This is a genomic window from Trabulsiella guamensis ATCC 49490, assembly GCF_000734965.1.
Classification (GTDB): Bacteria; Pseudomonadota; Gammaproteobacteria; order Enterobacterales; family Enterobacteriaceae; genus Trabulsiella; species Trabulsiella guamensis.
Genome location: NZ_JMTB01000074.1, coordinates 1 through 90,315, shown reverse-complemented (window position 1 = coordinate 90,315; position 90,315 = coordinate 1). Strand labels below are relative to the sequence as shown.

Here is a 90,315-nt window from a genome sequence, read left to right as displayed (position 1 = left end):
GTGTGACCCCGCACCAGTCGTGATCAAATGACACAGGCAGAGCATTGTACAACCGCCGCGCAAAGGTGAATGCCAGCGGGAAAAAGCGCGCCAGAGCAGGATCATGAGCGCTAAGGAGCGGGTAGAGCGCCCCCTGTCGATTACCGGAGGCACCTTCAGCCGGGGCGCTGTCGGCGCAGTACAGCGTTACCTGCCAGCCACGACGCAGCAGGGCGAGTGACAACAACGCACTGGCGATGCCACCACCGATGATGGCAACGTCCTGCGAAGACGAACCCGGGCGGGCAAACCATGGCGTACGCGGGGTGACATTCAGCATGTTGGTCATTTCACCGGTCAACATTTCACGCTTGCGACCAAAGCCTTTGCGCTTTTGCATGGTAAATCCGGCTTCCTGCAAGCCGCGTCGCACAAACCCGGCGGAGGTAAACGTCGCCAGCGTCCCGCCAGGGCGTGACAGCCGCGCCATTGCTGAAAAGAGCTCGGGCGACCACATATCCGGATTTTTCGCCGGCGCGAAACCATCAAGAAACCAGGCGTCAACCTTTTGATTCAGCGTGTCGTCGAGGGTTTCGGTCAGCATGTTGATATCCCCGAACCACAAATCCAGCGTGACGCGACCACCATCAAGCAACAGGCGATGACACCCGGCAACGGGGAGCGGCCACTGCGCCTGTAACTGTTCCGCCCTGGGCGCGAGTTCCGGCCAGCGCTGATGCGCCAGCCGCAAATCGTCCTCCTGCAATGGAAATTTCTCAAAACTGATGAAATGTAATCTTTGTAGGGTAGCGTCCGGGGAACTGGCATGAAAATCGTCAAACGCCTGCCAGAGTGTCAGGAAGTTGAGCCCGGTACCGAAGCCGCTTTCCGCCACGACGAATAACGAACGGGGATGTTCCGAAAAACGCGCGGTGATCCGGTTTCCGCCGAGAAAAACATACCGTGTCTCTTCAAGGCCGTTATCATTAGAGAAGTAGACATCATCAAAATCTCGGGAAACAGGTGTACCCTCATTATTGAATTCAAGGTTGGCAGTTTGTATGGCGTTTTGTTTCACGTAAGTTACTCGTATCACGGGAAGTCTGACGATCTTAACGATGTGTGGGTGCAGGAGCAAATTTCAGAGAAATTGGCTGATCGGACTTGTTCGGCGTACAAGTGTACGCTATCTTGCGACTCGAAACTTCAAAATAGTGCGACAAACAGAGGTATTGAATGAAACGTGCAGTGATTACTGGCCTGGGCATCGTTTCCAGCATCGGTAATAACCAGCAGGAAGTCCTGGCATCTCTGCGTGAAGGACGCTCCGGGATCACTTTCTCGCAAGAGTTTAAAGATTCTGGCATGCGCAGCCACGTATGGGGAAACGTCAAACTGGACACCACCGGTTTGATCGACCGTAAAGTGGTTCGTTTCATGAACGATGCCTCTATCTACTCCTATCTCTCCATGCAGCAGGCGATTGAAGACGCTGGCCTGAAAGATGAGGTTTATCAGAACAACCCGCGCGTGGGCCTGATTGCAGGGTCTGGCGGTTCTTCTAAATCTCAGGTATTCGGTGCCGACGCGATGCGTAGCCCGCGCGGTCTGAAAGCGGTGGGGCCATATGTCGTGACCAAAGCGATGGCGTCTGCGGTCTCCGCGTGCCTTGCCACACCGTTCAAAATCCACGGCGTAAACTACTCTATCAGCTCCGCCTGCGCCACCTCTGCGCACTGTATCGGTAATGCGGTTGAGCAAATACAACTGGGCAAACAGGACATCGTATTTGCCGGCGGCGGCGAAGAGCTGTGCTGGGAAATGGCCTGTGAGTTTGACGCGATGGGCGCGCTGTCCACCAAATTCAACGAAACGCCAGACAAAGCTTCCCGTACTTATGATGCGCACCGTGATGGTTTCGTTATCGCAGGCGGCGGCGGTATGGTTGTTGTGGAAGAGCTGGAACATGCGCTGGCACGCGGTGCGCACATCTATGCTGAAATCGTCGGCTACGGCGCGACTTCTGATGGCGCTGACATGGTTGCACCATCTGGCGAAGGCGCGGTGCGTTGCATGAAGATGGCGATGCATGATGTTGACACCCCAATCGACTACCTGAACTCGCACGGTACGTCTACACCGGTGGGTGACGTAAAAGAGCTGGGTGCTATTCGTGAGGTGTTTGGCGACAACAGCCCGGCAATCTCCGCCACCAAAGCGATGACCGGCCACTCTCTGGGTGCGGCAGGCGTACAGGAAGCGATTTACTCTCTGTTAATGCTGGAGCACGGTTTTATCGCGCCGAGCATCAACATTGAAGAGATGGACGAGCAGGCGGAAGGTCTGAACATCGTCACGCAGCCGACCGAGCGTAAACTGACTACCGTGATGTCCAACAGCTTCGGCTTCGGTGGGACTAACGCCACCCTGGTGATGCGCAAGCTGAACGCGTAATTTCTGCGCAAGATAGTGAAAGGGAGCCTGATGGCTCCCTTTTTTATGCATTAACAACCCACTGCCGGGCTATTGCAACGCCATGGTCGGCCTCGTAATTACGCCCGCCTGTTTCCGTAAGGGTTAGATCACGATCCACACCAGCGCCATCGCAACCAGCAGTGCAATCAGCAACAGCCCCGGGCGTGCTGACATCGTTTTTACTGCCTCAATGAACGGTGTGAACGGGCTGTAGATGGGCTGAATATCGCGAATTTCGAGGGTATCCTGCGAACGTTCGACGCGTCTGAGGAATATCTGATTTAACAGATCCTGCACCTGGGCGATAGTCAGGGCGGACTGCGGCGTGACGTTCCAGGTTTGCTGGGCGTAATCCTGCAACGTCTGCATTTCTCGGGGTTCCAGCGGTTGTTTAAGCGCTGCCTGTATTGAGTGCAGCGTGGGGGTCTGCTGGCTGCTCAGCGTTTGTCGCGCCTGCAGCCAGGTCACCAACTGGGCAAAGTGCTTGGCCGGGATCAGCTCGCCGGTTTTCACGCCTGAAAGTTCCAGCATCGATTGCCAGATAAGCTTGCTGGACTCGCCGGTCGCCGCTGCCAGGCGGGTGACCAGTTGGTTCAGCGTATTATGCTCGGCAGGCGCCAGCGGGCGATCCGTGGCCGGACGTTGCTGCGGTTGTGGAATAGAGAGCTGACCGTTTTGCAACAGGTGCAGCACGCTCTTAAGCTGCTCGGGCGTCAACTGGCTCAATGCGGTCTGCCCGAACTGCTGGCGTACATAGTCGCTCACCGCCTGGCGGTTATTGCCCTGGCTTAGCAACTCGGTTAATTGCGATAACGTCTGACGGGTGCTGAGGTTCTGTTGTGCCGTGGTCAGCCGCTGGTTTAAATTCTGTTCGGCGGCAGGGAAATGCCGCGAGAGCAGTGGCGCATCGCCTTTCAGGCCCAGATCGTGCTTAATACCTGCCCACACTTCCGCGCTCTGCTGTGACGTCAGCGCCACCAGACGGGTGATCAAGCGCTCCAGCACGGTACGTTGCTGAGTTGAAAGCGGTTGTTCGCCGGTCGTGGACGTGGCGGGAACGCCTTCACCTGGCGGGCGAGATGGCATGCCTGAAATGGGTTGCGTCATGAGAAATCCTTACCGTCGTGGCTGTGTCCACCAGGTTGCAGGTATGCCTGGCGGCGAGATTATGGCACACTTCTGCGGTTAACTCTCGTTCTCAGACAGGTACAAACTGTGAAAATCCTCGTTGATGAAAATATGCCTTATGCCCGCGAATTATTCAGTCGCCTGGGCGAAGTCAGGGCCGTGACTGGTCGTCCGCTTCCTGAGGAAGCGCTGGATGACGCGGACGCACTCATGGTGCGCTCAGTCACGAAGGTTAATGCCGCATTACTGGCAGGCAAACCGGTGAAATTTGTCGGCACGGCCACGGCGGGAACGGATCATGTGGATGAGGAGTGGCTTGCGCAGGCGGGGATCGGTTTTTCTGCAGCGCCAGGCTGTAACGCGATTGCTGTAGTGGAATATGTTTTTTCCGCGCTACTGATGCTGGCGGAACGCGATGGTTTCGCGCTGACCGACCGCACTGTCGGTATTGTCGGCGTGGGGAATGTCGGTGGGCGTCTGCAAAAACGGCTGGAGGCGCTGGGGATCAAAACGTTGCTGTGCGATCCGCCACGAGCCGATAAGGGCGACGACGGCGACTTTCTGCCGCTGGAAACGCTGGTGGAGCAGGCGGACGTTCTGACCTTCCATACGCCATTATTTAAAGACGGCCCGTACAAAACGCTGCATTTGGCGGATGAAGCACTGATCAGCCGTCTGAAACCTGGCGCCATTCTGATTAACGCCTGCCGCGGCGCGGTAGTCGACAACAGCGCGCTGCTGGCGCGTCTTAACGCCGGACAACGCTTAAGTACGGTGCTTGATGTCTGGGAGCCAGAGCCGGATCTCAACACGGAACTGCTGACGCAGGTGGACATCGGTACCGCGCATATCGCGGGCTATACCCTGGAAGGTAAGGCGCGTGGTACCACTCAGGTGTTTGAAGCCTATAGCGAATTTATCGGTCAACGCCACCAGATATCGCTGGATACCCTGTTACCAGCACCGGAGTTTGGCCGCATTACCTTGCACGGTCCGCTCGATCAGGCAACGCTGAAAAGGCTGGTGCATTTGGTGTATGATGTGCGCCGCGATGATGCGCCGCTGCGACAGGTGGCGGGTAAAGCGGGTGAATTTGACAAGCTGCGCAAAAATTATCAGGAACGCCGTGAATGGTCCTCGCTGTATGTGCAGTGTGATGATGCCCGGGCGGCTGAAACACTGACAAAACTGGGTTTCAACGCCGTTCATCACGCAACGCGTTAATGTCTTCTTAATACGCTTCGCCGACGATAGCGGCGGGGCGGCTATTTTTCTGGAGTAACCACCATGTCTGAAGGCTGGAATATTGCCGTACTGGGCGCCACGGGCGCCGTGGGTGAAGCCCTGCTCGAAACCCTTGCCGAGCGTCAGTTCCCGGTGGGTGAATTGCATGCGCTGGCGCGTAGTGATAGCGCGGGTGAATCGCTGCGCTACGAGGGCAAAACTGTGCAAGTGCAGGACGCCGCCGATTTTGACTGGACGCAGGCGCAACTGGCGTTTTTCGTCGCCGGTGCTGAAGCCAGCGCGAAGTACATTGAGGAGGCGACTAACGCCGGTTGTCTGGTCATTGATGCCAGCGGATTGTTTGCGCTGGAGCCGGATGTACCGCTGGTGGTGCCGGAAGTGAACCCGTATGTGCTGGCGGATTACCGCAACCGTAACATTATCGCCGTGCCGGACAGCCTGACCAGCCAGTTACTGGCGGCGCTGAAGCCACTGATCGATGAAGGCGGCCTGTCGCGCATTGCGGTAACCAGCCTGATGTCAGCCTCCGCTCACGGTAAAAAAGCGGTCGATGCGCTGGCAGGGCAGAGCGCTAAGCTGTTGAACGGTATTCCGATCGATGAAGACGATTTCTTTGGCCGTCAGCTGGCGTTCAACCTCCTGCCGTTGCTGCCGGATCGCGAAGGTAGCGTGCGCGAGGAGCGTCGCATTGTCGACCAGGTGCGTAAAATCCTGCAGGACGATGGTCTGATGATCTCCGCCAGTTGCGTGCAGTCGCCAGTCTTCTACGGTCATGCGCAGATGGTCAGTTTTGAAGCGCTGCGTCCGCTGGCAGCGGAAGAGGCGCGTGACGCCTTTATCCGCGGTGAAGACATTGTGCTGTCGGAAGCGAATGAATTCCCGACGCAGGTGGGCGACGCCTCCGGCAGCGCGCAGTTGTCAGTGGGTTGCGTGCGCAACGATTACGGCATGCCGGAGCAAATCCAGTTCTGGTCAGTCGCGGATAATGTTCGTTTCGGCGGCGCACTGATGGCGGTCAAAATCGCTGAGAAGCTGGTGCAGGAGTATATGTACTAATGTCGGAAGTGGCAGAGCAGCCAGTCTATCGTATTGCCCTTGGCATCGAGTACGACGGCAGCAACTATTACGGCTGGCAGCGGCAAAACGAAGTGCGCAGCGTGCAGGAAAAACTCGAAAAAGCACTGTCGCAGGTAGCGAACGAGCCGGTTCACGTATTCTGCGCCGGGCGCACCGACGCAGGCGTGCATGGCACCGGACAGGTAGTGCATTTCGATACACACGCGCTGCGTAAAGACGCGGCGTGGACGCTGGGCGTAAATGCGAATTTGCCTGGTGACATCGCGGTGCGTTGGGTGAAACATGTTGCCGATGATTTTCATGCACGTTTCAGTGCCACAGCGCGCCGTTATCGCTATGTCATCTACAATCATCGCTTGCGCCCTGCGGTGTTAAGCCAGGGGGTGACCCATTGTCACCAGCCGCTGGACGCTGAGCGGATGCATCGTGCGGCGCAGTGTCTGATTGGCGAGAATGATTTTACCTCGTTTCGTGCTGTTCAGTGCCAGTCGCGCACCCCGTGGCGGAACGTGATGCACATTGACGTTCAACGTCATGGCCCTTATGTGGTGGTCGATATCAAAGCGAATGCTTTTGTTCATCATATGGTCAGGAATATCGTGGGCAGCCTGATGGAAGTGGGCGCCGGAAACCAGTCAGAGAGCTGGATTGCAGAGCTACTGGCAGCGAAGGACAGAACGCTGGCGGCAGCAACGGCGAAGGCGGAAGGATTGTATCTGGTGGCGGTGGACTACCCCGACTATTTCGACCTGCCGAAGACGCCGATGGGCCCGCTGTTTCTGGCGGACTAAGTGCGATAATGCAGTAACTAAAGGCTAAGCAACTATGGATCTGATTCGCTTTCTGATTGATTTCATCCTGCATATTGACGTACATCTGGCTGAACTGGTCGCGCAGTACGGCGTCTGGGTATATGCCATTCTGTTCCTGATTCTGTTTTGCGAAACGGGTCTGGTGGTGACGCCATTCCTGCCTGGCGATTCGCTGCTGTTTGTTGCCGGCGCGCTGTCGGCGCTGCCGACCAATGATCTCAACGTGCATCTGATGGTATTGCTGATGGTCATCGCGGCTGTTGTTGGTGATGCGGTGAACTATACGATTGGCCGCCTGTTTGGCGAGAAGCTGTTCAGTAACCCGGACTCAAAAATCTTCCGCCGCAGCTATCTTGATAAGACCCATGCGTTCTATGAGAAGCATGGCGGTAAGACCATCATTCTGGCGCGATTTGTGCCCATCGTCAGAACATTCGCCCCCTTTGTGGCGGGAATGGGACATATGTCTTATCGTCATTTTGCGGCGTATAACGTGGTTGGCGCGCTGCTGTGGGTGCTGCTGTTTACCTACGCGGGCTATCTGTTCGGCGATCTGCCGATCGTGCAGGAGAATCTGAAGCTGCTGATCGTAGCGATCATTGTGCTCTCGGTTCTGCCGGGCGTGGTGGAAATCATCCGCCACAAGCGGGCTGCGGCGAAACAGACGAAACCGGAGAAGTAAGGGGTTCGACCACTTTTTTATCCCATGTTTCGAGCGCTTATGTTTTAATGTGCAACATTTCATGGTCTGTAAGCGGCAAAAATGGCATTATTCGCCCCTTACGGCAAAACTGGCATCGACCAGGTTCAGGCAGAAAGGTTATCAATGAGCTGGATTGAACGAATTAAAAGCAATATAACCCCCACCCGCAAGGCCAGTATTCCTGAAGGGATCTGGACCAAGTGTGACAGCTGCGGTCAGGTACTTTACCGTGCCGAACTGGAGCGTAACCTGGAGGTTTGCCCTAAGTGCGATCATCACATGCGTATGACGGCGAGAAACCGCCTGCATAGCCTGCTGGATGAAGGATCTCTGGTTGAACTGGGGAGCGAACTTGAGCCGAAAGATGTGCTGAAGTTCCGTGATTCCAAAAAATACAAAGACCGTCTGGCAACGGCTCAGAAAGAAACCGGCGAGAAAGACGCGCTGGTGGTGATGAAAGGCACGCTGCACGGCATGCCGGTCGTTGCGGCGGCGTTTGAATTCTCCTTTATGGGCGGTTCCATGGGCTCGGTTGTCGGCGCGCGTTTCGTCCGTGCCGTTGAACAGGCACTGGAAGACAACTGTCCGTTGATCTGCTTCTCCGCCTCCGGTGGCGCCCGTATGCAGGAAGCGTTGATGTCGCTGATGCAGATGGCGAAAACCTCCGCCGCGCTGGCGAAAATGCAGGAACGCGGTCTGCCGTACATCTCTGTACTGACCGACCCGACCATGGGTGGTGTTTCCGCAAGCTTCGCGATGCTCGGTGATCTCAACGTCGCTGAACCGAAAGCGTTGATTGGTTTCGCGGGTCCCCGCGTTATCGAACAGACGGTGCGTGAAAAACTGCCGCCGGGATTCCAGCGCAGTGAATTCCTGATTGAAAAAGGGGCGATCGACATGATTGTCCGTCGTCCGGAAATGCGCCTGAAGCTTGCCAGCATTCTGGCTAAGCTGATGAATCTCCCGTCGCCGGATCCCGATGAACCGCGCGAAAGCGTGGTGGTACCTCCGGTACCGGATCAGGAACCTGGGGCCTGATAATGCAAAGGGCAGGGCCAGACGGCGCTGCCCTTTTTGTTTCGTTAACTATCGCGGGCATCATGGAAAAACAACGTACTCCTCAGGCTACGTCGCCGCTGGCTGCGTGGCTTTCTTATCTGGAAAATCTGCATTCCAAAACCATCGACCTTGGCCTTGAACGTGTCAGCGAGGTTGCGGCACGAATGAAGGTGCAGAAACCGGCGCCGTTTGTTTTTACTGTGGCCGGAACCAACGGTAAAGGCACCACCTGCCGCACGCTGGAAGCGGTGCTGATGGCGGCGGGTTATAAGGTGGGCGTCTACAGTTCGCCGCATCTCGTGCGTTATACCGAACGCGTTCGCGTACAGGGCGAAGAGCTGCCGGAAACGGCGCATACCGCGTCGTTTGCTGAAATTGAATCGGCTCGCGGCGATATTTCACTTTCCTATTTTGAATTTGGCACCCTGTCGGCGCTGTGGCTGTTTCAGCAGGCGCAACTGGATGTGGTGATCCTGGAAGTCGGCCTGGGTGGTCGTCTTGATGCCACCAATCTGGTGGATGCGGATGTCGCGGTGGTTACCAGTATCGCCCTTGATCACACTGACTGGCTGGGACCGGATCGCGAAAGCATCGGTCGTGAGAAAGCCGGTATTTTCCGCCACGGTACACCGGCGATTGTCGGTGAACCGGATATGCCGTCGAGCATTGCCGACGTGGCGAAGGAAAAGGGCGCGCTACTGCTGCGCCGTGATGTTAACTGGCGCTATCAGGTCAGCGACAATAGCTGGACCTTTAGCGATGCGCAGGGAGAATTGCGCGATCTGCCGTTACCGCAGGTGCCGCAACCGAATGCGGCGACGGCGCTTGCCGCGCTGCGCGCCAGCGGGCTAAAAGTCAGCGAGCAGGCGATCCGTACCGGCATTGCGCAGGCCATTTTGCCAGGGCGTTTCCAGATTGTCAGCGAGTCGCCACGTCTGATCCTCGACGTGGCGCATAATCCCCATGCGGCGGCGTATCTTGCCGGACGTCTGAAAATGTTATCCAGAACCGGACGTCTGCTGGCGGTCATTGGTATGCTTCATGACAAGGATATTGCCGGTACGCTGGAGAAACTGACAGGTTTGGTCGATAACTGGTATTGTGCCCCGCTTGAAGGACCGCGCGGAGCGACTGCGGAACAGCTGCTGGAACATTTGCCTCGCGGCGTAGTCTATGCCAGTGTGGCAGATGCCTGGCATGCGGCAATGGCTGAGGCGAAACCAGAGGATACGGTGCTGGTGTGTGGTTCGTTCCACACGGTAGCGCATGTAATGGAAGAGATGGACGCGGGGAGAACCGGTGGCGAGTAAGTTTCAGAACCGTCTGGTCGGGACAATTGTGCTGGTGGCGCTGGGGGTGATCGTGCTGCCAGGGCTGCTCGATGGGCAGAAAAAACATTATCAGGATGAATTCGCGGCGATCCCGCTGGTGCCAAAACCGGGCGATCGGGATGAGCCGGATATGCTGCCTGCCGCCACGCAGGCGTTGCCTGCTCAGCCACCGGAAGGGGCGGCTGAAGAGGTGAGGGCGGGCGATGCAGCCGCGCCGTCGCTGGATCCGTCACGAATGACGGGCAATGGCGATATCGACGAGGTGCCCGCACCGGTGACGCCGCCGAAGCCGAAACCGGTCGAAAAAACGCAACCTAAACCGACACCCGCAAAACCAGCGGTAACGCCTGTTGAAACGTCTGCGCCTACCGAAAAACCGGTGCCGGAGGAGAAACCTGCGCCGACCGGTAAAGCGTATGTGGTGCAGTTAGGCGCGCTGAAGAACGCCGATAAAGTCAACGAGATCGTAGGTAAACTGCGCGGCGCGGGTTATCGTGTTTACACGTCGCCTTCCACACCGGTACAGGGTAAAATCACCCGAATTCTGGTTGGCCCGGACGCCTCGAGAGAGAAGCTGAAAGGTTCGCTTGGCGAGCTGAAACAGCTGTCGGGGCTGAGCGGGGTGGTGATGGGTTATTCGCCGAATTAACCCCGATCCCCGGTGACGAACCGAATGGCGTTGAACATTTTTTCAGCGCCATTTTTATTTAAGCGCGGGAAGGAAATCCCTACGCAAACGTTTTCTTTTTCTGTTAGAATGCGCCCCGAACTGGATGACAGGGCGTGAAATCGTGGGACACATATGGTCTGGATTGATTACGCCATTATCGCGGTGATTGGTTTTTCCTGTCTGGTGAGCCTGATCCGCGGCTTTGTTCGTGAAGCGTTATCGCTGGTAACCTGGGGTTGTGCTTTCTTTGTTGCCAGCCATTACTACACTTACCTGTCAGTCTGGTTTACGGGCTTTGAAGACGAACTGGTTCGAAATGGGATTGCGATCGCGGTGCTGTTTGTCGCGACGCTGATTGTCGGCGCTATCGTGAACTATGTCATCGGAGCGCTGGTGGAAAAAACTGGCCTGTCCGGGACCGACAGGGTGCTGGGGATCTGTTTCGGTGCGTTACGTGGCGTGCTGATTGTCGCCGCCATTCTGTTCTTCCTCGATACCTTTACCGGTCTGTCTAAAAGCGAAGACTGGCAGAAGTCGCAGTTGATCCCACAATTCAGTTTCATCATCAGATGGTTCTTTGACTATCTGCAAAGCTCGTCGAGTTTCTTGCCCAGGGTATAAGCTTTGGGCAGTTCTTAACGAGGAAAATGACGTATGTGCGGTATTGTCGGTATCGCCGGTGTTATGCCGGTCAACCAGTCGATTTATGACGCGTTAACGGTGCTTCAGCACCGCGGGCAGGATGCCGCAGGCATCATCACCATTGATGCGAACAACTGTTTCCGGTTGCGTAAGGCCAACGGTCTGGTGAGTGATGTGTTCGAAGCTCGCCATATGCAGCGTATGCAGGGCAATATGGGGATTGGCCATGTGCGTTACCCCACGGCCGGTAGCTCCAGCGCCTCCGAGGCACAACCTTTTTACGTCAACTCTCCTTTCGGCATCACCCTGGCGCACAACGGTAATCTGACCAACGCGCACGAGCTGCGTAAAAAGCTGTTCGAAGAGAAGCGCCGTCACATTAACACCACTTCAGATTCTGAAATCCTGCTCAACATTTTTGCCAGCGAGCTGGATAACTTCCGCCACTATCCTCTGGAAGCGGACAACATTTTTGCGGCGATAGCCGCCACTAACCGGCAGATCCGCGGCGCCTACGCCTGCGTGGCGATGATTATCGGTCATGGGATGATCGCCTTTCGCGATCCGAACGGTATTCGCCCGCTGGTACTCGGCAAACGCGATATTGGCGATGGTCGTACCGAATACATGGTGGCCTCCGAGAGTGTGGCGCTGGATACGCTGGGCTTTGAGTTCCTGCGTGATGTCGCGCCAGGCGAAGCCATCTACATTACCGAGAAAGGGCAGTTGTTTACCCGCCAGTGTGCGGATAACCCGGTCAGCAACCCGTGCCTGTTTGAGTATGTCTATTTCGCGCGTCCGGATTCGTTCATCGATAAAATTTCCGTCTACAGCGCCCGCGTGAATATGGGAACCAAACTTGGCGAGAAAATTGCCCGCGAGTGGGAAGATCTCGACATCGACGTGGTCATCCCCATTCCGGAAACCTCATGCGATATTGCGCTGGAAATCGCCCGTATTCTCGAAAAACCGTACCGTCAGGGCTTCGTGAAGAACCGCTATGTCGGTCGTACCTTTATCATGCCCGGGCAGCAACTGCGTCGTAAATCGGTGCGCCGTAAGCTGAACGCCAACCGCGCCGAGTTCCGTGACAAGAACGTGCTGCTGGTGGACGACTCCATTGTCCGCGGTACCACGTCTGAGCAGATCATCGAAATGGCACGCGAAGCGGGGGCGAAGAAAGTTTATCTGGCGTCTGCCGCACCGGAAATTCGTTTCCCGAACGTGTACGGTATCGATATGCCGACTGCTAACGAACTGATTGCCCATGGTCGCGAAGTGGATGAAATCCGCCAGATCATCGGCGCAGATGGCCTGATTTTCCAGGATCTTAACGATCTCATCGAGGCGGTACGCGCCGAGAACCCGGACATTCAGCAGTTTGAGTGCTCGGTATTTAATGGCGTGTACGTGACCAAAGATGTTAACCAGCAGTATCTCGACTATCTCGATTCCTTACGTAATGACGATGCGAAAGCTCTGCTGCGTCAGAACGAAATGGAAAATTTAGAGATGCATAACGAAGGTTAACTCTCCTCTGGCGCGTTCTGTTACCCGGCAGGACGCGCTTGTCTTGCAACTCCCGTCTGTTTGCGGCATTGTCAGCCTGAAAATGTCGGGAGGACTCAATTATGAAACGACTCATTGTAGGTATCTCAGGCGCCAGTGGCGCAATTTATGGCGTGCGCCTGTTGCAGGTACTGCGTGATGTCGCCGGAGTGGAAACGCATCTGATCATGAGTCAGGCAGCGCGTCAGACGCTGTCGCTCGAAACCGACATTACATTGCGTGAGGTGCAGGCGCTGGCCGATGTGGTGCACGATGCCCGTGATATCGCCGCCTGTATCTCCTCCGGTTCGTTTAAGACGACCGGGATGGTGATATTGCCCTGTTCGATCAAGACGCTTTCCGGGATTGTTCACAGCTATACCGATGGGCTACTGACCCGCGCGGCGGATGTGATCCTCAAGGAGCGGCGTCCGCTGGTGTTGTGTGTGCGTGAAACGCCGCTGCATCTCGGCCATCTGCGATTAATGACCCAGGCGGCGGAAATTGGGGCGGTGATCATGCCGCCAGTACCGGCATTTTATCATCGCCCTGAAACCCTGGATGATGTCATCAACCAGACGGTCAACCGGGTGCTTGACCAGTTTGATATTGATTTACCTGAGGATTTATTCACCCGCTGGCAGGGGGCGTAACGCTGCACCAGCGTAGTGCATAATCTGTCGCTTCGCCCTGTTCTGGGGCGATTTTGCAACCACGATCAAATCCTCAACATTTAATTTGTTTTTTTGCGCTGCGCCGCTGCGGTTTATCTGTCATTGCTGTTATCTTTCCTTCTGACGACAACATCGCAACTTTTTGTTAACATATTTAACGTCGATTTCGTTGAGGTCGGCGAATATGGCATAAAAGATGCAAGAATTGTCTGCAACAACAACACACAACACGCAAACGACATAACAAGACACTTACTACATCACGACATTTTAAGGGTAATGTATGAAGAAGACGGTTCTGGCTCTCACGTTGTTATCAGGTATCTGCAGCGCATCCAGTGTATTTGCCGCGCTGCCGCAGACAGTTCGCATTGGCACAGACGCGACTTATGCGCCTTTCTCATCGAAAGATGCGAAGGGGGATTTTGTTGGGTTTGATATCGATTTGGGCAACGAGATGTGCAAACGCATGCAGGTGAAATGTACCTGGGTGGGCAGCGATTTTGACTCTCTGATCCCTTCGCTGAAAGCGAAAAAGATCGACGCCATCATCTCTTCGCTCTCTATCACTGAGAAACGTCAGCAGGAGATTGCCTTTTCTGACAAACTCTACGCCGCGGATTCCCGCTTAATTGCCGCGAAAGGGTCGTCGGTGAAACCGGAGCTTGATGTGCTGAAAGGCAAACACGTTGGTGTGCTTCAGGGGTCGACTCAGGAAGCCTATGCCAATGAAAAATGGCGCACACAGGGCGTTGATGTTGTTGCCTATCAGAACCAGGATTTGATCTACTCTGACCTTGCCGCCGGTCGTCTGGATGCTGCATTCCAGGATGAAGTGGCCGCCAGTGAAGGTTTCCTCAAACAGCCTGCCGGTAAAGATTTCGACTTTGCTGGTCCTTCCGTGAAAGACAAAAAATACTTCGGCGACGGCACGGGTGTGGGTCTGCGTAAAGACGACGCTGAGCTGAAAGCCGCCTTCGACAAAGCGCTGGGCGATCTGCGCAAAGATGGCACTTACGACAAGATGGCGAAGAAGTACTTTAACTTTAATGTCTACGGCGAGTAAGTCGTCTACCGCAGACCATCCAGACTAACGGAGTGTAATGCATCAAAATGATGACTCGTTTTGGTGCATTACCCTAATGAATGCATTAGATACGCATTGAATATGCTGATTTTTAGCTTGGTAGTGCATATTTAAGCATTTCTGTTGCAAAAAAACGTGTCGACTTACCGCAAAAAATGGCACGATAACCTGTACCGTACTTTTGCTTGACCCCCGTTAGAATGAAAGTCTGTTGAGGATAGATATGAAAAAACTGGCGTTGTCTCTCTCATTAATGCTGGCGCTTTCCAGCATATCCACCGTTTACGCAGCAATCCCGCAAAAACTTCGTATTGGCACTGATCCCACCTATGCCCCGTTCGAATCAAAAAATGCGCAGGGTGAACTGGTGGGTTTTGACATCGATCTGGCGAAAGAACTCTGCCAGCGCTTAAAAACGCAATGTACCTTCATCGAAAGCCCGCTGGATGCACTGATCCCTTCTCTGAAAGCGAAGAAAATCGATGCGATCATGTCGTCGCTGTCGATCACCGAAAAACGTCAGCAGGAGATTGCCTTCACCGACAAACTCTATGCAGCGGATTCCCGTCTGGTTGTGAAAAAAGGCAGTAATATCACGCCTGATCTCGCAACGCTGAAAGGTAAACGCGTTGGCGTATTGCAGGGCACCACGCAGGAAACCTACGGCAACGAACACTGGGCGGCGAAAGGGATTGAAATTGTCTCCTATCAGGGGCAGGACAACATCTACGCTGACCTGACGGCAGGGCGTATCGACGCCGCGTTCCAGGACGAAGTCGCTGCCAGCGAAGGTTTCCTCAAACAACCGGTAGGCAGCGATTATGAGTTTGGCGGTCCGTCAATCAAGGACATCAAACTGTTCGGCGTTGGCACGGGTATGGGCCTGCGTAAAGAAGACAACGAACTGCGTGAAGCGCTGAATAAAGCATTTGCTGAAATGCGTGCCGATGGTACCTACGAAAAATTAGCGAAAAAGTACTTCGATTTTAATGTGTATGGTGACTAACCAGCACGTATGAGCCTTCGTGTCTTTGGGCGCGAAGGTGTTACACAGACGGGACAGGCGGAATGCTGTACGGGTTTTCACAAGTTATTTTTCATGGCGCTCTCGTGACGCTGGAACTGGCTATCAGTTCCGTGTTGTTAGCTGTGGTGATTGGGCTTGCCGGGGCTGGCGCGAAGTTATCGAACAATCGCCCGCTGGCGTTGCTGTTTGAAGCCTACACCACGCTTATTCGCGGTGTACCGGATTTGGTATTGATGCTGCTGATTTTCTATGGCTTACAAATAGTGCTCAATACCATTACCGACGCCTTAGGTCTGGCACAGTTTGATATTGACCCCATGGTCGCGGGGATCATCACGCTGGGTTATATCTACGGCGCCTATTTTACTGAAACTTTTCGTGGTGCCTATCTGGCAGTCCCGAAGGGACATCTGGAAGCGGCAACGGCGTTTGGTTTTACCCGTCGCCAGACTTTCCGCCGCATTATGTTTCCGGCGATGATGCGCTTCGCGCTGCCGGGCATCGGCAACAACTGGCAAGTCATACTGAAAGCCACCGCACTGGTATCGCTGCTTGGGCTGGAAGATGTGGTAAAAGCCACGCAACTCGCCGGGAAAAGCACCTGGGAGCCGTTCTACTTTGCCGTTGTTTGCGGGGTGATTTATCTGGTTTTTACTACGGTATCCAACGGCGTGCTGCTGTTACTTGAGCGTCGTTATACTGTGGGTGTGAAGAGGGCTGACCTGTGATCGACATTATTCAGGAATACTGGAAAGCCCTGCTGTGGACCGATGGCTATCGTTTCACCGGGGTGGCCATTACGCTCTGGTTACTGATTTTATCTGTGGTGATGGGCGGTTTGCTGGCGGTGCTGCTGGCGATTGGGCGTGTCTCAAGCAATAAATTCATCAGCATGCCCATCTGGGTTTTTACCTATGTTTTTCGCGGAACGCCGCTGTACGTGCAACTGCTGGTGTTTTACTCGGGGATGTATACGCTGGAAGTGGTGAAGGGGACGGAACTGCTGAATGCCTTTTTCCGCAGCGGCCTGAACTGTACAGTGCTGGCGCTGACCCTGAATACCTGTGCGTATACCACGGAAATTTTTGCCGGGGCCATTCGTTCAGTGCCACACGGTGAAATTGAAGCGGCGCGCGCGTACGGCTTCTCCAGCGGCAAAATGTACCGCTGTATCATTTTGCCGTCGGCGTTACGCATTGCTTTACCGGCCTACAGTAACGAAGTGATTCTGATGCTGCATTCCACCGCGCTGGCTTTTACCGCGACGGTGCCGGATCTGCTGAAAATCGCCCGTGATATCAACTCGGCGACCTATCAGCCCTTTACTGCATTCGGGATTGCCGCCGTACTGTATCTGATCATTTCGTATGTGTTGATCAGCCTGTTCCGCAGAGCGGAAAAGCGCTGGATGCAGCATTTATCACCTTCTTCAACGCATTGAGAACATCATGGCTGAGAACAAACTAAACGTCATCGATTTGCATAAACGCTACGGCGAGCATGAAGTATTGAAAGGCGTCACGCTGAAGGCGAATGCCGGCGATGTTATCTCGATCATCGGTTCATCGGGCTCCGGGAAGAGTACCTTCCTGCGCTGCATTAACTTCCTCGAAAAGCCGAGCGAAGGTTCGATTGTGGTGAACGGCCAGAATATCGGCCTGGTGCGTGACAAAGACGGTCAGCTTAAGGTCGCGGATAAAAACCAGCTTCGCCTGCTGCGCACACGTCTGACGATGGTATTTCAGCACTTCAACCTGTGGAATCACATGACAGTGCTGGAAAATGTGATGGAAGCACCGGTTCAGGTGCTCGGACTGAGCAAACAAGAAGCCCGCGAGAGGGCGGAAAAATATCTGGCAAAAGTCGGTATCGACGAGCGTCAGCAGACCAAATACCCGGTGCATCTCTCCGGCGGTCAGCAACAACGTGTTTCCATTGCCCGCGCGTTGGCAATGGAGCCGGAAGTGCTGCTGTTTGACGAACCCACTTCGGCGCTTGATCCTGAGCTGGTGGGTGAAGTGCTGCGCATCATGCAGAAGCTGGCCGAAGAGGGGAAAACGATGGTCGTCGTGACGCACGAAATGGGATTTGCCCGCCACGTTTCCTCGCACGTGATTTTCCTGCATCAGGGGAAAATCGAAGAAGAAGGGCACCCGGATGATCTGTTCGGCAACCCGCAGAGCCCACGCTTGCAGCAGTTCCTGAAAGGCTCACTGAAATAACACACGATAGCCCGCGGGTCGGGCTATTCTTTCTGGCTGCGGGAGCGATTTTGCGTTTTTGCGAGCCGTTTTCCACGCGTTATCTCAGGAATACGGCGACAGTCATGAAGGGATTAAAATGCAGGACTTTCCAGACGATACACCCAGTCGTCATAGTCCACGCCGTCAATCTCGTACGCCTTTTCCAGCATCTGCGTACGCACAAAACCGCACTTTTCCAGTACGCGCACTGAGCCGATGTTATCGGCCAGCACCCAGGCATTGAGCGCCTTGATGCCCACCTGAGTAAAGGCGTATTCGCAGAGCGCGCGCACCGCTTCGCTGGCAATGCCTTTCCCCTGCGCCTGTGGGATAAACATATAACCAATATCCGCCTCTTCACGGTACTGCGGGCTGATTTTCAGGCCGATATCGCCCAGCGCGGTTGGGTCGTCATGGGTGCGAACCACAAAGGTATGCGGCGCGTTCAGGCGGGTGGCGAACAGCAGGCGGTTATCTTTTTCCGGGGCGATGCTGGCGATATAGCGCATCACCGACGGGTCTTCGCGCAGCGCGCGAAAAAACCGCCAGTCGGTGGTCTGGAAGGGAGAAAGGATAAGCCGGGTGGTGGTGATTATCGCCATAACGTCGCCATTCTGATGCGTTGGCCTTTCACTGTATCATGAGCCCGTTGCCCGCAATCAACCTACCACATCTGACAGGGCTTCTTCTAAGTCATACCAGCGGAAGGCGAAACCAGCCTCTTCCAGACGTTTGGGGAGCGCCCGCTGACCGCCGAGCACCAGCACGGAGGATTCACCCATCATCAGCCGTATTGCGGTGGCTGGCGCGCGCAACACAGCAGAACGGTGCAGCACATGACCCAGCGTATGGGCGAACTGCTCGTTACGTACAGGGTAGGGCGATACCATGTTGAACGGTCCGCGCAGGTCGTTGTCCAGCAACCAGAGAATTCCGTTTACCATATCGTCGATGTGGATCCACGCCAGATATTGTCTGCCGTTACCCATCGGGCCACCGAGGCCGAGCCGGAAAAGCGGTAGCATTTTAGCAAGGATCCCGCCTTTGGGAGCCAGCACGACGCCGGTCCGCAGCAGGCAAACGCGGGTGCGGTCGCTTTGCGCGCCACTGGCGATTTGCTCCCAGCGGGCACAAAGTTTGTGAGTAAATTCGTTGTGCGGCGGTTCCTCTTCCGTGACGACCACTTCGCCGAGGTCACCATAATACCCCGCAGCCGAACCGCTAATCAGCACTGCTGGTGGCGTTTCGCTGGCATGAAACAGATCAACCAGCTTCTGGGTGATGTTCCAGCGGCTGTTGCAGAGCCGCTGCTTTTGTTCGTCCGTCCAGCGCTTATCGGCAATGGGCTCACCGGCGAGGTTAATAACCGCATCGATACCGTCCAGATTCTGACGATCCTCGAGCCCTTTCCACAGCGCAACACGATCTCCGAGCACGTTATGTGCCTTCTCCGGGTTGCGTGTGACGACCACAACCTCATGCCCCAGCGCGAAAAGCCGGGGGATCAAATGACGTCCAATGAGTCCTGTACCGCCGGTTATCAGAATTTTCATGCAACCTCCCGGTTGCGCTTAACGTCGCCAGCTCATCGTCATCGATACCGAGTCGGCGTACCGCAGCGCGTGAAGTTTGTCGATCTCCACTTCAGCATAAGTGACCCAGTGATGTTCGCGTGCGATGTCGAGCACATCCTGAGTTAATTTTTCCAGCAACGAGAACCGGTTATCTTCAATATGGCGGATAATGCTTTTGGTAATCGTGCGGTAGTTCAGCGCATCGTTAATGTCTTCACTGCACCGCGCTTTATCAGCCGGGTAGTGGATGACGACGTTCACGATGACATCCTGACGATTGGCGATCTCCTCTTCCTTGATGCCGATAAAAGTACGCAGGCGCAGGTTTTTAATTCGAATCATGGCGTCTGGCTGAGACATTGCAGGCTTCCTCTGTAGCATGGTTGCCGCCATGATACATCATCTTATCCTGCTTGCGCTTTTTGCAGCGCCTTGACGGTGGCCGGTCGGGTTCGGATCCGCTCAAACCAGTTTTTTACCGCCGGAAAGTTTTCCAGATCAATACGCTGGCGCACATGTGAGTTCACCCACGGCCAGCAGGCGATATCGGCAATGCTGTATTCTTCACCTCCCATCCACGGTGATGTTTCGAGCCGCTTGTTGAGCACATTGTAGAGGCGCTGCGTCTCCACCTGAAAACGCTCGATGGCATAAGGTACTGGCTGCGGCGCGAAGTGGTTGAAGTGGTGATTCTGTCCCAGCATCGGCCCCAACCCGCCGACCTGCCAGAAAAGCCACTGCAACGTGGTATGGCGCGCACGGGGCTCCAGGCTCAACAGTTTGCCCGTTTTTTCAGCCAGATAAAGCAGAATGGCGCCAGACTCGAACAGACTCAACGGCGCGCCGCCGTCAGCCGGAACGTGATCGACAATCGCCGGGATCTTGTTATTGGGCGATACTTCCAGAAACTCCGGGCGAAACTGCTCGCCTTTGCTGATATCCACCCGAATCAGGCGATAAGCCAGTTCTGCTTCTTCGAGGAACAGGGCAATTTTGTGCCCATTGGGGGTAGGCGCGTAATACAAGTCAATCATCATCACTCCCGTGAATAAGCCGACGTGTTGAAACAAGGAGTATAGAAGCTCAATGGCGAGTGTGAGTTTTGATCAAGTGACAGCGTGCGAAAGAGACGATATGGTGACAGAAAACCCTATAGCCCGTTGAGGATACTATGAGCAAACCCGTCATAACGCTGTGGTCCGATGCCAGTTTTTTCTCGCCGTATGTCATGTCCGTCTACGTTGCATTGCAGGAGAAGGGCTTACCGTTCACCCTGAAAACGGTCGATCTGTCTCGCGGTGAACATTTACAGACGCAATGGAAAGGCTTTTCCGTCACCCGCCGCGTACCGTTGCTGGAAGTGGATGCCTTTGAACTGAGCGAATCCTCGGCCATCGCCGAATATCTTGATGAGCGCTTTGCGCCGCCGCAGTGGGAACGTCTCTATCCGCATGACCTTGAAAAGCGCGCCCGCGCACGCCAGATCCAGGCGTGGCTGCGCAGCGATCTGATGCCGATTCGCGAAGAGCGATCCACTGACGTTATCTTTGGTGGCGTGAAGAAACCGGCGCTGAGCGCAGCAGGGCAAGGGAGTGCCGAAAAATTATTCAGTACCGCCAGTGACTTGTTGGCACACGGTAATCCCAATCTGTTCGGCGAATGGTGTATTGCCGATGCTGATCTGGCGCTGATGATCAACCGTCTGGTACTTAACGGCGACGCGGTACCAGAACGCCTGGCGGATTACGCCACCTTCCAGTGGCAGCGCGCCTCGGTGCAGCGTTGGGTCGCGCTTTCCGCCAAACGTGCGGGCTGATCGGCTCCGAAAAATCCGTTAAAATAACGCGGTTTTGGTGGAGGGAAAGCATATGAAATTAATGTTTGCATCGGACATCCACGGTTCGTTGCCCGCAACGGAGCGCGTGCTTGAATACTTCGCGCAAAGTGGCGCGCAGTGGCTGATATTGCTCGGCGATCTGCTGTACCACGGGCCGCGCAATGCCCTGCCGGAAGGCTATGCGCCCTCCGAAGTCGCTGAAAAACTGAACGCGCAGGCATCACGCATTATTGCGGTTCGCGGCAACTGTGACAGTGAAGTGGATCAGATGCTGCTCAACTTCCCCATTACCGCGCCCTGGCAACAGGTCCTGACCGGGCGTCAACGCCTGTTTTTGACCCATGGGCATCTCTTTGGTCCGGACAACCTGCCAGCGCTTGCCGCTGGCGATGTGCTGGTTTCCGGTCATACTCATATTCCGGTCGCGGAAAAACGCGACGGGATCATCCATTTTAATCCCGGTTCAGTCAGCCTTCCCAAAGGAGGCTTTGTCGCCAGTTACGGGGTGCTGGAGCACGATTATTTGCAGGTTTTAGCACTCAATGACCAACAGGTTATTGCACAGGTAGCGATTAACCCGTAACTTACCCGCAACCGTAAAACGCGCCGTAAGAGCGCTATGACAGAAGGTTTCCCGATGGTGGATCAGAGTTCTTTGGCAAGCACAGAATGGGTGGATATCGTAAGTGAAGATAACGAGGTGATCGCGCAGGCCAGCCGCGCTCAGATGCGCGCGCAGTGCTTACGGCATCGCGCTACCTATATTGTGGTTCATGACGGCATGGGGAAAATTCTGGTGCAGCGCCGCACCGAGATTAAGGATTTCATGCCAGGCATGCTGGATGCCACCGCAGGAGGTGTGGTGCAGGCCGACGAACAACTACTGGAGTCCGCACGTCGTGAAGCGGAAGAAGAACTTGGTATCGCCGGGGTGCCATTTGCTGACCACGGTCAGTTCTATTTTGAAGACAAAAACTGCCGCGTATGGGGCAGCCTTTTTAGCTGTGTATCTCACGGGCCTTTTGCCCTTCAGGAAGAGGAAGTCAGCGAGGTCTGCTGGATGACGCCGGAAGAGATCACCGCCCGCTGTGATGAGTTTACCCCTGATTCACTGAAAGCGCTGGCGCTCTGGATGAGCCGCAATGCCAACAATGAAACCGCGAAGGCCGAGGAAGCAGAGTAAACCGTCAGCAACTGTCGCGCAGACACAATTTTGACGCGATAGGAGTATGTTCCGTCCAGTTTCCGTCATTCAGGCGCGCCAGTAAGGCGCGTCCGGCCTCAATGCCAATTTTCCGGTGCGGCACCGCCATCGTGGTTAGTGGTGGCTGGCACACCCGGCTGACGTCGCTGTCGCCAAATCCCACAATCGCTAAGTCGTCAGGCACTTTGATGCGCCGACGCTGACATTCGTACAGCGCACCACACGCCAGTTCGTCTGACACACAGACCAGCGCATCCAGTTCCGGCCAGGCCAGAATAAACTCCGGTAATTGCGACGCGCCCGTGGAGAACGTCGGCGGCGCGGCAGCGTTGATCACTCGATTCGGCGACATATGATGGCGCATCATGGCTTTGTACCAGCCCTGAAGGTGCTGCTGGAAAATCCACTGTTCCTGATTGGCGCACAGCAGACCAATATTCTGGTAGCCGCGCTGAATAACGGTTTGCGTCAGTTCAAACATGGCGGCGACGTTGTCGATACCAATGTTCATGTCGATGGGATCCGCGCGGGTCGCGCCAATTTCCATGACCGGAATCGAGGCGTTTTTCAGCCACTGCCTGACGGTGTCGCTGTGCTCAACGCTCAGCAGCACGGCGGCGGCAATATTAGAAGCCAGTAGCGTTTCCAGCAGTTTTTCTTCCTGTTCGAGACGATGGCGCGACTCCGCCAGCATAATCTGGTAGCCCGCCGGTTGTAGCACTTCCTGCAGACCGGCGAACATCTCGGCACATCCTGACTCTCCCAGATTGGGAACTACCATTGCAATAGTCCAGGAGGACGCGGAGGCAAGGGCGCTGGCTGCCAGATTGGGCATATAACCCAGTGTCTCGACCGCCGCTTCAATTTTTTCTCGTAGCTTGTCGGAAACCTGTTCAGGCGTACGCAGCGCCCGGGATACCGTCATCGTTCCCACACCGGCAAGTTGCGCGACATCCGCAAGAGTGACTTTGCCAGTACTACGACGTTTTCGGGTAAGTGACATGCTTCATCCTGACTGAAATCACAACATTAAGTGCAAGCAGTATACGCCGGAAATTGCTCTTTTTGCTGCGTAATTGCGCAATGATTGTAATTTGATAGCGCTATCACAAATTTGTTCTGTGCTTTTTTGGTAGCGCTATCTTTGTGATTGCCATCACGGTTAGTCGTCTCGCCCTTGCATAAAGTTTGTTCACCTTGTTAGCGAAAGGAGAACGGAATGCTAAGACAGTGGATCCATGACGGGACGATTTTACTTGAGGAGTCGGTCGCTGACTGGAAGCAGGCGGTTGAACTCTGTGCCAGACCGCTGCTGGATAACGGAACGATCACGCCGGATTACGTGACCGCAATCATCGCGCTGCATCAGAATCTCGGGCCGTATTACGTGCTGGCGCCGGGTCTGGCTATGCCGCATGCGCGTCCAGAGGAAGGCGCCAGAGGTATGGGGTTGTCCCTGCTGAAGCTAAAACAGGGGGTGTCGTTCGGGGCAGGGGAATTCGATCCTGTCGACGTGATTGTGATGCTGGCGGCACCCGACAGCCACAGCCATATCGAAATGATCTCAGCGCTTGCCGAATTATTTTCCAGTGATGAAGATTTACAACAATTACATCAGGCAAATAGCCGGGAGGAAATAAAAACAATTATATTACGCTTCTGATTAGAACCCGTGCCAGACAATAATTTCATGACGTGTTATCGCGTCGTGTGCTCGTACTCTACCCAAAAACAGGTGACAATAATGAAAATTATGGCGATATGCGGCTCCGGTCTGGGCAGCAGTTTCATGGTCGAAATGAATATTAAAAAAGTACTCAAGAAAATAAATATTGAGGCTGAGGTAGAGCACTCCGACCTCTCCTCAGCCACCCCCGGTGCGGCCGATTTGTTTGTGATGGCAAAGGATATCGCCGCCAGCGCCAGCGTCCCGGACCATCAACTGGTGGTGCTCAACAATATTATTGATATCAACGAGCTCGAAGCAAAACTGAGCGATTATTTTAACAAACAATAACGTTAATAAGCGAGGCGGATATGTTTATCCTTGAAACGCTGAATTTTGTTGTTGATATTTTAAAGGTGCCCTCGGTACTGGTAGGGTTAATTGCGTTAATTGGTCTTGTTGCGCAAAAGAAGTCATTTTCTGATGTGATTAAAGGCACAATTAAGACCATCCTTGGGTTTATTGTTCTGGGCGGCGGCGCATCCGTATTAGTGGGTTCGTTAAACCCGTTAGGCGGCATGTTTGAACACGCGTTTAATATTCAGGGCATTATCCCGAATAACGAAGCGATCGTGTCTATTGCGCTGGAAAAATACGGGGCGTCGACGGCGCTTATTATGGCTTTCGGGATGGTGGCAAACATCATCGTCGCCCGTTTTACCCGGTTGAAATACATCTTCCTCACCGGGCACCACACCTTTTACATGGCGTGCATGATTGGTGTGATCCTGACAGTGGCAGGCTTTGAGGGCGTGGGGCTGGTCTTTACCGGTTCATTGATCCTCGGTCTGGTCATGGCGTTCTTCCCGGCGCTGGCGCAACGGTATATGAAGCGCATCACCGGTAACGATGACATTGCATTTGGTCACTTCGGCACCCTCGGTTATGTGCTTTCCGGCTGGATTGGCAGTCTGTGTGGCAAAGGTTCACGCTCCACCGAAGAGATGAATTTGCCGAAAAACCTCAGTTTCCTGCGCGACAGTTCCATCTCCATTTCCCTCACCATGATGATTATCTACCTGATCATGGCGGTGAGTGCCGGACGCGAGTATGTCGAAGGTCAGCTTAGTGCCGGTCAGAACTACCTCGTTTACGCCATCATTATGGCGATTACCTTTGCGGCTGGCGTGTTCATTATCCTGCAGGGTGTGCGGTTGATCCTCGCGGAAATCGTCCCGGCGTTTACCGGTTTTTCCGAAAAACTGGTGCCGAACGCCCGTCCGGCGCTGGATTGCCCGGTGGTTTATCCCTATGCGCCTAACGCGGTGTTGATAGGCTTTCTGTTCAGTTTCCTTGGCGGGCTGGTGGGGCTTTTCCTGCTGGGGCAGATGAAACTGGTGCTGATCCTGCCAGGCGTGGTGCCGCACTTCTTCACCGGCGCGACAGCGGGCGTATTTGGTAACGCCACTGGCGGTCGTCGTGGCGCAATGCTGGGTGCGTTTGCCAACGGTCTGCTAATCACCTTCCTGCCGGTTCTGCTGCTGCCGGTGCTGGGTGCGCTGGGCTTTGCCAATACCACCTTCTCAGATGCGGATTTCGGTGCCGTCGGGATCCTGCTTGGTAATCTGGCGCGTTATCTCTCGCCGCTGGCAATTACCGGTGTTGTCGTCGCGCTGTTCGTCATTCTGGTGATTTACAACGTGGTGAGAGGTAAATCAACGGGCAACGGCGCCCGACAAGACACAGGAGCGAAATCATAATGTCTGCTGAACTTATTCAACTGGCCCGGGACATTCGTGTGGCGACGCTGAAATCGCTGACACAGCTCGGTTTTGGCCACTACGGCGGCAGCATGTCGGTTATCGAAACGCTGGCAGTACTTTACGGCGACGTGATGCGTATCGACCCGGCCGACCCGGACTGGCCTGAGCGGGATTATTTTGTCCTGTCAAAAGGACATGCCGGCCCGGCGCTCTACAGTACGCTGGCGATTAAAGGCTATTTCCCGATGGAAGAGCTGAGCACGCTCAACCAGAACGGTACGCGGCTGCCGAGCCATCCGGACAGACTGAAAACCCGCGGCGTTGATGCCACGACAGGATCGCTCGGTCAGGGAATTTCTATCGCTGCCGGGATGGCGCTGTCGCACAAGCTCGCCGGGCGGTCAAACCGCGTCTTCTGCATCGTGGGTGATGGAGAGCTGAATGAAGGGCAATGCTGGGAAGCGTTTCAGTTTATCGCCCATCATAAGCTCAATAACCTGCTGGTGTTCGTTGACTGGAATAAACAGCAACTGGATGGCGAACTGGATACGATCATCAACCCGTTCGATCTGGAAGGGAAATTTCACGCTTTCGGTTTTGATGTCCACACTGTGAAAGGCGATGACATCCCGGCCCTGCAGGCGATTGCTAAACCGGTACTGGCTGCCGATGCACGGCCGCGGCTGGTGATCCTCGACAGCATCAAAGGGCAGGGCGTGCCATATCTGGAGCAGTTAAGCAACTCTCACCATCTGCGTCTCACCGAGGAATCGAGAAAGGCGCTTAACGAGACCATTGAGCAACTGGAGGCCACGCATGATTAAGGTCGCCCCGGTCGGGGGTAAAGACGTAACCGAAATGCGCAAAGTATACGCCGGGTTTGTCACGGAGCAGATCAAAGCGGAGAGCGGGATAATCGCGCTGGAAGCGGATCTGATGAGCTCAATGGCGATGGACGGCGTGCAGCGTCAGTTCCCGGATCATGTCATTAACTGCGGGATCATGGAAGCGAATGTGATAGGCACTGCGGCAGGGCTGTCGTTGACCGGACGAAAACCGTTTGTACATACCTTTACTGCTTTCGCCAGTCGCCGCTGTTTTGATCAGTTATTTATGGCACTGGATTATCAGCGCAATAATGTCAAAGTCATCGCCTCGGATGCGGGTGTGACCGCTTGCCATAACGGTGGGACGCATATGTCGTTCGAGGATATGGGCATTGTACGCGGTCTGGCGCATTCAGTGGTGATCGAGGTGACGGATGCGGTAATGTTTAAAGACATCCTGAATCAGCTGATCGATCTTGAGGGCTTCTACTGGGTACGTACCATCCGCAAACAGGCGCCAACCGTTTATGCGGAAGGCTCCAGCTTCACTATTGGCAAAGGCAACGTATTGCGTGAAGGCGACGATATCACCCTTATTGCTAACGGCATTATGGTGGCGGAGGCGCAGGAGGCGGCACGGCGACTGGAGCGTGACGGTATCAGCGCGGCGGTTATTGATATGTTCACGCTCAAGCCTATTGACCGCATGCTGGTGAAGAATTACGCCGAGAAAACCGGACGCATTGTCACCTGCGAGAACCACAGCATTCACAATGGGCTGGGGTCAGCGGTAGCGGAAGTACTGGTGGAAACCTGTCCGGTGCCGATGCGTCGCGTCGGGGTGAAAGAACGCTATGGACAGGTCGGTACGCAGGAGTTTCTCCAGCATGAATATGGATTGACAGCGGATGATATTGTGAAGGCGGCGAGAGAGCTGTTGTAAATAAAAAGGCGACCATGAGGTCGCCTTTTTATCAGACAAATATTACTGCTGAGACGACTGAATCGCGGTCAGTGCAATGGTATAGACGATATCGTCAACCAGCGCGCCACGGGACAGGTCGTTAACTGGCTTGCGCATACCCTGCAGCATCGGCCCGATGGAGATCAGGTCGGCAGAACGCTGTACCGCTTTGTAGGTGGTGTTACCGGTGTTCAGATCCGGGAAGATGAACACAGTAGCGCGACCGGCAACCGGTGAGTTCGGGGCTTTGGATTTCGCCACGTCAGCCATGACCGCAGCATCATACTGCAGCGGACCATCGATCATCAGGTCAGGGCGTTTTTCCTGTGCCAGACGCGTTGCTTCGCGCACTTTCTCTACGTCACTGCCTGCACCTGAGGTGCCGGTGGAGTAGGAGAGCATCGCGACGCGTGGTTCAATACCGAAGGCAATCGCCGAGTCAGCAGACTGAATGGCGATTTCGGCCAGCTGTTCTGCGGTCGGATCGGGGTTGATGGCGCAGTCGCCGTAGACGTAAACCTGTTCCGGCAGCAGCATGAAGAACACAGAAGAAACCAGTGAACTGCCCGGTGCGGTTTTGATCAGCTGCAGCGGCGGACGAATGGTGTTTGCGGTGGTATGAACGGCACCGGAAACCAGACCGTCAACTTCATCCTGCTCCAGCATCAGTGTGCCGAGCACCACGTTGTCTTCCAGTTGCTCACGCGCAACCGCTTCGGTCATACCTTTGTTCTTACGCAGCTCAACCAGACGCGCAACGTAGCTTTCGCGTACTACGTCTGGATCGACGATTTCGATGCCTGTACCCAGTTCAACGCCCTGGTCAGCTGCCACGCGGTTGATGGCTTCCGGGTTACCCAGCAGCACACAGGTTGCGATGCCACGTTCGGCACAGATAGCGGCAGCTTTCACGGTACGCGGTTCGTCGCCTTCCGGCAGCACAACGCGTTTGCCTGCTTTACGCGCCAGTTCAGTCAGCTGGTAGCGGAACGCTGGCGGAGAGAGGCGGCGGCTACGCTCGGAGGTAGCAGACAGGGAATCAATCCACTCGGCGTCGATGTAATCAGCAACGTATTCCTGCACTTTCTCGATACGTGCGGTGTCGTCTACTGGCACTTCGAGGTTAAAGCTCTGCAGGCTCAGTGACGTCTGCCAGGTATTTGTGTTCACCATGAATACCGGCAGGCCAGTAGCGAAGGCGCGTTCGCACAGTTTGGCGATCGGCGCATCCATGTCATAGCCACCGGTCAGCAGCAGCGCACCAATTTCAACGCCGTTCATGGCGGCGAGGCAGGCGGCAACCAGTACATCAGGACGGTCAGCGGAAGTCACCAGCAGTGAACCCGGGCGGAAGTGTTCCAGCATGTGCGGAATACTGCGTGCGCAGAAGGTGACGGATTTCACGCGGCGAGTAGCGATGTCACCTTCGTTAATGATGGTGGCATTCAGGTGGCGAGCCATGTCGATCGCGCGGGTGGCGGTCAGATCAAAGCTCCACGGCACCACGCCGAGGATCGGCAGCGGACTGGAATCTTTTAATTGCGCCGGATCGATTTTCACGACCTGCGCTTTGGACGAGTCGTCAAAAATCTCGGACAGGTCAGGGCGGGTACGGCCCAGTTCATCAACCGGCGCGTTCAGTTTGTTGATAATCACGCCAGTGATGTTGGTATTCTTCGAACCGCCGAAGCTGCTGCGGGTCAGTTCGATACGCTCTTTCAGCTGTTCCGGGGTGTCGGTGCCCTGAGACATCACAAAGATGATTTCCGCATTCAGCGTTTTTGCGATTTCGTAGTTCAGGGACTGCGCAAACTGATGTTTGCGGGTCGGAACCAAACCTTCAACCAGCACCACTTCCGCGTCTTTGGTGTTCGCGTGGTAGTTTGCGATGATCTCTTCCATCAGCACGTCTTTCTGATTGCTGGAGAGCAGAGATTCAACATGGCTCATTTTCAGCGGTTCAGCCGCAGGCAGGTTAGATTTTGCCCGCACGATGGTGGTGGTCTGGTCAGGCGCATCGCCACCAGCACGAGGCTGGGCGATTGGTTTAAACACGCTCAGGCGTACGCCTTTACGTTCCATTGCCCGGATAACCCCGAGGCTGACGCTGGTCAGACCGACGCTGGTTCCGGTTGGGATGAGCATAATAATACGGGACACGATTTATCCTCTTTCGTTACCGCCGACATGTTTCGGCGGGATACAAAACAGCACCGCCAGCGTTGGCTGGCGGTGTGGAATCAGGCGGTAAGACGGCTGGCATCTTGCGCGATAACCAGTTCTTCGTTGGTCGGAATGACCACAGCCGGACGGGTGCCTTCTTTGTTGATGAAACCAGACTTGCCGAAACGGGCAGCCAGGTTACGTTCGTGATCAACCTCGAAGCCAAGTACGCCCAGTTTGCCCAGGGAAAGCTCGCGAACCATCGCCGCGTTTTCACCGATACCACCGGTGAAGACGACTGCATCCAGACGGCCATCCATCAGCGCTGTGTAAGAACCAATGTATTTCGCCAGACGGTGGCAGTAAACGTCCATTGCGCGTTTAGCGTCTTCTTTGCTCGTGTAGTTGTCTTCAACATAACGGCAGTCGCTGGTGACTTCGGTCAGGCCCAGCAGGCCGGATTCTTTGGTCAGCAGTTTGTTGATTTGATCAACGCTCATGCCCAGGGTGTCATGCAGGTGGAACACGATAGCCGGATCGATATCACCGGAACGGGTACCCATCACCAGACCTTCCAGCGGGGTCAGACCCATAGAGGTATCGACGCATTTACCGTTGCGGATCGCGCTAACAGAACCGCCGTTGCCCAGGTGGCAGGTGATAATGTTCAGTTCATCAACCGGCTTGTTCAGCACTTTTGCTGCTTCCTGGGTCACATAAAAGTGGCTGGTGCCGTGCGCGCCGTAGCGGCGAATGCCGTGCTCTTTATACAGGCTGTACGGCAGGGCATACAGGTAGGACTCTTCCGGCATGGTCTGATGGAACGCAGTGTCAAATACGGCAACGTTCTTTTCTCTCAACTGCGGGAAGGATTTAAAGGCTTCAGCGATACCGATCAGGTGAGCCGGGTTATGCAGCGGTGCGAAAGAAGCTGCATCTTTGATACCCTGAACCACGGAATCGTCAATCACCACGGAACGGGTGTATTTTTCGCCACCGTGAACAATACGGTGACCAATTGCCGTCAGCTGTGCGGACAGTTCTGGTTTTTGTGCCAGAATAGTGTTAACGATAAAGTTCAACGCTTCACTGTGAGCGGCGCCTGCGCCTAAAGCCGCCTCTTGTTTACTGCCGTCCATTTTCCATTTAATACGGGCTTCAGGAAGATGGAAACATTCGGCTAAACCAGAGAGGTACTCGTCACCGTTCATCGCATCGATAATAGCGAATTTCAGTGAGGAGCTACCGCAGTTCAGAACCAGTACTAACTTACTCGACATGGAAGTACCTTTTGATACGTGGCTAAAAAAACGTCAGAGAGTCACAAAGCGTAGCGCAGGATGACATCGACATTTATGATTAACATCATGCCTTCGGTGTTTTAAGGCATAAGGAAAATAATACTTATTGATTCTACGTCATTTTGCACAATTTTCAGCCAGCGGCAGAATGTGCGATAATTTGACAAACCTGATGCGTGGGTCTACGCCCATCTCAGGCTGGCACAGGATACCCGATCGTAAGGGACAATGACAAAATCTTTTGAACGTTGTCATGCGGAGTTGTGAGTTTGCACATTTTTTTTAATATTTGTTCGTGAAGTTGAGGTAACGCCATGTCGACACCAGACCATCGCCCGGTTAATTTTTTCAGTTTGTTCCGCCGGGGACAACACTATGCAAAGACGTGGCCAATGGAAAAACGCCTCGCTCCGGTTTTTGTGGAAAACCGCGCCATTCGGGCCACGACGTATGCCACTCGCCTCATGCCGCCCGTTGCGGTCTTTACCCTGTGCTGGCAAATCGCTCTTGGCGGGCAGTTAGGCCCGGCGGTCGCTACCGCGCTGTTCGCGCTGAGTCTGCCGATGCAGGGATTGTGGTGGTTAGGGAAGCGCTCTGTCACGCCGCTGCCGCCCACTATTCTGCACTGGTTTTATGAAGTTCGAGGCAAATTGCAGGAAGCCGGGCAGGCGCTCGCGCCGGTAGAAGGAAAACCCGATTACCAGGCGTTAGCTGACACGCTTAAGCGCGCCTTCAAACAACTGGACAAAACTTTCCTCGATGATTTGTAATTGAAGCGAAAAAACGCATATAAAGAAGACACAGTCTATGTGTCTTTTTTTATGCCCTACGCGCAACAGGAGTCAAAAAATGGAAATGACCAACGCTCAACGCCTTATCTTGTCGAACCAGTACAAGATGATGACGATGCTCGATCCAGACAACGCAGAAAAATATCGTCGGTTGCAGACGATCATTGAGCGCGGCTATGGGCTGCAAATGAGAGAGCTGGATCGTGAATTTGGCCAGCTGACAGAAGATACCTGTCGTACGATCATCGACATCATGGAGATGTACCACGCGCTGCACGTCTCCTGGGCCAATCTGAAAGATCCCAGCATTATCGACGAACGTCGCGTCACGTTTCTCGGTTTCGACGCGGCAACGGAAGCGCGCTACCTTAGTTACGTACGCTTTATGGTGAATACCGAAGGTCGTTATACCCATTTCGATGCCGGAACACACGGCTTCAACTCTCAGACTTCCATGTGGGAAAAATACCAGCGCATGCTGGCGGCCTGGCACGCCTGCCCGCGGCAGTATCATCTGAGCAGCAACGAAATCGACCAGATTATTAATTCCTGATGGAGGTGCGTGTGCACTGTAAAGGTTTCCTGTTTGATCTGGATGGCACGCTGGTGGATTCTCTGCCCATCGTTGAGCGGTCATGGTGTCACTGGGCGGATCGTCACGGTCTTGCGCATGATGAAGTTCTGAATTTTATCCATGGTAAACAGGCCGTCACGTCATTACGTCACTTCTTACCCGGTAAAAGCGAGGCGGAGATCCAGGCTGAATTCGCTTACTTAGAACACATTGAAGCCACTGACACCGACGGAATTGTGCCACTGCCTGGTGCGCTGGCGCTGTTGAATCAGCTTAATGAGGCCGGTATTCCGTGGGCCATCGTCACCTCCGGAACGCGCCCTGTGGCGCATGCGCGTCATAAAGCCGCCGGGTTGCCGACGCCGGAAGTGTTCATCACTGCTGAACGTGTAAAACGTGGCAAACCGGAACCGGACGCCTACCTGCTTGGTGCCGAACTGTTGGGTTTGTCACCGCAGGAATGTGTGGTGGTGGAAGATGCGGGGGCCGGCGTGTTGTCTGGCCTTGCTGCCGGGTGCCATGTTATTGCGGTGAATGTGCCTGCCACTGCGCCCCGCTTACAGGAAGCCGACTTTATCCTGACATCGCTGGAACCGCTGGTTATCACCAAAAACGCTGACGGTGCGGTAAACGTGACATTAAAAGCATAATCCTATGATATAGCCCCGGATTAGCGGGGCTTTTTTATGGCACTATTTTCTTTACTACTTTCATCCCGACATCTGACAAGGACACGTTGTGAACGGTGAACTTATTTGGGTGCTGTGCCTGCTGGCGGTTGCCGTGGTGTTATTCGCCACTGGCAAAGTGCGCATGGATGCGGTGGCATTGCTGGTGATTGTTGCGTTTGTATTGAGCGACACACTGACCCTGAGCGAAGCTTTCTCTGGCTTTAGCGATCCGAACATTATTCTTATTGCGGCGCTGTTTATCATCGGTGACGGCCTCGTGCGCACCGGTGTTGCCACCAATATGGGGGCCTGGCTGGTTAAAGTGGCCGGCAACAGCGAAACGAAAATGCTGGTCTGCCTGATGCTGACCGTGGCGGGGCTGGGCGCGTTTATGAGCTCGACCGGCGTGGTCGCCATTTTTATCCCTGTCGTGTTGAGCGTCTCAATGCGAATGGAGATCCCGCCATCCCGCCTCCTGATGCCGTTAAGTTTTGCCGGGCTTATCAGCGGCATGATGACACTGGTCGCGACGCCGCCAAATCTCGTGATTCACAGTGAGCTGATCCGCGAAGGGTTCGACGGGTTCAGGTTCTTTAGCGTCACGCCACTGGGGCTGGTGGTCCTGCTGATGGGGATCGTCTACATGCTGCTGATGCGCTTTATGCTTAAAGGCGAAAAGCAGGATACCGCCGGTGACGGCTGGAAACGACCGTCGTTTCGCGATCTCATCCGTGAATACCGCCTGACCGGCCGTGCCAGGCGACTGGCTATTCGCCCCGGCTCGCCGATGATCGGCCAGCGACTGGATGATCTGCGTCTGCGTGAACGCTACGGCGCTAACGTTATCGGTGTGGAGCGCTGGCGGCGTTTTCGGCGGGTAATTGTCAACGTGAACGGTGTCTCTGAATTCCGCGCCAGGGATGTGTTGTTGATCGATATGTCAGCCGCTGACGTCGACCTGCGCCAGTTTTGCAGCGAGCAACTGTTGGAGCCGATGGTCTTGCGCGGAGAATATTTTTCCGACCAGTCGCTGGATGTGGGGATGGCGGAAGTGTCGCTCATCCCGGAATCCGAACTGCTGGGGAAAACCGTTCGTGAAGTGGCTTTTCGAACCCGTTACGGTTTGAATATCGTGGGTCTCAAACGTGGCGGTCAGGCAATGGATGGCGCGGTAGTGGACGAACCGCTGCAACTCGGCGACATCATGCTGGTAGTGGGGAACTGGAAACAGATTAGCCTGCTGGCGCAGAACGGGCGCGATTTCGTGGTACTCAATATGCCCATTGAAGAGAGCGAAGCCTCACCGGCGCACAGTCAGGCGCCACACGCGATCTTCTGCCTGGTGCTGATGGTGGCACTGATGCTCACCGATGAAATCCCCAATCCTATCGCAGCAATTGTGGCCTGTCTCCTGATGGGGCGCTTTCGCTGTATTGACGCCGAAAGCGCCTATAAAGCTATTCACTGGCCGAGCATTATTCTCATTGTCGGCATGATGCCTTTCGCTCATGCGCTGCAAAAGACCGGAGGCGTCGATTTGATCGTCCGTGGATTGATGGATATTGGCGGTCAGCAGGGGCCTTATCTGATGCTGGTCTGTCTGTTTGTCATGTGCGCGGTGATTGGCCTGTTCATCTCTAACACCGCCACTGCGGTGCTGATGGCGCCCATTGCGCTGGCGGCAGCAAAAACGATGGGGGTGTCGCCTTATCCGTTTGCAATGGTAGTGGCAATGGCGGCCTCGGCAGCCTTTATGACGCCGGTTTCATCACCGGTGAACACGCTGGTCCTTGGCCCGGGGAATTATACATTCAGTGATTTTATGAAACTGGGCATTCCGTTCACCGTACTGGTGATGGTGGTCTGTGTGTTGCTGATCCCGGTGCTGTTTCCGTTCTGAGGTGAGTGCCGGGCAGGGCGCCCGGCAGTCGGTTAAAGCGGCGAATCCTGACTGATTTCATCCAGCGAGAGATGAAAACTCGGGACGAAAACCTGCATGAAGTAGTCCATTTCTTCGCTGCGTCGTGATTCCAGTGTTTTCTCCAGACGCGCTTTAGCCAGCAGAAACTCATTATTGCCCGCAGACAACTCTTCCAGACATTTCAGGTAGGCGCAGAGTGCGTCCGCCTGTTTCACAATGGATTTTTCTGCATCGCTGTATTGCCGGTCATCGATCAGCGGTTCGAAGATGTCGCGCAACTCGGCCGGGACCATATCGACCAGTTTTTGCTGGGCAATTTTTTCGATGGCTTTATATTCCTGCGCGATTTGCGAATTGAAATACTTCACTGGCGTTGGGAGATCACCGGTCAGCACTTCGGAGGCGTCGTGATACATCGCCAGCAGTGCAATGCGATCGGCATTTAACTGACCGCCAAATTTACGGTTTTTGATCGCCGCCAGCGCATGCGCCACCATAGCGACCTGCAGACTATGCTCGGAGACGTTCTCCGTGCGGACATTACGCATCAGCGGCCAACGATTGATTAACTTCAGGCGTGAAAGATGGGCAAAGAAGTGACTCTGGCTCATAGCGATCCTTAATCAATTACAGCATTCGGAATATTGTGCGCAGAGATGACCGCCGGATGCAAACCCCGGCGGTCAGGAAGATTACAATTGATGATACCCGGAGAGGAATCGACCGAAGCGGGTAATGGACATTTCCAGTTCGTCGAGGCGGGGCAGGGTCACTATACGCACGTGATCCGGCCACGGCCAGTTAAACGCCGTGCCCTGGACCAGGAGCACTTTTTCCTGTAACAGGAAATCAAGCACCAGTTTCTGGTCGTCGTGAATATTGAAGCGTTTGGCATCAATTTTCGGGAACATATAGAGTGCGCCTTTCGGCTTCATGCACGAGACACCAGGAATTTCGTTAATCAGTTCCCATGCGCGGTTACGCTGCTCGTACAGGCGGCCGCCTGGCATGATGAACTCACTGATGCTCTGATAACCGCCGAGGGCCGTCTGAATGGCGTGCTGTGCCGGAACGTTCGCACACAGGCGCATCGAGGCCAGCATTTCCAGTCCTTCGATATACCCTTTGGCGTGTTTTTTCGGCCCGTTGAGTACCATCCAGCCCTGACGGAACCCCGCTACGCGATAGGTTTTCGACAGGCCGTTAAAGGTGATCGTCAGCAGATCGGGTGCCATGGCGGCAATAGAATGATGCTCTGCATCATCATAGAGAATTTTGTCGTAAATCTCGTCAGCGAAAATAATCAGATTATGCTGGCGGGCGATTTCAACGATCTCCATCAGCAGTTCTTTTGAATAGACGGCCCCGGTCGGGTTATTCGGGTTGATTATCACGATCCCACGGGTACGCGGCGTGATTTTGGCACGAATGTCGTCGAGATCCGGGAACCAGTCGGACGACTCATCGCAAAGGTAATGCACCGCTTTACCGCTGGAGAGTGACACGGCGGCGGTCCACAGTGGGTAGTCCGGCGCCGGTACCAGCATCTCGTCGCCGCTGTTCAGCAGCGCTTGCATGGCCTGGACGATCAGTTCGGAAACGCCATTACCGATGTAGATATCCTCAACGGTCACATCACGCATGCCACGCGCCTGATAATGCTGCATGATGGCTTTACGGGCGGAATAGAGACCTTTTGAATCGCAATACCCCTGCGCCGTTGGCAGGTTACGAATCACATCAACCAGAATTTCATCAGGGGCGTCGAAACCGAAAGGCGCCGGGTTGCCGATATTCAGTTTTAGAACTTTATTGCCTTCTTCTTCAAGACGTTTTGCTTCCTTCAGAACCGGGCCGCGGATGTCGTAACAGACATTATCAAGTTTGCTGGATTTTTCGATGAGGGACATGAATCGTTGACCTTTTAGCTATTATTGTGACTCCCTGCCGTGGAAGTCAGCACGGAATAATGTACTCCCCGCAGGGGGTTTTTTGAAGGGTCAACAGACGAAGATTTTGCGAGAAATGGTTAACTATTCTGCTCTGTTTTGCTGTGATCGCAAGAATGCGTGGCGATATGTCGTGTAGTTTCGCCTGAGGTGTGGCGTAACATGCTGATGCTTTGCAGTTTATTTGTATTATGTGCTGAATAAAAAATATGACGTCTATCAGACTCTATGCCGGGATGGGGACCGCAAGCGTAAAATGGGAAAAGGGAATAATTACCTTTATTGCCATTTTGTCTGTTATTGCTGAAATATTGTCTGTAAAGGTAATGTTAAGTGATGTTAATAATTAAAAAATTAAACAATTAATCATCATTTATTAAATGCATTGCGTGTTGATTTGCCTGGTTATTTAGATTAAAGAACTTTGAAAACTATAAGAAAATTTGTGTTAGTATCTTCTCAATACACTTATAAATATAGTGTCTTTAGGTTAGGATACGGATGTTAATTATTCAGTCTGATGGCTTTACGCCACGTAGAAACTGAAAGTGAACATACATAACTCTTTGTTATTGATAGTATTTTGTTTGATTGTAACTGGGGATTAGTTCTTTTCTCTTTATGGCACCATGCCTGGATTTTTTGCGAAACCTGCATGTTTACTAAAAGGTAAATGCAATTATGAAGGAACTTAAAGAACTACAAAAACCACTGTGAAACAAAAAAATAGCTAAGGGGTCTGTTCACACCAGAGCAGGCAGGCATATTCAATGCAATAACGCTCTTTTCAGGCGGTCGGCGGGCCAGTTTCATCGGTCGGCGACGCGATTCAAATGGAATTGCCTGAAGTTTTGAGCACAGCATTAACTGGGCAGGTCCGCACGAGCAACCTGTATGTGAAGAATCATGATAACTGCAAATCGTCCGATACTGAATCTCGACCTCGATCTGCTGAGAACGTTTGTGGCGGTCGCTGATCTGAATACTTTCGCTGCTGCAGCGTCTGCAGTAGGTCGTACTCAGTCCGCCGTCAGCCAGCAGATGCAGCGTCTGGAGCAACTTGTGGGGAAGGAGCTTTTCGCCCGCCATGGGCGTAATAAGCTGCTGACGGAGCACGGCATTCAGCTTCTGGGATACGCGAGGAAGATCCTTCGCTTTAACGACGAAGCATGCACATCGTTAATGTTTAGCAACTTACAAGGCACGTTGACGATTGGCGCATCTGATGAGTCAGCCGATACGATCCTGCCGTTTTTACTTAATCGAATTAGTTCGGTTTACCCCAAGCTGGCGCTTGATGTTCGCGTAAAGCGTCATGCGGAAATGGCAGATATGCTGCGTAATAACGATGTGGATCTGGCGTTGACATCGCACCGCCTGGTGCCATTTGACAGCCATATTCTGCGTACGTCACCGACGCTGTGGTATTGCGCTGCTGAATATGTCATGCAAACCGGTGAACCCGTGCCGCTGGTACTGCTTGATGATCCTAGCCCGTTTCGTGATCTCATTCTTGAGGCGCTGGATGCGGCGCACATTCCCTGGCGTCTGGCCTATGTTGCCTCTACGCTGGCAGCGGTGCGCGCTGCGGTGAAAGCGGGGCTGGGCGTCACCGCGCGTCCGGTCGAAATGATGAGTCCTGAACTGCGCGTATTAGGTAAAACTGACGGGCTCCCCGTGTTACCCGATACCGAATATTTGCTGAGCCGTAATTTGCACAGCCATAATGAACTGGTGGACATCATCTTCCAGTCTTTGAGCCAACAGCATAATCCCTGGTATCGCTACGGTACGTATACCCCTGAAGGGGGAGACGATACCCGTACGCTTGAACCGGGTTTTGAGTGATCGTTTAGCTTCATTCTGGTAACAAATTGTAATTCCAGAAATGCGCCACAGTTTTGCATTTTTTGCACTGTGGCCAATTTTTTGCATGGCTCTCTGACGCCTCTTCCGCGCTCTGGTGCTTTGTTAAGGCGTTTCAGCAGGTTAACTCTCCATTCTCACTCTTTACGCTTCTTTATTTCACCATCTCTGTATGAACTGCTAATGTTAAAAAAACGGTGGGATTGTTGCTGTTTTTATTAGGCAATTAACAAAACCGTGTCACAGATCAAGAAAATACTCCTCATTAGGGGGAGGAATCACGAAGAAATCCTGTCAAAATAGGCGGGTAATTCTCGTTTACACTTGGGACGGACACGATTCAACAACAGGAAATTCTGATAGCGATTCTGGTCTTTTACACAAAATCGCATTAAATGTTAATGAAATGGGTCTCGTGTAAATTAATGTGAGGATACTTTTGTTAAAGTTGACAAAAGGTTATAGAAAGGAGTAAAAAACTCCAGCGTTTAGCGGCCTGAGAATCACTGCAGGCATCTTAGTTGGGTTTTTTGTTCCTCCCCATGAATCGATGTGGCGTTCATCTGCCAGCAAGAGCAGCGTTTTTGACGTCACCACTTTGGTTAAGCAATGCGTATGTCAACATCCACTGAAGTCATCGCTCATCACTGGGCATTCGCTATATTTCTCATCATCGCCATTGGCCTTTGTTGTTTCATGCTGATTGGTGGTTGGTATCTTGGTGGTCGCGCACGCGCGCGTAGTAAAAACACCCCCTTTGAATCGGGTATCGACTCTGTAGGTTCTGCCCGCTTACGCCTCTCTGCAAAGTTCTACCTCGTTGCCATGTTCTTCGTCATCTTCGACGTTGAAGCCCTGTATCTGTACGCATGGTCAACCTCCATCCGTGAAAGCGGCTGGGTAGGCTTTGTTGAAGCCGCCATTTTCATTTTAGTGCTGCTGGCTGGTCTGGTTTACCTCGTACGTATCGGCGCGCTGGACTGGACGCCTGCTCGTTCACGTCGCACGCTGGTAAATCCGGAAACAGAAAGCGCCACTAACCGTCATACGCAGTAAAAGCGAGGCAATAAGATGGATTATACGCTCACCCGCATAGATCCTAACGGTGAGAACGACCGTTACCCCCTGCAAAAACAGGAGATCGTAACCGACCCCCTGGAGCAAGAAGTCAACAAGAGCGTGTACATGGGGAAACTCGAACACGCCCTGCACGACATGGTTAACTGGGGCCGCAAGAACTCAATCTGGCCGTATAACTTTGGCCTGTCCTGCTGCTACGTTGAAATGGTGACGTCATTCACTGCTGTGCATGACGTTGCGCGTTTTGGCGCCGAGGTACTGCGTGCTTCTCCGCGTCAGGCTGACCTGATGGTTGTCGCCGGGACCTGCTTCACCAAAATGGCCCCGGTCATTCAACGCCTCTATGACCAGATGCTCGAGCCGAAATGGGTGATTTCCATGGGTGCCTGCGCGAACTCTGGCGGGATGTACGACATCTACTCTGTTGTGCAGGGCGTTGACAAGTTTATCCCGGTTGATGTGTACATTCCTGGCTGCCCGCCACGTCCGGAGGCCTACATGCAAGCGCTGATGCTGCTGCAGGAATCCATCGGCAAAGAGCGTCGTCCGCTCTCATGGGTGGTGGGTGATCAGGGGGTTTATCGCGCTAACATGCAGTCCGAACGCGAGCGTAAACGCGGCGAACGCATTGCTGTCACGAATCTGCGCACACCCGACGAGATTTAAACTTGCGCCTGCGGGCTGTGGATTTCCCCTTCGCAGATCACAATAAATAACGCGAAGCCACGCTCGACAGTCACCACGGACCTTTTGCAATGGTGAACAATATGACCGATTTAACCGCGCATGATGCTGCCGGCTGGCAAACTCAGGATCACCTTGACGATCCTGTCATCGGCGAACTGCGCAACCGTTTTGGGCCGGATGCCTTTACTGTTCAGCCAACCCGCACCGGGGTACCCGTTGTCTGGGTGAAACGCGAACAGCTGCTGGAAGTGGGCGATTTCCTCAGGAAACTGCCGAAACCTTACGTCATGCTGTTTGACTTACACGGCATGGACGAACGTCTGCGTACTCACCGCGAAGGTTTACCTGCCGCGGATTTCTCCGTTTTCTATCATCTGATTTCAGTAGACCGCAACCGCGACATCATGCTCAAGGTGGCGCTATCTGAAAACGATCTGCATGTGCCCACTTTCACCAAACTTTTCCCGAACGCCAACTGGTACGAGCGGGAAACCTGGGAGATGTTCGGCATCACCTTTGAAGGCCACCCGAATCTGCGCCGCATCATGATGCCGCTGACCTGGGAAGGGCATCCGCTGCGTAAAGATTACCCGGCTCGCGCCACCGAATTCGATCCGTTTGAGCTGACGAAAGCCAAGCAGGATCTAGAAATGGAAGCCCTGACCTTCAAACCGGAAGAGTGGGGGATGAAGCGTGGCACCGAAAACGAGGACTTCATGTTCCTCAACCTCGGCCCGAACCACCCGTCTGCGCATGGTGCATTCCGTATCATTCTGCAGCTTGATGGCGAAGAGATCGTCGATTGCGTTCCGGACATCGGTTATCACCACCGTGGCGCCGAGAAGATGGGCGAACGTCAGTCCTGGCACAGCTACATTCCGTACACCGACCGTATCGAATATCTCGGCGGCTGCGTCAACGAAATGCCGTACGTGCTGGCTGTAGAAAAACTGGCGGGGATCACTGTTCCGGATCGCGTTAACGTTATCCGCGTCATGCTCTCTGAGTTGTTCCGCATCAACAGCCACCTGCTGTATATCTCCACGTTCATTCAGGACGTCGGGGCGATGACGCCGGTGTTCTTCGCCTTTACTGATCGCCAGAAGATTTATGATCTGGTCGAAGCGATCACCGGCTTCCGTATGCACCCGGCGTGGTTCCGTATCGGCGGCGTTGCGCACGACCTGCCGCGCGGTTGGGACCGTCTGCTGCGTGAATTCCTTGAGTGGATGCCGAAGCGCCTGGATTCCTATGAGAAAGCCGCGCTGCGCAACACCATCCTTAAGGGGCGTTCTCAGGGCGTTGCCGCGTATAACGCGAAAGAAGCACTGGAGTGGGGCACCACAGGGGCTGGCCTGCGGGCGACCGGGATTGGTTTCGACGTACGTAAATGGCGTCCATACTCAGGTTACGAGAACTTCGATTTTGAAGTCCCGGTGGGCGGTGGTATTTCCGACTGCTATACCCGCGTGATGCTGAAAGTCGAAGAGCTGCGCCAGAGCCTGCGCATTCTTCAGCAGTGCCTCGATAACATGCCGGAAGGCCCGTTCAAAGCGGATCACCCGCTGACAACGCCGCCGCCGAAAGAGCGCACGCTGCAACATATCGAAACCCTGATTACCCACTTCCTGCAGGTCTCGTGGGGTCCGGTGATGCCGGCCAACGAATCCTTCCAGATGGTGGAGGCAACCAAGGGTATTAACAGTTACTACCTGACCAGCGACGGCAGCACCATGAGCTACCGCACCCGTATCCGTACGCCAAGTTTTGCGCACCTGCAGCAAATTCCGGCGGCGATCCGCGGCAGTCTGGTTTCTGACTTAATTGTCTATCTGGGTAGTATCGATTTTGTTATGTCAGATGTGGACCGCTAATTATGCACGAGAATCAACAACCACAAACCGAGGCTTTTGAGCTGAGTGCGGCAGAGCGTGAGGCCATTGAGCACGAGAAGCACCACTACGAAGACCCGCGTGCGGCGTCCATTGAAGCGCTGAAAATTGTTCAGAAACAGCGTGGTTGGGTGCCAGACGGCGCAATCTATGCGATTGCTGAGGTGCTGGATATCCCGGCCAGCGACGTAGAAGGCGTTGCGACGTTCTATAGCCAGATCTTCCGTCAGCCGGTGGGTCGTCACGTGATCCGCTATTGCGACAGTGTAGTGTGCCACATCACGGGTTATCAGGGCATTCAGTCAGCTATTGAACGACACCTGAAGATTACCCCGGGCCAGACCACCTTTGATGGCCGCTTTACCCTGCTGCCGACCTGCTGTCTGGGTAACTGCGACAAAGGGCCGACCATGATGATTGACGACGATACGCACAGTCATCTGACGCCGGACGCCATCCCTGACTTGCTGGAGCGGTATAAATAATGAAAAACATTATTTTGACTCCTGAAACGCATCCGCTGACATGGCGTCTGCGCGATGACAAACAGCCGGTATGGCTGGATGAGTATCAGAGCAAAAACGGCTATGCCGGCGCGCGTAAAGCGCTCGCAGGTATGGCGCCGGACGAGATCGTCAACGCGGTAAAAGACGCTGGCCTGAAAGGGCGTGGCGGCGCGGGTTTTTCCACCGGTCTTAAGTGGAGCCTGATGCCGAAAGACGAATCCATGAACATCCGTTACCTGCTGTGTAATGCCGATGAAATGGAACCGGGCACCTATAAAGACCGCCTGCTGATGGAGCAACTGCCGCACCTGCTGGTGGAAGGCATGCTGATCTCCGCCTTTGCGCTGAAAGCGTACCGTGGCTACATCTTCCTGCGCGGCGAGTACATCGAAGCGGCGGCAAACCTGCGTCGTGCGATTGCCGAAGCCACCGAAGCGGGTCTGCTTGGCAAAAACATTCTCGGCACCGGGTTCGACTTCGAACTGTTCGTGCACACCGGGGCAGGGCGTTATATCTGCGGTGAAGAGACTGCGCTGATTAACTCCCTCGAAGGTCGTCGCGCAAACCCACGCTCTAAGCCGCCGTTCCCGGCCAGCTCCGGCGTATGGGGCAAGCCGACCTGCGTCAATAACGTTGAAACGCTGTGTAACGTCCCGGCGATTCTGGAAAACGGCGTCGAATGGTATCAGAACATCTCGAAGAGCAAAGATGCTGGCACCAAGCTGATGGGCTTCTCCGGTCGCGTGAAAAATCCGGGTGTCTGGGAACTGCCGTTTGGCACCACCGCGCGTGAAATTCTCGAAGACTACGCGGGCGGCATGCGTGACGGCCTCAAATTTAAAGCCTGGCAGCCAGGTGGCGCGGGAACTGACTTCCTGACAGAGGCGCACCTCGACCTGCCAATGGAGTTTGAAAGCATTGGTAAAGCGGGCAGCCGTCTGGGTACGGCGCTGGCGATGGCCGTTGACCACGAGATCAACATGGTGTCGTTGGTGCGCAACCTGGAAGAGTTCTTCGCACGCGAGTCCTGTGGCTGGTGTACGCCGTGCCGTGATGGCCTGCCGTGGAGCGTGAAGATCCTGCGTGCTATCGAACGTGGTGAAGGCCAGCCGGGTGATATCGAAACGCTTGAGCAACTGTGCCGCTTCCTCGGCCCGGGCAAAACCTTCTGTGCGCATGCGCCAGGTGCGGTTGAGCCGTTGCAGAGTGCTATCAAATATTTCCGTGACGAATTCGAAGCAGGCATCAGGCAGCAGTTCAGCAATACCCATCTGATTGACGGGATCCAGCCGAACCTGCTGAAGACGCGCTGGTAATCAAAGCTTTATTAATTTTGGAAGCATGCTAATGGCTACGATCCATGTAGACGGCAAAGAATATGAGGTGAACGGGGCGGACAACCTGCTACAGGCTTGTCTCTCGCTTGGCCTTGATATTCCTTACTTTTGCTGGCATCCGGCGCTGGGAAGCGTTGGGGCTTGCCGCCAGTGTGCGGTGAAGCAATATCAAAACGCGGAAGACACGCGTGGCCGCCTGGTGATGTCCTGTATGACACCGGCATCTGACGGCACTTTTATCTCTATTGATGACGACGAAGCGAAACAGTTCCGCGAGAGCGTGGTCGAGTGGTTGATGACCAACCACCCGCACGATTGCCCGGTCTGTGAAGAGGGCGGCAACTGCCACCTGCAGGATATGACCGTCATGACTGGTCACAGCTTCCGTCGCTACCGTTTCACCAAACGTACCCACCGCAATCAGGATTTGGGGCCGTTCATTTCGCACGAAATGAACCGTTGCATCGCCTGCTACCGCTGTGTGCGTTACTACAAAGATTACGCGGACGGCAGCGATCTGGGCGTTTATGGCGCGCATGACAACGTCTACTTTGGTCGTCCGGAAGACGGTACGCTGGAAAGCGAATTCTCAGGCAACCTGGTGGAAATCTGCCCGACCGGCGTCTTCACCGATAAAACGCACTCCGAGCGTTACAACCGTAAATGGGACATGCAGTTTGCGCCAAGCATCTGCCAGCAGTGCTCCATCGGCTGTAACACCAGCCCGGGTGAACGTTACGGCGAACTGCGTCGCATCGAAAACCGTTACAACGGTACCGTTAACCACTACTTCCTCTGCGACCGCGGTCGTTTTGGCTACGGCTATGTGAACCTGAAAGACCGTCCGCGTCAGCCGGTGCAGCGTCGTGGCGATGATCTGATCACCCTCAACGCCGAACAGGCGATGCAGGGCGCGGCAGACATTCTGCGTCAGTCGAAGAAAGTGATCGGTATCGGCTCCCCGCGCGCCAGCATCGAAAGCAACTTCGCATTGCGTGAGCTGGTTGGGGCGGAGAACTTCTATACCGGTATCGCCAAAGGTGAACAGGCGCGTCTGCAACTGATGCTGAAAGTGCTGCGCGAATCGGGCGTTCATACACCGTCGCTGCGTGAGATTGAATCTTACGATGCAGTGCTGGTGCTTGGCGAAGACATCACCCAGACCGGCGCACGCGTTGCGCTGGCGGTGCGCCAGGCGGTGAAAGGCAAAGCGCGCGAAATGGCAGCGGCACAAAAAGTGGCTGACTGGCAGATTGCGGCCATCCTTAACATCGGTCAGCGTGCGAAACATCCGCTGTTTGTCACTAACGTTGATAACACCCGTCTGGACGACATCGCTGCGTGGACCTACCGCGCGCCGGTCGAAGATCAGGCGCGCTTAGGTTTCGCTATCGCCCACGCACTGGACAACAGCGCACCGGCGGTCGACGGTCTGAGCAATGATCTAAAAGGCAAAGTGGACGTTATCGTTCAGGCACTGGCGGGCGCGAAAAAACCACTGATTATCTCCGGGACGAACGCCGGAAGCGCGGAAATGCTTCAGGCGGCAGCGAACGTTGCCAAAGCGCTGAAAGGCCGTGGCGCCGACGTCGGTGTGACGATGGTTGCCCGTGCGGTTAACAGCGTCGGTCTCGGCATGATGGACGGTGGCTCGCTGGAAGCTGCGCTTGATGAACTGGAAAGCGGCGCTGCCGACGCGGTTATCGTGCTGGAAAATGATCTCCACCGCCACGCTTCTGCTGCGCGCGTTGACGCTGCGCTGGCGAAAGCGCCGTTGGTGATGGTGGTTGACCATCAGCGCACCGCGATCATGGAAAAAGCGCATCTGGTGCTTTCCGCCGCGAGCTTTGCCGAAAGCGACGGTACGGTCATCAACAACGAAGGCCGCGCACAGCGCTTCTTCCAGGTGTATGACCCGGCGTACTACGACAACAGCAACGTGATGCTGGAAAGCTGGCGCTGGCTGCATTCGCTGCACAGCACGGTGGAAAACCGCGAAGTCGACTGGACGCAGCTTGACCACGTGATCGACGCAGTCATTGAAAAACTGCCGCAGTTCGCCGGTATCAAAGATGCTGCGCCAGACGCCACCTTCCGTATTCGCGGTCAGAAACTTGCGCGTGAACCGCACCGTTACAGCGGTCGTACGGCGATGCGTGCGAACATCAGCGTTCACGAACCGCGTCAGCCGCAGGATAAAGACACCATGTTCGCCTTCTCAATGGAAGGGAACAACCAGCCATCTGCACCGCGTTCGCAAATTCCGTTCGCCTGGGCGCCGGGCTGGAACTCCCCGCAAGCCTGGAACAAATTCCAGGACGAGGTGGGCGGCAAATTGCGTCATGGCGATCCGGGCGTGCGTCTGATCGAAGCCTCCGACACCGGACTTGATTACTTCACCACCGTACCGGCGGGCTTCCAGGCGGAAGAGGGTAAATGGCGTATCGCGCCGTACTACCATCTGTTCGGCAGCGATGAACTGTCGCAGCGCTCACCGGTCTTCCAGAGCCGCATGCCGCAGCCGTACATCAAGCTCAACCCGGCTGATGCCGCGAAACTGGGCGTGAACTCGGGCGCGACCGTAGCTTTCAGCTATGAAGGTCAGACTATTCGTCTGCCGGTCGTCCTTTCCGAAGGGCTGACGGCAGGGCAGGTAGGATTACCGATGGGCATGCCGGGCATTGCGCCGGTACTGACCGGGGCGCGAATTGACAATCTGCAGGAGGCCAAAGCATGAGTTGGTTAACACCGGATGTTATCGACATTCTGTTAAGCGTCCTGAAAGCGGTTGTCATTCTGCTGGTGGTGGTTACCTGCGGCGCGTTCATGAGCTTCGGCGAGCGTCGTTTGCTCGGCCTGTTCCAGAACCGTTATGGACCGAACCGTGTTGGCTGGGGTGGTTCACTCCAGCTGGTGGCGGACATGATCAAGATGTTCTTCAAAGAGGACTGGACGCCGCGCTTCTCGGACCGCGTGATCTTCACGCTGGCGCCGATGATTGCCTTCACCTCACTGCTGCTGGCCTTTGCGATTGTTCCGGTCAGCCCGAGCTGGGTAGTGGCTGATCTCAACATCGGTATCCTGTTCTTCCTGATGATGGCAGGCCTGGCGGTGTACGCTGTGCTGTTTGCCGGCTGGTCGAGTAACAACAAATACTCGCTGCTGGGCGCGATGCGTGCTTCTGCGCAGACGCTGAGCTATGAAGTGTTCCTCGGTCTGTCACTGATGGGCGTGGTGGCGCAGGCGGGGTCATTCAATATGACTGATATCGTCAATAACCAGGCGCACCTGTGGAACATCATCCCGCAGTTCTTTGGCTTTGTGACTTTCGCTATCGCGGGTGTGGCAGTATGTCACCGTCACCCGTTTGATCAGCCGGAAGCCGAGCAGGAGCTGGCGGACGGTTACCACATTGAATATTCCGGCATGAAGTTCGGTCTGTTCTTCGTGGGTGAATATATCGGCATCGTCACCGTGTCCGCACTGATCGTCACGCTGTTCTTCGGCGGCTGGAATGGTCCGTTCTTACCTCCGTTCATCTGGTTTGCGCTGAAAACCGCATTCTTCATGATGATGTTCATTTTGATCCGCGCATCATTGCCGCGTCCGCGTTATGACCAGGTAATGTCCTTCGGCTGGAAAGTCTGCCTGCCGCTGACGCTGATCAACTTGTTGGTAACGGCGGCTGTCATTCTCTGGCAGGCGCAATAAGGGGTGAAAAGACCATGACCTTAAAAGAATTATTGGTAGGCTTCGGCACCCAGGTTCGCAGTATCTGGATGATCGGCCTGCATGCGTTCGCCAAACGCGAAACGCGCATGTATCCCGAGGAGCCGGTTTATCTGGCGCCACGTTATCGCGGACGCATTGTACTGACGCGCGACCCGGACGGTTCCGAGCGCTGCGTTGCCTGTAACCTGTGTGCGGTAGCGTGCCCGGTAGGCTGTATCTCTCTGCAAAAAGCAGAGACCAAAGATGGCCGCTGGTATCCGGAATTTTTCCGCATTAACTTCTCACGCTGCATTTTCTGCGGTCTGTGTGAAGAAGCGTGCCCGACCACGGCGATTCAGTTGACCCCGGACTTTGAGCTGGGCGAATACAAGCGTCAGGATCTGGTGTACGAGAAAGAGGATCTGCTGATTTCCGGTCCGGGCAAATACCCGGAATATAACTTCTACCGGATGGCGGGTATGGCAATCGACGGCAAAGATAAGGGCGAGGCGGAAAACGAAGCCAAACCTATCGACGTCAAGAGCCTGTTACCGTAAGGAGAGGGGCAATGGAATTCGCTTTTTATATCTGTGGCCTTATCGCCATCCTGGCTACCCTGAGGGTGATTACCCACACCAATCCGGTGCATGCGTTGCTGTACCTGATTATTTCGCTGCTGGCGATCTCCGGGGTGTTCTTTTCGCTGGGCGCTTACTTCGCTGGTGCGCTGGAAATCATCGTCTATGCCGGGGCCATCATGGTGCTGTTCGTTTTCGTGGTGATGATGCTCAACCTGGGCGGCTCAGAAATCGACCAGGAACGCAAATGGCTGCAGCCGCAAATCTGGATTGGCCCGGCTATTCTGTCAGCGGTACTGCTGGCAGTGATCGTGTACGCCATTCTCGGCCTTAACGATCAGGGCATCGATGGCAATGCCATCAGCGCGAAAGCCGTCGGCATTACGCTGTTCGGACCGTACGTACTGGCGGTTGAGCTGGCGTCTATGCTGCTGCTGGCGGGTCTGGTTGTCGCCTTCCACGTTGGGCGTGAAGATCGCGCCGGTGAAGTGCTGAGCAACCGCACCGATGACCGCGCGAAAAGAAAAACGGAGGAACACGCATGATCCCCTTAACACATGGACTGATCCTCGCCGCGATCCTGTTTGTTCTCGGTCTTACCGGTCTGGTTATCCGCCGCAATCTGCTGTTTATGCTGATTAGCCTGGAAATCATGATTAACGCCGCCGCGCTGGCATTTGTGGTTGCCGGCAGCTACTGGGGCCAGACCGACGGTCAGGTGATGTATATCCTCGCGATTAGCCTTGCGGCTGCGGAAGCGAGTATTGGCCTGGCGCTGCTGCTGCAGCTCCATCGTCGCCGCCAGAATCTGAACATCGATTCAGTAAGTGAGTTGCGTGGATGAACATGCTTGCCTTAACCATAATTTTGCCATTGATTGGCTTTGTGCTGCTGGCTTTCACCCGTGGCCGCTGGTCGGAAAACCTGTCCGCCACGGTCGGTGTGGGTTCGATTGGCCTGGCGGCGCTGGTCACCGCGTTTGTTGGCGTTGATTTCTTCAATAATGGCCAGCAGGCGTTCAGTGTCCCGCTGTGGACCTGGATGTCAGTCGGTGACTTCAACATCGGCTTCAACCTGGTGCTGGATGGTCTGTCGCTGACCATGCTGTCTGTTGTCACCGGTGTGGGCTTCCTGATCCACATGTTCGCCTCCTGGTATATGCGTGGTGAAGAGGGGTACTCCCGTTTCTTCGCGTACACCAACCTGTTCATCGCCAGCATGGTGGTACTGGTACTGGCCGACAACCTGCTGCTTATGTATCTCGGCTGGGAAGGGGTGGGTCTGTGCTCTTACCTGCTGATCGGTTTCTACTACACCGATCCGAAGAACGGTGCGGCGGCGATTAAAGCCTTCGTTGTGACCCGTGTGGGTGACGTTTTCCTCGCGTTCGCGCTGTTCATTCTCTACAACGAGCTGGGCACCCTGAATTTCCGCGAGATGGTCGAACTGGCACCGGCGCACTTTGCTAACGGTAACAACATGTTGATGTGGGCCACGCTGATGCTGCTCGGTGGCGCGGTCGGTAAATCCGCCCAGCTGCCGTTGCAGACCTGGCTTGCTGACGCGATGGCGGGCCCGACGCCTGTCTCCGCGCTGATCCACGCCGCGACCATGGTGACCGCGGGCGTTTACCTGATTGCCCGTACACACGGCCTGTTCCTGATGACGCCGGAAATTCTGCATCTGGTCGGCATCGTTGGTGCGGTCACGCTGGTGCTGGCAGGTTTTGCGGCGCTGGTGCAAACCGACATCAAACGCGTGTTGGCCTATTCCACCATGAGCCAGATCGGCTACATGTTCCTGGCGCTGGGCGTGCAGGCGTGGGATGCAGCCATTTTCCACCTGATGACTCACGCGTTCTTCAAAGCGCTGCTGTTCCTGTCGTCGGGCTCGGTGATCCTCGCCTGTCATCACGAACAGAACATCTTCAAAATGGGTGGCCTGCGTAAGTCGATTCCGCTGGTGTATGTCTGCTTCCTGGTGGGGGGCGCCGCGCTGGCTGCGCTGCCGCTTATCACCGCGGGCTTCTTCAGTAAGGACGAAATCCTTGCCGGTGCGTTGGCGAACGGTCATATCAATCTGATGGTGGCAGGTCTGGTCGGGGCGTTTATGACCTCACTCTATACCTTCCGTATGATCTTCATTGTCTTCCACGGCAAAGAGCAGATCCACGCGCACGCAGGGAAGGGGGTTACCCATCATCTGCCGCTGATTGTGCTGCTGATCCTCTCCACCTTCGTTGGCGCAATGATTGTGCCGCCGCTGGCGGGTGTGCTGCCACAGACGACGGAACTGGAACATGGCCGCGTCATGACTCTGGAAATCACCTCCGGCGTGGTAGCAATTGCGGGCATTCTGATCGCCGCCTGGCTGTGGCTGGGTCAACGCACGCTGGTTACTGCCGTTGCGAACAGCGGGCCGGGTCGTCTGCTGGGAACCTGGTGGTTCAATGCGTGGGGCTTCGACTGGCTGTATGACAAAGTCTTTGTGAAGCCATTCCTCGGCATTGCATGGCTGCTGAAGCGCGATCCGCTGAATGCGCTGATGAACATTCCGGCAATTCTGTCCCGCTTTGCAGGTAAAGGTCTGCTGTTCAGCGAGAACGGTTATCTGCGCTGGTATGTCGCATCCATGAGCATCGGCGCCGTGGTGGTATTGGCGCTGTTGATGGTATTGCGTTGATTTCAAGTACTGAATTTAGAATATAAGGGACATACGCAGCTATGTTATTACCTTGGTTAATTTTAATCCCGTTTATCGGCGGCTTCCTCTGCTGGCAGACCGAACGCTTCGGTGTGAAGGTGCCACGCTGGATCGCGCTGATCACGATGGGACTGACGCTGGCGCTAGGCCTGCAACTCTGGTTGCAGGGCGGCTACTCTCTGACGCAATCCGCCGGAATTCCTCAGTGGCAGTCTGAATATATCCTGCCGTGGATCCCGCGCTTCGGCATCAACATCCATCTGGCTATTGACGGTTTGTCGCTGCTGATGGTGGTGCTGACCGGTCTGCTCGGTGTGCTGGCGGTACTCTGTTCCTGGCGTGAAATCGAGAAATACCAGGGCTTTTTCCACCTCAACCTGATGTGGATCCTGGGCGGCGTTATCGGCGTGTTTCTTGCCATCGACATGTTCCTGTTCTTCTTCTTCTGGGAAATGATGCTGGTGCCGATGTACTTCCTGATTGCGCTGTGGGGTCACAAAGCGTCAGACGGTAAAACGCGTATCACGGCGGCAACCAAGTTCTTCATCTACACCCAGGCGAGCGGTCTGGTGATGCTGATTGCCATTCTGGCGCTGGTGTTTGTGCACTACAACGCTACCGGCATCTGGACGTTCAGCTACGAAGACTTACTGAAAACGCCGATGTCTCACGGCGTGGAATACCTGCTGATGCTCGGTTTCTTCATCGCCTTTGCGGTGAAAATGCCGGTGGTACCGCTGCATGGCTGGTTGCCTGACGCGCACTCTCAGGCACCGACTGCCGGTTCTGTTGACCTTGCGGGGATTTTGCTGAAAACCGCGGCTTACGGTCTGCTGCGCTTCTCGCTGCCGCTGTTCCCAAACGCTTCTGCCGAGTTCGCGCCGATTGCCATGTGGCTGGGTGTGATTGGCATTTTCTACGGCGCATGGATGGCCTTCGCTCAGACAGACATCAAGCGTCTGATTGCCTACACCTCTGTCTCGCACATGGGCTTCGTGCTGATTGCAATCTATACCGGTAGCCAGTTGGCCTACCAGGGTGCGGTGATCCAGATGATTGCGCACGGTCTGTCTGCGGCGGGTCTGTTCATCATCTGCGGTCAGTTGTATGAACGTCTGCACACGCGTGACATGCGCATGATGGGCGGTCTGTGGAGCAAAATTAAATGGCTGCCGGCGCTGTCACTGTTCTTTGCTGTGGCGACGCTGGGTATGCCGGGTACCGGGAACTTCGTCGGCGAATTCATGATCCTGTTCGGCAGCTTCCATGTAGTGCCGGTCATTACCGTGATTTCAACGTTCGGTCTGGTCTTTGCGTCCGTTTACTCACTGGCGATGCTGCATCGCGCTTACTTCGGTAAAGCGAAAAGTGAGATTGCGGCACAAGAACTGCCGGGGATGTCGCTGCGCGAGCTGTTTATCATCCTGTTGCTGGTCGTGCTGCTGGTGCTGTTGGGCTTTTACCCGCAGCCAATTCTGGATACTTCGCACTCTGCAATGGGCAATATCCAGCAGTGGTTTGTTAATTCTGTTTCTACTACAAGGCCGTAAATCGCCATGACAATAACTCCACAACAACTGATCGCGCTGCTACCGCTGCTGATCGTCGGCTTGACGGTGGTGGTTGTGATGCTCTCCATTGCGTGGCGACGCAACCATTTTCTCAATGCCACGCTGTCAGTCATTGGGCTGAACGTCGCGCTCGTGTCGCTCTGGTACGTTGGACAGGCCGGAGCCATGGACGTCACGCCGCTGATGCGCGTTGATGGCTATGCCATGCTCTACACCGGTCTGGTGCTGCTGGCGAGCCTCGCCACCTGTACCTTTGCCTATCCGTGGCTTGAAGGCTACACCGACAACAAAGAAGAGTTCTACCTGCTGGTGCTGATTGCGGCGCTGGGGGGGATCCTGCTGGCGAACGCGAACCATCTGGCAGCGCTGTTCCTTGGTATTGAACTGATCTCTTTGCCGCTGTTCGGCCTGATTGGCTACGCATTCCGCCAGAAACGATCTCTGGAAGCGAGCATCAAATACACCATCCTCTCCGCCGCAGCGTCGTCATTCCTGCTGTTCGGTATGGCGCTGGTGTATGCCAATTCCGGCAACCTGTCGTTCGTGGCGCTCGGTAAAAGTCTGGCGGACAACGCGCTGCATGAGCCGCTGCTGCTGGCGGGTCTGGGCATGATGATCGTGGGTCTCGGCTTCAAACTGTCGCTGGTGCCGTTCCACCTGTGGACGCCAGACGTGTATCAGGGGGCGCCTGCGCCAGTCTCTACCTTCCTGGCAACTGCCAGCAAGATAGCTATTTTTGGTGTGGTGATGCGTCTGTTCCTGTATATGCCGGTCGGCGACAGCGAAGCCGTTCGCGTAGTGCTGGGCATTATCGCCTTCGCCTCTATCATCTTCGGTAATCTGATGGCGCTGAGTCAGACTAACATCAAACGTCTGCTCGGTTACTCCTCCATCTCTCATCTCGGCTACCTGCTGGTGGCGCTGATTGCGCTGCACAGTGGCGAGATGTCAATGGAAACGGTTGGTGTTTATCTGGCCGGTTATTTGTTCAGTAGCCTCGGCGCGTTTGGCGTGGTGAGCCTGATGTCCAGCCCATACCGTGGCCCGGATGCAGATTCTCTGTTCTCCTACCGTGGTCTGTTCTGGCACCGTCCGATTCTGTCGGCGGTAATGACGGTGATGATGCTGTCACTGGCGGGGATCCCGATGACGCTCGGCTTTATCGGTAAATTCTATGTGCTGGCAGTGGGTGTGAATGCGCACCTGTGGTGGCTGACGGCGGCAGTGGTGATTGGTTCAGCAATCGGTCTCTACTATTACCTGCGCGTCGCGGTGAGTCTGTATCTGAGCGCGCCGCAGCAACTGAATCGCGATGCGCCGACCAACTGGCAGTACAGCGCCGGGGGGATCGTGGTGCTGATCTCCGCGCTGCTGGTGCTGATCCTGGGCGTCTGGCCGCAACCGCTCATTAGCATTGTCCAGCTGGCGATGCCGATGCTGTAAAAACAAAAAAACCCGCTTCGGCGGGTTTTTTAATGGGGGATTTGATTACGCGATTTGCCGACGACTGATCAACGGCCCGCCAGTTTTCTGGTCAGCTCGCTCAAGCACTTCCTCAATCACTGACGACAATTCGTTGATCTCAAATTTCGCAACGTAGCCATCGGCGCGCACTTTACGGATATGGTCTTCGTTGGCATTGCCTGACAGCGACGAATGGATCACTACCGGAATATGCTTCAGTCGCTCATCGGTTTTGATTTTGCGCGTTAAGGTAAAACCGTCCATTTCCGGCATTTCGAGGTCGGTCAGCACCAGCGCGATTTTATCAGAGATCGGTATGCCTGCTGTCTGTGCTTCTTCCGCCAGCTTCTCGATTTTTTCCCATGCTTCTTTACCGGTCACGTGCATCTGCGCCGGGATATCCATCGCTTTCAGCCCTTTTTCGAGCATCGCGCGCGCCACTTTGGAGTCTTCAGCAACAATTGCCGTCGCACCCGGTTTGATCTTCAGTTTTGGCGCCTCGAGGTGCGTCGCGTGAAGATCATGATCGGCAGGGACGATGTCATACAGGATCTGTTCAACGTCGATCACCATCGCCAGATTGTTGCTGTCTTTGTCGTCATCCAGACAGGCGATGCTGGTGATGTACTGGCCGTTAACCGCTTTTTCCGCCGTGTGGATCTGCGTCCAGTCGAGGCGAATAATGTTTTCAACCGATTCCACCGCAAACGCCTGTACGCTGCGCGCATATTCGGTAATCAATAAAATGTTGAGCCCGTTGACGGGCTTGCAGCCAGCCACCGACGGCAGGTCGATGACCGGAATAATTTGATCGCGGATGTTCACCATTCCCAGTACAGGATGCTTAATACCGGCGGGTTTGGTGTAGGCGGGCATAGGGACGATTTCGCGCAGCTTGAAAACGTTGATGCCAAACAGTTCTGATTTTTCACCTTGCACGGTTTCACCGAGACGAAACAGCAACAGCTCAAAGCGGTTAGACAGGGTGAGATTCGCCCTGTCATCGATATCTTTCTGGAAATTATCCATCGTGCCCTCAGAAGAAAGGAAAATGCTCTACTCCTGAGTTATCGGCATACGCGGATAAAAGTGCAGCGCCTTTTACGCATTAAAGCGAAATTGTCATAAAGTCTTCCGCCAGCAGTGTATTAGCGAAGCGTGACCGGGATTCGTCAAGTAAACGCTGGCACCCTTCGGCGTCGTAGCGCGAGCTGACGTGGGTGATGACCAGCCGTTTAACGCCAGCCGCTTCCGCCAGGGCGGCAGCCTGAAGTGTGGAGGAGTGCCCGCGGCTATTAGCTTTCTCCTCCATCGCCGCTTCGAGTGTCGCCTCATGCACCATCAAATCGACCCCGCACGCCAAATCCAGCGCCGCCGGGCAAGGGGCGGTATCGCCAAAAATCGCCAGCTTCCGGCCGGGAGTGGCGGGGCCGAGGTACCGATTGCCGTCGATAATGCGACCGTCTTCCAGCGTCACCGTCTGGCCCTGCTTAAGCAACTGGAACAGCGGACCGGGGGGCACGTCGTCTTCGATCAGTGCCGCGGCATCTAGCGTACCGGGTTTGTCGTGTTCCTCAATCCGATAGCCATAACATTCCAGCGGATGGTTAAGCGGGTATGCCGTCACTTTGTAGTGCTGATCATCAAACACAAGGCCTGAGGAGATTTCTTCAACAGTTAACGGGTAGTCGGTCCATGACCCGCTGAGCCGTAGCGCCACCTCGACAAACTCTTTTAGCCCTTTGGGGCCGTACAGCGTTAACGGTAGCGAATTCCCCTGCATTGAGCGGCTGCATAACAGACCGGGCAAGCCAAACAGATGATCGCCATGCAGGTGCGTAATAAAGATTTTATTCAGTTTGCCAGGATGCAGATCCGTTTTCAGAAACTGATGCTGCGTGCCTTCGCCGCAGTCAAAAAGCCAGGTCTCTGCCACTGTAGGCTGTTGCAAATTCAGTATTATCGACGTCATATTACGGGTACGGGTCGGCACGCCGGCGGATGTCCCCAGAAATATCAATTCCAAAACCGTTTCCCCATTACCGCATTCACGAAAGTACACAGTATAACGGAGCACAACATGATTCAGTGGCAGGATCTTCATCATTCCCAACTTTCCGTTTCACAACTTTATGCGCTGCTACAACTGCGCTGTGAAGTGTTTGTCGTGGAACAAACGTGCCCATATCAGGACATCGATGGCGAAGATCTGGTGGGTGAAAACCGACATATTCTCGGCTGGCGAGGCGATCAACTGGTGGCTTATGCGAGGATTCTGAAAAGCGATGACGAGCTGGAGCCGGTGGTTATTGGCCGCGTCATCATCAGTCCGGCCGCGCGGGGCGAAAAACTCGGTTATCAGCTGATGGAAAAAACACTGGAAAGCTGCCGTCAGTACTGGCCGCAGAAGGCGTTGTATCTCGGCGCGCAGGCACATTTACAACGTTTTTATGGTCACTTTGGCTTTGTCGCAGTAACCGATGTCTATGATGAAGATGGCATTGCGCATATCGGCATGGCGCGCGAGGTTGCGTCACTTTGACTATAGTTAGCGGACAGGCTCTAAAAATGGGAGAAAAAGTAATGTCTTATCATTCTTATGATTCACGTATTGATGACGACCTGACTCTGCTGAGTGAAACGCTGGAAGAAGTCTTACGCTCCTCTGGCGATCCGGCTGACCAGAAGTATATCGAGCTGAAAGCGCGTGCTGAACAGGCGCTGCACGACGTGAAAACCCGCGTCAGCCAGGCTTCGGACACCTACTATTACCGCGCCAAACAGGCCGTTTACCGTGCCGATGATTACGTGCATGATAAACCCTGGCAGGGAATTGGCGTCGGTGCTGCGGCCGGGCTGGTGTTAGGTCTGCTACTGGCTCGCCGCTAACTGACGGAACCTCCCTAATTCGGGGTACTGCTCTTTTTCTGTAGTACCCTGTATAGTATGTGGTTTTTAGTTTCGGGGAGGTTCGCGTGCAATCCATATCTGCTGCACTGGAGAATCTGCAGGCTGCCTTAGCCGCGGATTTTCCGGATTCGCCTGGCGTGCATATTGTCGATGTCGCCTTCCCGCTGAATGATTCTTTCGATCCGCTCTCCTGGCTCTGCAGTCAGCACTGCTGGCCGCAGTTTTACTGGCAACAGCGTAATGGCGATGACGAAATCGCGGCGCTGGGGGCGGTGAAATCCTTCACCTCGCTCGCCGGGGCCAGCCGTTTTTTGCAGGAGCCGGAACTCCCCGACGATTTACGTATTTGTGGTATGAATGCGTTTAACCCGCAGCAGGGTGCGTTGTTTCTGCCGCGTCTGGAGTGGCGGCGTAATGCCGGAAACGCTTCACTGCGGCTGGTGCTATACAGCGATCGTTCATTGCGCGACGATGCGACGCGGGCGCGTGAATTTTTTGCTTCCCTGAAAGAGGGGAAACTCCTGCCGCAGTTGCAGGTGACCTTGCAGGCGGAACGGCACCATCCCGATCATCCTCACTGGATACAACTGGTCAGCGATGCTATCGCCACCATCGGCAGCGGCGCGCTGGACAAAGTCGTGCTCGCCAGAGCTACCGATCTCACGTTTACCGACGCCCTCAATGCCGGGGCGATCATGGCCGCCAGCCGTCGTCTGAATCTGCGCTGCTATCATTTCTATCAGGCTTTTGATGCCGGTCACGCTTTCCTCGGATCTTCGCCCGAGCGGTTATGGCGTCGTCGTGGCAAACTGCTCCGCACCGAAGCGCTGGCGGGGACGGTGGCGAGTCATCCTGACGAGGCGCAGGCGCAACTACTCGCCGACTGGCTGATGAAGGACGATAAAAACCAGCGTGAAAATATGCTGGTGGTGGAAGATATTTGCCAGCGCTTACAAACGGCGGTGCAGACACTGGAAGTGCTCCCGCCGCAAGTGGTCACGCTGCGCAAAGTGCAGCATTTGCGGCGTTGCATCTGGACAGAACTGGCGCAAGCGGACGACGAGCTTTGCCTGCATTTATTGCAACCCACCGCCGCTGTCGCAGGTTTGCCCCGCACTCCGGCCCGCGCCTGGATCGAACAGCATGAGCCTTTTACCCGGGGATGGTACGCCGGGTCGGCAGGTTATCTGTCTCGTCAGCAAAGCGAGTTTTGCGTGGCGCTGCGCTCGGCTAAAGTTGATGGTAAAACGTTACGCTTATATGCCGGCGCCGGCATCGTGAGCGGTTCCGACCCGGAACAGGAATGGCAGGAAATCGATAATAAAGCGGCTGGTTTGCGGACGTTACTATTTGATTGAATAATCATTGAGACGACTCATATCAAAAACCCATCCTTCCGTATTATCTATACTGAGTCGCAATATTGATACCGGACAAACTCATGTCAGTAAGCGCATTTAACCGACGCTGGGCGGCGGTGATCCTGGAAGCATTAACTCGCCACGGCGTGCAGCACGTCTGCATCGCGCCTGGCTCGCGGTCGACGCCACTCACGCTGGCAGCGGCAGAAAACCGCTCACTCATTCATCACACTCATTTTGACGAACGCGGCCTTGGGCATCTGGCGCTTGGGCTGGCGAAGGTCAGTAAACAGCCGGTGGCCGTGATTGTCACCTCCGGCACGGCGGTGGCGAATCTCTATCCGGCGTTGATTGAAGCAGGTCTGACCGGGGAAAAACTGATCCTGCTGACCGCGGATCGCCCGCCCGAGCTGATTGACTGCGGCGCGAATCAGGCGATTCGTCAGCCGGGCATGTTCGCGTCACATCCGACGCAAACCCTCTCGCTACCGCGTCCGAGCCAGGATATCCCGGCGCGTTGGCTGGTATCCACCCTTGATAACGCTCTCGGCCAGCAACACGCGGGCGGTGTGCATATCAATTGCCCGTTTGCGGAACCACTGTACGGCGAGCTGGATGAAACAGGCCTCGACTGGCAACAACAGCTGGGTGACTGGTGGCAAAGCGACAAACCCTGGCTACGTGAAGATATTCAACTGGAAAGCCAGAAGCAGCTCGACTGGTTTTTCTGGCGGCAGAAGCGCGGCGTAGTAGTCGCCGGGCGGATGAGCGCTGTCGAAGGGAAACTGGTGGCAGAATGGGCGAAAACGCTTGGCTGGCCGCTGATTAGCGACGTGCTGTCGCAAACGGGGCAGCCATTACCCTGTGCCGATCTCTGGCTCGGCAATGCCCGCGCCGTGGCAGAACTGGCGAAGGCGCAAATCGTGGTGCAGCTTGGCAGTAGCCTGACCGGCAAACGCCTGCTGCAGTGGCAGCAAACCTGCGAACCGCAGGAATACTGGCTGATCGATAACCTCACCGGACGGCTTGATCCGGCACATCATCGCGGGCGCCGTCTGGTCAGCAGCGTTGAGCGCTGGCTGGAACTGCACCCGGCAAAAAATCGCACGCCCTGGAGCATGGACATCCCGCGTCTGTCGGCGCTGGCCTGGGACGCGGTCGTGGCAACACGCGACCTGTTTGGCGAAGCACAACTGGCGCACCGCATCAGCAACTATCTGCCGGATCAAGGGCAACTGTTTGTTGGCAACAGCCTGGTGGTGCGTCTGATTGACGCGCTGGGCCAGCTTCCGGCCGGCTATCCGGTGTACAGCAACCGCGGCGCCAGTGGGATCGACGGACTGATTTCCACAGCGGCAGGCGTTCAGCGCGCGAGTGCCAGACCGACGCTGGCCATCATCGGTGATCTTTCCGCGCTCTACGATCTCAACGCGCTGTCGTTGCTGCGGCAGACTTCCGCGCCGCTGGTGCTGATTATCGTCAATAACAACGGCGGGCAGATTTTCTCTCTGCTGCCGACGCCGCCAGAGGCACGTGAGCGTTTCTACAGTATGCCGCAGAACATCCGCTTTGAGCATGCCGCCGCCATGTTTGGGCTGCGCTACCACTGTCCGCAAAACTGGGAAGCGCTGGAAGTTGCGCTCGAGGAAGCCTGGGGGGCGCCGGTGACTACCGTTATCGAGCTGGTAGTCAACGATACGGATGGCACGCAAACGCTGCAACAACTGCTGGCGCAGGTCAGCACACTATGACTCTGCATGCCATCGCCCGTCGGGGTGAACCGTCGCGTCCGTGGCTGGTGTTCCTGCATGGTTTTTCCGGCGATGGCCGTGAATGGCAGGAAGTGGGCGAGCGGCTGAGCGACTATTCGCGCTTGTACGTTGATCTCCCGGGCCATGGCGGTTCGGCTGCGATGACCGCGCGGGATTTCGCTGACGTCCGCGAACTGCTTCATGCTACGCTTGTTAGTTACAACATACTAAATTTCTGGCTGGTGGGATATTCGCTCGGCGGCCGCATTGCAATGGACTATGCCAGTCAGCCGGGTGTGACGGGGCTGGCGGGCATCATTGTTGAGGGCGGACATCCCGGCCTGCAACAACCGGAAGCGCGGATGGAACGCCTGCGTTCCGATAATACCTGGGCCGCGCGTTTCCGCACTGAGCCGCTGCGCCAGTTGTTTCACGACTGGTATCTGCAGCCGGTTTTCGCCACCCTGTCACCAGAACAGCGTGAGGTGCTGGTGGCGCTTCGCGCACAAAATGATGGTGTGGCGCTGGCTGCGATGCTGCAGGCAACGTCGCTGGCGGTGCAGGATGATTTACGTCCGGCATTACGTCAGCGCGACTATCCTTTCTGGTACTTATGTGGTGAGCACGACAGCAAATTTCGGGCGATTGCCGAAGAACTGGCCGTGCCTTGCTTTCTGATTCATAACGCCGGACACAACGCGCACCGGGAAAACCCTGATGACGTGACTGAACGTCTGGCTCAGATATTGCGTCTCTGACTAAAGGACACACTATGATCTACCCTGATGAAACAATGCTTTATGCGCCGGTGGAATGGCATGATTGTTCCGAAGGCTACACCGACATTCGTTATCATAAGTCGACGGACGGCATTGCCAAAATCACCATTAACCGCCCGCAGGTGCGTAACGCATTTCGTCCTCTGACCGTCAAAGAGATGATTCAGGCGCTGGCAGATGCGCGCTACGACGACAATATCGGCGTCATCGTTCTTACCGGGGAAGGCGACAAAGCGTTCTGCGCCGGTGGTGACCAGAAAGTGCGTGGCGACTACGGCGGTTATCAGGACGATTCCGGCGTTCATCATCTGAACGTCCTCGATTTCCAGCGCCAGATCCGCACCTGCCCGAAACCGGTAGTGGCGATGGTGGCAGGCTATTCCATCGGCGGCGGCCACGTGCTGCACATGATGTGTGACCTGACGATCGCTGCGGAAAACGCCATTTTCGGTCAGACCGGACCGAAAGTCGGTTCCTTCGACGGTGGCTGGGGCGCCTCCTACATGGCACGCATTGTCGGTCAGAAGAAAGCGCGCGAAATCTGGTTCCTGTGTCGTCAGTACGATGCGCAACAGGCGCTGGATATGGGCCTGGTCAACACCGTGGTGCCGCTGGAGAGTCTGGAAAAAGAAACCGTGCGCTGGTGCCGCGAAATGCTGCAAAACAGCCCGATGGCGCTGCGTTGCCTGAAAGCAGCGCTAAATGCGGACTGCGACGGGCAGGCGGGGCTGCAGGAGCTGGCGGGTAACGCCACCATGCTGTTCTACATGACGGAAGAAGGTCAGGAAGGGCGTAACGCGTTCAACGAGAAACGCCAGCCGGACTTCAGCAAATACAAACGGAATCCATAATGCGTTGTGTACAGCTTTATCGCTGGCAGATTCCCATGGACGCGGGCGTGGTGCTGCGGGAACGGAGACTGAAAACCCGCGATGGTCTCGTGGTTCGCTTAACCGAAGGCGAGCGTGAAGGCTGGGGCGAAATTTCCCCTTTGCCGGGGTTCAGCCTGGAAACGCTGGAAATGGCGCAACACGCCGCCATTGACTGGCTGCAGGCCTGGCGACAGGGTTCCGCGCTGCCATTACCGGCACTGCCATCGGTGGCGTTTGGCCTGAGCTGCGCGCTGGCTGAGCTGGCGGATGAACTGCCGCAGGCGGCGGATTACCGTGCCGCGCCGCTGTGTACTGGCGATCCTGATGATCTGGTGCTCCGGCTTGCGGATATGCCAGGTGAAAAGGTCGCTAAAGTGAAAGTGGGGCTGTACGAGGCCGTGCGCGACGGAATGGTGGTAAATCTGTTGCTGGAAGCGATCCCTGATTTACATCTGCGGCTGGACGCCAATCGCGCCTGGACGCCGCTGAAAGCACAGCAGTTCGCCAGATACGTTAACCCCGACTACCGCTCGCGCATCGCGTTTCTTGAAGAGCCGTGCAAAACCCGGGACGACTCCCGTGCCTTTGCCCGCGAAACTGGCATTGCCATCGCATGGGATGAAAGCCTGCGGGATGCGGATTTTGCGTTCGTTGCAGAGCCTGGCGTGAAGGCAGTGGTGATCAAACCGACACTGACCGGCAGCCTCGAGAAAGTAAAAGCACAGGTCGCCGCCGCGCATCAGCTCGGACTGACGGCAGTCATCAGCTCCTCGATAGAATCCAGCCTGGGGCTGACGCAACTGGCACGGATTGCCGCCTGGCTGACGCCGGACACCATTCCAGGGCTGGATACGTTAAACCTGATGCAGGCGCAGTTACTGCGTTGCTGGCCGGGCAGCGAACTGCCTTGCCTTGACAGCACCATGCTGGAGCCGCTGCTGTGACCTTTGTCGACTGGCCGTGGCGACACTGGCGCGCGGTGCAGGGCGACAGCCCGGCGCTGCGCCTGGATGACGTCACCTTGAGCTGGACGACACTCTGCCAGCATGTAGACAAGCTGGCGAGCGGTTTTCAGCAGCAGGGTGTCGCGGAAGGCGATGGCGTCATGTTGCGTGCGCGTAACAGCGAACAGTCGCTGCTGGTCTGGCTGGCGCTGTTGCAGTGCGGCGCGCGTATTCTGCCGGTTAATCCCAGACTGCCCGCCGACTTGCTGGCATCGCTAATCCCTGGACTGACGCTGACGTTTTTGCTGGATATGGAAGACGGCGCGCAGACTTTCTCTCTCTCTCCGTTGCGGGTTGTTGAGCATGCCGGCGATTCTGCGTTGCCATGGCAGCCGCAACGTCTTGCCTCGATGACACTGACCTCAGGGTCGACCGGCCTGCCCAAAGCGGCAGTGCATACCTGTGCCGCGCATCTGGCGAGTGCGCAGGGCGTACTGTCGTTGATCCCCTTCCGGCAGCAGGACAGTTGGCTGCTTTCGCTGCCGCTGTTTCATGTCTCCGGACAAGGGATTGTCTGGCGCTGGCTGCTTACCGGCGCGCAGCTGGCCGTCAGTGAGCGTTCGCTTGCCCAGGCGCTGGATGGCTGTAGTCATGCGTCGCTGGTGCCGACTCAGCTCTGGCGGTTACTGAAAGACAACGTCTCCCTGACGTTGCGCGCGGTGCTGCTGGGCGGTGCCGCAATTCCGGTCGATCTCACTGAACAGGCCAGACATCTGGGTATTGCAACGTACTGCGGCTACGGGCTGACGGAGTTTGCCTCGACGGTCTGCGCCAAAGCGGCAGACGGCGGGGATGACGTCGGTGTGCCATTGCCAGGCAGAGAGGTCCGCCTTGTTGACAGCGAGGTGTGGCTGCGAGCGGACAGTATGGCGGCGGGTTACTGGCGCGACGGGCAACTGTCGCCGCTGGTTAATGACGAGGGCTGGTTTGCGACCCGCGACCGTGGCGAGTGGCGTGACGGGCGACTGGTGATTGCCGGGCGGTTGGATAACCTTTTTTTCAGCGGCGGCGAAGGCGTTCAGCCAGAGGCGGTGGAGCGGGTGATTGCTCGTCATCCGCAGGTGCGTCAGGTGTTTGTGGTACCGCTGGATGACGCCGAATTCGGCCAGCGTCCAGTGGCTGTGGTTGAATGTGAATCGCCAGACGTGTTGCACACGCTGGCTGGCTGGGCGAAAGATAAACTGGCGGGGTTTCAACAGCCCTGCCGCTGGCTTGCCCTTCCGGAAAACATAAGAAACGGTGGAATTAAAATCTCCCGCCAGGCGTTACAGCGGTGGGTTGTGGAGCAACGCGACGAAGAATAACGGGAGCTGCGGCTCCCGTTTCCTTTCGAAAGACAAAAAAATGAGTAACTAATTACAATTGCGATATTTTTTCGCTTTATTAGTTCATTGATTCTTCGCGTTTCAGTTGTACAATCCAGCGGTTTTGGGACGTTAACTTTCTTACTTATCCGGAATACAAAAAATGAATAAAAAAGCATTAGTTGGATTAGCTGTGCTGATGAGTGTTTCAGCCGCAGCCAATGCCGTCAGCATCAGCGGGCAAGCAGGCAAAGACTACACCAACATTGGCGTCGGGTTTGGCACTGACACATCCGGGCTGGCGCTAAGCGGCAACTGGATGCACAACGATGACGACGGTGATGTCGCAGGCCTGGGTCTCGGCCTGAACGTGCCGGTAGGACCGTTCCTGGCGACCGTCGGCGGTAAAGGCATTTACACCAACCCGAACGCGGGCGATGAAGGTTACGCCGCGGCAGTCGGCGGTGGTCTGCAGTGGAAAATCGGCAGCAGCTTCGGCCTGTTTGGTGAGTATTACTACTCCCCGGATTCACTCTCCAGCGGCATCGACAGTTATCAGGAAGCCAATGCTGGTGCGCGCTGGACCATCATGCGCCCGATTACCGTTGAAGCGGGTTACCGTTACCTGAATCTGGCCGGGAAAGACGGTCGTCGTGATAACGCCGTGGCCGACGGCCCGTACGTGGGCGTCAGCGCAGGGTTCTGATCCTTCGGCGCGGCGCTCTGCCGCGCCAGTTTTCTTTTTTTCCAGCCCGCTGATTGCGCTATAGTAAGCCGTCCTCTTTTGCTGGAGAAAACGATGATCAACGTGGAGATGCTGTCCACTGGCGACGAAGTGCTGCACGGGCAAATCACAGATACCAATGCCGCCTGGCTTGCAGATGTCTTTTTTAATCAGGGATTACCGCTAACGCGCCGCAACACGGTAGGCGATAACCTTGATGATCTGGTTGCAATTTTGCGCGAACGCAGTGAACACGCTGATGTGCTGATCGTTAACGGCGGGCTTGGGCCGACCAGCGATGATTTAAGTGCGCTGGCTGCCGCACAGGCGAAAGGCGAATCGCTGGTACTGCACGAGGCCTGGCTTGCGCACATGGAAACATTCTTTTCCGAGCGAGGAAGAGTGATGGCGCCGAGCAACCGCAAGCAGGCGGAAATTCCCGCCAGCGCGGAACTGGTCGATAACCCGGTCGGGACTGCCTGCGGGTTTGCGGTACAACTGAATCGCTGCCTGATGTTTTTCACCCCAGGCGTGCCGTCCGAATTTAAAGTGATGGTGGAGCAGGAAATTCTGCCGCGTCTGCGCGCGCGTTTTGCGTTGCCAGAACCGCCGCTGTGCCTGCGACTGACTACCTTTGGCCGTTCTGAGAGTGATCTCGCTCAGGCGCTCGATCCGCTCCCGCTGCCACCGGGCGTCACCATGGGTTACCGTTCATCCATGCCGATCATTGAGCTGAAACTCACGGGACCGGCGAGCGAGCGCGAAGCGATGCTGGCGCTGTGGCCTGAGGTCAAAAAAGTGGCTGGCGAGAGTCTGATTTTTGAAGGCACCGAAGGACTGGCGGCGCAAATTTCCCGCCGTCTGCAGGAGAAACAGCTCAGCCTGACACTCAGCGAACAGTTTACCGGCGGGTTGATTGCTCTGCAGTTAAACCGGGAAGGTGCGCCGCTGCTGGCGAGTGAAGTGGTGCCGCCTCAGCCGGAAACCCTGGCGCAGACGGCACACTGGACGGCGGAACGTCGCGTGAACCATTTTGCTGGTGTCGCGCTGGCGGTGAGTGGGTTGGAAACGGACCACCTTAATTTTGCGCTGTCGACGGCGGAAGGCACATGGGCGCTGCGCGTGAAGTTCAGCACTAACCGCCACAATCTGCAAACCCGTCAGGAAGTGGGGGCGATGATGGCGCTGAACATGTTGCGCCGCTGGCTCAACGGTCAGACGATTACCAGCGAACATGGCTGGATCACCGTCGTTGAATCCCTCTCTTTCTAATCATTCCTGCCGCCGGGACGTTCGTCCCGGCGTGATGTTGTCCAGCCCACTGTACTCCTCATGAAAAATTCTGTGCTGACGATCGCATTTTAGCGGTGCGATCTGTCTGGCCTGCTGGAACAGACCCGCAGTTTGACACCGCTCACAAATTAGCCGCCTGACAATCGCAACACTGATTCCAGTATTCAGGATTGGAGTCCAGTATGTTGGAATCAAGCAAAGTTCCGGCGCTCACCCGCGCTATCGAAATTCTCGATCTCATCGCTCGTCGTGGTCCGTGCAGTGCGGCAACCATCATTGATGAGCTGAGGATCCCAAAAAGCACTGCATATCTGCTATTGGGCGAGCTGAAAAAGCAGCGCTTCCTCAGCATGGACATCCAGGACAACTATTGCCTGTGGACCAAACTGGTCGAGCTGGCCGGGCATGCGGTCAGCCGGATGGATCTGCGTGAGCTGGCTCGCCCACGACTGACCCGGCTGATGGATGAGTGCGGACTGCTCTGCCACCTGGGAATTATCGATCGCGATAATGCCTACTACATCCTCAAAATCGAGTCTCCAGCAACCATCAGCGTTCGCTCGCATGAAGGCAAAAGTCTGTCACTAAACCGTTCCGGGATTGGCAAATGCCTGCTGGCCTGGCAGTCAGCTCAGGCGCAGGAAACGATTATTGCCGGGCTGACGTGGGAAAAAACCACCCAAAACACCATCACTGACGCTCAACAGTTTAAAGAAGAACTGGCGCGGATCCGCGCCCGGGGCTGGAGCTACGACAACGGCGAAGATTATCCCGATGTACGCTGCGTGGCGGCCCCGGTTTTTAATGCCAGCAACGAACTCACGGCAGCAATTTCTGTTGTCGGCACTCGTTTGCAAATCAACGAAGACAATCGTGATTACCTCGCCGGTAAGGCGATTGCCTGCGCAAAAGACATTTCCCGATTACTGGGATGGAAAAGCCCGTTTGAACAACAAGCCTCATAAGAAGGAAAACATCATGACCCTACCAAAAATTAAACATGTCCGTGCCTGGTTTCTCGGTGGTGCCACCGCAGAGAAAGGCGCTGGTGGCGGTGATTATCACGACCAGGGCGCCAACCACTGGATTGACGACCACATTGCCACGCCGATGAGTAAATACAAACAGTATGAGCAGTCGCGCCAGTCATTTGGCATTAATGTCCTCGGGACGTTGATCGTGGAAGTGGAAGCCGACAACGGACAGACGGGCTTTGCGATTTCGACCGCCGGGGAGATGGGGTGTTTTATCGTTGAAAAACACCTCAACCGTTTTATCGAAGGTAAATGCGTCAGCGATATCAAGCTCATCCACGATCAGATGCTTGGCGCGACGATGTACTATTCCGGTTCCGGCGGTCTGGTGATGAACACCATCTCCTGCGTGGATCTGGCACTGTGGGATCTGTTCGGGAAAGTGGTCGGGCTGCCGGTATATAAGTTGCTAGGTGGTGCAGTACGCGATGAGATCCAGTTTTACGCCACCGGCGCGCGCCCGGATCTGGCGCAAGCAATGGGCTTTATTGGCGGCAAAATGCCAACGCACTGGGGCCCTCACGACGGTGATGAAGGTATCCGCAAAGATGCCGCGATGGTGGCGGCGTATCGTGAAAAATGCGGTCCGGATTTCTGGCTGATGCTCGACTGCTGGATGAGCCAGGACGTCAACTACGCCACTAAACTGGCCCATGCCTGTGCGCCGTCGAATCTTAAATGGATTGAAGAATGCCTGCCGCCGCAGCAGTTTGAAGGTTACCGCGAACTAAAACGCAACGCGCCGGCGGGAATGATGGTGACCAGTGGTGAGCATCACGGTACGCTGCAATCTTTCCGGACACTGTCGGAAACCGGTATCGATATCATGCAACCGGACGTTGGCTGGTGCGGTGGCTTAACCACACTGGTGGAAATTGCTGCCATCGCCAAAGCCCGCGGTCAACTGGTGGTTCCGCATGGCTCATCCGTCTACTCACACCATGCCGTTATCACCTTCACCAATACACCGTTCAGTGAATTCCTGATGACCAGTCCGGATTGCTCGACATTGCGTCCGCAATTTGACCCGGTCCTGCTGGATGAGCCGGTACCCGTAAATGGACGTATTCACAAAAGCGTGCTGGATAAACCGGGGTTCGGCGTTGAACTGAACCGCGACTGCAATCTGAAGCGCCCTTACAGCCACTAATACTGTCATGCCGCGCCATGTGCGCGGCCATCCTCTGAGGATATTGTGATGAGTTCTTTACTGAATAGCGTTGTGAAGAAAAACCGGGCGCGATTGATCCCGTTTATGCTGACGCTTTATGTGCTGGCGTTTCTCGACCGTTCGAACATCGGTTTTGCAAAAGAGACCTATCAGCTGGATACCGGGTTAAGCAATGAAGCCTATGCGCTGGGCGCGGGGATCTTTTTTGTGGTGTACGCCTTTCTTGGCGTGCCAGCCAACCTGCTGATGCGTAAGTTTGGCGCCCGATACTGGATTGGCGGCACCACACTGGTGTGGGGATTCTTATCTGCCGCCATGGCATGGGCAGACACGGAAAGTAAATTCCTGCTGGTTCGCACCTTACTGGGTGCGGCCGAAGCGGGCTTTTTCCCCGGCATGATTTATCTGACTTCCCAGTGGTTCCCGCAGCAAAACCGCGCCAGCATTATGGGGTTGTTTTACATGGGGGCGCCGCTGGCACTGACGCTGGGATCGCCATTGTCCGGTGCATTGCTGGAAATGCATGGTTTTATGGGCAATCCCGGCTGGTTCTGGATGTTTGTGATTGAGGGGCTACTGGCGGTGGGGGCCGGGGTATTTACCTTCTTCTGGCTGGATGATACGCCGCAACAGGCGCGTTTCCTGACCGCAGCGGAAAAAAAGGCGTTGATAAGCCAGCTCGCCAGCGAAGAGGAGAAAAAAGTCACTTCTCGTCTGTCTGACGCGGTTCGTCACGGGCGTGTCTGGCAACTGGCCATTATCTATCTGACCATTCAGGTGGCGGTGTATGGCCTGATCTTCTTCCTGCCGACTCAGGTTGCGGCACTGCTGGGGACGAAAGTCGGCTTTGTGGCATCTGTGGTAACCGCGATCCCATGGGTGGCGGCACTGTTCGGCACCTGGTTTATTCCGCGTTACTCAGATCGTACCGGCGAACGTCGCAACGTGGCGGCATTGACCCTGCTGGCGGCAGCGATCGGTATCGGCGTATCGGGTCTGGTTTCACCAGTACTGGCGATTGTCGCGCTGTGCGTGGCAGCCATTGGCGTGATAGCCGTGCAACCGGTGTTCTGGACGATTCCCACACAGATGCTGTCTGGCACCGCCCTGGCGGGGGGTATTGGCTTTATCAATCTGTTCGGCGCGTTTGGTGGTTTTCTGGCGCCGATCATGCGTGTGCAGGCGGAGTCGTTTTTTGCCAGCAACGCGGCCGGGCTGTTGACACTGGCCTGTGTCGCCATCATCGGCGCGGCGATCATTTTCTCGCTGAGCGTTACCCGAGCTATGCCGCAACCTGACGGCACACAACATTAACGGAAAAGGATGACTATGAACGCGATTTTAGCAAACCCGTTTAAGGCCGGATTACGCAGGGGAGAACCGCAGATCGGCTTGTGGTTAAGCTCAACAACGTCATACATGGCGGAGATTGCCGCCACATCGGGTTACGACTGGCTGTTGATTGACGGTGAACATGCGCCGAACACCATTCAGGATCTTTATCATCAACTGCAGGCCATCGCGCCGTACGCCAGCCAGCCGGTGATCCGCCCGGTCGATGGTAATCGCAGCCTGATTAAACAGGTGCTGGACATCGGTGCACGCACATTGTTGATCCCGATGGTGGACAGCGCAGAACAGGCGCGGGATATCGTCTCGGCTACCCGCTATCCGCCCGTTGGCGTGCGCGGTGTCGGTGCTGGCGTTGCCAGGGCGGCACGCTGGGGACGAGTCGAAAACTACATGGCGCAGGCCAATGAAGAGCTCTGTTTACTGATTCAGGTCGAAAGTAAAACCGCGCTGGAAAATCTGGATGAAATCCTGACAGTAGACGGCATCGATGGCGTGTTCATCGGCCCGGCGGATCTCTCTGCTTCGCTGGGCTACCCCGACAACCCCGGACACCCTGAAGTTCAGCGGATTATCGAGCAGTCGATTCGCCGGATCCGTGCCGCCGGTAAGGCGGCAGGTTTTCTGGCTGTAGAGCCTGCCATGGCGCAAAAATGTCTGGCGTGGGGCGCGAACTTCGTCGCAGTAGGCGTTGATACGCTGCTCTATACGCAGGCGCTGGATAATCGTCTGGCGATGTTCCGGCCTGCGGCACAGAACGTAGCCGAAAAGGAGAGTTACTAGAGAGACGGTCCGCCAGTTTCGTACTGGCGGACGTTGACGCTCAGGCCAGCGCCTGAGCCAGCAGTGTTATCGGATGTTCGCAGCGCTTGCTGGTGGACATTTCAATCTGCCATTTACAGGTTTCGCAATCGGTGATCACCAGGTCCGCGCCACTCTGTTCAATCTGCTGAAATAGCGGTGCGCCGATGGCCTGCGAGGTGGGGTAGTTCTCTGATTTAAAACCGTAGGTTCCGGCAATTCCGCAGCACTGCGAATCCAGCACGGTCAGTTCAAGGCCGGGGATCTGACGAAGTAGCTCAAGGGTATAGAGCGACCAGCCCATTTTTTCCATATGACATGGCGTGTGATACACCACTTTCAGCGGTAATGGCTTCAGCGGCAGCGTCTGTCCCGCATCCAGCTTGCGCCAGATCCAGCGCGTCGCCAGCTCAATGTGCTGACGCAATCCGCTGTTATCCACATCCAGCAAATGCGGGTATTCGTCACGCAGGGTAAAGGTGCAGGTCGAGGAGGTGGCAATGACCGGGATCTGCTTGTCGATGATCGCTTCACGCATTGAGGCCACATTAGTGAGTGCCTGCTTGCGGGCTTTATCCGTAAAACCATTAGCAATCAGCGGCACGCCGCAGCATTTTTCTTTACTCAACAACTGTACGCCGGTGCCCATCGCGTTGAGCACGCGGATCATGTCTTTTCCGAGTTGCGGATGGTTGTAGTTGACGTAACAGCCATGGAAAAACGCCACCTGATCGGCAAACGCGGCCTGTTCAGCGGCTATGCTGCGATACCAGCGGCGGAAGGTACCGAAGCCATATTTCGGTAGCGTCCGGCGATGATCAATTTTCAGCGCGAAATCCAGTAACTGGCGCACCGGTTTGAGGCCGGTGGTGGCGTTGATGAGCGGCGCAAAGGGCGTGGAGAGCGTACCCATTAAATCGGTATGGCTGAGGATGGTGTCGCGCAACGTCGGTTTTTGCGTGCTGTACTGCGCTCGTGCGCGCTGGATGATGTCGCCAATTTTCACGTCAGACGGGCAGGCGACTTCGCAGCGCTTACAGTTGATGCAATATTTCAGCGCGTCGTCGTACAACGCGCCGTCTTTAATGCGCAAACGCTCGCCGTCCGGGCCTGCCTGTTTTGGCCCCGGATAGCCCGGTTTGACCCGGCTTACCGGGCAGGCCGTCGTGCAGACGGTACACTTAATGCAGCTTTCGAAGCGGGTATCGTTCATGACTGGCCTCCTGCCAGGGAGATAATTTGCCGGGCCACATGTTGAGCCGTGATGGCGCTGACACCGCCGCCACAACCAAGCTGAATGGCATCGAAACCGCCGATAAGCGATCCCACGGCAAACAGATTCGTAAACGTGGCGCCGTTCTGCGTCGGATGCAGATTGTCATCCGTGACGAGACCGAAACGTTGCCAGGGCTGAGAGGCAAAGAAATCCTGCTGATACCAGTCGCTGCGCGATGCCACCTGTTGCACATCCAGCCCGAGGATCGGTTCCCGGACACCGGTGCGCGTGGCGACCAGACCATTGCTGAAAAAGCTACCGCTGGCCAGCACGGTGAAACGTGTGCGCAGCGGAATATCGTCGTGATTGCGCGTCCACACAGCGCTGACGCTGCCGTCCTGATGACTTACTTTCACCACTTCATCACCTGCAAGCCAGGTGCCCCCTGTCTGGATAAACTGATGCTGTAATGCGCCATGCAGACGCATGCCTGGCACCGAAGGCGGCAGTGTCGGCAGCAGACGAAGCGGGCAGGGAAGACGCTCGTTAAGCCACTGCCACAGGCGTGAATTTTGCAGACCAAAGCAGGCAGGCATGAGCAACAAGTCGCGCTCCTGCGCCAGAGGTACCAGCGCCGCCAGCAATACCGGCCAGGCGGGTTCTTCATCCAGCACACGAGCAATATTTGCCGCGCGGAATTCGGTGGGGCTGTCGCGCAGCACGTCCAGTTCCGGCAGGTCTATCTCCAGCGTTTCAGTCTGCAAACCGCGCTGATTCAGCGAGGCGGCGGCGAGGTGGGGTTGAAAATCGAGAAAACCGCTGATGCCGACAATGCCGATACGTTTGCCTGGCAGGGGCATCACCGGTACCTCGGCTGGGCTGAGCCAGGCGCTGCGAAGCGTGCCGAGCGGCGTGATGCGTTGATGATGCTGCGTGGCGCTACCCTGCATGGGCACGCCACACCAGCGCAGCAGTTGTTCGGTCTCCTGCGCGTAGTTCATCACATTTTCAATGCCGATCCGGGCATAGGGATGCTCCGGCATCATCGTGACCAGCTTTTCCAGTCCGCGGCGAGTGTCGGTGACCGCGTCGCCGTCCGGCAGCGCAGAGAGCAGATCCAGCGAACCTGATGAGAAGTGTAATGCGCTTTGCCCGCGGCTGACGATGGCACAACGCAGTCCGTGCTGGCTCAGCGTCAGCCCACAGAGCAATCCGGCCAGGCCGCCGCCAATAATCACCGTATCAAATTTCATCCTGATGCTCCTTTTGCAGGCCGCACAGACCAAGGTAAACCCAGCGGGTGAATTCGCTTTCGCGCAGCGCATCGCCCCAGGCGACCGGTTGCACGCCTTTCCAGCGCTCGTTAAGGAACTGCGACAATTGCGTCAGGGATTGTGCCGGAGTGCTGACGTTGAAGCGCTGTAACAGCCCGGCGGCGCGACAGGCGCACAGTTCGCCCTGGCAGGTGCCCATGCCGACGCGGGTGCGGCGACGCAAATCAAGCAGGTTTTTCACCGCCAGATTCTCCACCGCATACTGCACTTCACCTGCGGTTACGGCTTCGCATTCGCAGACCAGACTGCGGTGCTGACGTGAATCGCCCAGCCAGACGGGTGTGCGATCACCGTGCCGGTAAACCGCAGAGCCGCGCAGCGGCGTCGGCAGGGAAACAATCTTGCGCAACGTGGTTTCCGCCGGTTCCTGCGAGCCGGGTAGCGGGTGTTCGGCGGTGGTGCAGGTGGCGTTATTACCGAGCTTACGGCAAATCAGGTCGGTCGCCCATTCAGCCATCAGGCGGTAGGTCATCAGCTTGCCGCCGGTGATGGTGACAAAGCCCTCCATGCCGTCGCGTTTCGCGTGATCGAGCAGCACAATACCCCGGCTGACGTTGCGTCCGGACGGATCGTCATCGCTTGCGACCAGTGGGCGGACACCTGAATAGGCGCGCAGCACGCGCGCATGCGCCATTACCGGTGCCAGTTTTTCGCCTTCGCGCAGCAAAATGTCCACTTCCGCAGGTGTGACGCGATTGTCGTCGATATCATCGTAATCAATATGTACCGATGTGGTGCCGATGAGCGAAATGGTATCGCCAGGCACCAGGATGTCGGCATCGGCCGGTTTACGGCAGCGGTTGATCACATGCTGGTTAATGCGATGGTCGAGGATCAGCAGTGACCCTTTCGCCGGGAACATACGGATTTTCAGGTCGGCATATTCCGCAATTCGTTGTCCCCATATCCCGGCGGCGTTAATCACTACTGCCGCATATAGAGTCAGCGTTTCGTGGCTGTTATGGTTCCATAATGTCACGCCGCGCACGCGGTCGCCTTCACGCACCAGCCCGGTGACTTCGCAGCCGGTGAGAATGGTGGCGCCATGTTCGCGGGCGTCAAGCATGTTCGCCGCTGTCAACCGGAAGGGGTCGACCGTGCCGTCCGGTACTCTGACGGCACCCGTTAAGGTCGGGTTGACTGCGGGTTCAATGCGTCGCGCCTGTGCAGGCGTTAGCGCTTCTGCTTCAATGCCTGCTCGCAGACAGGCGGCAATAAATGTGCTCTGGAACGCCAGGTCGTCTTCCGGCAGGGTGATGAACAAACCGTTAGTGGGTTCAATGCAGTGGCGTGCAATGCGCTTGAGGATCTGGTTTTCAGCGATACATTCGCGCGCCGACTCGCTGTCTGTAACGGCATATCGCGCACCGCTGTGCAGCAATCCATGGTTGCGTCCGGTGGCGCCAGTGGCGATATCAAAACGTTCGACCAGCACTGCCCGCAGGCCGCGCAGGGCGCAGTCGCGGGCAATGCCTGCGCCAGTGGCGCCGCCGCCGATAATGATGACATCGCTTTCACGGGTATCAGGCATCATTGTTGTTATCCCTCATGATTTTCCTGATTTTCATTTAGCCACAAAAAAAGTGTGCATTGTTTGATTTCGAGCACATTCGAGCAATAAACGAAAATGAAACGTGATTCCGTGCTCATAATGGAACCTTTCGTCATAAATCTGTAACAATTTGTGCGATGTTTCACAGTAACGCTAAGCCAAATCTCTTACCATCGCGGCTATAAATTTTAACCTCCTGAATTTACTTGCTTTTCATGGGGTTATTATCACAAGCAAAAAGGGCCACGGAGGCTATCATGTTGAGCATTTTTAAACCCGCACCGCATAAAGCGCGCGTGCCTGAAGCGCAGGTTGATCCGCTTTATCGTCGCTTGCGCTGGCAAATTTTTCTGGGGATTTTCTTCGGCTATGCCGCGTATTACCTGGTTCGTAAGAACTTTGCTCTGGCAATGCCTTATCTTGTCGAACAGGGTTTTTCTCGCGGCGATCTCGGCTTTGCGCTGTCCGGGATCTCCATCGCTTACGGATTTTCGAAATTCATCATGGGGTCGGTGTCTGACCGTTCGAATCCGCGCATTTTCCTGCCAGCGGGGCTGATTCTGGCTGCGGCCGTGATGCTGGTAATGGGCTTTGTACCCTGGGCCACCTCAAGCATCATGATCATGTTTGTTCTGCTGTTCCTCTGCGGATGGTTCCAGGGCATGGGCTGGCCGCCGTGCGGTCGTACCATGGTGCACTGGTGGTCGCAGAAGGAGCGCGGCGGTATCGTGTCGGTGTGGAACTGCGCGCATAACGTCGGTGGCGGGATCCCGCCGTTACTGTTCCTGCTCGGGATGGCGTGGTTTAACGACTGGCATGCGGCGTTGTATATGCCTGCCTTTGGCGCAATCATCGTGGCACTCTTCGCTTTCGCGATGATGCGTGATACCCCACAATCCTGCGGTTTACCGCCGATTGAAGAGTATAAAAACGACTACCCGGACGACTACAGCGAGAAGCACGAAGAAGAGCTGACCGCGAAGCAGATCTTCATGCAATACGTTCTGCCGAACAAGCTGCTGTGGTACATCGCGATTGCCAACGTGTTCGTTTATCTGTTGCGCTACGGCATTCTCGACTGGTCACCGACCTATCTGAAAGAGGTGAAGCATTTTGCGCTGGATAAATCGTCCTGGGCTTACTTCCTCTATGAATATGCCGGGATCCCTGGCACGCTGATTTGCGGCTGGATGTCGGACAAAGTGTTCAGAGGTAACCGTGGCGCAACTGGCGTGTTCTTCATGACGCTGGTGACGATTGCGACTATCGTTTACTGGATGAACCCGGCGGGCAATCCGACCGTCGATATGGTGTGTATGATTGTCATCGGCTTCCTGATTTATGGTCCGGTTATGCTGATTGGTCTTCATGCGCTTGAACTGGCACCGAAAAAAGCCGCAGGGACAGCAGCTGGTTTCACCGGGTTGTTCGGTTATCTTGGCGGGTCGGTCGCGGCAAGCGCTATCGTGGGCTATACCGTTGACTTCTTCGGCTGGGATGCGGGCTTCTATGTCATGATCGGCGGCAGCATTCTGGCGGTATTGCTGTTAGTCATCGTTATGTTTGGCGAAAAACGTCACCATCAGGAACTGTTGGCGAAACGCGGCGAATAAGGAGATTCAAATGAAATTCACTCGTAATTCACTGACTATCGGCCTGTTGTTGGCCGGTGCGGTCAGCAGCTTCACCGCAGTGGCGGCGGAGACGATAGTCATCGCCCACCGTGGCGCCAGCGGGTATCTGCCAGAACATACGCTACCCGCGAAAGCGATGGCATATGCGCAGGGGGCGGATTACCTCGAGCAGGATCTGGTGATGACCAAAGATAACCGGCTGGTGGTGCTGCATGATCATTACCTCGACCGTGTGACTGATGTTGCCGAACGTTTTCCGAATCGCGCCCGTAAGGACGGGCGTTATTACGCGATCGACTTTACGCTGGACGAAATCAAATCGCTGAAGTTTACCGAAGGGTTTGATCTCGTGAACGGCAAGAAAGTGCAGGTTTTTCCGGGTCGTTTCCCGATGGGGAAATCCGATTTCCGTGTTCATACCTTTGAAGAGGAAATTGAGTTTGTTCAGGGCCTGAACCACTCGACTGGCAAGAATATCGGTATCTACCCGGAAATCAAAGCGCCATGGTTCCATCATCAGGAAGGTAAGGACATCGCCTCCACCACGCTGGAAGTACTGAAAAAGTACGGGTACACCAGCAAGAACGACAAAGTCTATCTGCAGTCTTTTGATGCCGACGAACTCAAGCGCATCAAAAATGAGCTTGAGCCGAAGATGGGCATGAACCTGAATCTGGTGCAGCTCATCGCCTATACCGACTGGAATGAAACGCAGCAGAAACAGCCGGACGGCAAATGGATCAACTACAGCTACGACTGGATGTTTAAACCAGGCGCAATGGCGCAGATTGCAAAATATGCTGACGGCATTGGTCCGGACTACCACATGCTGGTGGCGGAAGGGTCAACGGCGGGGAATGTGAAACTGACGGAGATGGCAAAAGAGGCGCACGCCAGCAAGATGCAGGTCCACCCGTATACCGTACGGGCAGACCAGTTGCCGGAGTACACCACCGATGTCAACCAGCTGTATGACGTGCTGTACAATCAGGCGAAGGTCGATGGCGTCTTTACCGACTTCCCGGACAAAGCAGTACAATTTCTGAATAAAAAACCATAATGAGAAAAGGGTCCACAAGGACCCTTTTTTACATCTCGATTTCGATATCGCCTTTCGCCCGGCAGCAACAGGGCAAAATTTCCCCTTCGTTGATAAGCGCCAGCGGCTCGGTGAGCCAGTCTACTTGCCCGGCGACCAGACGACAGCGACAGGAGCCACAGTAACCTTCTCGGCACTGATACTCCACCGCAACCCGGTGCGACTCCAGCGTCGCCAGCAGTGAAGGATGCTCGTCCTGGCACACCAGTTGGGTACCGGACCGGCTCAGGGTAATACGGCTCATCAGAGCTGGAAGCTGCTCAGATCGTCAGTATCGACTTCAGAGTCAATCTGACCGACCAGATAAGAGCTGACTTCCACTTCCTGCGGCGCCACCTGTACGTTATCAGACACCAGCCAGGTGTTGATCCACGGAATCGGGTTAGAACGCGTCTGGAAAGGCAGATCCAGCCCTACAGCCTGCATACGAATATTGGTGATGTACTCAACGTACTGGCACAGGATATCTTTGTTCAGGCCGATCATGGAACCGTCACGGAACAGATAATCTGCCCACTCTTTCTCCTGCTGCGCCGCTTCCACGAACAGCTTATAGCTCTCTTCTTTGCACTCCTCGGCAATCTGCGCCATTTCCGGGTCATCCGCACCGGAGCGCAGCAGATTCAGCATGTGCTGTGTGCCGGTCAGGTGCAGCGCTTCGTCGCGGGCGATGAGGCGGATAATCTTGGCGTTGCCTTCCATCAGTTCACGCTCGGCGAAAGCGAAGGAGCAGGCGAAGCTGACGTAAAAACGGATCGCTTCCAGCGCGTTAACGCTCATCAGACACAGATAGAGCTTTTTCTTCAGCTCACGCAGATTCACGGTCACGGTTTTGCCGTTGACGGTGTGCGTGCCTTCACCCAGCAGATGCCAGTAGCTGGTCAGCTCGATCAGATCATCGTAGTAGCAGGAGATGCCCTCGGCGCGTTTTTTGATCTGCTCGTTGGTGACGATATCGTCAAACACAATCGCCGGATCGTTAACGATATTGCGAATAATATGGGTGTAAGAGCGGGAGTGGATCGTTTCCGAAAATGCCCAGGTTTCCACCCAGGTTTCAAGTTCCGGGATGGAGATCAGCGGTAACAACGCCACGTTCGGGCTGCGGCCCTGAATGGAGTCGAGCAACGTCTGGTACTTCAGGTTGCTGATGAAAATATGTTTTTCGTGTTCCGGCAGCGCCTGATAGTCGATACGGTCACGTGAGACGTCAACCTCTTCCGGACGCCAGAAGAAGGAGAGCTGCTTTTCAATCAGCTTTTCGAAAATGTCATATTTTTGCTGATCGTAGCGAGCCACGTTAACCGGCTGACCAAAGAACATCGGCTCTTTAAGCTGATCATTTTTCGTCTGTGAAAAAGTGGTATATGCCATTGAAGTGAGTCCTGTTAAGGTTTTATTGCCCGGCGTCACTGCGTTTGCCGGGCCTGCAAAACCGTAGGCCGGGTAAGCAAAGCGCCACCCGGCAAAATGCTTAAATCTTACATGCGCCGCTTTCGCAACCATCATCCTGAATGGAGGGTGCCAGATCGTCCTGTGCATCTTCCGCACCGTCGCGGGTGTTCTGATAGTACAGAGTTTTCACGCCAAATTTATAGGCGGTGAGCAAGTCTTTCAGCAACTGCTGCATTGGCACTTTTCCTGACGGGAAACGTGTCGGGTCATAGTTGGTATTGGCAGAGATCGACTGATCGATGAACTTCTGCATGATACCGACCAATTGCAGGTAACCGTCGTTATTCGGCATTTCCCACAACAGCTCGTAGTTGTTTTTCAGATGCTCATAATCTGGCACTACCTGGCGCAGAATGCCGTCTTTTGACGCTTTGATGCTGACATGACCGCGCGGCGGCTCAATCCCGTTGGTGGCATTAGAGATCTGCGATGACGTTTCAGACGGCATCAGGGCAGAAAGCGTAGAGTTACGCAGGCCGTGGGTTTTGATGGACTCACGCAGGGCTTCCCAGTCGTAATGCAGCGGCTCGTTAGTGATCGCATCCAGGTCTTTCTTATAGGTGTCGATCGGCAGAATGCCCTGCGAGTAAGTGGTTTCGTTGAACCACGGGCAGGCACCTTGCTCGATAGCCAGTTCATTAGAGGCTTTCAGCAGATAATACTGGATCGCTTCGAATGTTTTGTGCGTCAGGTTGTTGGCGCTGCCGTCGGAATAACGTTTGCCGTTTTTCGCCAGCCAGTAAGCAAAGTTGATCACGCCAATGCCGAGCGTACGGCGACCCATCGCGCCACGTTTCGCCGCCGGGATCGGGTAATCCTGATAGTCGAGCAGGGCATCCAGCGCGCGGACGGCGAGAACCGCCAGCTCCTCCAGCTCGTCCAGATTCTGAATCGCACCGAGGTTAAAGGCAGAGAGCGTACACAGCGCAATTTCACCGCTTTCGTCATTTACATCTTCAAGCGGTTTGGTCGGCAGGGCGATTTCCAGACACAGGTTGGACTGGCGCACCGGCGCAACGACCGGGTCGAACGGGCTGTGGGTGTTGCAGTGGTCAACGTTCTGAATGTAGATACGGCCGGTGGAAGCGCGTTCCTGCATCATCAGCGAGAACAGGTCAACCGCTTTCACGCGCTGCTTGCGAATGCTGTCGTCTTTCTCGTATTGCGTGTACAGGCGCTCGAACTCGTCCTGATCGGCGAAAAAGGCGTCATACAGGCCAGGGACGTCGGACGGACTGAACAGCGTAATCTCATCCCCTTTCAGCAGACGGGTATACATCAGTTTGTTGATCTGTACGCCGTAGTCCATGTGACGGACGCGGTTGCCTTCCACGCCACGGTTGTTTTTCAGCACCAGCAGGCTTTCCACTTCCAGATGCCACATCGGGTAGAAGAGGGTAGCCGCACCGCCGCGCACACCACCCTGCGAGCAGGATTTCACTGCCGTCTGGAAGTGCTTATAGAACGGAATACAACCGGTATGGAACGCTTCACCGCCGCGGATCGGGCTACCGAGCGCACGGATGCGTCCGGCGTTAATGCCGATACCGGCGCGCTGGGAAACGTATTTCACAATCGCGCTGGAGGTGGCGTTGATGGAATCCAGACTGTCACCGCACTCGATCAGCACGCAAGAGCTGAACTGACGGGTCGGGGTACGCACGCCGGACATGATCGGCGTCGGCAACGAAATTTTAAAGGTGGACACCGCGTCATAAAAACGCTTCACGTAGTCCAGACGCGTTTCACGCGGGTAGTTCGAGAACAGGCAGGCGGCCACCAGAATATACAGGAACTGCGCGCTTTCGTAGATTTCGCCAGTAACGCGGTTCTGTACCAGGTATTTCCCTTCCAGTTGCTTAACCGCCGCGTAAGAGAAGTTCATATCACGCCAGTGATCAATAAAACCGTCCATCTGCTGGAACTCTTCCACGGAGTAGTCTTCCAGCAGATGATGGTCATATTTGCCGAGCTCAACCATCTTCACGACGTGGTCGTACAGCGCAGGTGGTTCAAACTGGCCGTAAGCTTTTTTGCGCAGATGGAAAATTGCCAGTCGCGCCGCCAGGTATTGATAATCTGGTGCGTCGCGGGAGATCAGGTCTGCAGCGGCTTTGATGATGGTTTCATGAATATCGGCGGTTTTTATGCCGTCATAAAACTGGATATGGGAACGCAGTTCAACCTGAGAAATCGAGACGTTATTCAGTCCCTCTGCTGCCCAATCCAGTACCCGATGGATTTTATCGAGATTGATGCGTTCAGTACTACCATCACGCTTTGTCACCAGCAGACTCTGATTCATGTGGTTCCTACCTGTCTGAAATGAATAGTATCCCCGGTTTATCCACAGATGGCCTTTGTGACTAACTCTGTGGATAAATACTACATATAGGGGTTCTTTGAATAATTAAACGCTATATGGTGAGTATTCTAGTAAGGATTCTTTTCAGTACAAGAGTTGATTTTGAGGTTAAATTGAGGTTGCGAAAGGGTAATAATCGCTAAGTCCTCGCCACATAAGGGTTGGCGGTGATGTCAATATTCTGCAAAAAAAAATGAAAATTTGATCAAGTGCTGATTTCTTCAACGAGACGAGAAACTTGCGCAGGCGAAACTGCGCAAGTTTTATAAGAAAAACTGATATCTTTAGTCGAATTTCGCTGTGGTATGCAACATATAGTTAACATCCACGCCAGGCGCTAACTTAAAAGTATTGGTCAGAGGATTGTAATGCAGACCGGTGATGTGCTGCTCTTTCAGCGAGGTCTGATCCACCCAGTGTAACAACTCCGCCGGTTTGATAAATTTCTTCGCATCGTGCGTACCTTTAGGCACCATGCCCATCACATACTCTGCCGCCACCACAGCCATTAACCACGCTTTACCGTTACGATTAATGGTAGAGAAAAAAACATGACCGCCCGGTTTTACCAGCTGCGCGCAGGCGCGTACCACGGATTGCGGGTCGGGGACGTGTTCGAGCATTTCCATACAGGTGACTACGTCATACTGTCGCGCGTGTTTTACCGCATGCTCTTCGACGGTTTCCTGAACGTACTCGACATCAATGCCTGTTTCCAGCGCATGCAGACGCGCGACCTGCAACGGTTCGAAGCCCATATCCAGCCCGGTGGTGATAGCGCCTTCGCGCGCCATACTCTCCGCCAGGATCCCGCCGCCGCAGCCGACATCAAGAATTTTCTTGCCGAACAGGCCGCCGGAACGCTCTGCAATATAGCCCAGACGCAGTGGGTTGATACGATGCAGGGGCTTAAACTCTCCGTCGAGATCCCACCAGCGGGACGCCACCGCTTCGAATTTTGCAATCTCTTCATGGTCAACGTTGTGAGCCGCCTGAGGTTTTTCGGCATTCATGGGCGCTTTTACTCCGTAATTTAAAGACGATGAAGTATATCAGGTTAGTAAAGCAAATTGGTTTATAACCCTGCGGGTGTGTTATAATTTGCGACCTTTGAATCCGGGATACAGTAGAGGGAAAGCGGTTAGATGAGCGACCTTGCGAGAGAAATTACACCGGTTAACATCGAGGAAGAGCTGAAGAGCTCCTACCTGGATTATGCGATGTCGGTGATTGTTGGCCGTGCGCTGCCGGATGTCCGAGATGGTCTTAAGCCGGTACACCGTCGCGTGCTTTACGCCATGAACGTATTGGGCAATGACTGGAATAAAGCCTACAAAAAGTCTGCCCGTGTCGTGGGTGACGTCATCGGTAAATACCATCCCCACGGTGATTCCGCGGTATATGACACCATTGTTCGTATGGCGCAGCCGTTTTCGCTGCGTTACATGCTGGTGGATGGTCAGGGTAACTTCGGTTCCATCGACGGCGACTCTGCGGCGGCAATGCGTTACACGGAAATCCGTCTGGCGAAAATTGCCCATGAGCTAATGGCTGATCTCGATAAAGAGACAGTCGATTTTGTGGATAACTATGACGGCACGGAACAAATTCCGGACGTCATGCCCACTAAAATCCCTAACCTGCTGGTGAACGGTTCTTCCGGTATCGCCGTTGGGATGGCCACTAACATTCCACCACATAACCTGACGGAAGTGATCAACGGCTGCCTGGCGTACATCGAAGATGAAAACATCAGCATTGAAGGGCTGATGGAACATATTCCGGGGCCGGATTTCCCGACTGCCGCCATTATCAATGGTCGTCGTGGTATTGAAGAGGCCTATCGTACAGGTCGTGGCAAAATCTACATTCGCGCCCGTGCGGAAGTCGAAACTGACGCCAAATCCGGCCGCGAAACGATCATCGTTCACGAAATTCCGTATCAGGTGAACAAAGCGCGCCTGATCGAAAAAATTGCCGAGCTGGTGAAAGACAAACGCGTGGAAGGCATCAGCGCGCTGCGCGACGAGTCTGATAAAGACGGTATGCGCATCGTCATCGAAGTCAAACGCGATGCGGTCGGTGAGGTGGTGCTGAACAACCTCTACTCTCAGACGCAGCTTCAGGTCTCTTTCGGTATCAACATGGTAGCATTGCACCATGGTCAACCGAAGATCATGAACCTGAAAGAGATCCTCGAAGCGTTTGTCCGTCACCGCCGTGAAGTGGTGACCCGTCGTACCATTTTCGAACTGCGTAAAGCCCGCGACCGTGCGCATATCCTCGAAGCGTTAGCTGTCGCGCTGGCGAACATCGACCCGATCATCGAGCTTATCCGCCACGCGCCGACGCCAGCGGAAGCGAAAGCCGGGTTGGTTGCACGTCCGTGGGATCTGGGCAACGTGGCGGCCATGCTGGAACGTGCTGGTGATGATGCGGCGCGCCCCGAGTGGCTGGAACCTGAGTTTGGCGTGCGTGACGGTCAGTACTACCTGACCGAACAGCAGGCCCAGGCGATTCTGGATCTGCGCCTGCAGAAACTGACCGGCCTTGAGCATGAAAAACTGCTCGACGAGTACAAAGAGTTGCTGGAGCAGATCGCTGAACTGCTGCATATCCTTGGCAGCGCTGATCGTCTGATGGAAGTGATCCGTGAAGAGCTGGAGCTGGTCCGCGATCAGTTCGGCGATGAACGCCGCACCGAAATCACCGCCAACAGCGCCGATATCAACATCGAAGATCTGATCAACCAGGAAGACGTTGTTGTCACTCTGTCGCATCAGGGCTATGTGAAGTATCAGCCGCTGACGGATTACGAAGCGCAGCGTCGTGGTGGTAAAGGGAAATCTGCTGCCCGTATTAAAGAAGAAGACTTTATCGACCGCCTGCTGGTGGCCAACACCCACGATACGATCCTCTGCTTCTCCAGCCGCGGTCGTCTCTACTGGATGAAAGTCTATCAGTTGCCGGAAGCGAGCCGTGGCGCTCGTGGCCGTCCGATCGTCAACCTGCTGCCGCTGGAAGCGAATGAGCGTATCACCGCTATCCTGCCGGTTCGTGAGTATGAAGAGGGCGTTAACGTCTTTATGGCGACTGCCAGCGGTACCGTGAAGAAAACCGCGCTGACCGAATTCAGCCGTCCGCGTTCTGCGGGCATCATCGCCGTTAACCTTAACGATGGCGACGAGCTGATTGGCGTTGATCTGACCTCCGGTTCTGACAACGTGATGCTGTTCTCTGCTGCCGGTAAAGTGGTGCGCTTCAAAGAGGATGCAGTGCGTGCGATGGGTCGTACCGCCACTGGCGTTCGCGGCATTAAACTGGCAGGTGAAGATAAAGTCGTCTCCCTGATCGTGCCGCGGGGCGAGGGTGCTATTCTGACCGTGACGCAAAACGGCTACGGTAAACGTACCGCTGAAACAGAATACCCGACCAAGTCTCGTGGGACGCAGGGCGTTATCTCTATCAAAGTGACTGAACGCAACGGCTCCGTAGTTGGCGCGGTACAGGTAGATGACTGTGACCAGATCATGATGATCACCGATGCCGGTACGCTGGTACGTACTCGCGTGTCTGAGATCAGCATCGTTGGCCGTAACACCCAGGGCGTTATTCTCATCCGTACCGCGGAAGATGAAAACGTGGTGGGTCTGCAGCGTGTTGCTGAACCGGTTGATGACGAAGAGCTGGATTCCATCGACGGCAGTGTGGCGGAAGGTGATGATGAAATCGCACCAGAAGCAGATACTGATGACGATGTTGCAGACGATGCCGATGAGTAATCGTCTGTAAAATGCAGTGAAAGGGCCGGTTGATACCGGCCCTTTATGTTTCGACGTTGCGGGACGTCCGTTTTGCCGCTACCTTAAGCACATCTTTCTGCATGCACACGGCCAAACGTTGAAATACCTTGTCTCTTTTCGCACCACTTTGAAAGTTTCCCGCTACCTCTTTCGGGCGCTGGCCTTGCTGCTCTGGCTGCTGATTGCCCTTGTGTCGGTGTTTTATATCGTCAACGCGCTGCATAGCAAAGAATCCGAAATCAGACAGGAATTTAACCTTAACTCCGATCAGGCGCAGCGCTACATCCAGCGCACCGCAGACGTCATGAAGCAGCTGAAATATATCGCCGAGAACCGCCTGACCGGCAACAATACAGGGCTGTTGTCACGTACCAACGGGCAGGAGCTCGATATCCCCGAATTTGAGCCGCTGTTTTCAGATTCTGACTGCGCCGCGACAGGCAATACCTGGCGCGGATCACTGGAATCGCTGGCGTGGTTTATGCGCTACTGGCGCGACAACTTCTCGTCGGCTTACGATCTCAACCGCGTGTTCCTGATCGGCAGCGATAACCTCTGTATGGCGAATTTCGGCCTGCGCGATATGCCTGTGGAGCGGGATCGGGTGCTGAAGACGCTACATGAGCGCATTGTGCAGTATCGCAATGCACCGCAGGATGAGCGGGGCAACAACCTGTTCTGGGTGAGTCAGGGCCCGCGTCCGGGCGTCGGCTACTTTTATGCGCTCACCCCGGTCTATCTGGCCAACCGTCTGCAGGCGCTGCTTGGTACAGAGCAGAGCATTCGCATGGAGAACTTCTTCACGCCAGGTAGCCTGCCGATGGGCGTGACGTTACTGGATGAAAGCGGTGAATCGCTGATCTCACTCACCGGCCCTGAAAATAAACTCAAAGTGGATCCGCGCTGGATGCAGGAGCGCTCGTGGTTTGGCTATACGTCCGGTTTCCGTGAACTGGTGTTGAAAAAGAGCCTTCCGCCGTCATCACTGAGTGTTGTCTACTCCGTGCCGGTAGATCAGGTACTTGAGCGCATCCGGATGCTGATCCTCAACGCCGTTCTGCTGAACGTGCTGGTGGGGATCGGACTGTTTACGCTGGCGCGAATGTATGAACGCCGTATTTTTATTCCGGCGGAAAACGATGCCCAGCGACTGGAAGAGCACGAGCAGTTTAACCGTAAAATCGTCGCTTCAGCGCCGGTGGGGATCTGTATCCTGCGCACCCAGGATGGCACCAATATTCTCAGTAACGAACTGGCACATAATTACCTCAACATGCTCACGCATGAGGATCGACAACGCCTGACGCAAATCATCTGCGGTCAGCAGGTTAACTTTGTTGATGTACTCACCAGCAATAACACCAACCTGCAAATCAGTTTTGTGCATTCACGCTATCGCAATGAGAACGTAGCGATCTGCGTGCTGGTCGATGTCAGCTCGCGCGTCAAAATGGAAGAGTCGCTGCAGGAGATGGCGCAGGCAGCAGAGCAGGCCAGCCAGTCAAAATCAATGTTCCTGGCGACGGTCAGTCACGAGTTGCGTACGCCGCTGTACGGGATTATCGGCAACCTTGACCTGTTGCAAACCAAAGAGCTACCGAAAGGGGTGGGGCGTCTGGTCACGGCGATGAACAACTCCTCCAGCCTGCTGCTGAAAATCATCAGCGATATCCTCGATTTCTCGAAAATTGAGTCTGAGCAGCTGAAAATCGAGCCACGGGAGTTTTCCCCGCGCGAAGTCATGAACCATATCACCGCCAACTATCTGCCGCTGGTGGTGCGTAAACAGCTCGGAATGTACTGCTTTATTGAGCCGGATGTGCCGCAGCAGATGTCAGGCGATCCGATGCGTTTGCAACAGGTCATCTCCAACCTGCTGAGTAATGCCATCAAGTTCACCGATGTGGGCTGCATTATTCTGCACGTGCGCTGCGTGGGAGATTACCTGAGCATCAGCGTGCGCGATACCGGCGTGGGGATCCCGGCGAAAGAGGTGGTACGGCTGTTTGATCCCTTCTTCCAGGTGGGTACCGGCGTGCAGCGCAATTTCCAGGGTACCGGGCTGGGGCTGGCAATCTGTGAGAAGCTGATCAGCATGATGGACGGCGATATCTCTGTAGATACTGAGCCGGGCATGGGCAGCCAGTTTACGGTCCGCATTCCGCTGTATGGCGTGCAGAATCTACCAGCACTGGCGCCGGACGGTCTGGAGCATAAACATTGCTGGCTGGCGGTGCGTAACGCGTCGCTGTACCAGTATCTGGCGTCGCTGCTGACCCATCGCGGGCTGACAGTGAGCCGTTACGAAGGTCAGCAGCCGGATGCGGACGATGTACTGATCACTGACGACGAGCCCGAACAGCCATGGCCTGGCAGAGCGGTGGTCATTTTCTGCCGTCGCCATATTGGTATTCCGCTGGAGCGTTCGCAAGGTGTCTGGCTGCAAAGCGTAGCGTCACCGCACGAACTGATTGCGCTGCTTGGCCGTATTTATCGCATTGCGGTGGAAAGTACGGACGCCACGACAACGCTGCCCGCCATGGAAACCGCTGCGGTCAATGATGACATGATGATCCTCGTGGTGGACGACCACCCGATTAACCGACGCCTGCTGGCCGACCAACTGAGCACGCTTGGCTATCAATGTAAAACGGCGAATGACGGCGTCGACGCGCTGAATGTACTCAGCAAGAACCATATTGATATCGTCCTGAGTGACGTCAACATGCCGAACATGGACGGCTATCGCCTCACGCAACGCATTCGGCAACTGGGACTGACGCTGCCAGTGGTGGGCGTCACAGCAAACGCGCTGGCGGAAGAAAAACAGCGTTGCATCGAGTCGGGAATGGACAGCTGCCTGTCAAAACCGGTGGTGCTGGATGTGTTAAGACAAACGCTGGCAGTGTATGCCGCGCGAGTCAGAAAGGCGAGGGAGTCGTAAGAGGCCCCCGGCAACCGTAATCTGCCGGGGGGACCTGAGAGATGAATTTTACTCTTTATCCGCAGGCGTCAGCGTGACGGAGGAGAGGTAGTTCAGCAGAGCAATATCGTTTTCCACCCCCAGCTTCATCATCGCCGATTTTTTCTGGCTACTGATGGTTTTGATGCTGCGGTTAAGCTTCTTGGCGATTTCGGTCACCAGGAAACCTTCAGCAAACAGGCGCAGGACTTCGCTCTCTTTTGGAGACAGGCGCTTGTCGCCGTAACCACCGGCGCTGATTTTTTCCAGCAGGCGGGAAACGCTTTCCGGGGTGAATTTTTTTCCTTTTTGCAGTGCCGCCAGTGCTTTCGGCAAGTCGGTCGGCGCACCCTGTTTCAGGACGATACCTTCGATATCCAGATCCAGCACGGCGCTAAGGATAGCCGGGTTGTTGTTCATGGTCAGAACAATAATGGACAGGCCAGGGAAGTGGCGTTTGATGTATTTGATCAACGTAATGCCATCACCGTACTTGTCTCCAGGCATGGAGAGGTCGGTGATCAGAACGTGCGCGTCCAGTTTAGGCAGGTTATTGATCAGTGCAGTGGAGTCTTCAAATTCGCCAACAACATTCACCCACTCGATTTGTTCAAGTGATTTGCGAATACCGAACAGTACAATCGGATGGTCATCGGCAATAATTACGTTCATATTGTTCATGTATTTGCACCTGTGGTATAAAGCTTTGATAACTATATTAATGTTTATATTTTTCTGAGCTTATGGGGCACTGATGGGACATTTTCACACAAATTTTGATTCAGTAATGTTATCTGAGACTGATTATTATCACTCATCCACGCACCATAAACATTGTATACCATCTGAGCATTTGCATGACCCATCTGATTTGCAATGAAGTTTGGGTTTGCTCCCGCAGCCAGCGACCAGCAGGCATAGGTATGTCTTGACTGATATGCTTTACGGTGTCGGATCCCGGCGCGTTTAATTGCAGATTCCCATGTTCTGTTGATGGAACTTACGGCATAGTGAAAACCAGATCGTTTAGTGCAGTCTGTTATTTGTGGATTGAAAACAAAGCTGCATGAGTGAGTGCTTGCCCGGCCATACTCCCGCAGCTTTACTTCAATCTGCTGTGGCTGACCGAGTCGCGTTAATTCAGCCTGGTTTCTCAGCACATTAATAGCAGGCTGAGTGAGCTGGATAACTCTGTCTGTCCCTGCATCTGTTTTTGGCAGATTAAACTCCTTCATCTGGGTATAGTTTCTTCTGACAGTCAGCGTTCCTGCTCTGAGATCGATATCCTCCCATGCAAGCCCGCATAATTCACCATGTCGCATGCCAGTATAAACAGCCAGTGACCAGAAGTTTTTTGTTTGCTGGTGGTAGCATGCTTCTATCAATCTGTTGAACTCCTCGCGGGATAACGGATCGGGTTCAACTTTTGCTTTTTTCAAAGAAGGAAGTCCTTCAAATGGATTTTTGACAATGTATCCATTATTCACAGCAAATTGAAACATTCCTGAAATAACAGTCATGTAAGTATTTACCGTAGGAACACTACGACCTTGTATAGGCATTATCTGATTCTTCTTTGAAAGGTGATATCCTGTCAGCAATTCTTTGCGAAAAACGAGAGCATTTTCCTGAGTTACTGATGCCGCCAGTTTTCTTCCGCCAAGAAGTTGCAGACAGTTTTTTATCACTGATTGATAGCGCCCCATGGTGTTTGCAGTTATCTCCATCTTTTTCAGCTCTAGCCATTTCACGGCAAGTTCTTTCACCGTAATATCCTTTTTCCCAAGACCAAAAAGCTTCAGATTTGGAGAGTTTGGAAACTGTGCAACATAGTCAAAACTCCCCATTCTGATGGAGAAACAGACAGAAGTACGCAGATCGCATGCCACTTTTCTGTTTCTGGCAGTATCAGGGATACCAAGATTTTCCCTGACTCGTTTACCTTTATAGTTGAACCATATGCGAAGACTTCCGCCATGATTTTCAACGCCAGTTGGATAAGAAACTTTACTCATCGATCCCTCCTGACGTCCAGGAGCGTTGAGATATTACAATTTTCATATGGGATAATCACCAATTTTATTGATTGGTTGCTTTTTGCGCTGATATCCAGGCGTCCACAGCTTTCCGGTTGTACATGCATTCGCTGGTAGGCTTTGGGTCACCTTCTGGCGAAACGTGCTTATATTCACGGCCAGGAAGCCATGAATTTTTTCTTGCGCGCGTGATGGTTCCACGCTT

83 protein-coding genes are annotated in these 90,315 nt (G+C 55.0%); 60 read left to right on the top strand and 23 right to left on the bottom strand.

Annotation, left to right across the window (positions count from 1 at the left end):
* A partial coding sequence (mnmC2, locus tag GTGU_RS10965) for a tRNA (5-methylaminomethyl-2-thiouridine)(34)-methyltransferase MnmC2 (protein ID WP_038156696.1) occupies window positions 1-1,057 on the bottom strand: 1,057 nt, incomplete at its 3' end.
* A gap of 158 nt (window positions 1,058-1,215) precedes the next feature.
* Here mnmC2 and fabB point away from each other — a divergent pair.
* Complete coding sequence (fabB, locus tag GTGU_RS10960) at window positions 1,216-2,433, top strand: beta-ketoacyl-ACP synthase I (RefSeq protein ID WP_038156694.1); 1,218 nt, start codon at window positions 1,216-1,218, stop codon at window positions 2,431-2,433.
* Between the two features lie 123 nt (window positions 2,434-2,556).
* Here fabB and flk read toward each other — a convergent pair whose 3' ends face one another.
* Entirely contained in the window at window positions 2,557-3,561 is a 1,005-nt protein-coding gene (flk, locus tag GTGU_RS10955; RefSeq protein WP_038156693.1) for a flagella biosynthesis regulator Flk, read from the bottom strand.
* A gap of 108 nt (window positions 3,562-3,669) precedes the next feature.
* On the opposite strand from flk, the gene pdxB reads away from it, so the two are divergent.
* From pdxB to hisP, 15 genes are all read left to right on the top strand, one after another.
* Complete coding sequence (gene pdxB, locus GTGU_RS10950) at window positions 3,670-4,806, top strand: 4-phosphoerythronate dehydrogenase PdxB (RefSeq protein ID WP_038156691.1); 1,137 nt, start codon at window positions 3,670-3,672, stop codon at window positions 4,804-4,806.
* 63 nt (window positions 4,807-4,869) lie between these two features.
* Window positions 4,870-5,883 (top strand): aspartate-semialdehyde dehydrogenase, encoded by a 1,014-nt coding sequence (locus tag GTGU_RS10945; RefSeq protein WP_038156690.1) that lies wholly within the window; start codon window positions 4,870-4,872, stop codon window positions 5,881-5,883.
* A complete protein-coding gene (truA, locus tag GTGU_RS10940; RefSeq protein WP_038156689.1) occupies window positions 5,883-6,695 on the top strand; it encodes a tRNA pseudouridine(38-40) synthase TruA in 813 nt (270 codons plus the stop codon). The genes GTGU_RS10945 and truA overlap by 1 nt, the downstream gene beginning before the upstream one ends.
* A gap of 34 nt (window positions 6,696-6,729) precedes the next feature.
* Window positions 6,730-7,398: a DedA family protein gene (locus GTGU_RS10935; protein ID WP_038156688.1), complete on the top strand. Its 669-nt coding sequence runs from the start codon at window positions 6,730-6,732 to the stop codon at window positions 7,396-7,398.
* A 144-nt stretch (window positions 7,399-7,542) separates the two neighbouring features.
* Complete coding sequence (gene accD / locus GTGU_RS10930; protein ID WP_038156687.1) at window positions 7,543-8,457, top strand: acetyl-CoA carboxylase, carboxyltransferase subunit beta; 915 nt, start codon at window positions 7,543-7,545, stop codon at window positions 8,455-8,457.
* Between the two features lie 62 nt (window positions 8,458-8,519).
* Window positions 8,520-9,788 (top strand): bifunctional tetrahydrofolate synthase/dihydrofolate synthase, encoded by a 1,269-nt coding sequence (gene folC / locus GTGU_RS10925; RefSeq protein ID WP_038156712.1) that lies wholly within the window; start codon window positions 8,520-8,522, stop codon window positions 9,786-9,788.
* The gene (dedD, locus tag GTGU_RS10920; RefSeq protein WP_038156686.1) at window positions 9,778-10,458 is read left to right on the top strand and encodes a cell division protein DedD; all 681 of its coding nucleotides are present in this window, start codon (window positions 9,778-9,780) and stop codon (window positions 10,456-10,458) included. Before folC ends, dedD begins: the two co-directional genes overlap by 11 nt.
* Before the next feature lie 153 nt (window positions 10,459-10,611).
* Entirely contained in the window at window positions 10,612-11,100 is a 489-nt protein-coding gene (cvpA, locus tag GTGU_RS10915; protein ID WP_038156685.1) for a colicin V production protein, read from the top strand.
* A 33-nt stretch (window positions 11,101-11,133) separates the two neighbouring features.
* On the top strand, window positions 11,134-12,651 hold the full coding sequence (gene purF / locus GTGU_RS10910; RefSeq protein WP_038156684.1) for an amidophosphoribosyltransferase: 1,518 nt from the start codon (window positions 11,134-11,136) through the stop codon (window positions 12,649-12,651).
* Window positions 12,652-12,752: 101 nt separating this feature from the next.
* Window positions 12,753-13,322 (top strand): UbiX family flavin prenyltransferase, encoded by a 570-nt coding sequence (locus GTGU_RS10905; RefSeq protein ID WP_038156682.1) that lies wholly within the window; start codon window positions 12,753-12,755, stop codon window positions 13,320-13,322.
* Between the two features lie 304 nt (window positions 13,323-13,626).
* Window positions 13,627-14,409, top strand: a complete 783-nt coding sequence (gene argT, locus GTGU_RS10900) for a lysine/arginine/ornithine ABC transporter substrate-binding protein ArgT (RefSeq protein ID WP_038156681.1) — start codon at window positions 13,627-13,629, stop codon at window positions 14,407-14,409.
* A gap of 244 nt (window positions 14,410-14,653) precedes the next feature.
* The gene (gene hisJ, locus GTGU_RS10895) at window positions 14,654-15,436 is read left to right on the top strand and encodes a histidine ABC transporter substrate-binding protein HisJ (RefSeq protein WP_038156680.1); all 783 of its coding nucleotides are present in this window, start codon (window positions 14,654-14,656) and stop codon (window positions 15,434-15,436) included.
* A gap of 62 nt (window positions 15,437-15,498) precedes the next feature.
* Complete coding sequence (locus GTGU_RS10890; RefSeq protein WP_038156679.1) at window positions 15,499-16,185, top strand: histidine ABC transporter permease HisQ; 687 nt, start codon at window positions 15,499-15,501, stop codon at window positions 16,183-16,185.
* Window positions 16,182-16,898 (top strand): ABC transporter permease, encoded by a 717-nt coding sequence (locus GTGU_RS10885; RefSeq protein ID WP_038156678.1) that lies wholly within the window; start codon window positions 16,182-16,184, stop codon window positions 16,896-16,898. The genes GTGU_RS10890 and GTGU_RS10885 overlap by 4 nt, the downstream gene beginning before the upstream one ends.
* A 7-nt stretch (window positions 16,899-16,905) precedes the next feature.
* Window positions 16,906-17,679 (top strand): histidine ABC transporter ATP-binding protein HisP, encoded by a 774-nt coding sequence (gene hisP / locus GTGU_RS10880; protein ID WP_038156676.1) that lies wholly within the window; start codon window positions 16,906-16,908, stop codon window positions 17,677-17,679.
* Window positions 17,680-17,792: 113 nt separating this feature from the next.
* Here the strand turns inward: hisP and GTGU_RS10875 are convergent, their stop codons facing one another.
* The 4 genes from GTGU_RS10875 to yfcG are packed head-to-tail and all read right to left on the bottom strand — an operon-like array spanning window position 17,793 to window position 20,308.
* Complete coding sequence (locus GTGU_RS10875) at window positions 17,793-18,302, bottom strand: GNAT family N-acetyltransferase (RefSeq protein WP_038156674.1); 510 nt, start codon at window positions 18,300-18,302, stop codon at window positions 17,793-17,795.
* Window positions 18,303-18,359: 57 nt separating this feature from the next.
* Window positions 18,360-19,253 (bottom strand): TIGR01777 family oxidoreductase, encoded by an 894-nt coding sequence (locus GTGU_RS10870; protein WP_038156672.1) that lies wholly within the window; start codon window positions 19,251-19,253, stop codon window positions 18,360-18,362.
* A gap of 18 nt (window positions 19,254-19,271) precedes the next feature.
* Window positions 19,272-19,634 (bottom strand): dihydroneopterin triphosphate 2'-epimerase, encoded by a 363-nt coding sequence (folX, locus tag GTGU_RS10865; protein ID WP_038156670.1) that lies wholly within the window; start codon window positions 19,632-19,634, stop codon window positions 19,272-19,274.
* A gap of 44 nt (window positions 19,635-19,678) precedes the next feature.
* Window positions 19,679-20,308, bottom strand: coding sequence for a GSH-dependent disulfide bond oxidoreductase (gene yfcG / locus GTGU_RS10860; RefSeq protein WP_038156669.1), 630 nt, complete (start codon window positions 20,306-20,308; stop codon window positions 19,679-19,681).
* Between the two features lie 137 nt (window positions 20,309-20,445).
* Between yfcG and yfcF the strand changes: the two genes are divergently transcribed.
* From yfcF to yfcD, 3 genes are read left to right on the top strand one after another with little or no spacing between them, the layout of a single operon-like run.
* Entirely contained in the window at window positions 20,446-21,090 is a 645-nt protein-coding gene (gene yfcF, locus GTGU_RS10855; RefSeq protein WP_038156667.1) for a glutathione transferase, read from the top strand.
* Window positions 21,091-21,142: 52 nt separating this feature from the next.
* Entirely contained in the window at window positions 21,143-21,694 is a 552-nt protein-coding gene (gene yfcE / locus GTGU_RS10850) for a phosphodiesterase (protein ID WP_038156665.1), read from the top strand.
* Window positions 21,695-21,751: 57 nt separating this feature from the next.
* Window positions 21,752-22,294: an NUDIX hydrolase YfcD gene (gene yfcD, locus GTGU_RS10845; protein ID WP_156964129.1), complete on the top strand. Its 543-nt coding sequence runs from the start codon at window positions 21,752-21,754 to the stop codon at window positions 22,292-22,294.
* 4 nt (window positions 22,295-22,298) lie between these two features.
* On the opposite strand, the gene GTGU_RS10840 is transcribed toward yfcD, so the two are convergent.
* Entirely contained in the window at window positions 22,299-23,318 is a 1,020-nt protein-coding gene (locus GTGU_RS10840; RefSeq protein ID WP_038156659.1) for a LacI family DNA-binding transcriptional regulator, read from the bottom strand.
* Window positions 23,319-23,534: 216 nt separating this feature from the next.
* Between GTGU_RS10840 and GTGU_RS10835 the strand changes: the two genes are divergently transcribed.
* The 5 genes from GTGU_RS10835 (at window position 23,535) to GTGU_RS10815 (ending at window position 27,514) form a co-directional block, all read left to right on the top strand.
* A complete protein-coding gene (locus GTGU_RS10835; protein WP_038156657.1) occupies window positions 23,535-23,978 on the top strand; it encodes a PTS sugar transporter subunit IIA in 444 nt (147 codons plus the stop codon).
* 81 nt (window positions 23,979-24,059) lie between these two features.
* On the top strand, window positions 24,060-24,332 hold the full coding sequence (locus GTGU_RS10830; protein WP_038156654.1) for a PTS sugar transporter subunit IIB: 273 nt from the start codon (window positions 24,060-24,062) through the stop codon (window positions 24,330-24,332).
* Window positions 24,333-24,352: 20 nt separating this feature from the next.
* Window positions 24,353-25,741, top strand: coding sequence for a PTS ascorbate transporter subunit IIC (locus GTGU_RS10825; protein ID WP_038156652.1), 1,389 nt, complete (start codon window positions 24,353-24,355; stop codon window positions 25,739-25,741).
* Complete coding sequence (locus tag GTGU_RS10820; RefSeq protein WP_038156650.1) at window positions 25,741-26,568, top strand: transketolase; 828 nt, start codon at window positions 25,741-25,743, stop codon at window positions 26,566-26,568. The genes GTGU_RS10825 and GTGU_RS10820 overlap by 1 nt, the downstream gene beginning before the upstream one ends.
* Window positions 26,561-27,514: a transketolase family protein gene (locus tag GTGU_RS10815; protein ID WP_038156647.1), complete on the top strand. Its 954-nt coding sequence runs from the start codon at window positions 26,561-26,563 to the stop codon at window positions 27,512-27,514. The genes GTGU_RS10820 and GTGU_RS10815 overlap by 8 nt, the downstream gene beginning before the upstream one ends.
* A gap of 42 nt (window positions 27,515-27,556) precedes the next feature.
* Here the strand turns inward: GTGU_RS10815 and pta are convergent, their stop codons facing one another.
* Together pta and ackA are read right to left on the bottom strand one after the other, a co-directional pair.
* Window positions 27,557-29,695: a phosphate acetyltransferase gene (gene pta / locus GTGU_RS10810; RefSeq protein ID WP_038156645.1), complete on the bottom strand. Its 2,139-nt coding sequence runs from the start codon at window positions 29,693-29,695 to the stop codon at window positions 27,557-27,559.
* 80 nt (window positions 29,696-29,775) lie between these two features.
* Window positions 29,776-30,978, bottom strand: coding sequence for an acetate kinase (ackA, locus tag GTGU_RS10805; RefSeq protein WP_038156643.1), 1,203 nt, complete (start codon window positions 30,976-30,978; stop codon window positions 29,776-29,778).
* A 335-nt stretch (window positions 30,979-31,313) separates the two neighbouring features.
* Here ackA and yfbV point away from each other — a divergent pair, with 335 nt between their 5' ends.
* The 4 genes from yfbV to GTGU_RS10785 all read left to right on the top strand — a co-directional run bounded on the left by yfbV (window position 31,314) and on the right by GTGU_RS10785 (window position 34,935).
* Window positions 31,314-31,769, top strand: a complete 456-nt coding sequence (gene yfbV, locus GTGU_RS10800; RefSeq protein WP_038156640.1) for a terminus macrodomain insulation protein YfbV — start codon at window positions 31,314-31,316, stop codon at window positions 31,767-31,769.
* A gap of 79 nt (window positions 31,770-31,848) precedes the next feature.
* Window positions 31,849-32,343 (top strand): YfbU family protein, encoded by a 495-nt coding sequence (locus tag GTGU_RS10795; protein ID WP_038156637.1) that lies wholly within the window; start codon window positions 31,849-31,851, stop codon window positions 32,341-32,343.
* A gap of 11 nt (window positions 32,344-32,354) precedes the next feature.
* Entirely contained in the window at window positions 32,355-33,014 is a 660-nt protein-coding gene (locus GTGU_RS10790) for a sugar phosphatase (protein WP_038156710.1), read from the top strand.
* An 88-nt stretch (window positions 33,015-33,102) separates the two neighbouring features.
* Complete coding sequence (locus tag GTGU_RS10785; protein ID WP_038156635.1) at window positions 33,103-34,935, top strand: SLC13 family permease; 1,833 nt, start codon at window positions 33,103-33,105, stop codon at window positions 34,933-34,935.
* 32 nt (window positions 34,936-34,967) lie between these two features.
* On the opposite strand, the gene yfbR is transcribed toward GTGU_RS10785, so the two are convergent.
* Window positions 34,968-35,567 (bottom strand): 5'-deoxynucleotidase, encoded by a 600-nt coding sequence (gene yfbR / locus GTGU_RS10780; RefSeq protein WP_038156633.1) that lies wholly within the window; start codon window positions 35,565-35,567, stop codon window positions 34,968-34,970.
* A gap of 81 nt (window positions 35,568-35,648) precedes the next feature.
* On the bottom strand, window positions 35,649-36,866 hold the full coding sequence (alaA, locus tag GTGU_RS10775; protein WP_038156631.1) for an alanine transaminase AlaA: 1,218 nt from the start codon (window positions 36,864-36,866) through the stop codon (window positions 35,649-35,651).
* 945 nt (window positions 36,867-37,811) lie between these two features.
* Here alaA and lrhA point away from each other — a divergent pair.
* From lrhA to nuoN, 14 genes are all read left to right on the top strand, one after another.
* Window positions 37,812-38,753 (top strand): transcriptional regulator LrhA, encoded by a 942-nt coding sequence (gene lrhA / locus GTGU_RS10770; protein WP_038156629.1) that lies wholly within the window; start codon window positions 37,812-37,814, stop codon window positions 38,751-38,753.
* 627 nt (window positions 38,754-39,380) lie between these two features.
* Complete coding sequence (gene nuoA, locus GTGU_RS10765; protein WP_038156626.1) at window positions 39,381-39,827, top strand: NADH-quinone oxidoreductase subunit NuoA; 447 nt, start codon at window positions 39,381-39,383, stop codon at window positions 39,825-39,827.
* Window positions 39,828-39,842: 15 nt separating this feature from the next.
* Window positions 39,843-40,517, top strand: a complete 675-nt coding sequence (gene nuoB / locus GTGU_RS10760; protein WP_002913178.1) for an NADH-quinone oxidoreductase subunit NuoB — start codon at window positions 39,843-39,845, stop codon at window positions 40,515-40,517.
* 89 nt (window positions 40,518-40,606) lie between these two features.
* Entirely contained in the window at window positions 40,607-42,412 is a 1,806-nt protein-coding gene (gene nuoC, locus GTGU_RS10755; protein WP_156964127.1) for an NADH-quinone oxidoreductase subunit C/D, read from the top strand.
* Between the two features lie 2 nt (window positions 42,413-42,414).
* Window positions 42,415-42,915, top strand: coding sequence for an NADH-quinone oxidoreductase subunit NuoE (gene nuoE, locus GTGU_RS10750; RefSeq protein WP_038156621.1), 501 nt, complete (start codon window positions 42,415-42,417; stop codon window positions 42,913-42,915).
* Window positions 42,915-44,252 (top strand): NADH-quinone oxidoreductase subunit NuoF, encoded by a 1,338-nt coding sequence (gene nuoF / locus GTGU_RS10745; RefSeq protein ID WP_038156619.1) that lies wholly within the window; start codon window positions 42,915-42,917, stop codon window positions 44,250-44,252. The genes nuoE and nuoF overlap by 1 nt, the downstream gene beginning before the upstream one ends.
* Window positions 44,253-44,283: 31 nt before the next feature.
* Window positions 44,284-47,010, top strand: coding sequence for an NADH-quinone oxidoreductase subunit NuoG (gene nuoG, locus GTGU_RS10740; protein ID WP_038156617.1), 2,727 nt, complete (start codon window positions 44,284-44,286; stop codon window positions 47,008-47,010).
* A complete protein-coding gene (gene nuoH / locus GTGU_RS10735) occupies window positions 47,007-47,984 on the top strand; it encodes an NADH-quinone oxidoreductase subunit NuoH (RefSeq protein WP_038156615.1) in 978 nt (325 codons plus the stop codon). Before nuoG ends, nuoH begins: the two co-directional genes overlap by 4 nt.
* Before the next feature lie 14 nt (window positions 47,985-47,998).
* Window positions 47,999-48,541 carry an NADH-quinone oxidoreductase subunit NuoI gene (nuoI, locus tag GTGU_RS10730; protein ID WP_038156613.1) on the top strand — a complete coding sequence of 181 codons (543 nt, stop codon included), beginning with the start codon at window positions 47,999-48,001 and terminating at the stop codon, window positions 48,539-48,541.
* Between the two features lie 11 nt (window positions 48,542-48,552).
* Window positions 48,553-49,107, top strand: coding sequence for an NADH-quinone oxidoreductase subunit J (gene nuoJ / locus GTGU_RS10725; protein WP_038156611.1), 555 nt, complete (start codon window positions 48,553-48,555; stop codon window positions 49,105-49,107).
* Complete coding sequence (nuoK, locus tag GTGU_RS10720) at window positions 49,104-49,406, top strand: NADH-quinone oxidoreductase subunit NuoK (protein WP_038156609.1); 303 nt, start codon at window positions 49,104-49,106, stop codon at window positions 49,404-49,406. Before nuoJ ends, nuoK begins: the two co-directional genes overlap by 4 nt.
* Window positions 49,403-51,244 carry an NADH-quinone oxidoreductase subunit L gene (gene nuoL / locus GTGU_RS10715; protein WP_038156607.1) on the top strand — a complete coding sequence of 614 codons (1,842 nt, stop codon included), beginning with the start codon at window positions 49,403-49,405 and terminating at the stop codon, window positions 51,242-51,244. The genes nuoK and nuoL overlap by 4 nt, the downstream gene beginning before the upstream one ends.
* Before the next feature lie 41 nt (window positions 51,245-51,285).
* Entirely contained in the window at window positions 51,286-52,815 is a 1,530-nt protein-coding gene (nuoM, locus tag GTGU_RS10710) for an NADH-quinone oxidoreductase subunit M (protein ID WP_038156605.1), read from the top strand.
* 6 nt (window positions 52,816-52,821) lie between these two features.
* A complete protein-coding gene (gene nuoN / locus GTGU_RS10705; protein WP_038156602.1) occupies window positions 52,822-54,279 on the top strand; it encodes an NADH-quinone oxidoreductase subunit NuoN in 1,458 nt (485 codons plus the stop codon).
* Between the two features lie 45 nt (window positions 54,280-54,324).
* Here nuoN and GTGU_RS10700 read toward each other — a convergent pair whose 3' ends face one another.
* Entirely contained in the window at window positions 54,325-55,329 is a 1,005-nt protein-coding gene (locus GTGU_RS10700; RefSeq protein ID WP_038156601.1) for a chemotaxis protein, read from the bottom strand.
* 79 nt (window positions 55,330-55,408) lie between these two features.
* Complete coding sequence (gene rnz / locus GTGU_RS10695) at window positions 55,409-56,326, bottom strand: ribonuclease Z (RefSeq protein WP_038156705.1); 918 nt, start codon at window positions 56,324-56,326, stop codon at window positions 55,409-55,411.
* 54 nt (window positions 56,327-56,380) lie between these two features.
* Here rnz and GTGU_RS10690 point away from each other — a divergent pair, with 54 nt between their 5' ends.
* The 14 genes from GTGU_RS10690 to yfaU all read left to right on the top strand — a co-directional run bounded on the left by GTGU_RS10690 (window position 56,381) and on the right by yfaU (window position 70,636).
* A complete protein-coding gene (locus GTGU_RS10690; protein ID WP_038156597.1) occupies window positions 56,381-56,842 on the top strand; it encodes a GNAT family N-acetyltransferase in 462 nt (153 codons plus the stop codon).
* Window positions 56,843-56,883: 41 nt separating this feature from the next.
* Window positions 56,884-57,189 (top strand): stress response protein ElaB, encoded by a 306-nt coding sequence (gene elaB, locus GTGU_RS10685; RefSeq protein ID WP_038156703.1) that lies wholly within the window; start codon window positions 56,884-56,886, stop codon window positions 57,187-57,189.
* A gap of 86 nt (window positions 57,190-57,275) precedes the next feature.
* Entirely contained in the window at window positions 57,276-58,568 is a 1,293-nt protein-coding gene (menF, locus tag GTGU_RS10680; RefSeq protein ID WP_038156594.1) for an isochorismate synthase MenF, read from the top strand.
* An 83-nt stretch (window positions 58,569-58,651) separates the two neighbouring features.
* Window positions 58,652-60,322 (top strand): 2-succinyl-5-enolpyruvyl-6-hydroxy-3-cyclohexene-1-carboxylic-acid synthase, encoded by a 1,671-nt coding sequence (gene menD / locus GTGU_RS10675; RefSeq protein ID WP_038156592.1) that lies wholly within the window; start codon window positions 58,652-58,654, stop codon window positions 60,320-60,322.
* The gene (gene menH / locus GTGU_RS10670; protein ID WP_038156588.1) at window positions 60,319-61,080 is read left to right on the top strand and encodes a 2-succinyl-6-hydroxy-2,4-cyclohexadiene-1-carboxylate synthase; all 762 of its coding nucleotides are present in this window, start codon (window positions 60,319-60,321) and stop codon (window positions 61,078-61,080) included. Before menD ends, menH begins: the two co-directional genes overlap by 4 nt.
* Before the next feature lie 14 nt (window positions 61,081-61,094).
* A complete protein-coding gene (menB, locus tag GTGU_RS10665; protein ID WP_038156586.1) occupies window positions 61,095-61,952 on the top strand; it encodes a 1,4-dihydroxy-2-naphthoyl-CoA synthase in 858 nt (285 codons plus the stop codon).
* Window positions 61,952-62,917 (top strand): o-succinylbenzoate synthase, encoded by a 966-nt coding sequence (gene menC / locus GTGU_RS10660; protein ID WP_038156584.1) that lies wholly within the window; start codon window positions 61,952-61,954, stop codon window positions 62,915-62,917. The genes menB and menC overlap by 1 nt, the downstream gene beginning before the upstream one ends.
* Entirely contained in the window at window positions 62,914-64,281 is a 1,368-nt protein-coding gene (gene menE, locus GTGU_RS10655; protein ID WP_038156583.1) for an o-succinylbenzoate--CoA ligase, read from the top strand. The genes menC and menE overlap by 4 nt, the downstream gene beginning before the upstream one ends.
* A gap of 163 nt (window positions 64,282-64,444) precedes the next feature.
* Window positions 64,445-64,987 (top strand): YfaZ family outer membrane protein, encoded by a 543-nt coding sequence (locus tag GTGU_RS10650; RefSeq protein ID WP_038156580.1) that lies wholly within the window; start codon window positions 64,445-64,447, stop codon window positions 64,985-64,987.
* Between the two features lie 93 nt (window positions 64,988-65,080).
* Window positions 65,081-66,277, top strand: coding sequence for a nicotinamide mononucleotide deamidase-related protein YfaY (locus tag GTGU_RS10645; RefSeq protein ID WP_038156579.1), 1,197 nt, complete (start codon window positions 65,081-65,083; stop codon window positions 66,275-66,277).
* 203 nt (window positions 66,278-66,480) lie between these two features.
* The gene (locus GTGU_RS10640; protein WP_038156577.1) at window positions 66,481-67,263 is read left to right on the top strand and encodes an IclR family transcriptional regulator; all 783 of its coding nucleotides are present in this window, start codon (window positions 66,481-66,483) and stop codon (window positions 67,261-67,263) included.
* A 13-nt stretch (window positions 67,264-67,276) separates the two neighbouring features.
* Window positions 67,277-68,482 carry an L-rhamnonate dehydratase gene (gene rhmD, locus GTGU_RS10635; protein ID WP_038156575.1) on the top strand — a complete coding sequence of 402 codons (1,206 nt, stop codon included), beginning with the start codon at window positions 67,277-67,279 and terminating at the stop codon, window positions 68,480-68,482.
* Between the two features lie 48 nt (window positions 68,483-68,530).
* A complete protein-coding gene (locus GTGU_RS10630; protein WP_425427428.1) occupies window positions 68,531-69,817 on the top strand; it encodes an MFS transporter in 1,287 nt (428 codons plus the stop codon).
* A 15-nt stretch (window positions 69,818-69,832) separates the two neighbouring features.
* On the top strand, window positions 69,833-70,636 hold the full coding sequence (gene yfaU, locus GTGU_RS10625; RefSeq protein ID WP_038156572.1) for a 2-keto-3-deoxy-L-rhamnonate aldolase: 804 nt from the start codon (window positions 69,833-69,835) through the stop codon (window positions 70,634-70,636).
* Window positions 70,637-70,676: 40 nt separating this feature from the next.
* Here the strand turns inward: yfaU and glpC are convergent, their stop codons facing one another.
* The 3 genes from glpC to glpA are packed head-to-tail and all read right to left on the bottom strand — an operon-like array spanning window position 70,677 to window position 74,735.
* The gene (gene glpC / locus GTGU_RS10620) at window positions 70,677-71,867 is read right to left on the bottom strand and encodes an anaerobic glycerol-3-phosphate dehydrogenase subunit GlpC (RefSeq protein WP_038156570.1); all 1,191 of its coding nucleotides are present in this window, start codon (window positions 71,865-71,867) and stop codon (window positions 70,677-70,679) included.
* On the bottom strand, window positions 71,864-73,123 hold the full coding sequence (glpB, locus tag GTGU_RS10615; protein WP_038156568.1) for a glycerol-3-phosphate dehydrogenase subunit GlpB: 1,260 nt from the start codon (window positions 73,121-73,123) through the stop codon (window positions 71,864-71,866). The genes glpC and glpB overlap by 4 nt, the downstream gene beginning before the upstream one ends.
* Window positions 73,113-74,735: an anaerobic glycerol-3-phosphate dehydrogenase subunit A gene (glpA, locus tag GTGU_RS10610; protein WP_038156701.1), complete on the bottom strand. Its 1,623-nt coding sequence runs from the start codon at window positions 74,733-74,735 to the stop codon at window positions 73,113-73,115. Before glpA ends, glpB begins: the two co-directional genes overlap by 11 nt.
* A 278-nt stretch (window positions 74,736-75,013) precedes the next feature.
* Between glpA and glpT the strand changes: the two genes are divergently transcribed.
* Together glpT and glpQ are read left to right on the top strand one after the other, a co-directional pair.
* The gene (gene glpT, locus GTGU_RS10605) at window positions 75,014-76,369 is read left to right on the top strand and encodes a glycerol-3-phosphate transporter (protein ID WP_038156566.1); all 1,356 of its coding nucleotides are present in this window, start codon (window positions 75,014-75,016) and stop codon (window positions 76,367-76,369) included.
* 10 nt (window positions 76,370-76,379) lie between these two features.
* Complete coding sequence (glpQ, locus tag GTGU_RS10600) at window positions 76,380-77,450, top strand: glycerophosphodiester phosphodiesterase (RefSeq protein ID WP_038156564.1); 1,071 nt, start codon at window positions 76,380-76,382, stop codon at window positions 77,448-77,450.
* Between the two features lie 28 nt (window positions 77,451-77,478).
* On the opposite strand, the gene yfaE is transcribed toward glpQ, so the two are convergent.
* From yfaE to ubiG, 4 genes are all read right to left on the bottom strand, one after another.
* Window positions 77,479-77,733 (bottom strand): class I ribonucleotide reductase maintenance protein YfaE, encoded by a 255-nt coding sequence (gene yfaE / locus GTGU_RS10595; protein ID WP_038156563.1) that lies wholly within the window; start codon window positions 77,731-77,733, stop codon window positions 77,479-77,481.
* Complete coding sequence (nrdB, locus tag GTGU_RS10590; protein WP_038156699.1) at window positions 77,733-78,863, bottom strand: class Ia ribonucleoside-diphosphate reductase subunit beta; 1,131 nt, start codon at window positions 78,861-78,863, stop codon at window positions 77,733-77,735. The genes yfaE and nrdB overlap by 1 nt, the downstream gene beginning before the upstream one ends.
* A gap of 100 nt (window positions 78,864-78,963) precedes the next feature.
* The gene (gene nrdA / locus GTGU_RS10585) at window positions 78,964-81,249 is read right to left on the bottom strand and encodes a class 1a ribonucleoside-diphosphate reductase subunit alpha (RefSeq protein ID WP_038156560.1); all 2,286 of its coding nucleotides are present in this window, start codon (window positions 81,247-81,249) and stop codon (window positions 78,964-78,966) included.
* Window positions 81,250-81,593: 344 nt separating this feature from the next.
* Window positions 81,594-82,322, bottom strand: coding sequence for a bifunctional 2-polyprenyl-6-hydroxyphenol methylase/3-demethylubiquinol 3-O-methyltransferase UbiG (ubiG, locus tag GTGU_RS10580; protein WP_038156558.1), 729 nt, complete (start codon window positions 82,320-82,322; stop codon window positions 81,594-81,596).
* A gap of 132 nt (window positions 82,323-82,454) precedes the next feature.
* Here ubiG and gyrA point away from each other — a divergent pair, with 132 nt between their 5' ends.
* Together gyrA and rcsC are read left to right on the top strand one after the other, a co-directional pair.
* Complete coding sequence (gene gyrA / locus GTGU_RS10575) at window positions 82,455-85,091, top strand: DNA topoisomerase (ATP-hydrolyzing) subunit A (RefSeq protein WP_038156556.1); 2,637 nt, start codon at window positions 82,455-82,457, stop codon at window positions 85,089-85,091.
* A 118-nt stretch (window positions 85,092-85,209) separates the two neighbouring features.
* Complete coding sequence (gene rcsC / locus GTGU_RS10570) at window positions 85,210-88,056, top strand: two-component system sensor histidine kinase RcsC (protein ID WP_038156697.1); 2,847 nt, start codon at window positions 85,210-85,212, stop codon at window positions 88,054-88,056.
* Between the two features lie 48 nt (window positions 88,057-88,104).
* Here rcsC and rcsB read toward each other — a convergent pair whose 3' ends face one another.
* The 3 genes from rcsB to xisR all read right to left on the bottom strand — a co-directional run.
* Window positions 88,105-88,755 carry a response regulator transcription factor RcsB gene (rcsB, locus tag GTGU_RS10565; RefSeq protein ID WP_038156553.1) on the bottom strand — a complete coding sequence of 217 codons (651 nt, stop codon included), beginning with the start codon at window positions 88,753-88,755 and terminating at the stop codon, window positions 88,105-88,107.
* Between the two features lie 44 nt (window positions 88,756-88,799).
* Window positions 88,800-90,089, bottom strand: a complete 1,290-nt coding sequence (locus GTGU_RS10560) for a tyrosine-type recombinase/integrase (RefSeq protein ID WP_038156551.1) — start codon at window positions 90,087-90,089, stop codon at window positions 88,800-88,802.
* 64 nt (window positions 90,090-90,153) lie between these two features.
* Window positions 90,154-90,315: excisionase family protein (gene xisR / locus GTGU_RS10555; protein WP_072011957.1), on the bottom strand; the 162-nt coding region annotated here is incomplete at its 5' end.

What these genes read in the sequence shown, in the direction of transcription:
- fabB (WP_038156694.1), top strand. Translation starts at nt 1,216, where the DNA reads ATGAAACGTGCAGTGATTACTGGCCTGGGCATCGTTTCCAGCATCGGT.
- flk (WP_038156693.1), bottom strand. Translation starts at nt 3,561, where the DNA reads ATGACGCAACCCATTTCAGGCATGCCATCTCGCCCGCCAGGTGAAGGC.
- GTGU_RS10945 (WP_038156690.1), top strand. Translation starts at nt 4,870, where the DNA reads ATGTCTGAAGGCTGGAATATTGCCGTACTGGGCGCCACGGGCGCCGTG.
- truA (WP_038156689.1), top strand. Translation starts at nt 5,883, where the DNA reads ATGTCGGAAGTGGCAGAGCAGCCAGTCTATCGTATTGCCCTTGGCATC.
- GTGU_RS10935 (WP_038156688.1), top strand. Translation starts at nt 6,730, where the DNA reads ATGGATCTGATTCGCTTTCTGATTGATTTCATCCTGCATATTGACGTA.
- accD (WP_038156687.1), top strand. Translation starts at nt 7,543, where the DNA reads ATGAGCTGGATTGAACGAATTAAAAGCAATATAACCCCCACCCGCAAG.
- folC (WP_038156712.1), top strand. Translation starts at nt 8,520, where the DNA reads ATGGAAAAACAACGTACTCCTCAGGCTACGTCGCCGCTGGCTGCGTGG.
- cvpA (WP_038156685.1), top strand. Translation starts at nt 10,612, where the DNA reads ATGGTCTGGATTGATTACGCCATTATCGCGGTGATTGGTTTTTCCTGT.
- purF (WP_038156684.1), top strand. Translation starts at nt 11,134, where the DNA reads ATGTGCGGTATTGTCGGTATCGCCGGTGTTATGCCGGTCAACCAGTCG.
- GTGU_RS10905 (WP_038156682.1), top strand. Translation starts at nt 12,753, where the DNA reads ATGAAACGACTCATTGTAGGTATCTCAGGCGCCAGTGGCGCAATTTAT.
- argT (WP_038156681.1), top strand. Translation starts at nt 13,627, where the DNA reads ATGAAGAAGACGGTTCTGGCTCTCACGTTGTTATCAGGTATCTGCAGC.
- hisJ (WP_038156680.1), top strand. Translation starts at nt 14,654, where the DNA reads ATGAAAAAACTGGCGTTGTCTCTCTCATTAATGCTGGCGCTTTCCAGC.
- GTGU_RS10890 (WP_038156679.1), top strand. Translation starts at nt 15,499, where the DNA reads ATGCTGTACGGGTTTTCACAAGTTATTTTTCATGGCGCTCTCGTGACG.
- hisP (WP_038156676.1), top strand. Translation starts at nt 16,906, where the DNA reads ATGGCTGAGAACAAACTAAACGTCATCGATTTGCATAAACGCTACGGC.
- GTGU_RS10875 (WP_038156674.1), bottom strand. Translation starts at nt 18,302, where the DNA reads ATGGCGATAATCACCACCACCCGGCTTATCCTTTCTCCCTTCCAGACC.
- GTGU_RS10870 (WP_038156672.1), bottom strand. Translation starts at nt 19,253, where the DNA reads ATGAAAATTCTGATAACCGGCGGTACAGGACTCATTGGACGTCATTTG.
- folX (WP_038156670.1), bottom strand. Translation starts at nt 19,634, where the DNA reads ATGTCTCAGCCAGACGCCATGATTCGAATTAAAAACCTGCGCCTGCGT.
- yfcG (WP_038156669.1), bottom strand. Translation starts at nt 20,308, where the DNA reads ATGATTGACTTGTATTACGCGCCTACCCCCAATGGGCACAAAATTGCC.
- yfcF (WP_038156667.1), top strand. Translation starts at nt 20,446, where the DNA reads ATGAGCAAACCCGTCATAACGCTGTGGTCCGATGCCAGTTTTTTCTCG.
- yfcE (WP_038156665.1), top strand. Translation starts at nt 21,143, where the DNA reads ATGAAATTAATGTTTGCATCGGACATCCACGGTTCGTTGCCCGCAACG.
- GTGU_RS10840 (WP_038156659.1), bottom strand. Translation starts at nt 23,318, where the DNA reads ATGTCACTTACCCGAAAACGTCGTAGTACTGGCAAAGTCACTCTTGCG.
- GTGU_RS10835 (WP_038156657.1), top strand. Translation starts at nt 23,535, where the DNA reads ATGCTAAGACAGTGGATCCATGACGGGACGATTTTACTTGAGGAGTCG.
- GTGU_RS10830 (WP_038156654.1), top strand. Translation starts at nt 24,060, where the DNA reads ATGAAAATTATGGCGATATGCGGCTCCGGTCTGGGCAGCAGTTTCATG.
- GTGU_RS10825 (WP_038156652.1), top strand. Translation starts at nt 24,353, where the DNA reads ATGTTTATCCTTGAAACGCTGAATTTTGTTGTTGATATTTTAAAGGTG.
- GTGU_RS10820 (WP_038156650.1), top strand. Translation starts at nt 25,741, where the DNA reads ATGTCTGCTGAACTTATTCAACTGGCCCGGGACATTCGTGTGGCGACG.
- GTGU_RS10815 (WP_038156647.1), top strand. Translation starts at nt 26,561, where the DNA reads ATGATTAAGGTCGCCCCGGTCGGGGGTAAAGACGTAACCGAAATGCGC.
- ackA (WP_038156643.1), bottom strand. Translation starts at nt 30,978, where the DNA reads ATGTCGAGTAAGTTAGTACTGGTTCTGAACTGCGGTAGCTCCTCACTG.
- yfbV (WP_038156640.1), top strand. Translation starts at nt 31,314, where the DNA reads ATGTCGACACCAGACCATCGCCCGGTTAATTTTTTCAGTTTGTTCCGC.
- GTGU_RS10795 (WP_038156637.1), top strand. Translation starts at nt 31,849, where the DNA reads ATGGAAATGACCAACGCTCAACGCCTTATCTTGTCGAACCAGTACAAG.
- yfbR (WP_038156633.1), bottom strand. Translation starts at nt 35,567, where the DNA reads ATGAGCCAGAGTCACTTCTTTGCCCATCTTTCACGCCTGAAGTTAATC.
- alaA (WP_038156631.1), bottom strand. Translation starts at nt 36,866, where the DNA reads ATGTCCCTCATCGAAAAATCCAGCAAACTTGATAATGTCTGTTACGAC.
- lrhA (WP_038156629.1), top strand. Translation starts at nt 37,812, where the DNA reads ATGATAACTGCAAATCGTCCGATACTGAATCTCGACCTCGATCTGCTG.
- nuoA (WP_038156626.1), top strand. Translation starts at nt 39,381, where the DNA reads ATGCGTATGTCAACATCCACTGAAGTCATCGCTCATCACTGGGCATTC.
- nuoB (WP_002913178.1), top strand. Translation starts at nt 39,843, where the DNA reads ATGGATTATACGCTCACCCGCATAGATCCTAACGGTGAGAACGACCGT.
- nuoC (WP_156964127.1), top strand. Translation starts at nt 40,607, where the DNA reads ATGGTGAACAATATGACCGATTTAACCGCGCATGATGCTGCCGGCTGG.
- nuoE (WP_038156621.1), top strand. Translation starts at nt 42,415, where the DNA reads ATGCACGAGAATCAACAACCACAAACCGAGGCTTTTGAGCTGAGTGCG.
- nuoF (WP_038156619.1), top strand. Translation starts at nt 42,915, where the DNA reads ATGAAAAACATTATTTTGACTCCTGAAACGCATCCGCTGACATGGCGT.
- nuoG (WP_038156617.1), top strand. Translation starts at nt 44,284, where the DNA reads ATGGCTACGATCCATGTAGACGGCAAAGAATATGAGGTGAACGGGGCG.
- nuoH (WP_038156615.1), top strand. Translation starts at nt 47,007, where the DNA reads ATGAGTTGGTTAACACCGGATGTTATCGACATTCTGTTAAGCGTCCTG.
- nuoI (WP_038156613.1), top strand. Translation starts at nt 47,999, where the DNA reads ATGACCTTAAAAGAATTATTGGTAGGCTTCGGCACCCAGGTTCGCAGT.
- nuoJ (WP_038156611.1), top strand. Translation starts at nt 48,553, where the DNA reads ATGGAATTCGCTTTTTATATCTGTGGCCTTATCGCCATCCTGGCTACC.
- nuoK (WP_038156609.1), top strand. Translation starts at nt 49,104, where the DNA reads ATGATCCCCTTAACACATGGACTGATCCTCGCCGCGATCCTGTTTGTT.
- nuoL (WP_038156607.1), top strand. Translation starts at nt 49,403, where the DNA reads ATGAACATGCTTGCCTTAACCATAATTTTGCCATTGATTGGCTTTGTG.
- nuoM (WP_038156605.1), top strand. Translation starts at nt 51,286, where the DNA reads ATGTTATTACCTTGGTTAATTTTAATCCCGTTTATCGGCGGCTTCCTC.
- nuoN (WP_038156602.1), top strand. Translation starts at nt 52,822, where the DNA reads ATGACAATAACTCCACAACAACTGATCGCGCTGCTACCGCTGCTGATC.
- GTGU_RS10700 (WP_038156601.1), bottom strand. Translation starts at nt 55,329, where the DNA reads ATGGATAATTTCCAGAAAGATATCGATGACAGGGCGAATCTCACCCTG.
- GTGU_RS10690 (WP_038156597.1), top strand. Translation starts at nt 56,381, where the DNA reads ATGATTCAGTGGCAGGATCTTCATCATTCCCAACTTTCCGTTTCACAA.
- elaB (WP_038156703.1), top strand. Translation starts at nt 56,884, where the DNA reads ATGTCTTATCATTCTTATGATTCACGTATTGATGACGACCTGACTCTG.
- menD (WP_038156592.1), top strand. Translation starts at nt 58,652, where the DNA reads ATGTCAGTAAGCGCATTTAACCGACGCTGGGCGGCGGTGATCCTGGAA.
- menH (WP_038156588.1), top strand. Translation starts at nt 60,319, where the DNA reads ATGACTCTGCATGCCATCGCCCGTCGGGGTGAACCGTCGCGTCCGTGG.
- menB (WP_038156586.1), top strand. Translation starts at nt 61,095, where the DNA reads ATGATCTACCCTGATGAAACAATGCTTTATGCGCCGGTGGAATGGCAT.
- menC (WP_038156584.1), top strand. Translation starts at nt 61,952, where the DNA reads ATGCGTTGTGTACAGCTTTATCGCTGGCAGATTCCCATGGACGCGGGC.
- GTGU_RS10650 (WP_038156580.1), top strand. Translation starts at nt 64,445, where the DNA reads ATGAATAAAAAAGCATTAGTTGGATTAGCTGTGCTGATGAGTGTTTCA.
- GTGU_RS10645 (WP_038156579.1), top strand. Translation starts at nt 65,081, where the DNA reads ATGATCAACGTGGAGATGCTGTCCACTGGCGACGAAGTGCTGCACGGG.
- GTGU_RS10640 (WP_038156577.1), top strand. Translation starts at nt 66,481, where the DNA reads ATGTTGGAATCAAGCAAAGTTCCGGCGCTCACCCGCGCTATCGAAATT.
- rhmD (WP_038156575.1), top strand. Translation starts at nt 67,277, where the DNA reads ATGACCCTACCAAAAATTAAACATGTCCGTGCCTGGTTTCTCGGTGGT.
- GTGU_RS10630 (WP_425427428.1), top strand. Translation starts at nt 68,531, where the DNA reads ATGAGTTCTTTACTGAATAGCGTTGTGAAGAAAAACCGGGCGCGATTG.
- yfaU (WP_038156572.1), top strand. Translation starts at nt 69,833, where the DNA reads ATGAACGCGATTTTAGCAAACCCGTTTAAGGCCGGATTACGCAGGGGA.
- glpC (WP_038156570.1), bottom strand. Translation starts at nt 71,867, where the DNA reads ATGAACGATACCCGCTTCGAAAGCTGCATTAAGTGTACCGTCTGCACG.
- glpB (WP_038156568.1), bottom strand. Translation starts at nt 73,123, where the DNA reads ATGAAATTTGATACGGTGATTATTGGCGGCGGCCTGGCCGGATTGCTC.
- glpA (WP_038156701.1), bottom strand. Translation starts at nt 74,735, where the DNA reads ATGCCTGATACCCGTGAAAGCGATGTCATCATTATCGGCGGCGGCGCC.
- glpT (WP_038156566.1), top strand. Translation starts at nt 75,014, where the DNA reads ATGTTGAGCATTTTTAAACCCGCACCGCATAAAGCGCGCGTGCCTGAA.
- glpQ (WP_038156564.1), top strand. Translation starts at nt 76,380, where the DNA reads ATGAAATTCACTCGTAATTCACTGACTATCGGCCTGTTGTTGGCCGGT.
- yfaE (WP_038156563.1), bottom strand. Translation starts at nt 77,733, where the DNA reads ATGAGCCGTATTACCCTGAGCCGGTCCGGTACCCAACTGGTGTGCCAG.
- nrdB (WP_038156699.1), bottom strand. Translation starts at nt 78,863, where the DNA reads ATGGCATATACCACTTTTTCACAGACGAAAAATGATCAGCTTAAAGAG.
- nrdA (WP_038156560.1), bottom strand. Translation starts at nt 81,249, where the DNA reads ATGAATCAGAGTCTGCTGGTGACAAAGCGTGATGGTAGTACTGAACGC.
- ubiG (WP_038156558.1), bottom strand. Translation starts at nt 82,322, where the DNA reads ATGAATGCCGAAAAACCTCAGGCGGCTCACAACGTTGACCATGAAGAG.
- gyrA (WP_038156556.1), top strand. Translation starts at nt 82,455, where the DNA reads ATGAGCGACCTTGCGAGAGAAATTACACCGGTTAACATCGAGGAAGAG.
- rcsB (WP_038156553.1), bottom strand. Translation starts at nt 88,755, where the DNA reads ATGAACAATATGAACGTAATTATTGCCGATGACCATCCGATTGTACTG.
- GTGU_RS10560 (WP_038156551.1), bottom strand. Translation starts at nt 90,089, where the DNA reads ATGAGTAAAGTTTCTTATCCAACTGGCGTTGAAAATCATGGCGGAAGT.